This is a genomic window from Tessaracoccus coleopterorum, from assembly GCF_011174705.1.
In the GTDB taxonomy this organism is placed as follows: domain Bacteria; phylum Actinomycetota; class Actinomycetes; order Propionibacteriales; family Propionibacteriaceae; genus Arachnia; species Arachnia coleopterorum.
Genome location: NZ_JAANIJ010000001.1, coordinates 3110740 through 3218355 on the forward strand (window position 1 = coordinate 3110740; position 107616 = coordinate 3218355).

General features: G+C 69.9%; 117 protein-coding genes, 2 tRNA genes and 47 pseudogenes (2 of these 166 cut by a window edge). 100 read left to right on the top strand and 66 right to left on the bottom strand.

The window, feature by feature from the left end; all coding sequences use genetic code 11:
- From G7085_RS28085 to G7085_RS35685, 3 genes and pseudogenes are all read left to right on the top strand, one after another.
- On the top strand, positions 1-228 hold the 3' portion of the coding sequence (locus G7085_RS28085; protein ID WP_231979745.1) for a hypothetical protein. 138 nt of this gene lie to the left of the window's left edge; 228 of the gene's 366 nt are visible here — the last part of the coding sequence; its start codon lies off the left edge, out of view; the stop codon is at positions 226-228.
- A gap of 449 nt (positions 229-677) precedes the next feature.
- Entirely contained in the window at positions 678-995 is a 318-nt protein-coding gene (locus G7085_RS19960; RefSeq protein WP_197512990.1) for a PTS sugar transporter subunit IIA, read from the top strand.
- Positions 992-1314: pseudogene (locus tag G7085_RS35685) on the top strand (alcohol dehydrogenase catalytic domain-containing protein); the annotation flags it as partial. The gene G7085_RS19960 and the pseudogene G7085_RS35685, both read left to right, overlap by 4 nt.
- An 8-nt stretch (positions 1315-1322) precedes the next feature.
- Here G7085_RS35685 and G7085_RS35690 read toward each other — a convergent pair.
- A complete protein-coding gene (locus G7085_RS35690; protein ID WP_408647245.1) occupies positions 1323-1487 on the bottom strand; it encodes a hypothetical protein in 165 nt (54 codons plus the stop codon).
- Positions 1488-1530: 43 nt separating this feature from the next.
- Here G7085_RS35690 and G7085_RS35695 point away from each other — a divergent pair.
- Positions 1531-1668 (top strand): annotated as a pseudogene (locus tag G7085_RS35695) (alcohol dehydrogenase); the annotation flags it as partial.
- A 175-nt stretch (positions 1669-1843) separates the two neighbouring features.
- Here the strand turns inward: G7085_RS35695 and G7085_RS35700 are convergent.
- From G7085_RS35700 to G7085_RS28100, 4 genes are all read right to left on the bottom strand, one after another.
- Complete coding sequence (locus tag G7085_RS35700) at positions 1844-2593, bottom strand: putative PEP-binding protein (protein WP_408647233.1); 750 nt, start codon at positions 2591-2593, stop codon at positions 1844-1846.
- A gap of 8 nt (positions 2594-2601) precedes the next feature.
- A complete protein-coding gene (locus tag G7085_RS31280) occupies positions 2602-2817 on the bottom strand; it encodes a putative PEP-binding protein (protein ID WP_331715827.1) in 216 nt (71 codons plus the stop codon).
- Positions 2818-2896: 79 nt separating this feature from the next.
- A complete protein-coding gene (locus tag G7085_RS28095) occupies positions 2897-3220 on the bottom strand; it encodes a PEP-utilizing enzyme (protein ID WP_331715828.1) in 324 nt (107 codons plus the stop codon).
- Positions 3217-3648, bottom strand: coding sequence for a phosphoenolpyruvate-utilizing N-terminal domain-containing protein (locus G7085_RS28100; protein WP_331715829.1), 432 nt, complete (start codon positions 3646-3648; stop codon positions 3217-3219). The genes G7085_RS28095 and G7085_RS28100 overlap by 4 nt, the downstream gene beginning before the upstream one ends.
- A 217-nt stretch (positions 3649-3865) precedes the next feature.
- Between G7085_RS28100 and G7085_RS28105 the strand changes: the two genes are divergently transcribed.
- Positions 3866-4096 carry a DeoR family transcriptional regulator gene (locus G7085_RS28105; RefSeq protein WP_231980739.1) on the top strand — a complete coding sequence of 77 codons (231 nt, stop codon included), beginning with the start codon at positions 3866-3868 and terminating at the stop codon, positions 4094-4096.
- Here G7085_RS28105 and G7085_RS28110 read toward each other — a convergent pair.
- Complete coding sequence (locus G7085_RS28110) at positions 4020-4244, bottom strand: hypothetical protein (protein WP_231980834.1); 225 nt, start codon at positions 4242-4244, stop codon at positions 4020-4022. The genes G7085_RS28105 and G7085_RS28110 overlap by 77 nt on opposite strands.
- Here G7085_RS28110 and G7085_RS19975 point away from each other — a divergent pair.
- From G7085_RS19975 to G7085_RS19990, 4 genes and pseudogenes are all read left to right on the top strand, one after another.
- Positions 4141-4640, top strand: a pseudogene (locus G7085_RS19975) (DeoR/GlpR family DNA-binding transcription regulator). The gene G7085_RS28110 and the pseudogene G7085_RS19975 sit on opposite strands and share 104 nt — an antisense overlap.
- 359 nt (positions 4641-4999) lie before the next feature.
- Positions 5000-5302 (top strand): hypothetical protein, encoded by a 303-nt coding sequence (locus G7085_RS19980; RefSeq protein WP_197512204.1) that lies wholly within the window; start codon positions 5000-5002, stop codon positions 5300-5302.
- A gap of 105 nt (positions 5303-5407) precedes the next feature.
- Positions 5408-5689 (top strand): hypothetical protein, encoded by a 282-nt coding sequence (locus tag G7085_RS19985; RefSeq protein WP_197512205.1) that lies wholly within the window; start codon positions 5408-5410, stop codon positions 5687-5689.
- 40 nt (positions 5690-5729) lie between these two features.
- Positions 5730-5995: pseudogene (locus tag G7085_RS19990) on the top strand (HPr family phosphocarrier protein).
- 75 nt (positions 5996-6070) lie between these two features.
- Here G7085_RS19990 and G7085_RS19995 read toward each other — a convergent pair.
- Complete coding sequence (locus tag G7085_RS19995; RefSeq protein ID WP_197512206.1) at positions 6071-6268, bottom strand: hypothetical protein; 198 nt, start codon at positions 6266-6268, stop codon at positions 6071-6073.
- 22 nt (positions 6269-6290) lie between these two features.
- Complete coding sequence (locus G7085_RS20000) at positions 6291-6491, bottom strand: hypothetical protein (RefSeq protein ID WP_197512207.1); 201 nt, start codon at positions 6489-6491, stop codon at positions 6291-6293.
- A 331-nt stretch (positions 6492-6822) separates the two neighbouring features.
- On the opposite strand from G7085_RS20000, the pseudogene mgtE reads away from it, so the two are divergent.
- The 9 genes and pseudogenes from mgtE (at position 6823) to G7085_RS20035 (ending at position 13091) form a co-directional block, all read left to right on the top strand.
- Positions 6823-8093, top strand: a pseudogene (gene mgtE, locus G7085_RS20005) (magnesium transporter).
- Positions 8094-8664: 571 nt separating this feature from the next.
- Complete coding sequence (locus tag G7085_RS31290) at positions 8665-8922, top strand: FadR/GntR family transcriptional regulator (protein WP_197512210.1); 258 nt, start codon at positions 8665-8667, stop codon at positions 8920-8922.
- Positions 8922-9332 (top strand): FCD domain-containing protein, encoded by a 411-nt coding sequence (locus G7085_RS20020; RefSeq protein ID WP_269451927.1) that lies wholly within the window; start codon positions 8922-8924, stop codon positions 9330-9332. The genes G7085_RS31290 and G7085_RS20020 overlap by 1 nt, the downstream gene beginning before the upstream one ends.
- 60 nt (positions 9333-9392) lie before the next feature.
- On the top strand, positions 9393-9626 hold the full coding sequence (locus tag G7085_RS28115; protein WP_231979747.1) for a hypothetical protein: 234 nt from the start codon (positions 9393-9395) through the stop codon (positions 9624-9626).
- Positions 9626-10222 (top strand): four-carbon acid sugar kinase family protein, encoded by a 597-nt coding sequence (locus G7085_RS28120; RefSeq protein ID WP_231979748.1) that lies wholly within the window; start codon positions 9626-9628, stop codon positions 10220-10222. The genes G7085_RS28115 and G7085_RS28120 overlap by 1 nt, the downstream gene beginning before the upstream one ends.
- Positions 10219-10809, top strand: coding sequence for a nucleotide-binding domain containing protein (locus tag G7085_RS28125; protein ID WP_231979749.1), 591 nt, complete (start codon positions 10219-10221; stop codon positions 10807-10809). The genes G7085_RS28120 and G7085_RS28125 overlap by 4 nt, the downstream gene beginning before the upstream one ends.
- Before the next feature lie 31 nt (positions 10810-10840).
- Entirely contained in the window at positions 10841-11119 is a 279-nt protein-coding gene (locus G7085_RS31295; RefSeq protein WP_269451928.1) for an NAD(P)-binding domain-containing protein, read from the top strand.
- Positions 11029-11739, top strand: a complete 711-nt coding sequence (locus G7085_RS31300) for an NAD(P)-dependent oxidoreductase (RefSeq protein ID WP_269452238.1) — start codon at positions 11029-11031, stop codon at positions 11737-11739. The genes G7085_RS31295 and G7085_RS31300 overlap by 91 nt, the downstream gene beginning before the upstream one ends.
- A gap of 70 nt (positions 11740-11809) precedes the next feature.
- Positions 11810-13091: pseudogene (locus G7085_RS20035) on the top strand (GntP family transporter).
- Positions 13092-13200: 109 nt separating this feature from the next.
- On the opposite strand, the pseudogene G7085_RS20040 reads toward G7085_RS20035, so the two are convergent.
- Positions 13201-14252, bottom strand: a pseudogene (locus G7085_RS20040) (3-isopropylmalate dehydrogenase).
- 131 nt (positions 14253-14383) lie between these two features.
- Here G7085_RS20040 and G7085_RS33410 point away from each other — a divergent pair.
- From G7085_RS33410 to G7085_RS20075, 9 genes and pseudogenes are all read left to right on the top strand, one after another.
- Entirely contained in the window at positions 14384-14599 is a 216-nt protein-coding gene (locus tag G7085_RS33410) for a hypothetical protein (RefSeq protein WP_331715830.1), read from the top strand.
- A 14-nt stretch (positions 14600-14613) separates the two neighbouring features.
- Complete coding sequence (locus tag G7085_RS33415) at positions 14614-15474, top strand: homocitrate synthase/isopropylmalate synthase family protein (RefSeq protein ID WP_331715831.1); 861 nt, start codon at positions 14614-14616, stop codon at positions 15472-15474.
- Between the two features lie 64 nt (positions 15475-15538).
- Entirely contained in the window at positions 15539-15943 is a 405-nt protein-coding gene (locus G7085_RS33420) for an alpha-isopropylmalate synthase regulatory domain-containing protein (RefSeq protein ID WP_331715832.1), read from the top strand.
- 45 nt (positions 15944-15988) lie between these two features.
- A pseudogene (locus tag G7085_RS20050) lies at positions 15989-16791 on the top strand (fumarylacetoacetate hydrolase family protein).
- Positions 16792-16986: 195 nt separating this feature from the next.
- Positions 16987-17709: a CPBP family glutamic-type intramembrane protease gene (locus tag G7085_RS20055; protein ID WP_197512212.1), complete on the top strand. Its 723-nt coding sequence runs from the start codon at positions 16987-16989 to the stop codon at positions 17707-17709.
- An 81-nt stretch (positions 17710-17790) separates the two neighbouring features.
- Positions 17791-17862, top strand: a tRNA-Gln gene (locus G7085_RS20060).
- 27 nt (positions 17863-17889) lie between these two features.
- Positions 17890-17964 (top strand) — tRNA-Glu (locus tag G7085_RS20065).
- 111 nt (positions 17965-18075) lie between these two features.
- Positions 18076-18189 (top strand): annotated as a pseudogene (locus G7085_RS28140) (NmrA family NAD(P)-binding protein); the annotation flags it as partial.
- 119 nt (positions 18190-18308) lie between these two features.
- Positions 18309-18929, top strand: coding sequence for a hypothetical protein (locus G7085_RS20075; RefSeq protein ID WP_231980835.1), 621 nt, complete (start codon positions 18309-18311; stop codon positions 18927-18929).
- A 6-nt stretch (positions 18930-18935) separates the two neighbouring features.
- Here G7085_RS20075 and G7085_RS20080 read toward each other — a convergent pair.
- A pseudogene (locus tag G7085_RS20080) lies at positions 18936-19656 on the bottom strand (IclR family transcriptional regulator).
- A gap of 114 nt (positions 19657-19770) precedes the next feature.
- On the opposite strand from G7085_RS20080, the gene G7085_RS35705 reads away from it, so the two are divergent.
- The 4 genes and pseudogenes from G7085_RS35705 to leuD all read left to right on the top strand — a co-directional run.
- Positions 19771-19938 (top strand): hypothetical protein, encoded by a 168-nt coding sequence (locus tag G7085_RS35705; RefSeq protein ID WP_231979750.1) that lies wholly within the window; start codon positions 19771-19773, stop codon positions 19936-19938.
- A gap of 2 nt (positions 19939-19940) precedes the next feature.
- Positions 19941-20419 (top strand): annotated as a pseudogene (locus G7085_RS35710) (aconitase family protein).
- A gap of 137 nt (positions 20420-20556) precedes the next feature.
- Positions 20557-21157 (top strand): annotated as a pseudogene (locus tag G7085_RS35715) (aconitase family protein).
- 14 nt (positions 21158-21171) lie between these two features.
- Positions 21172-21758: pseudogene (gene leuD / locus G7085_RS20090) on the top strand (3-isopropylmalate dehydratase small subunit); the annotation flags it as partial.
- Here the strand turns inward: leuD and G7085_RS36515 are convergent.
- Positions 21641-23182 (bottom strand): amidohydrolase family protein, encoded by a 1542-nt coding sequence (locus tag G7085_RS36515; protein WP_456300406.1) that lies wholly within the window; start codon positions 23180-23182, stop codon positions 21641-21643. The pseudogene leuD and the gene G7085_RS36515 sit on opposite strands and share 118 nt — an antisense overlap.
- Positions 23183-23237: 55 nt before the next feature.
- Positions 23238-23570 carry an amidohydrolase family protein gene (locus G7085_RS33425; RefSeq protein ID WP_331715833.1) on the bottom strand — a complete coding sequence of 111 codons (333 nt, stop codon included), beginning with the start codon at positions 23568-23570 and terminating at the stop codon, positions 23238-23240.
- A gap of 307 nt (positions 23571-23877) precedes the next feature.
- Between G7085_RS33425 and G7085_RS20105 the strand changes: the two genes are divergently transcribed.
- The 4 genes from G7085_RS20105 (at position 23878) to G7085_RS20120 (ending at position 25382) form a co-directional block, all read left to right on the top strand.
- Complete coding sequence (locus G7085_RS20105) at positions 23878-24099, top strand: hypothetical protein (protein WP_197512216.1); 222 nt, start codon at positions 23878-23880, stop codon at positions 24097-24099.
- Between the two features lie 65 nt (positions 24100-24164).
- Positions 24165-24908 (top strand): hypothetical protein, encoded by a 744-nt coding sequence (locus G7085_RS20110; protein ID WP_197512217.1) that lies wholly within the window; start codon positions 24165-24167, stop codon positions 24906-24908.
- 13 nt (positions 24909-24921) lie between these two features.
- Complete coding sequence (locus G7085_RS20115; RefSeq protein ID WP_197512218.1) at positions 24922-25119, top strand: hypothetical protein; 198 nt, start codon at positions 24922-24924, stop codon at positions 25117-25119.
- Between the two features lie 11 nt (positions 25120-25130).
- Positions 25131-25382: a hypothetical protein gene (locus G7085_RS20120; protein WP_231979751.1), complete on the top strand. Its 252-nt coding sequence runs from the start codon at positions 25131-25133 to the stop codon at positions 25380-25382.
- 114 nt (positions 25383-25496) lie between these two features.
- Here G7085_RS20120 and G7085_RS33430 read toward each other — a convergent pair whose 3' ends face one another.
- The 9 genes and pseudogenes from G7085_RS33430 to nadA (G7085_RS20150) form a co-directional block, all read right to left on the bottom strand.
- Positions 25497-25628: a hypothetical protein gene (locus tag G7085_RS33430; RefSeq protein WP_331715834.1), complete on the bottom strand. Its 132-nt coding sequence runs from the start codon at positions 25626-25628 to the stop codon at positions 25497-25499.
- A complete protein-coding gene (gene nadC / locus G7085_RS20125; protein ID WP_331715835.1) occupies positions 25601-26359 on the bottom strand; it encodes a carboxylating nicotinate-nucleotide diphosphorylase in 759 nt (252 codons plus the stop codon). The genes G7085_RS33430 and nadC overlap by 28 nt, the downstream gene beginning before the upstream one ends.
- Positions 26356-26592, bottom strand: coding sequence for a hypothetical protein (locus G7085_RS20130; protein ID WP_197512220.1), 237 nt, complete (start codon positions 26590-26592; stop codon positions 26356-26358). Before G7085_RS20130 ends, nadC begins: the two co-directional genes overlap by 4 nt.
- A gap of 8 nt (positions 26593-26600) precedes the next feature.
- Positions 26601-27011 (bottom strand): FAD-binding protein, encoded by a 411-nt coding sequence (locus G7085_RS28150; RefSeq protein ID WP_231979752.1) that lies wholly within the window; start codon positions 27009-27011, stop codon positions 26601-26603.
- 74 nt (positions 27012-27085) lie between these two features.
- Positions 27086-27271 (bottom strand): annotated as a pseudogene (locus G7085_RS28155) (FAD-binding protein); the annotation flags it as partial.
- Positions 27240-27931, bottom strand: a pseudogene (locus G7085_RS35720) (FAD-binding protein). The pseudogenes G7085_RS35720 and G7085_RS28155, both read right to left, overlap by 32 nt.
- Positions 27928-28395, bottom strand: coding sequence for a quinolinate synthase NadA (gene nadA, locus G7085_RS20140; protein ID WP_197513121.1), 468 nt, complete (start codon positions 28393-28395; stop codon positions 27928-27930). The pseudogene G7085_RS35720 and the gene nadA (G7085_RS20140) overlap by 4 nt, the downstream one beginning before the upstream one ends.
- Positions 28392-28583: a quinolinate synthase NadA gene (gene nadA, locus G7085_RS20145; protein ID WP_197513123.1), complete on the bottom strand. Its 192-nt coding sequence runs from the start codon at positions 28581-28583 to the stop codon at positions 28392-28394. The genes nadA (G7085_RS20140) and nadA (G7085_RS20145) overlap by 4 nt, the downstream gene beginning before the upstream one ends.
- Positions 28584-28635: 52 nt before the next feature.
- Positions 28636-28905 (bottom strand): quinolinate synthase NadA, encoded by a 270-nt coding sequence (gene nadA / locus G7085_RS20150; protein ID WP_197513125.1) that lies wholly within the window; start codon positions 28903-28905, stop codon positions 28636-28638.
- Positions 28906-28965: 60 nt separating this feature from the next.
- Here nadA (G7085_RS20150) and G7085_RS28170 point away from each other — a divergent pair, with 60 nt between their 5' ends.
- Positions 28966-29208, top strand: a complete 243-nt coding sequence (locus tag G7085_RS28170) for an NUDIX hydrolase (RefSeq protein ID WP_231979754.1) — start codon at positions 28966-28968, stop codon at positions 29206-29208.
- On the top strand, positions 29196-29645 hold the full coding sequence (locus tag G7085_RS28175) for an NUDIX hydrolase (protein WP_231979755.1): 450 nt from the start codon (positions 29196-29198) through the stop codon (positions 29643-29645). The genes G7085_RS28170 and G7085_RS28175 overlap by 13 nt, the downstream gene beginning before the upstream one ends.
- A gap of 80 nt (positions 29646-29725) precedes the next feature.
- Here the strand turns inward: G7085_RS28175 and G7085_RS20160 are convergent, their stop codons facing one another.
- The 3 genes from G7085_RS20160 to G7085_RS31320 all read right to left on the bottom strand — a co-directional run bounded on the left by G7085_RS20160 (position 29726) and on the right by G7085_RS31320 (position 31803).
- Positions 29726-30124 carry an SHOCT domain-containing protein gene (locus G7085_RS20160; RefSeq protein WP_197512221.1) on the bottom strand — a complete coding sequence of 133 codons (399 nt, stop codon included), beginning with the start codon at positions 30122-30124 and terminating at the stop codon, positions 29726-29728.
- Positions 30125-30220: 96 nt separating this feature from the next.
- A complete protein-coding gene (locus G7085_RS31315) occupies positions 30221-31651 on the bottom strand; it encodes a SulP family inorganic anion transporter (protein ID WP_197512222.1) in 1431 nt (476 codons plus the stop codon).
- Complete coding sequence (locus G7085_RS31320) at positions 31648-31803, bottom strand: SulP family inorganic anion transporter (RefSeq protein ID WP_197512992.1); 156 nt, start codon at positions 31801-31803, stop codon at positions 31648-31650. The genes G7085_RS31315 and G7085_RS31320 overlap by 4 nt, the downstream gene beginning before the upstream one ends.
- A gap of 273 nt (positions 31804-32076) precedes the next feature.
- Between G7085_RS31320 and G7085_RS20175 the strand changes: the two genes are divergently transcribed.
- The 5 genes from G7085_RS20175 to G7085_RS31325 all read left to right on the top strand — a co-directional run bounded on the left by G7085_RS20175 (position 32077) and on the right by G7085_RS31325 (position 34656).
- The gene (locus G7085_RS20175) at positions 32077-32493 is read left to right on the top strand and encodes a hypothetical protein (RefSeq protein ID WP_197512223.1); all 417 of its coding nucleotides are present in this window, start codon (positions 32077-32079) and stop codon (positions 32491-32493) included.
- Positions 32490-32909: a hypothetical protein gene (locus tag G7085_RS20180; RefSeq protein WP_197512224.1), complete on the top strand. Its 420-nt coding sequence runs from the start codon at positions 32490-32492 to the stop codon at positions 32907-32909. The genes G7085_RS20175 and G7085_RS20180 overlap by 4 nt, the downstream gene beginning before the upstream one ends.
- Positions 32910-33141: 232 nt before the next feature.
- The gene (locus G7085_RS20185; protein WP_197512225.1) at positions 33142-33387 is read left to right on the top strand and encodes a hypothetical protein; all 246 of its coding nucleotides are present in this window, start codon (positions 33142-33144) and stop codon (positions 33385-33387) included.
- Between the two features lie 243 nt (positions 33388-33630).
- Positions 33631-33789 (top strand): hypothetical protein, encoded by a 159-nt coding sequence (locus tag G7085_RS20190; RefSeq protein WP_197512226.1) that lies wholly within the window; start codon positions 33631-33633, stop codon positions 33787-33789.
- Between the two features lie 321 nt (positions 33790-34110).
- Positions 34111-34656, top strand: a complete 546-nt coding sequence (locus tag G7085_RS31325) for a helix-turn-helix transcriptional regulator (RefSeq protein ID WP_269451930.1) — start codon at positions 34111-34113, stop codon at positions 34654-34656.
- 207 nt (positions 34657-34863) lie between these two features.
- Here G7085_RS31325 and G7085_RS20200 read toward each other — a convergent pair whose 3' ends face one another.
- Positions 34864-35739, bottom strand: a complete 876-nt coding sequence (locus G7085_RS20200) for a helicase HerA domain-containing protein (protein WP_197512227.1) — start codon at positions 35737-35739, stop codon at positions 34864-34866.
- Positions 35740-36025: 286 nt separating this feature from the next.
- On the opposite strand from G7085_RS20200, the gene G7085_RS28195 reads away from it, so the two are divergent.
- From G7085_RS28195 to G7085_RS20225, 7 genes and pseudogenes are all read left to right on the top strand, one after another.
- The gene (locus tag G7085_RS28195) at positions 36026-36208 is read left to right on the top strand and encodes a DUF1254 domain-containing protein (RefSeq protein WP_331715837.1); all 183 of its coding nucleotides are present in this window, start codon (positions 36026-36028) and stop codon (positions 36206-36208) included.
- Between the two features lie 223 nt (positions 36209-36431).
- Positions 36432-36842, top strand: coding sequence for a DUF1214 domain-containing protein (locus G7085_RS28200; protein ID WP_331715838.1), 411 nt, complete (start codon positions 36432-36434; stop codon positions 36840-36842).
- 1 nt (position 36843) lies between these two features.
- Positions 36844-37233, top strand: a complete 390-nt coding sequence (locus G7085_RS20210; protein WP_197512228.1) for a DUF6325 family protein — start codon at positions 36844-36846, stop codon at positions 37231-37233.
- Positions 37234-37689: 456 nt separating this feature from the next.
- A pseudogene (locus tag G7085_RS35725) lies at positions 37690-37749 on the top strand (hypothetical protein); the annotation flags it as partial.
- A 116-nt stretch (positions 37750-37865) separates the two neighbouring features.
- Positions 37866-38282 (top strand): GAP family protein, encoded by a 417-nt coding sequence (locus tag G7085_RS20215; protein WP_269451932.1) that lies wholly within the window; start codon positions 37866-37868, stop codon positions 38280-38282.
- Between the two features lie 38 nt (positions 38283-38320).
- Positions 38321-39016, top strand: a complete 696-nt coding sequence (locus G7085_RS20220; protein WP_197512229.1) for a DUF1254 domain-containing protein — start codon at positions 38321-38323, stop codon at positions 39014-39016.
- A gap of 14 nt (positions 39017-39030) precedes the next feature.
- The gene (locus tag G7085_RS20225; RefSeq protein WP_197512230.1) at positions 39031-39654 is read left to right on the top strand and encodes a DUF1214 domain-containing protein; all 624 of its coding nucleotides are present in this window, start codon (positions 39031-39033) and stop codon (positions 39652-39654) included.
- 3 nt (positions 39655-39657) lie between these two features.
- On the opposite strand, the gene G7085_RS20230 is transcribed toward G7085_RS20225, so the two are convergent.
- The 4 genes from G7085_RS20230 to G7085_RS31340 are packed head-to-tail and all read right to left on the bottom strand — an operon-like array spanning position 39658 to position 40938.
- Positions 39658-40131 (bottom strand): MFS transporter, encoded by a 474-nt coding sequence (locus G7085_RS20230; protein WP_197512231.1) that lies wholly within the window; start codon positions 40129-40131, stop codon positions 39658-39660.
- 5 nt (positions 40132-40136) lie between these two features.
- A complete protein-coding gene (locus G7085_RS31335; protein WP_269451933.1) occupies positions 40137-40259 on the bottom strand; it encodes a hypothetical protein in 123 nt (40 codons plus the stop codon).
- Entirely contained in the window at positions 40253-40807 is a 555-nt protein-coding gene (locus G7085_RS20235; protein ID WP_331716039.1) for an MFS transporter, read from the bottom strand. Before G7085_RS20235 ends, G7085_RS31335 begins: the two co-directional genes overlap by 7 nt.
- Positions 40804-40938 carry a hypothetical protein gene (locus G7085_RS31340; RefSeq protein WP_269451934.1) on the bottom strand — a complete coding sequence of 45 codons (135 nt, stop codon included), beginning with the start codon at positions 40936-40938 and terminating at the stop codon, positions 40804-40806. Before G7085_RS31340 ends, G7085_RS20235 begins: the two co-directional genes overlap by 4 nt.
- Before the next feature lie 71 nt (positions 40939-41009).
- Between G7085_RS31340 and G7085_RS20240 the strand changes: the two genes are divergently transcribed.
- The 12 genes and pseudogenes from G7085_RS20240 (at position 41010) to G7085_RS20290 (ending at position 50269) form a co-directional block, all read left to right on the top strand.
- A complete protein-coding gene (locus tag G7085_RS20240) occupies positions 41010-41459 on the top strand; it encodes a hypothetical protein (RefSeq protein ID WP_197512233.1) in 450 nt (149 codons plus the stop codon).
- A 181-nt stretch (positions 41460-41640) separates the two neighbouring features.
- Positions 41641-41946 carry a hypothetical protein gene (locus tag G7085_RS20245; RefSeq protein ID WP_197512234.1) on the top strand — a complete coding sequence of 102 codons (306 nt, stop codon included), beginning with the start codon at positions 41641-41643 and terminating at the stop codon, positions 41944-41946.
- Positions 41946-42592, top strand: a pseudogene (locus G7085_RS20250) (lysophospholipid acyltransferase family protein). The gene G7085_RS20245 and the pseudogene G7085_RS20250 overlap by 1 nt, the downstream one beginning before the upstream one ends.
- A gap of 162 nt (positions 42593-42754) precedes the next feature.
- Positions 42755-43516 carry a D-alanine--D-alanine ligase gene (locus G7085_RS20260; RefSeq protein ID WP_331715839.1) on the top strand — a complete coding sequence of 254 codons (762 nt, stop codon included), beginning with the start codon at positions 42755-42757 and terminating at the stop codon, positions 43514-43516.
- Positions 43517-43651: 135 nt separating this feature from the next.
- Positions 43652-43864 (top strand): annotated as a pseudogene (locus G7085_RS28205) (D-alanine--D-alanine ligase family protein); the annotation flags it as partial.
- Positions 43851-44784, top strand: a pseudogene (locus tag G7085_RS31350) (thiamine-phosphate kinase). The pseudogenes G7085_RS28205 and G7085_RS31350, both read left to right, overlap by 14 nt.
- Before the next feature lie 80 nt (positions 44785-44864).
- The gene (locus tag G7085_RS35730) at positions 44865-45269 is read left to right on the top strand and encodes a hypothetical protein (RefSeq protein ID WP_231979757.1); all 405 of its coding nucleotides are present in this window, start codon (positions 44865-44867) and stop codon (positions 45267-45269) included.
- Between the two features lie 10 nt (positions 45270-45279).
- Positions 45280-47403 (top strand): annotated as a pseudogene (locus G7085_RS33435) (DNA translocase FtsK 4TM domain-containing protein).
- Between the two features lie 15 nt (positions 47404-47418).
- Positions 47419-48830: pseudogene (gene rimO / locus G7085_RS20275) on the top strand (30S ribosomal protein S12 methylthiotransferase RimO).
- Positions 48827-49413: pseudogene (pgsA, locus tag G7085_RS20280) on the top strand (CDP-diacylglycerol--glycerol-3-phosphate 3-phosphatidyltransferase). Before rimO ends, pgsA begins: the two co-directional pseudogenes overlap by 4 nt.
- 9 nt (positions 49414-49422) lie before the next feature.
- Complete coding sequence (locus G7085_RS20285) at positions 49423-49821, top strand: CinA family protein (RefSeq protein WP_197512237.1); 399 nt, start codon at positions 49423-49425, stop codon at positions 49819-49821.
- 172 nt (positions 49822-49993) lie between these two features.
- Complete coding sequence (locus G7085_RS20290; protein WP_331715842.1) at positions 49994-50269, top strand: helix-turn-helix domain-containing protein; 276 nt, start codon at positions 49994-49996, stop codon at positions 50267-50269.
- Positions 50270-50296: 27 nt separating this feature from the next.
- On the opposite strand, the pseudogene G7085_RS20295 reads toward G7085_RS20290, so the two are convergent.
- Positions 50297-51033, bottom strand: a pseudogene (locus G7085_RS20295) (DeoR/GlpR family DNA-binding transcription regulator); the annotation flags it as partial.
- 275 nt (positions 51034-51308) lie between these two features.
- Here G7085_RS20295 and G7085_RS33440 point away from each other — a divergent pair.
- The 6 genes and pseudogenes from G7085_RS33440 to G7085_RS28245 all read left to right on the top strand — a co-directional run bounded on the left by G7085_RS33440 (position 51309) and on the right by G7085_RS28245 (position 54973).
- Complete coding sequence (locus G7085_RS33440; RefSeq protein ID WP_331715843.1) at positions 51309-51416, top strand: DUF3046 domain-containing protein; 108 nt, start codon at positions 51309-51311, stop codon at positions 51414-51416.
- Positions 51417-51586: 170 nt separating this feature from the next.
- On the top strand, positions 51587-52630 hold the full coding sequence (gene recA / locus G7085_RS20305) for a recombinase RecA (protein WP_197512239.1): 1044 nt from the start codon (positions 51587-51589) through the stop codon (positions 52628-52630).
- Between the two features lie 31 nt (positions 52631-52661).
- Positions 52662-52769 (top strand): annotated as a pseudogene (locus G7085_RS35735) (regulatory protein RecX); the annotation flags it as partial.
- Between the two features lie 184 nt (positions 52770-52953).
- Positions 52954-53112, top strand: a pseudogene (locus G7085_RS35740) (hypothetical protein); the annotation flags it as partial.
- 273 nt (positions 53113-53385) lie between these two features.
- A complete protein-coding gene (locus G7085_RS28235; protein WP_231979758.1) occupies positions 53386-54216 on the top strand; it encodes an Rnase Y domain-containing protein in 831 nt (276 codons plus the stop codon).
- 610 nt (positions 54217-54826) lie between these two features.
- Complete coding sequence (locus tag G7085_RS28245; RefSeq protein WP_231980836.1) at positions 54827-54973, top strand: hypothetical protein; 147 nt, start codon at positions 54827-54829, stop codon at positions 54971-54973.
- 113 nt (positions 54974-55086) lie between these two features.
- Here G7085_RS28245 and G7085_RS28255 read toward each other — a convergent pair.
- Positions 55087-55755, bottom strand: a pseudogene (locus tag G7085_RS28255) (aldose epimerase family protein); the annotation flags it as partial.
- A gap of 167 nt (positions 55756-55922) precedes the next feature.
- On the opposite strand from G7085_RS28255, the pseudogene miaB reads away from it, so the two are divergent.
- Positions 55923-57389 (top strand): annotated as a pseudogene (gene miaB / locus G7085_RS20325) (tRNA (N6-isopentenyl adenosine(37)-C2)-methylthiotransferase MiaB).
- A 22-nt stretch (positions 57390-57411) separates the two neighbouring features.
- On the opposite strand, the gene G7085_RS20330 reads toward miaB, so the two are convergent.
- The gene (locus G7085_RS20330) at positions 57412-57669 is read right to left on the bottom strand and encodes an antitoxin (protein WP_231979759.1); all 258 of its coding nucleotides are present in this window, start codon (positions 57667-57669) and stop codon (positions 57412-57414) included.
- 34 nt (positions 57670-57703) lie between these two features.
- On the opposite strand from G7085_RS20330, the gene miaA reads away from it, so the two are divergent.
- The 6 genes and pseudogenes from miaA to G7085_RS20360 all read left to right on the top strand — a co-directional run bounded on the left by miaA (position 57704) and on the right by G7085_RS20360 (position 63844).
- The gene (gene miaA / locus G7085_RS20335) at positions 57704-58594 is read left to right on the top strand and encodes a tRNA (adenosine(37)-N6)-dimethylallyltransferase MiaA (protein ID WP_331715845.1); all 891 of its coding nucleotides are present in this window, start codon (positions 57704-57706) and stop codon (positions 58592-58594) included.
- 22 nt (positions 58595-58616) lie between these two features.
- Positions 58617-59431 (top strand): annotated as a pseudogene (dapF, locus tag G7085_RS20340) (diaminopimelate epimerase).
- A gap of 73 nt (positions 59432-59504) precedes the next feature.
- A pseudogene (gene hflX / locus G7085_RS20345) lies at positions 59505-60912 on the top strand (GTPase HflX).
- A 66-nt stretch (positions 60913-60978) separates the two neighbouring features.
- Positions 60979-62893 (top strand): annotated as a pseudogene (locus G7085_RS20350) (ATP-dependent DNA helicase).
- Entirely contained in the window at positions 62844-63440 is a 597-nt protein-coding gene (locus G7085_RS20355; RefSeq protein ID WP_331715846.1) for an NAD-dependent epimerase/dehydratase family protein, read from the top strand. The pseudogene G7085_RS20350 and the gene G7085_RS20355 overlap by 50 nt, the downstream one beginning before the upstream one ends.
- On the top strand, positions 63407-63844 hold the full coding sequence (locus tag G7085_RS20360) for a hypothetical protein (RefSeq protein ID WP_197512244.1): 438 nt from the start codon (positions 63407-63409) through the stop codon (positions 63842-63844). The genes G7085_RS20355 and G7085_RS20360 overlap by 34 nt, the downstream gene beginning before the upstream one ends.
- Here the strand turns inward: G7085_RS20360 and lexA are convergent, their stop codons facing one another.
- Entirely contained in the window at positions 63845-64153 is a 309-nt protein-coding gene (gene lexA, locus G7085_RS28265; protein WP_331715847.1) for a transcriptional repressor LexA, read from the bottom strand. It lies immediately after the preceding gene.
- Positions 64154-64349: 196 nt separating this feature from the next.
- Positions 64350-64478 (bottom strand): annotated as a pseudogene (locus tag G7085_RS28270) (LexA family protein); the annotation flags it as partial.
- Between the two features lie 292 nt (positions 64479-64770).
- On the opposite strand from G7085_RS28270, the gene G7085_RS20370 reads away from it, so the two are divergent.
- The 6 genes and pseudogenes from G7085_RS20370 to gnpA all read left to right on the top strand — a co-directional run bounded on the left by G7085_RS20370 (position 64771) and on the right by gnpA (position 71922).
- Positions 64771-65100 carry a hypothetical protein gene (locus G7085_RS20370; protein ID WP_197512245.1) on the top strand — a complete coding sequence of 110 codons (330 nt, stop codon included), beginning with the start codon at positions 64771-64773 and terminating at the stop codon, positions 65098-65100.
- A gap of 181 nt (positions 65101-65281) precedes the next feature.
- The gene (nrdR, locus tag G7085_RS20375; RefSeq protein WP_197512246.1) at positions 65282-65794 is read left to right on the top strand and encodes a transcriptional regulator NrdR; all 513 of its coding nucleotides are present in this window, start codon (positions 65282-65284) and stop codon (positions 65792-65794) included.
- Positions 65795-65877: 83 nt separating this feature from the next.
- A pseudogene (locus tag G7085_RS20380) lies at positions 65878-68706 on the top strand (vitamin B12-dependent ribonucleotide reductase).
- A gap of 97 nt (positions 68707-68803) precedes the next feature.
- Positions 68804-68893, top strand: a pseudogene (locus G7085_RS35745) (hypothetical protein); the annotation flags it as partial.
- Positions 68894-69224: 331 nt separating this feature from the next.
- Positions 69225-69602 (top strand): sulfurtransferase, encoded by a 378-nt coding sequence (locus G7085_RS28275; protein WP_231979761.1) that lies wholly within the window; start codon positions 69225-69227, stop codon positions 69600-69602.
- 120 nt (positions 69603-69722) lie between these two features.
- Positions 69723-71922 (top strand): annotated as a pseudogene (gene gnpA, locus G7085_RS35750) (1,3-beta-galactosyl-N-acetylhexosamine phosphorylase).
- A gap of 78 nt (positions 71923-72000) precedes the next feature.
- On the opposite strand, the gene G7085_RS20395 reads toward gnpA, so the two are convergent.
- Positions 72001-72672 (bottom strand): SPFH domain-containing protein, encoded by a 672-nt coding sequence (locus tag G7085_RS20395; protein ID WP_197512248.1) that lies wholly within the window; start codon positions 72670-72672, stop codon positions 72001-72003.
- Positions 72673-73002: 330 nt separating this feature from the next.
- Between G7085_RS20395 and ilvD the strand changes: the two are divergent.
- The 4 genes and pseudogenes from ilvD to G7085_RS20415 all read left to right on the top strand — a co-directional run bounded on the left by ilvD (position 73003) and on the right by G7085_RS20415 (position 76368).
- Positions 73003-74843, top strand: a pseudogene (gene ilvD / locus G7085_RS20400) (dihydroxy-acid dehydratase).
- Positions 74844-74907: 64 nt separating this feature from the next.
- Positions 74908-75213 (top strand): PLDc N-terminal domain-containing protein, encoded by a 306-nt coding sequence (locus G7085_RS20405; protein WP_197512249.1) that lies wholly within the window; start codon positions 74908-74910, stop codon positions 75211-75213.
- Positions 75210-75803 (top strand): phospholipase D-like domain-containing protein, encoded by a 594-nt coding sequence (locus G7085_RS20410; protein WP_197512250.1) that lies wholly within the window; start codon positions 75210-75212, stop codon positions 75801-75803. The genes G7085_RS20405 and G7085_RS20410 overlap by 4 nt, the downstream gene beginning before the upstream one ends.
- Before the next feature lie 133 nt (positions 75804-75936).
- Positions 75937-76368, top strand: coding sequence for a phospholipase D-like domain-containing protein (locus G7085_RS20415; RefSeq protein WP_197512251.1), 432 nt, complete (start codon positions 75937-75939; stop codon positions 76366-76368).
- Between the two features lie 169 nt (positions 76369-76537).
- Here G7085_RS20415 and G7085_RS20420 read toward each other — a convergent pair whose 3' ends face one another.
- The 6 genes and pseudogenes from G7085_RS20420 to G7085_RS28305 form a co-directional block, all read right to left on the bottom strand.
- Positions 76538-77083 (bottom strand): CorA family divalent cation transporter, encoded by a 546-nt coding sequence (locus tag G7085_RS20420; RefSeq protein WP_408647146.1) that lies wholly within the window; start codon positions 77081-77083, stop codon positions 76538-76540.
- A 65-nt stretch (positions 77084-77148) separates the two neighbouring features.
- Positions 77149-77583: a CorA family divalent cation transporter gene (locus G7085_RS31360; RefSeq protein WP_269451936.1), complete on the bottom strand. Its 435-nt coding sequence runs from the start codon at positions 77581-77583 to the stop codon at positions 77149-77151.
- Between the two features lie 45 nt (positions 77584-77628).
- Positions 77629-78006 carry a DedA family protein gene (locus tag G7085_RS20425; protein ID WP_197512253.1) on the bottom strand — a complete coding sequence of 126 codons (378 nt, stop codon included), beginning with the start codon at positions 78004-78006 and terminating at the stop codon, positions 77629-77631.
- A 188-nt stretch (positions 78007-78194) separates the two neighbouring features.
- Positions 78195-78464: an ATP dependent DNA ligase gene (locus tag G7085_RS28290; RefSeq protein ID WP_231979762.1), complete on the bottom strand. Its 270-nt coding sequence runs from the start codon at positions 78462-78464 to the stop codon at positions 78195-78197.
- Positions 78437-79278, bottom strand: a pseudogene (locus G7085_RS28300) (ATP-dependent DNA ligase). The gene G7085_RS28290 and the pseudogene G7085_RS28300 overlap by 28 nt, the downstream one beginning before the upstream one ends.
- Before the next feature lie 234 nt (positions 79279-79512).
- Complete coding sequence (locus tag G7085_RS28305) at positions 79513-79731, bottom strand: hypothetical protein (protein WP_231979763.1); 219 nt, start codon at positions 79729-79731, stop codon at positions 79513-79515.
- An 84-nt stretch (positions 79732-79815) separates the two neighbouring features.
- Here G7085_RS28305 and G7085_RS28310 point away from each other — a divergent pair.
- Both G7085_RS28310 and G7085_RS31365 read left to right on the top strand, forming a co-directional pair.
- Positions 79816-80003: pseudogene (locus G7085_RS28310) on the top strand (histidine phosphatase family protein); the annotation flags it as partial.
- Positions 80004-80191: 188 nt separating this feature from the next.
- On the top strand, positions 80192-80326 hold the full coding sequence (locus G7085_RS31365; protein ID WP_269452268.1) for a hypothetical protein: 135 nt from the start codon (positions 80192-80194) through the stop codon (positions 80324-80326).
- Here G7085_RS31365 and G7085_RS20440 read toward each other — a convergent pair.
- Positions 80319-80795 (bottom strand): hypothetical protein, encoded by a 477-nt coding sequence (locus G7085_RS20440; RefSeq protein WP_197512255.1) that lies wholly within the window; start codon positions 80793-80795, stop codon positions 80319-80321. The two genes, G7085_RS31365 and G7085_RS20440, sit on opposite strands and share 8 nt — an antisense overlap.
- Positions 80796-81265: 470 nt before the next feature.
- Between G7085_RS20440 and G7085_RS20445 the strand changes: the two genes are divergently transcribed.
- The 9 genes and pseudogenes from G7085_RS20445 (at position 81266) to G7085_RS20475 (ending at position 88258) form a co-directional block, all read left to right on the top strand.
- Complete coding sequence (locus G7085_RS20445; RefSeq protein ID WP_197512256.1) at positions 81266-81901, top strand: T3SS (YopN, CesT) and YbjN peptide-binding chaperone 1; 636 nt, start codon at positions 81266-81268, stop codon at positions 81899-81901.
- A gap of 328 nt (positions 81902-82229) precedes the next feature.
- Positions 82230-82667 carry a pyridoxamine 5'-phosphate oxidase family protein gene (locus tag G7085_RS20450; RefSeq protein WP_197512257.1) on the top strand — a complete coding sequence of 146 codons (438 nt, stop codon included), beginning with the start codon at positions 82230-82232 and terminating at the stop codon, positions 82665-82667.
- Between the two features lie 78 nt (positions 82668-82745).
- A pseudogene (locus G7085_RS33450) lies at positions 82746-82916 on the top strand (universal stress protein); the annotation flags it as partial.
- 494 nt (positions 82917-83410) lie between these two features.
- On the top strand, positions 83411-83593 hold the full coding sequence (locus G7085_RS33455) for a hypothetical protein (RefSeq protein ID WP_331715851.1): 183 nt from the start codon (positions 83411-83413) through the stop codon (positions 83591-83593).
- Positions 83590-84696, top strand: coding sequence for a helicase-related protein (locus G7085_RS20460; RefSeq protein WP_231979764.1), 1107 nt, complete (start codon positions 83590-83592; stop codon positions 84694-84696). The genes G7085_RS33455 and G7085_RS20460 overlap by 4 nt, the downstream gene beginning before the upstream one ends.
- A gap of 238 nt (positions 84697-84934) precedes the next feature.
- Positions 84935-85243, top strand: coding sequence for a hypothetical protein (locus tag G7085_RS28320; RefSeq protein WP_231979765.1), 309 nt, complete (start codon positions 84935-84937; stop codon positions 85241-85243).
- The gene (locus G7085_RS20465; RefSeq protein WP_197512258.1) at positions 85153-87168 is read left to right on the top strand and encodes a DUF3418 domain-containing protein; all 2016 of its coding nucleotides are present in this window, start codon (positions 85153-85155) and stop codon (positions 87166-87168) included. The genes G7085_RS28320 and G7085_RS20465 overlap by 91 nt, the downstream gene beginning before the upstream one ends.
- Entirely contained in the window at positions 87152-87373 is a 222-nt protein-coding gene (locus G7085_RS31370; RefSeq protein WP_269452241.1) for a DUF3418 domain-containing protein, read from the top strand. Before G7085_RS20465 ends, G7085_RS31370 begins: the two co-directional genes overlap by 17 nt.
- Positions 87374-87508: 135 nt before the next feature.
- Entirely contained in the window at positions 87509-88258 is a 750-nt protein-coding gene (locus tag G7085_RS20475) for an acyl-CoA thioesterase (RefSeq protein WP_331715852.1), read from the top strand.
- Between the two features lie 4 nt (positions 88259-88262).
- Here G7085_RS20475 and G7085_RS20480 read toward each other — a convergent pair.
- Positions 88263-89190: pseudogene (locus G7085_RS20480) on the bottom strand (sigma-70 family RNA polymerase sigma factor).
- A gap of 423 nt (positions 89191-89613) precedes the next feature.
- On the opposite strand from G7085_RS20480, the pseudogene G7085_RS20485 reads away from it, so the two are divergent.
- Positions 89614-90792: pseudogene (locus tag G7085_RS20485) on the top strand (RNA polymerase sigma factor); the annotation flags it as partial.
- Between the two features lie 53 nt (positions 90793-90845).
- Here the strand turns inward: G7085_RS20485 and G7085_RS20490 are convergent.
- From G7085_RS20490 to G7085_RS35755, 3 genes and pseudogenes are all read right to left on the bottom strand, one after another.
- Positions 90846-91340: a hypothetical protein gene (locus G7085_RS20490; protein ID WP_197512259.1), complete on the bottom strand. Its 495-nt coding sequence runs from the start codon at positions 91338-91340 to the stop codon at positions 90846-90848.
- Positions 91337-91585, bottom strand: coding sequence for a type 1 glutamine amidotransferase family protein (locus tag G7085_RS20495; RefSeq protein ID WP_197512260.1), 249 nt, complete (start codon positions 91583-91585; stop codon positions 91337-91339). Before G7085_RS20495 ends, G7085_RS20490 begins: the two co-directional genes overlap by 4 nt.
- A pseudogene (locus G7085_RS35755) lies at positions 91582-92708 on the bottom strand (carboxylate-amine ligase). The gene G7085_RS20495 and the pseudogene G7085_RS35755 overlap by 4 nt, the downstream one beginning before the upstream one ends.
- A 389-nt stretch (positions 92709-93097) precedes the next feature.
- Here G7085_RS35755 and G7085_RS20510 point away from each other — a divergent pair.
- Entirely contained in the window at positions 93098-94024 is a 927-nt protein-coding gene (locus tag G7085_RS20510; protein WP_331715853.1) for an amino acid aminotransferase, read from the top strand.
- Positions 94025-94114: 90 nt separating this feature from the next.
- Here G7085_RS20510 and G7085_RS35760 read toward each other — a convergent pair.
- The 14 genes and pseudogenes from G7085_RS35760 to G7085_RS35770 form a co-directional block, all read right to left on the bottom strand.
- Positions 94115-94681: pseudogene (locus G7085_RS35760) on the bottom strand (maleylpyruvate isomerase family mycothiol-dependent enzyme); the annotation flags it as partial.
- Between the two features lie 77 nt (positions 94682-94758).
- On the bottom strand, positions 94759-95115 hold the full coding sequence (locus G7085_RS20520; protein ID WP_197512262.1) for an ATP-binding domain-containing protein: 357 nt from the start codon (positions 95113-95115) through the stop codon (positions 94759-94761).
- Positions 95109-95612: an AAA family ATPase gene (locus G7085_RS31375; protein ID WP_197512263.1), complete on the bottom strand. Its 504-nt coding sequence runs from the start codon at positions 95610-95612 to the stop codon at positions 95109-95111. Before G7085_RS31375 ends, G7085_RS20520 begins: the two co-directional genes overlap by 7 nt.
- A complete protein-coding gene (locus G7085_RS33460) occupies positions 95609-95845 on the bottom strand; it encodes an AAA family ATPase (RefSeq protein ID WP_331715854.1) in 237 nt (78 codons plus the stop codon). The genes G7085_RS31375 and G7085_RS33460 overlap by 4 nt, the downstream gene beginning before the upstream one ends.
- 76 nt (positions 95846-95921) lie before the next feature.
- Positions 95922-96539, bottom strand: coding sequence for a hypothetical protein (locus G7085_RS33465; protein ID WP_197512266.1), 618 nt, complete (start codon positions 96537-96539; stop codon positions 95922-95924).
- A 38-nt stretch (positions 96540-96577) separates the two neighbouring features.
- Positions 96578-96847 (bottom strand): annotated as a pseudogene (locus G7085_RS35765) (PD-(D/E)XK nuclease family protein); the annotation flags it as partial.
- Between the two features lie 75 nt (positions 96848-96922).
- Positions 96923-97240, bottom strand: coding sequence for a PDDEXK family nuclease (locus G7085_RS20545; RefSeq protein WP_197512268.1), 318 nt, complete (start codon positions 97238-97240; stop codon positions 96923-96925).
- Between the two features lie 386 nt (positions 97241-97626).
- Positions 97627-98052, bottom strand: a complete 426-nt coding sequence (locus tag G7085_RS20550) for a 3'-5' exonuclease (RefSeq protein WP_197512270.1) — start codon at positions 98050-98052, stop codon at positions 97627-97629.
- A gap of 126 nt (positions 98053-98178) precedes the next feature.
- Positions 98179-99033, bottom strand: coding sequence for a UvrD-helicase domain-containing protein (locus tag G7085_RS20555; protein ID WP_331715855.1), 855 nt, complete (start codon positions 99031-99033; stop codon positions 98179-98181).
- A 36-nt stretch (positions 99034-99069) separates the two neighbouring features.
- Positions 99070-99600, bottom strand: a complete 531-nt coding sequence (locus G7085_RS20560; protein ID WP_197512274.1) for a UvrD-helicase domain-containing protein — start codon at positions 99598-99600, stop codon at positions 99070-99072.
- Positions 99600-100703 (bottom strand): hypothetical protein, encoded by a 1104-nt coding sequence (locus G7085_RS20565; RefSeq protein ID WP_197512276.1) that lies wholly within the window; start codon positions 100701-100703, stop codon positions 99600-99602. The genes G7085_RS20560 and G7085_RS20565 overlap by 1 nt, the downstream gene beginning before the upstream one ends.
- Positions 100704-100920: 217 nt before the next feature.
- Positions 100921-101811 carry an exodeoxyribonuclease V subunit gamma gene (locus G7085_RS20570; protein ID WP_197512278.1) on the bottom strand — a complete coding sequence of 297 codons (891 nt, stop codon included), beginning with the start codon at positions 101809-101811 and terminating at the stop codon, positions 100921-100923.
- Positions 101812-101956: 145 nt separating this feature from the next.
- On the bottom strand, positions 101957-102295 hold the full coding sequence (locus tag G7085_RS28330; protein WP_231979766.1) for a hypothetical protein: 339 nt from the start codon (positions 102293-102295) through the stop codon (positions 101957-101959).
- 62 nt (positions 102296-102357) lie between these two features.
- A pseudogene (locus G7085_RS35770) lies at positions 102358-102582 on the bottom strand (exodeoxyribonuclease V subunit gamma); the annotation flags it as partial.
- A 103-nt stretch (positions 102583-102685) separates the two neighbouring features.
- Here G7085_RS35770 and G7085_RS28335 point away from each other — a divergent pair.
- The gene (locus tag G7085_RS28335) at positions 102686-103693 is read left to right on the top strand and encodes an ATP-dependent helicase (RefSeq protein WP_331715856.1); all 1008 of its coding nucleotides are present in this window, start codon (positions 102686-102688) and stop codon (positions 103691-103693) included.
- Entirely contained in the window at positions 103690-104706 is a 1017-nt protein-coding gene (locus G7085_RS28340; protein WP_231979767.1) for a 3'-5' exonuclease, read from the top strand. Before G7085_RS28335 ends, G7085_RS28340 begins: the two co-directional genes overlap by 4 nt.
- Here the strand turns inward: G7085_RS28340 and G7085_RS20585 are convergent.
- The 6 genes and pseudogenes from G7085_RS20585 to G7085_RS20610 form a co-directional block, all read right to left on the bottom strand.
- Positions 104697-105215, bottom strand: a complete 519-nt coding sequence (locus G7085_RS20585; RefSeq protein ID WP_197512282.1) for a hypothetical protein — start codon at positions 105213-105215, stop codon at positions 104697-104699. The two genes, G7085_RS28340 and G7085_RS20585, sit on opposite strands and share 10 nt — an antisense overlap.
- Before the next feature lie 150 nt (positions 105216-105365).
- Positions 105366-105527, bottom strand: a complete 162-nt coding sequence (locus tag G7085_RS20590) for a DUF5679 domain-containing protein (RefSeq protein ID WP_193432368.1) — start codon at positions 105525-105527, stop codon at positions 105366-105368.
- A 212-nt stretch (positions 105528-105739) separates the two neighbouring features.
- Positions 105740-106320 (bottom strand): annotated as a pseudogene (locus tag G7085_RS35775) (zinc-dependent metalloprotease).
- A 2-nt stretch (positions 106321-106322) separates the two neighbouring features.
- A pseudogene (locus G7085_RS35780) lies at positions 106323-106562 on the bottom strand (zinc-dependent metalloprotease); the annotation flags it as partial.
- Positions 106559-106720 (bottom strand): annotated as a pseudogene (locus tag G7085_RS35785) (zinc-dependent metalloprotease); the annotation flags it as partial. The pseudogenes G7085_RS35785 and G7085_RS35780, both read right to left, overlap by 4 nt.
- Before the next feature lie 86 nt (positions 106721-106806).
- Positions 106807-107049 carry a hypothetical protein gene (locus G7085_RS20610; RefSeq protein WP_197512287.1) on the bottom strand — a complete coding sequence of 81 codons (243 nt, stop codon included), beginning with the start codon at positions 107047-107049 and terminating at the stop codon, positions 106807-106809.
- Between the two features lie 155 nt (positions 107050-107204).
- Here G7085_RS20610 and G7085_RS20615 point away from each other — a divergent pair, with 155 nt between their 5' ends.
- On the top strand, positions 107205-107616 hold the 5' end (the start) of the coding sequence (locus G7085_RS20615) for a YlbL family protein (protein WP_197512289.1). 614 nt of this gene lie beyond the right edge of the window; 412 of the gene's 1026 nt are visible here — the first part of the coding sequence; the start codon lies at positions 107205-107207; the stop codon falls past the right edge of the window.

The window sequence follows — 107616 nt, forward strand, 5'->3', positions numbered from 1 at the left end:
CCCACCGGCTACATCCCCATGATCCTGACGGTGCTCACGGCCACGGTCGTCTCGTTCGCCATCGCCTCGGCGCTGCTGCGCTTCGGCAAGGGCGCCGACGACTCCGCCGAGCTCGCTGCTGCGACGACCGCGGCCCCATCGCCGACGGCTCGCGTCCCGCCTCTGTCCCCGGCGGCGAGATCCGCAAGGTCGTCGTCGCCTGCGATGCGGGCATGGGCTCCTCCGTGATGGTTGCCGGGCAGTTGAAGAAGAAGCTGGCCCCTACGGCGTCGACGTCATCCACACCCCGGTCAACGAGATCCCGCACGACACCACCGTGGTGCTCACGCAGGAGGGCCTGGCCTCCAATGCGGCCAAGCGCGTCCCGAACTCGCTCATCGTGCCCTTCAAGTCGTACCTCGGCGACCCGGCCTTCGACCGCATCGAACAGGCCATCCGGGAGGGACGCGAGCTCACCGCCACCGGCCTGGGTGACCCGGTCGGGGCCGCGGCCTCGCCGACGGAGCCCGCCTCGGCGCCGGCCCGTAAGCCCCGCCCGAAGAAGCGTCTGCAGTCCGGCGTACTTCCCAGGGGAACGTGCTCCTCAACCAGCGCGCGGCCTCCAAGGAGGAGGCCATCCGGCTCGCCGGCCGGGTGCTCGTCGATTCCGGGCGGCCGAGCCGGGCTACGTCGATGGCATGTTCGCACGCGAGACCCAGACCAGCACCTACCTCGGCCAGGGCGTCGCGATCCCGCACGGCACGAACGAGGCACGGCGCTTCATCTCGAAGGCGGCGCTCGGCTTCATCCAGTTCCCTGACGGCGTCGACTGGGACGGTGAGACGGTGACGGTCGTCATCCCGATCGCCTCGAACAGCGACGAGCACGTCTCGATCCTGGCCGCGCTGGCCACCACGCTGGCCGACCCCGAAAACGCCGGGCAACTCCGTCACGCCACGAGCGTCGACGAGGTGCTCGACCTGCTGACGCCCCGGGAAGAGGAGATCCATTCATGAAGGCACTGCGCTACCACGCGCCCGGTGACGTCCGGATCGAGGAGGTGCCGGAGCCGACCTGCGGCCCCGCCGAGATCAAGATCCGGGTGCGCAACTGCTCCACCTGCGGCACGGACGTCAAGATCCGCGCCAACGGCCACGTCAACATCACCCGCGTCACGACCATGGGTCACGAGATCGCGGGGAGATCGTCGAGATCGGCGACCGGGTGGCGGGGCAGTTCGCGGTGGGTGACCGGGTGCAGGTGATCGCGGCGGTGCCATGTGGCGACTGCCACGAGTGCCGCAAGGGCTGGATGGCGGTCTGCCAGAACCAGACCTCCATGGGCTACCAGTACGACGGTGGGTTCGCCGAGTTCATGATCGTGCCGGAGGCCGTGCTGCGGGTCGGCGGACTCAACCCCGTTCCCGACGGGGTCGGGTTCGCGGAGGCCTCGGCGGCCGAGCCGCTCGCCTGCGCCATCAACGCGCAGGAACAGATCGACATCGGCAAGGGCGACTTCGTCGTCGTCTTCGGTGCGGGTCCGATCGGCTGCATGCACATCCGGGTCGCCCGAGGCCTCTATGAGGCGGGCACCATCGTGCTGGTCGACATCAACGAGGAGCGACTCGCCATGTCGGCCGCCGCCGTGCAGCCCGACGTCGTGGTGGACGCCTCGAAGACCGACGTGGTGGCGGAGATCATGCGCCTCACCGACGGCCGCGGGGCCGACGTGGTCATCACGGCGACCCCGCCAACGTTGTCCAGGAGCAGGCGGTCGCGATGGCCGCCCGCAACGGGCGGATCTCGTTCTTCGGCGGCCTGCCGAAGACCGACCCGACCATCACCCTCGACAGCAACCTGGTGCACTACCGCCAGTTGCACATCCACGGCGCCAATGGCTCGGCCCCGAGCATCACCGTCGGGCGTTGGGCTACATCGCCACGGGCAGGATCCCGGTCGGCGACCTCATCACCGAGCACGTCCCGCTCGAGAGGGCAGCGGAGGCCCTCGACCTCGTCGCCGCAGGGGCGGCCATCAAGGTGACCGTCGAGCCCTGAGCGGCGGCACATGGAGGAGCCCGGGTGAAGGGCCCCGGGCTCCCGCTCTGTGTGCAGGTCAGGCGAGCAGTTCGCGCGCCAGTTCCTTTGCATCCCGGGAGTTGCGTGCCCCGATGACGCCACGCGCGACCTCCCGGCACTCTTCAGCCGTGACCTTCCCGAGCTGCACCCGACCGCGGGAATCGCATTGGTGGCCATCGACAGCGAGGAGATGCCGAGCCCGATCAGCACACAGGCCAGCAGCGGGTCGGCGGCGGCCTCGCCGCACACCCCCACGGGCTTACCAGCCTTCCGGCCAGCCTCGGCGGCCAACCTGATGAGCCGCAGCACGGCCGGCTGCCAGGGATCGGTGAGGGCCGCCAGACGGCTCGACATGCGGTCGGCCGCCATCGTGTACTGCGTGAGGTCGTTGGTGCCGATGGAGAAGAAGTCGACCTCGGCGAGGAACTGCTCGGCGAGCAGTGCCGCCGAGGGCACCTCGATCATGATGCCGGGCGACAGGTTGCGCTCCCGGCACATGGTCGCAAACTCATAGGCCTCGTCGACGGTGGCCACCATCGGCGCCATCACCCACGGGTGGTCACGCCGTTGTCCTCCGCGGCCTGCGCGATCGCGTCGAGCTGGCGCTCGATGATGCCCTCGTTGGTCCAACCGAGCCGGATCCCGCGGACGCCGAGCGCTGGGTTCTCCTCGTGCTCGTGGTTCGCGAACGGCACCGGCTTGTCGGAGCCTGCGTCGAGGGTGCGCACAACCACCTTCCGGTCGGGGAAGGCGGCGAACACCTCGCCGTAGATGCGGCCTGCTCGGCGACGCTGGGCTCGGTGCGGGCGGTGAGGAAGCAGAGTTCCGTGCGGAACAGGCCTACGCCCTCTGACGACCCTCGGACGCCTTGCGCGCGGCCGCACCGTCCTGCACGTTGGCGAGGAGCTGCACGTGCACGCCGTCCGCTGTCAGGGCCGGGCCGCGCCACGCCCGGATCTCCGTCTGGAGCGCGGTGTCCTGTTCCACGAGGCGCCGGGCCTCCTGCTCGTCCGGGCCGACCGTGAGGATGCCGTTGGTGCCGTCGACGAGCAGCATCGCGCCCTCAACGACCTGATCCAGCGTGGTGGCAGCCACGACGCACGGGATGCCGAGCTGCCGCGCGATGATCGCGGTATGGCTGGTGGGGCCGCCGAGCCGGGTCACGAGCGCCTTGACGAGGCTCGGGTCGAGCCCGGCGGTGTCGGCGGGGCCAGGTCCTCGGCGCAGAGGATGACCTCGTGGGTCGGCGTCTGTACGCCGGGTTCCGGGAGGCCCATGAGCTCGGCGATGACGCGGTTGCGGATGTCGCGCAGGTCGGTGGTCCGTTCCGCCATCACGCCGCCCAGCTTCTCGAACTGTGCCACGAAGCCGTCGATGGCCTGCGTGGTGGCGGACTCGGCCGTGTCGCCGGCGTTGATCGCCTTCGTCGCGGTGCGCAGCCAGCCGCGGTCGCGGGCGAGGGCGGCCGTCGCGCCCAGCACCTCCGTCGCGACGCCCGTTGCCGCACTGGCGCGGGCTGCGAACCGTTCCGCGACGGTCTCGGCTGCGGCCTTGAAGCGCTCCACCTCCGCGGGCCGCGACTCCTCGGGCACCTGACCGGTGACGGGCGGGGGACGGGCGCGGGTCGGGCCCACGCGACAGGGCGTACGCGAAACCGGAGACCACTCCGGTGCCTCGCAGGGACAGTGCTTCCATGAAGCCTCCACGGTGAGGGACCTTACGGCCTATCCTCGCCATTGGAGGTCCGATAGTCAACATTGAACCCTTGGTTTTTGTGGGATCATGTCTGTATTGGTTTTCTGGGAGTGGATGGAGCGACATGTACGCGGAGGAACGCCAGCACGAGATCGTGACCCTCGCGAGGGTCTGGGACGGGTGTCCGTCACCGACCTCGCCGGCAGGTACGGCGTCACGCCTGAGACGATCCGGCGCGACCTCGACGCGCTCGCGGTCCGTGGTCTGCTCAGCCGGGTGCACGGGGGGCCGTGCCTGTCGACAAGCTGCGGTTGGCGGAGGCGTCGCTGCGGGAGCGCCAGGTGACGGTGCCCGAGCAGAAGTTGGCCATCGCCGAGCGGGCCGTCGCGCTGCTTCCTGACCGCGAGGAGCTCACACTGTTGATCGATGCCGGCACCACAACCGCGCGGATGTGTGGGCTGCTGCCGTCGAGGGTGTCCATGGTGGTCACCAACTCGGTGCCGATCGCGGGGGAACTCGCCGACCGCGGTGACGTCGGTGTCCTGCTGCTCGGTGGTCAGGTGAGGGGGTTGACGCAGGCGACCGTCGGGCCGAGGCGCACGAGGCCCTCGGGCGGCTGCGCGTGGACGCGGCCTTCATCGGGGCGAACGGCTTCTCGTTGGATCACGGCTTCTCCACGCCCGACCCCACGGAGGCAGCCATCAAGCGTGCGATGGTCGCCGCGTCCCGCAATGTCTATGTGCTGGCCGACTCGTCGAAGTTCGGTGCCGACTATCTCGTCGCGTTCGCCGGGTTCGGCGATGTCGATGCACTCGTGACGGACGGTCGGCTCGACCGGGATTCGCTCGCCGCGCTGGAGGCGGCCGACCTGCGCGTCGAGACAGCCTGATCCTGTTTTGTGTTGGTTTGAGTTGGAATGCCTTGCTTTGGGATGGTGCTTGGGGTATTTTCGGACATGATCCGAGAGTGGAGGCGTCGAAATGGCTGACGAAGTGGTCACCCTAACCGCTAATCCGAGCGTCGACCGGACGATCGTCCTGGATGGGCCCTTGGAGCGCGGGCAGGTCCAACGTACCGGACACGTCACCGAGCAGGCCGGTGGTAAGGGCCTCAATGTGGCGAGGGTGCTCGCGGGGCCGGGGTGCGGGTGGTCTCGCTCGCGCCCGCCGTCGACAACTCCTACCGGCTGCTCGCGGCCGTGCCGCCGTCGGGCAACCTGCTCGCCCGCTCCCTGCCTGCGGGAGCCGGGTGCGGATCAACACCGCCGTCACCGAGCCGGACGGCACCACGACGAAGATCAACGAGCCTGGGCTCATGGCCCGGGCCGACGACCTGGACGAGGTCGCGGCCAGGCTCGCGGAGTTGGCAGAGGGAGCGACCTGGGTGGTGCTGAGCGGGTCGCTCCCACCGGGCGCCCCGTCGACTGGTACCCGCGGCTGGCCGCCCGCTCGGTTGCCGGGTCGCCGTCGACACCTCCGGGCCGTACCTGCGCGCCGTCGTCGCCGCGCTACCCGAGGTCGGGGTCGACCTGCTGAAGCCGAACTCCGATGAGCTCGCCGAGCTCACCGGCGGTGACGCGGTGGCCTTCGAGGAGGCGGCCGCGCGCGGCGAGGTCGGCGAGATCGCCGCGGCCGCCGCGGCCTCGTCTCCGCCGGTGTGACGAATGTGCTCGTCACCCTCGGAGGATCGGGTGCAGTCCTGGTCACCACCGATGGCGCCTGGTTCGCACCCCACCCGAGATCGCCGTCCGCAGCACCGTGGGTGCGGGGACTCGTCGGTGGCGGGCTTCATCCTCGCCGACCTGCGGGGGACGGCCCGGCGGGTTGCCTCGCCAGCGCCGTCGCGTACGGGTCGGCCGCCGCCGCGCTGCCCAGTACCACGCTGCCGCGACCCATGGACGCCGAGTCCCTGGTGCCCACAGTTGTCGCCGTGGGATGATTCCACGAGCGATAAGGAAGCCAACTCAGAGGAGAGATTCATGGCAAGCAAGACCGTTGTCGTCGGCTCGACCGTCGGCCTGCACGCCCGTCCCGCAACGCTGGTCGCCCAGGCGGCCGCGGAGTTCGATGACGATGTGACCCTGCGGCTCGCGGACGGTGACCCCGAGGATGCGGTCGATGCCGGCTCGTCGATGATGATCATGTCGCTCGGGCGGCGGCCGGCGCCGAGGTCGTCGTCGAGTCCGACAACGAGGAGGCCGTCGACAAGGTCGCGGCCCTCATCGAGCAGAACCTGGACGCCTGAGAGGGTCGAAGGTCCGCCCGCGCTGAGAGTGCGGCCCTGGCGGGCGCGGCCCGGGCCGCCGGGTGGCGGGCCCTGTCAGGGAGTCGGGTTGGCCGCCTCGTCCTCGACCACGGGGATCCAGGCGTCGGCCGACACGATGGCGGTGGCCGTCGCCGGGTCGAGCAGGCCGTGCGTCTCCCGGACGGAGATGGTGACCTGCCGGCCCGCCCGATCGATGAAGGTCCAACTGGCGGGCGTGCCCGGCTTTCCATCGGCCGCGCCGTCCAGGTACATCAGGTCACCTCCCTCGACCGGGTCAGGGTGCACATGGGAGACACGCAGTTGGCGGGGTCGCCATAGGTGTACTCCGGCCCGATGAGCATGTCGCCGGGGCAGAGAGCGAGCCGTTGCTCAGGGTGAAGCTGACCCACCTGCCCGGGTTGTCGGCCACGCGTGCGTCCGAGTAGTCCGAGAGCGTCATACCTTCGGGCAGGAGGGTGGAGAGGATCTCGTACATCTCGCTCGCCCTCTCCGCCCTGTCAGGCACGGGGCCCGGGCGTCTCGGAGGCGGGGTGGGGCCGGTGGGGTGCCGGGTCCGTTACCGGGTGCGACATCGGCTGTCGGGCCGACGATGGAGATCACGCCGACGCCGAGCGCGCCAACCAGCGTGACGGCGCTGACACCTGTGATGGCGCGCCGGGCGCTCCTCCTTCTTCATCCTCACTACGCTCCGCCGACCGCCGGACGTTTCACCTCGCCCGGGTGTTCATCCCCAATCCTGGCTCCGGTCGGTTCTGCCCGGGAGAGGTGAGGCAATAGGCTGACGATCGGCTGGAAGGAGGCAAACGATGCAGGAACCGACCGAGGCGCACGAGATCGCCGACAGCATCGCCCGGCTCTCCGACGTCGAGGCGGCCCTGGAGTTCCGATCGCTTCCGAAGGACCTGGGCCTCGAGGTGTTCGAGGAACTGGAGGCCTTCGATCAGCAGCGCATCCTGTCCGGGTTGCGCGAGGACGCCTACCAGCAGGTGCTCGAGGATCTGCATCCTGACGAGCGCTCGCGGCTGCTGCAGGAGGCGCCGGCCACCGTCGTGAAGCGCGCGCTCGCCGGCCTCAGCGCCGGAGAGCGGGAGGTGACGGCGCGGCTCCTCGGGTTCCCGCGCGGGTCGGTCGGCCGGATCATGTCGCCCGAGGTCGTCACCCTTCCGGAGGATCTCCTCGTCGGCGAGGCGATCGAGCTGGTGCGCGGCAAGGGCCGCGCGGCCGACAACGTCAACACGCTCGCCATCGTCGACCGCTCGCGGCGCCTTCTCGGCCCGCTCCCGCTCAGCCTCCTCGTGCTCGCCGAGCCGTCCGCACGCCTCTCCGATCTGGTGGACCGTAGCGCGGTGGTGGTCGCGGCGACCGAGCCGGCCGAGCAGGCTGCCCGTCTCATCCAGGAGACCAACCAGGCGAACCTGCTGGTTGTCGACAGCGAGCACCGGCTCATCGGCCTGCTCTCCTATGACGATGCGATGGAGGTGCTGGAGGAGGCCGACTCGGAGGATGTGGCCAGGCTGTCCGGCGCCGAGCCCTGGGAGGGGCATTACGTCTCTGTCGGCGTCTTCCGGCTGGCCCGGTACCGGGCGCTCTGGCTGAGCCTGCTGCTGGTCGCGGCGACGCTCACCGTGTCCGTGACGCAGGCCTTCGAGGACACCCTGGTGAAGGTGGCGGCGCTGGCGTTGTTCATCCCGATGCTGATCGGCGCGGGCGGCAACGCCGGCGCCCAGGCCGCCACCGCGTCGGTGCGGGCCCTGGCCGTGGGCGAGTTGCGGTTCTCCGACCTGCCCAGGGTGCTGTGGCGCGAGTTCCGGGTGGGGCTGCTGCTCGGCCTGATGCTGGCGGCGCTCGGCCTGGTCGTCGGGGCGCTCTTCGTGGGCTGGCAGGTCGCGCTGGTGGTGGCGAGCAGCCTGGTGGTGGTGTGTGCCTGGGCCGCCTCCATCGGGGAGCCATGCCGCTGGTGGCCAAGAAGATCGGGATCGACCCGGCCGTGGTGTCGGCGCCGCTGGTGACCACGCTCGTGGACGCAACCGGCCTGCTGATCTACTTCCTGATGTCCAAGCTCATCCTCAAGGTCTGAGCCCGGTCACCGGCTCTCGGGCGGCGGGAACTCCGCCCGTCGGAGCCGTTCGGGACGCCCTCCAGATAGGCGGGGCGATCCCCGACGATGTGCAGGAGGACGAGCATCTGGTTGGTGCCGCCGATGAGCACGAAGTCGGGCTCGCCGGCCGGTGCAGCCCCGCTCCCGGGGTGACCAGTTCGATTGATGGGCAGGTGCCGCACCCGCAGCGTTGTCCTGCGAGCACACCGTCGAGGTGCTGCAGCCAGGTGAAGCGCTGAGCGACATCGGGCTTGACGCCGAACGTGGTTCCGTGGCTGACGAGGTAGCGCGCCCAACCGATCTCGTCCGGGTGAGTGAACGTGCCATTCAGGCAGGTTATCGCCCGCCCGATGGGGGTTCGTCCGGGGTCGGGCAGCCGGCGGCTCGACCGTCGGCTGCCTGACCGTCCGTCAACGCTGGTGGCCCCATCGTGCAGAACCTCGACGCCTGAATCACCGGCCCTCCCAGGGCGGGGGATACCCTTGAGCGGATGGTTCGCGGTGGCGCCTGTGCGTCGTTTAAGGAGGCTCGCGTGATAGGGCGGAGCAGGGTGGATGAGGTCGTCGACTTCCTCCTGAATGGCATCGAGAACGGCACCTTCTCGATGGAGGAGCGGATTCCCTCGGAGGAGGCGCTTGCCGAACTTTCGGGCGCAAGCCGCCTCACCGTGCGAGAGGCCACCAAGGTGCTCGCAGGTCAGCGCGTACTCAAGTCGGTGCAGGGTAGTGGAACCTATGTCGCTCCCGTGGAGGAGTGGCTCTCCATTGACGCGCTGGTCAGGATCAAGCAGGGCACGCCCGTGAAGTGATGGCACAGCTTTTCGACGTGCGCGCGATGATCGAGGTCGGCGCGGCCGAGCGATTCGCCGAGTTGGCGTCGGAAGCCGAGCTGGTGTCGCTTGGCCTGCAGCTCGATGCGCTCGTCAGTGCGCATGCGCAGGGCGATGGCCTTGCCGCGGCCGACGCCGACTGGGCCTTCCATGACATCATCCTGCAGGGCTGTAGGAACCCCTTCCTCCTGGCCACGATGCAGCCGCTGGGTCGCGCTCTCCGGGAGGCCCGGCGGGCCACGTCCAACCTGCCCGTGATGCGGGAGCATGCCATCACGGAGCACGGCAGGATCCTCGAGGCTCTCAGGGCAGGGGACAGGGCGGCGGCGCGGGCGGCAATGCGGTCCCACATGCGTCAGACCCAGCGCGACTCGGAGCGCTACTTCTGACCCACCGTTGTCTCCTCCTGGTCCGTGTGTTACGGTGCAAGTCCTCAGAGGTCTGAGGACTTGCACAAGGAGGTGTACATGCAGAGCAGGCAGGAACTACTCACGGACCATCGTCCTCCCACGCCGATCGCTGCGGCCGAGGTGGCGGGGCGGAGACGCGACTCGCGTCAACTCGTCGTGCTGGACGACGATCCAACCGGTACCCAGTCGGTGGCCGACCTACCGGTCCTGAACTCATGGTCGAAGGAGGATGTGGCCTGGGCGCTCGGGACGGGTGCCCCGCCGTCTACGTGATGACGAACTCGCGCTCGCTCCCGGAGGCGGAGGCGGCGAACCGAAACCGCGAGGTCGTCGAGGCGTCCCTTCAGGCCGCCGACGAACTGGGATGCGAGGTCGATTTCGTGTCGAGGAGCGACTCGACGCTCCGTGGTCACTACCCACTCGAACCTGATGCGATCACGGGTGTGCTCACCACCCGTGGCGAAGCCATCGACGGTGTGATTCTCGTGCCCGCATTCGGCGAAGCGGGACGGATCACCGTTGACGGGATCCACTACGCGGGCAATGACCGCGACGGCTACGCACCGGTCGGAGACTCGGAGTTCGCACGGGACGCCACCTTCGGGTACGCGAGCTCTGACCTGCGCGATTGGGTCGCCGAGAAGTCCGGTGGCCGAATCCCGCGCAATGAGGTGGGACTCATCCGCCTCGACGACCTGCGCGGCGACCGCGACGCCGTTGTGGCCCAACTCCTGGGCGGCGCAGAGGTCATCGCGGTTGACATCGTCGAGGAGACCGATCTCAGGGCGCTCGCCCTCAGCCTGGCCGAGGCGGAGACGAAGGGAAGCGGTTCGTCTTCCGAGTCGGCCCGCCGTTCGTCCGCGCCATGATCGGCCAGGATGTCCGGCCGCCGCTCGACGGCGACCGACTGGCTGAGACCCTGCCGCCGGATGCTGAGGTCGGAGGACTCATCGTCGTCGGCAGCCACGTTGCGCTCACCACGCGGCAACTTGAGTATCTCGTCGCCGACCAGCAGCCCCATGAGGTTGAGGTTGATGTCGAACAGGTACTCGGGGCTGACAAGGGCACGTACCTGTCGGGAGTCGCCGATGATGTGGTGGAGCACCTCAGGTCGGGCAACGTCGTGCTCAGAACAAGTCGTGAACTCGTCCGTGGCAGGGACGGAGACGACTCGCTGCGGATAGCCCGGTCCGTCTCGGATGCGGTTGTCCAGGTGGTGCGCCGGACGTTGGCCGCAGCCAGGCCGCGCTTCGTCATCGCGAAGGGTGGCATCACCTCTTCAGACGTCGCGGCCCATGGACTGCAGATCGGGCGCGCTGTCGTGCGCGGCCCGATGCTCCCAGGCATCGTCTCTCTCTGGGAGCCGATCGACGGCCCCGCCGTCGGCATCCCTACATCGTTTTCGCCGGCAACGTCGGCGATGACTCATCCCTGGCGGTCGTCGCCAGGAAGCTGACCCACCCATCACTCAACGAGGAGTACCCGTCATGACCGAGCCAACAACCATCGCCATCCTCGGCCTCGGAGCCATGGGCCTTCCCATGGCCACCCGGCTGGCCGAGAAGTGGGGCGTGAAGGGGTTCGACCCGACGCCCGAACGCGCGGCCCTTGCAGAGGGCGGGGAGTGGAGACCTGCCCGTCGGCCCGTGAGGCGGCAACCGGGGCTGATGTCGTCCTGCTCGCCGTCCGCAACCGCGCCCAGCTCGATTCGGCCCTCTACGGAGATGACGGTGTCGCGGCGGTGTTGCGGCCAGGTGCGGTGGTGATCCTGACCTCGACCGTGGGGATCGATGCCGTTCGTGAGGTGTCGGCTGAGCTGGGGCGCTCTGCCATCGGCATGGTCGATGCACCCATTTCGGGTGGACCGGTGCGTGCGGGCAACGGGGATCTGCTCATCACCGTGGGTGCCGACGACGTGGCCTATGCCGCGGTCGAGCCGGTCCTTGACCATCTCGCCTCCACCCTGGTGCGGATCGGGGACCAGCCGGGAGACGGACAGGCGATGAAGACCGTCAACCAGTTGCTGTGCGGTGTGCACATCGCGGCTGGAGCCGAGGCGCTTGCCCTCGCCAGCGCGCTGGGACTCGACCCGGCGAAGGCGCTCGAAACACTCGGCGCGGGCGCTGCAGCCTCCTTCATGCTGGGCGACCGGGGCCCGCGCATGTTGGAGGCCTACGGCGAGGAGGGTGCCGAGGTGCGAAGTCGCCTGGACATCTTCGTCAAGGACATGGGGATCGTGACGACCGCTGCCCGTGCGGCGGGACTGGCCACGCCGATCGCGGCCGCGGCCGAAGGGCTGTACCTCATCGGTAATGCGCACGGCCAGGGTGGCATGGACGATTCGTCCGTCATCACGGTGATCGCACCGACCCGCCGGGAGCGGTGAAGTGGGTACGCTGGCGCTGTTGACCATCGCGATTGTGGCGGTCGCGGTGCTTCTCCTCCTTGTCATCAAGGTGGAACTTCCCGCCTTCGTGGCGATGCTGCTCGTGAGCATGGGGACCGCACTCGTGGCAGGCATTCCCGTTGGCGACGTCGTTCCAGTGATGGTCGCCGGGATGGGCAAGGTGCTCGGATCCGTCGCGATCGTTGTCGGTCTGGGATCGATGCTCGGACAGCTCATCGAGTCGTCAGGCGGAGCCGAGAACCTCGCCCGCACCTTCACGGAACGACTCGGCGAGAAGAGGGTGATCGCCGCCCTGTGTGCTGCGGCATTCATCCTGGGCATCCCGGTCTTCTTCGATGTCGGATTCATCATTCTTGCGCCCATCGTGTTCGGCTTCGCACGGGTCGCGAAGCTGAACCCGCTGAAGGTGGCGCTCCCAGTGGGCGCGATCCTCCTGACCGTGCATGTCGCCGTGCCTCCACATCCCGGCCCGGTGGCCGCTGCGGCGCAACTCGGCACCGATGTCGGGCTCATGACCCTTGTCGGTCTGGGAATCTGCGCCGTCGTCGCCGTCGTGGCGTTCTACGCGGCCAAGCTCTTCAAGGTTGACAAGATCGTGCTCGGCGCCTCACCGGCCTCCGAAGCGCGGGTCTCGGAATCCGGAGACCTCGACCGTTCGAAGGTGCCGAGCGCTGGCACCGTTGTCGGCCTGATTGTGCTGCCCATCGCACTGATCATGGTCGGATCGGTGCTCCAGACCGTGCTGGAGAAGGAGGCCCGCTCTACCCCATCGCGGCCTTCATCGGGGCTCCGACGACGGCACTGCTGGTGGGGCTGCTCGCGGCCTACATCGTCGTGGGCTCGAAGGCCGGCTGGAACCGGACCAGGCGCAGCTCGATCGCCGACTCGGCTCTGCCGACCGTGGCCATCATCATCTTCGTCACGGGTGCCGGCGGGGTGTTCGGCAACGTGCTTGTCGAGTCGGGGATCGGTGCTGCCCTCTCGGACTCGCTGTCCGCGGTGGGGATGCCGGTGATCGTCGCCGCCTACGTGATTTCGCTGGCGCTGCGCGCTGCGCAAGGCTCCGCCACGGTCGCGATCCTCACCACGGCCGGGCTTCTCACACAGGCCGTCGAGGTGGCGGGCTACTCCCCGATGCAGGTGGTCCTCATCACGCTTGCGATCGGATTCGGGGGCTCGGCATGTCACATATCAACGACTCGGGCTTCTGGATCGTGACGAAGTATCTCGGCCTGAGTGTCGGTGACGGACTCAAGACCTGGACGGTGCTGACCACGATCTGCGGACTCGTCGGCTTCGCCGTGACGGGACTGCTCTGGCTCGTCGTCTGACAACTCGGTGGGCCCCGGCCTCAGCGCCGGGGCCCACCGATTGTCTCCCCGTGAGGGGCTCAGGCCAGGCGGCCCGTGAGGGGCTCAGGCCAGGCGGCCCGTGAGGGGCTCAGGCCAGGCGGGCGGCGATCCGGTCGCCGGTCTCGACCGTGGAGGTGCGCGTCGTGCCCCGCTCCGCAATGTCGGAGGAGACCGCCGCATCGATCCGGGCTGCCAGTTCCGGGCGGCCGAGATGGTCGAGCAGCAGACCCATCGACGAGATCGCGGCCGTGGGATCGGCGATGCCCTTGCCCGCGATGTCGGGGCCGAGCCGTGCACCGGCTCGAACATCGACGGGAACTCGCCGCTCGGGTTGATGTTGGCCGACGCGGCCAGTCCGATTCCGCCGGTGACGGCCGCGGCGAGGTCGGTGACGATGTCGCCGAAGAGGTTGTCGGTGACGATGACGTCGAACTGCGAGGGATCGACCACGAGGGCGATCATCGCGGCGTCGATGTGCAGGTACCTGCGCTCGACGTCGGGGAACTCCTCGCCGACCGAGTTGAAGATGCGGTTCCACAGCGACCCGGCGTTGACCAGGACGTTGTGTTTGTGCAGCAGCGTCAGGTGGCCGCGGCGGGCCTGGGCGCGGCTGTAGGCGTCGCGCACGACGCGCTCCACACCGTAGGCGGTGTTGACCGACACCTCGGTGGCGAGTTCGTGTTGCGTCCCGACCCGCACCGCGCCGCCGTTACCGCAGTACAGGCCCTCGGTGCCCTCGCGCACCACCACGAAGTCGATGTTGCGGCCATCGACCACGGACGGCGCCAGCGGGGTGGGGACGCCCGGATACAACTTGGAGGGGCGCAGGTTGATCGCGTGGTCGAACGCGAACCGGAGCTTCAGGAGCAGCCCGCGCTCCAGCAGGCCGCTCGGGATCGCCTTCGAGCCCGGTGCCGCACCGACGGCGCCGAGCACGATGGCGTCGACCGCCTTCAACTCCTCGAGCACCGAATCGGGGAGCACCTCGCCGGTTCGCTGCCAGCGTTCGGCGCCGAGGTCATAGTGGACGAAGTCGAAGGCGTCGCGGCCCGCGACGGCGGTCAGCGCCTTCAGCGCCTCCGCGGTCACCTCAGGGCCGATACCGTCTCCGCCGATCACGGCGATCCTGGCTGAAGTCATGGGCGGAACCCTACGCGAGCCCCGCCGGGCGGTGCGTCGCGTCTCAGGTGTCCGTCCACTGGTTGAGACGTCAACGGGGTCGTTGCGCAGCGTATCCTCGGCCAGAGTTTTCTACCGAGCTGGAGTGAGAAATGCCGACGCTGCCCGTGCGCCCCGCCGAGTTCCACGTGTTCGACACCTCCCTGCGCGACGGTGCGCAGCAGGAGGGCCTTCATCTGTCAGTCCAGGACAAGCTGAAGATCGCGGGCTACCTCGACGAGCTCGGAGTCACGTTCATCGAGGGCGGCTGGCCGGGTGCAAACCCTGCCGACACGGAGTTCTTCCAACTCGCCAAGGGCTCGGGCTGAAGCGGTCGAAGCTGGTGGCGTTCGGGGCGACCCGCAAGGCGGGTGCGAAGGCGTCGGAGGATCCGCTGACGCGGGCCCTCGTGGAGGCCGACACCGAGTACATCTGCATCGTCGCGAAGTCGCACGAGGACCACGTCCGGCGCGCCCTGCGCACCACGCTCGAGGAGAACCTCGAGATGATCACCGACACCGTCACCTACCTCCGGTCGCAGGGCAGGAGGGTGTTCGTCGATGCCGAGCACTTCTTCGACGGCTACCGGGCGCACCCGGAGTACGCCGTCACGGTGGTGCAGACGGCGCACGACGCCGGCGCCGAGGTGGTCGTCCTCTGTGACACCAACGGCGGGATGCTGCCGAGCTGGATCGGTGACATCGTGCGGGCCGCGGGGGAGACGGGCGCCAACCTCGGCGTGCACGTGCACAACGACACCGCGTGCGCCGTCGCGAACACCATCGCGGCCGTCGAGGCGGGCGTCATGCACGTCCAGGGCACGTTCAACGGGTACGGGGAGCGCACCGGCAACGCCGACCTGTCCGCCGTCATCCCGAACCTCCAGCTCAAGTTCGGCTGGGACGTGCTGCCTGCCGGGCAGCTCGCCGACCTCACCCGCGTGGCCCACGCGATCTCGCTCGTGGCGCACCAGCCTCTGCTCGGCCGCACCCCCTACGTGGGGCACTCGAGCTTCGCACACAAGGCGGGCCTCCACGCCTCCGCCATCAAGGTCGACGAGAACCTGTACCAGCACATCGATCCGTCGCTCGTCGGCAACGACATGCGGATGCTGATCTCCGACATGGCGGGGCGCGCCAACATCCAGATCAAGGGGAGCAGCTGGGCTTCGATCTGGCCGACCGTGAGCTCGCGGCCCGGGTGACCGAGGTCGTCAAGGCGCGGGAGGCCGAGGGTACTCGTACGAGTCGGCCGATGCAAGCTTCGAGATGCTGCTGCGCGACCAGCTCGGCGTGCTCGACCTTCCCTTCGAGGTCGACTCCTGGCGCGTGTTCACCGAGGAGCGGGCGGGCGAGAACACCTCGGAGGCCACCGTGAAGCTGACCGCCAAGGGTGAAAGGCAGATGGTCGTCGGTGAGGGCAACGGCCCCGTCAACGCCCTCGATGCGGCCCTGCGCGCGGCGCTCATCCCCGCCTTCCCTGCCGTCGCGGACTTCGAGTTGACGGACTACAAGGTGCGCCTGATGGACGAGGAGCACGGCACCGACGCCATCGTCCGCACCCTGATCGACACCTCCTTCGGCGGTGAGTCCTGGACGACGGTGGGGTCGGCACCAACGTCATCGAGGCGTCGTGGGAGGCGCTCTCGGACGCCCTCGCCTACGGGATCATGACTCACCTCGACGACTGATCGTGCGCGGGCGACTACGCTGGCCCGCATGCGCATTGCTCGTTTCGCCCTCGCAGGTAAGGATCCCGAGTACGGGATCATCGAACTCGCCATCGACGGTGGTGACCATCCCGACACGATCGCGACCCTGACGTCCGACCCGCTCGCTGGTGTCGCCGTCAACTACACAGGTGAGCGCCACGACCTGGAGGATGTGCGTCTCCTGTCGCCCGTGATCCCGCGCTCCAAGATCGTGGCCGTCGGGAAGAACTACGCAGAGCACGCGCGGGAGATGGGCGGAGAGGTCCCTGAGGAGCCGCTGCTGTTCTTCAAGCCCAACACCACCGTGATCGGCCCCAATGAGACCATCGTGCGTCCGGCCGGCGTCGAGAACCTGCACTTCGAGGGTGAGCTCGCCATCGTCATCGGCCGGATCTGCAAGCAGGTGCCGCTCGAGCGGGTCAAGGACGTCATCTTCGGCTACACGATCGGCAACGACGTCACGGCCCGCGACTGGCAGGGCCCGGGCACCCAGTGGGCGCGTGCCAAGGGATCCGACACCTTCCTCCCGCTCGGCCCCTGGATCAACACCCACCTCACGCTCGAGGAGGTCGGCAAACTCGACATCGAGACCCGCCTGGGCGACGAGGTGCGCCAGTCCGGCTCCACCTCCCAGATGGTGCGCGGCGTGGCCGAGCTGATCTCCTACATCACGGCGTCGATGACGCTGCTCCCCGGTGACGTCATCCTCACCGGCACCCCGCCGGCGTCGGCGCGATGCAGCCGGGCGATGAGGTCCACGTCTCCATCGACGGCCTCGGCACGCTCTCGAACCCCGTCGCCGACGAGTGAGTGAGGTTCCCCGGCTGCTGTCGGTGGACGAGCCGGTCGATCCGCCCTCCGGGCTCACCTACCCTCTCGCGCTGCGTCGTCAGGGAGCGAACCCGTTCCAGGCGGTCTTCGGCATCCTCGTCGGGTTCAGTGCCTTCGCGATCCTCGTGCCGTTGATGGCCCAGGGCGTGCTGCGGCTCATGCACCTGTTCCGGGGTGGGACTGGCAGGCCTACTACGAGAAGGCGGCCGCGTACGGCTTCCCCGAGGGCCCGCGTCGGGGCACCTGGGGCTCGCGCTGCTGATTCCGGTGTCGATCCTGCTCGTGCGCTACGTGCACGGTGTCAGGCCGCGCTGGTTGGCGTCCGTGCAGCCCGGGCTCCGCTGGCGGTATCTGGCGGTCGCCCTCGTCGTGGCCCTCGTGGTGCTGAACGCCGTCCTGTGGCTCTCGTTCGCCGCGAAGGGCGTTCCGTCGTTCCATGCCGGGGAGCCGGGTTGGGCGACCTTCGCGGTGGTCCTCCTGCTGACGTCGCCGCTGCAGGCGGCCGCGGAGGAGGTGTTCTTCCGGGGCTACCTGCTGCAGGCGATCGGGTCGGCGACCGGTAGGCAGTGGGTCGGCGTCATCGGGTCGGCGCTGATCTTCGCGCTGCTGCACGGGGTGCAGAACCCGGCGCTGTTCGCCCACCGGTTGGCGTTCGGGCTGATCGCCGGCGCGCTGGTCGCGTTCACCGGTGGCATCGAGGCCGGCATCGCCGCGCACATCGTCAACAACCTCGCCGCCTACGGATACGCGATCTTCACGGCCTCCATCGCGGAACTGAAGGCGACCACGGCGATCACCTGGGGCGACGCCGCATGGGATGTGGCGGGTCTCGCGGCTTTCGCGGCCGTCGCGTTGTGGGTGGCCAGGCGGATGGCTCTGGCCACCAAATCGGCCTGACGGCCTGCGGGACCCTCAATTTGTGGGCCGTGGAAACCATGGTGTAGTGTTCTTCTCCGTGCCCAGGGAAACCTGGAACACAGGGGTATGGGGTAATTGGCAGCCCGACGGTTTCTGGTTCCGTTAGTTCAGGTTCGAGTCCTGGTACCCCTGCGGAAGCTGCTAAGCTTCCACACGCTAGGGCCCCGTTGTGTAGCGGCCTAGCACGCCGCCCTCTCAAGGCGGTAGCGCGGGTTCGAATCCCGTCGGGCTACGTAGTGCAAGCGGCCCGGTCAGATCTGACCGGGCCGCTTCGCCGTTCCCACGCCTCTTCCGTCGGCCGCGAACCTAGACTGGACCACGGGTCCTGACCGGAATCGAGGGCCGATGGACGAGACGATCGTGGTGGCAGGGGCCACCGGATATGTGGGGCGGCACGTCGTCGCGGCCCTGTCTGCCGCGGGCCACAGGGTGAGGGTGTTGGTCCGCTCCCGCGAGCGTGCGGAGGCCGAGGGCCCGTTCGGGCACCCGGGCTCCGCGGGCGCGTCGCCGAGTGGCGGATCGTCGACTATGCCGAGCCCGCGACGCTGCTGGGAGCGTGCCAGGGTGCGGCCCGCGTCGTGTCGGCGCTGGGTGTCACCAGGCAGGCCGCGAGCCCGTGGGACATCGACTTCCTGGGCAACCTCGCACTCCTCGATGATGCGGAGCGGCACGGCTGCGCCTCATTCCTGTACGTCAACGTCCTGCATGCCGAGAGAGGCACCTCGCTGACGATGCGCGCCAAGCACGCGTTCTCGCAGGTGCTCCGCCGCAGCGCCGTCGCGGGCAGCTGGTCAATCCGTCCGGCTACTTCTCGGATCTCTCCGACTTCCTGGCGCTGGCGCGGAGAGGCATCGGCTTCACGCTCGGGAGGGGAGGCGAGGCTCAACCCCATTCACGGTGCGGACCTCGCCGCGTTCATCGCAGAGCGGGTCACGGGCCCCGCCGGCAGCTGGGACGTGGGAGGGCCCGACGTGTTCACCTACCGGGAACTCGAGGAGCTCATGTTCCGGATCGCCGGACGGCGCCCGCGCGTGCTCCGGATCGGGCCGGGCGTCACCCGCCGCTGCTCTGGGTGGCGGACCGGGGTCACCGCGCGCGGGCAACCTGGCGCGGTTCTTCCTCGAGTCGCTCGCCGTCGAGGCCGTCGGGACCCGACCGGCGAGCGACGGCTGGAGACGTACCTGCGGTCGCTCCCGTAGCGGCGGCTATTCGGGTGCGCCGCTGCGGCGCAGCACCTCGCTGAGGCGCTCGGCCGCGGCCAGGACCGCCGGCGCGTGCAGCCGCCCGGGGAGCGGGTCAGGCGCTCGATGGGGCCGGACACGGACACGGCGGCGATCAGCTTGCCGGAGGGCGCGAGCACAGGGCGGACACGGAAGCGACGCCGGCCTCACGTTCGGCCACCGACTGCGCCCAGCCGCGGCGACGCACGGCCTGGAGGGTCGAGAGGGTGAAGGAGGCGTTGTCGAGCAGCTTCTCCAGCTTCTCCGGCTCCTCCCAGGCCAGGAGTACCTGCGCGGCCGAGCCGCCGTCATCGACAGCTGGGCGCCGACGGGACCGTGTCGCGCAGACCGTGCGGGCGCTCGACCGAGGCCACACAGATGCGGATGTCGCCCTGGCGGCGGAAGAGCTGGACCGACTCGCCGGTGATGTCGCGCAACCTGTTGAGGATCGGCCCGGCAGTTGCCAGCAGTGGATCCTCGCCCGCAGACTCGGCGAGTTCGATGAGCCGGGGCCGAGCACGAAGCGACCCTGGAGGTCGCGGCCCACGAACCGGTGGTGCTCGAGCGCGACCGCGAGCCGGTGTGCCGTCGGGCGAGCGAGGCCGGTGGCCGTCACCAGGCCCGCCAGCGTCAATGGATTGCGCTCGAGCGCCGCGAGAACCGCGGCCGCCTTGTCCAGTACGCCAACACCAGAAGTTTCGTCCATATGGTGAGATTATCAGTCCGAATCGTGGACATGCAACCGAATTCCTCGCTCAGCCCGCGGATACTTGACCGCAGTTCACTTCAGAGCGCAGAGACATTTCAGAAGCGAGGAGCCATGGGCAAGACCCTGAGCGAAAAGGTATGGGACGCACACGTCGTCCGGTCGGCCGAAGGTGAGCCCGACCTGCTCTACATCGACCTGCACCTGGTGCACGAGGTGACGAGCCCCAGGCCTTCGAGGGTCTCCGTCTCGCCGGTCGAGAGGTCCGCCGCACCGACCTGACCCTGGCAACAGAGGACCACAACACCCCGACGCTCAACATCCTGGCCCCGATCGCCGACCCGGTGTCGAAGAAGCAGGTCGACACCCTGCGCCAGAACGCCAAGGACTTCGGCGTGCGCATCCACTCGCTGGGCGACAAGGACCAGGGCGTCGTCCACATCATCGGCCCCCAGCTGGGCGTGACGCAGCCCGGCATGACGATCGTGTGCGGCGACTCCCACACCTCGACGCACGGCGCGTTCGGTGCGCTGGCCTACGGCATCGGCACCTCCGAGGTCGAGCACGTGCTGGCCACCCAGACGCTGCCCAGGCGAAGCCGAAGACGATGGCGGTCAACATCAACGGCGAACTGCCCGACGGTGTGACCGCCAAGGACATCGTGCTCACGCTGATCGCGAAGGTCGGCACCGGCGGTGGCCAGGGCTACATCGTGGAGTACCGCGGCAGCACCATCGAGGCGCTCTCGATGGAGGGCGCATGACGATCTGCAACATGAGCATCGAGTGGGGCGCGAAGGCGGCATGATGGCCCCGACGAGACCACCTTCGCGTACCTGAAGGGCCGCCCGCACGCCCCGAGGGCGAGGACTGGGATGCCGCCGTCGAGTACTGGAAGACGCTGCGCACCGACGATGACGCCACCTTCGACGTCGAGGTCGACATCGACGCCACCCAGCTGACGCCCTTCGTCACCTGGGGCACCAACCCCGGCCACGGCGTCCCGCTGGGCGCCACCGTGCCCGCCCGGAGGACTTCGAGGACGAGGTCGAGCAGGCCACGGCCAAGCGTGCGCTGGAGTACATGGACCTGAAGCCCGGCACGCCGATGCGCGAGATCGCCGTCGACACCGTCTTCCTCGGCTCCTGCACCAACGGCCGCATCGAGGACCTGCGCCTGGCCGCGTCCGTGCTGAAGGGCCGCAAGAAGGCCGACTCGGTGCGCATGCTGGTCGTTCCCGGTTCGGCGCGCGTCCGCCTGGAGGCCGAGCTGGAGGGCCTGGACAAGGTCTTCCTGGACTTCGGCGCCGAGTGGCGTGCCGCAGGCTGCTCGATGTGTCTCGGCATGAACCCCGACCAGCTCGCCCCGGCGAGCGTTCAGCGTCGACGTCGAACCGCAACTTTGAGGGTCGCCAGGGTAAGGGCGGCCGCACCCACCTGGTGTCGCCGGCCGTGGCCGCCGCCACAGCCATCACCGGCCACCTGTCCGCCCCGCCGACCTGATCGGAGCCTGAACCATGGAACCCTTCGTCAACCACACCGGCATCGCGGTCCCGCTGGAGCGCAGCAACGTCGACACCGACCAGATCATCCCGGCCGTCTACCTGAAGCGCATCACGCGCACCGGGTTCGAGGACGGGCTGTTCGCGGCCTGGCGCAACGACCCGGAGTTCGTGCTCAACAAGGAGCCGTTCACCACGGGCACGGTCCTGATCCCGGCCCCGACTTCGGCACCGGCTCCTCGCGTGAGCACGCAGTGTGGGCGCTGCAGAACTACGGTTTCAAGGTGGTCATCGGCACCCGGTTCGGCGACATCTTCCGTTCGAACTCCGGCAAGGCCGGCCTGCTGGTCGCCCTGGTCTCCGAGGCCGACCGGGACGCGCTGTGGGAGGCCATCGCGGCCGACCCGAACGTTGAGACCACGGTCGATCTGCCGAGCCAGACGATCACCCGTGGCGACCTGACGGTGGGCTTCGAGATCGACGCCTACACGAAGCACCGCCTGCTGAACGGGCTCGATGACATCTCAGTGACGCTGCAGCACGCCGATGCCATCGCGGCATACGAGGCGACGCGTCCGTCGTTCAAGCCGAAGACGCTGCCGGCCCGCACCGCCGGCTGACGACCGGCAACGCCCAGGAACGCCCCGCCGATGGCGGGGCGTTCCCGTTTCCGCGCCCGGCGGAGGCGGCCGGTACGGTCGGGACCTGATGACCGCTGAGAGGCTCCTGGCAAGGCCGCAGGGCCGCCGACTGCTCCTGCACGCAGCGATGACCTGCGACCTCGACCCGGAGCCGAGCCTCGCCCTTGCCGTTTCCGACACCTCGTATGCCAGTGCGGTCGCCCGCGGCCACTCCGCCTCGCGGTCCGCTCTCCGGCTGGCGGGAGGAGGAGCGTGCCACGGTGGAGCGGGCCGGGTCCGTGGAGGAGATGATCTCCGGGTTCTGGTGGTCCCGTCCACCGCACTGGCTGCGCCCCAGCACCCGCCTGGTCGACGGCGTGCCTGTGGGGATGCGGCTGGTCGAGGATGCCTTCGGCTGGAGGAGGGCGACTGCGACGCGGCTCCAGGTCGCCGAGAGCGCGCGCGTCTACGAGGTCGACTCGGCCGCAGCCTGGGCCGGACTCTGCCGGGAGTTCCCGCTGGAGGTCACCGCCCAGCGGCGCCACGACTGGTACCGGACGACCGGCCGGGAGGGTCGCTGGGTGGTGGCTGACTGGGGGCGCTACGCCGACGGAGGAGACGCGCAGATCGAACCACGCGTCTGAGGTCGGCGGCTCAGAGGCGGTCCAGTAGCCTGTCGACCTTCTCGATCCGATCGATCTCAGGGCGCGGGAGCCGTTGGCCCGGGCGACGACCATCCACGGCTCCGACAGATTGCGGAACGTCTTCAGCGGGTTCTGCTCGACCACGACCAGGTCGGCCGAGAGCCCCGGTGCGATGCTGCCCGTGACCTCCTCCAACCCGAGGATCTGCGCGTTGACCTGCGTCGCCGCGTTCAGCACCTTCCCGGATGAGAGGTTGGCATAGCGCTCCAGCAGGTCGAGCTCGCGCCAGAAGTTGGAGTGCGTGACGAAGCTGACCGCCGAATCTGTCCCCACACCCACCGGGATGCCGTGCTCGAGTGCGGTGCGGATGCCAGCCCGCATCTCCTCGACGATGAGTTCGGCGTTGGCCTTGACGATGGGATCCGCGCCGGTGTCCTCGATCGGGAGCTTCACCAGCGGGAGCGCGACCTGCAGCGTCGGGATCAGGGCGGAGGAGCCGCGCAGCGACGCGGGGTTGTCGAGGAACAGCCCGATCACCTCCTCGTTCATGGCGCTGCCGTGCTCGATGGTGTCGACGCCGGCGCGCAGTGCCGCGGCGACACCCTCGGCCGACTGGGCGTGCGCCGCGACCAGGATCCCCGCCTCGTGAGCCTCGCGGCAGATGGCCCGCATCGACTCCTCCGGCATCTCCGGCTTGCCTGCGTACCCGACCTCCTTTGCGTCGCTGACCCCGGCGGTGGCCGCGATCTTGATGGCGGTCACGCCGGCGCGGATGCTCGCCCTGGTGTTCGCCCGCGCCTGCTCAGGGTGTCGCAGATCAGAGCGATCGTCGGGCGCCGTGACCGCCCGTGATCGCCATCAGGGGACCGGAAGCGAGGATCCTGGGGCCGACCAGTTCGTGCCGCTCGATCGCCGCCCGTGCCTCGACCACCTCGTAGGCGACATCCCCGACGCTCCTCAGCGTGGTGACCCCCGAGTGCAGTTGGGTGGTGAGGTTCGTGCGGATCCGCCTGCGGATCATGGCGTTCCCGACAAAGGAGCGCATGAAGCCCGCAACCAGATTGACGGTGGCGGGCCGGGTGAGGAGCGGCGGGAGGAGGGTGCCGTCGGCGAACAGGTGGGCGTGCGCGTTGATGAGGCCGGGGAGCACGAACCGATCGGCGAGGTCGATACGGGAGTGCCCCGGGGAAGCCCGACTTCCGCGGATGGGCCGGCCGCGGTGATGGCACCGGAGGCATCGACGACGATGGTCCAGTCGCGGTGGACAGTGCCCTCCGCGTCCCCGGTGAGTACGGTCGCATGTGTGAACGCGACGGGGGTGATCATGGGGTCCAATTTGCGCCAGGAACCGCCCCTTCGGGCGCGAACCGGGAGAGCGTCCGGCCGTCAACAGGCCGGAATCCGGATGAAAAACTGTCAGTGGCGCGGCGGATGATATGGGTATGGATGGATCGGCGTTGATCACGGCGCGGGAGGCGTTCGCGGATGTCCGCGAGGGCCTCACCCTGCGCCGTCGGGGCGAGGCCCAGGTGATCCGCGCCCTGTGCGATCTCGCCGCCTGTTACCGCCTCAACGAGGACGAACTCATCGAGCCGCTCGCCGAGAGGCTGGTCAGCGTCGGAGGCGAGGGTACCCGAGCGTCTCGGAACACCTGCGCCTCGAGGTACAGGGGCTCCTGAGCTGCAGCGCCCCGTCGGCGGCCTGCCAGATCGCTGACGCGATCAACCTCAGATTCCGGCACCCCATGCTTTACGAGGCGGTGCAGCAGCTGACCATCGACTCGGCGCGCGCCCTTCGCGCCGCCCGTCGCTGTGCCGATCTCGATCCGGTCGCGGCCGAGAAGGTGACCTCAGCCTGGCTGCCCCGGCAGGCCGGGTTGGGGTGGACGGCCGCCATGAACCTGCTCGACAAGCTGATCGTCGAGGCCGACCGGGTGCTCGCCAGGGAGAAGGAACTTCGGGCGCTGGCACAACGTGGTGTGTGGGTGTGGGGTCTCGAGCACGGCGCGATGAATCTCACGGGCAGGCTCGACGTGCTCGACGCGAGGCTGCTGGACGTCAGGCTCGACCAGGTGGCTGAGCTGCTCGAGGACCGCTATCCCCACCTGAACCATCAGCAGCGGCGGGCGAAGGCCATCGCGCTGCTGGCCGAACCCGCGCGGGCCATGGCCCTGCTCGCCTCGGAGGGCAGGCCGAGCTTCCGCTCGAGACCGACCAGCCGGAGGCGCGACGGCTTGTCCCCGTGGAACTGCTGGTGCCGCCGGAGGACGAACAGGCGGCACCGCCGCCGGAAGACCACTTCCCGGAGCCCACCTGGGCCGTGGAGGCCTCGGAACCACCGGGTGCCGTGGAGGTCGTCGATCCCGCGGGTCCGCCCGGTGATCCGACCCGACCGCCGGGTGTGGGCAGAGGTGCTGCCATTGCGGTCAGGTCCTCGGCGGTCCACCCACCCAGGCTCCTCCACCCGCATCGGCACTGCCCGCGGATGATCAGGGCAGCGCTGTGCCCGCCGACCGGCAGGGCACAACTGCGCCCTTCGACGCCGCCACGCTGGCGCGGCTCCGCCCGAGCCTCGGCATCGCGGTCCACATCCACTCCGACGCACTGGGCCATCTCGCGGGCGCCGCCCGGATCGAGCGGGCCGGGCACATCACGACGTCGCTTCTCGCTGACCTCCTCGGGAGGGCGGCTTCGCGTTGAAGGTGCACCCTGTGATCGACCTGCCGCGGATGGCACCGGCCGACGCCTACGTGGCGGGGCCGCGGATGCGGCGGGCGGTTGAGATGGTGTTCCCGACCGAGCCCTTCCCGTTCTCGGCCAGGCGCTGCCCGGCCTCGACCTCGACCACACCGTGGAGTACCGGCCCGGCCGTCGCGGCCAGACCCGCGTCGGGAACCTGGCCCCGCTCAGTCGCGGCGTGCACCGGGCCAGGACCGCGGGCTTCTGGGCGTGGAACAACCTGAGCCAGGCCGACTGGTGTGGACCAGCCCGCTCGGCTACCGCTATGAGGTCTCCGAATGGGGCACGCTGACGGTCCCCGCCGAATCGCGATCGCTCGCCAGGTCGGCAGCCGGCGGCTAGAGGTCCAGGCCCAGGTCCAGCACCGGGGCGGAGTGCGTGAGTGCACCCACGGCGAGGAAGTCGACGCCGGTCTCCGCAACCTCCCGGGCCCGCTCCAACGTCAGGCCCCCGCTCGACTCCGTCCGCACCCCGCCGCCCGGCAGCGGTGCACCGCATCCAGGGTGTCGTCGAGGGTGAAGTTGTCCAGCAGCACCAGGTCGGCGCCCACTGCGATGGCCTCGTCGACCTGGGCGAGGGTGTCGCACTCCACCTCGACGGGAACCCCGGGCGCGTGCGCCCGGACGGCGCGGAAGGCGGCCGCCACCGAGCCCGCCGCGGCGATGTGGTTGTCCTTGATCAGCGCCGCATCGCCGAGCGCCATCCGGTGGTTCTGTCCGCCGCCGCACACCACGGCGTATTTCTGCAGAGCACGGAGCCCGGGGACGGTCTTGCGTGAGTCGCGCACGGCCGCGCCGGTGCCGGCGATCGCGTCCACCCACTGCGCCGTCGCCGTCGCGACACCGGACAGCTGCCCCAGGTAGTTCAGCAGCGTCCGCTCGGCGGTCAGGAGGCAGCGCAGTTGCCCGGAGATCTCCAGGACGGTGTCACCGGGGGAGACCCGCGACCCGTCGGGCCGGAGCACGGTGGCTGTCACGTCCACCTGCATCCGCGCCGACACCTGGCGCAGCACCTCGAGCGCCACGGGGACCCCGGCGATCACGCCCGGCTGACGCGTCACGACGCGTGCCGTCCCGACGGCGTCGGCCGCCACGGTTGCCTCGGTCGTCACGTCCGGCCCCAGGCGCAGGTCCTCGTGCAGGGCGAGCGTGACGCTGCGGCGCACCTCGTCGATGGAGATGGTGGTCCACTGGTCGTTCACGCCGCGGTCCTTCCTGATCCGATGTCCTCCTGATGGTCGAGGCGGCGGTGGCAACCTGCCGACCCGGTGCGGGCGATGGCAGCCTCGAGCAGCTTCCCGGCGCACAGCCGCAGGTTGGTGGCCGTCAGCGACGCTCCGGTCACCGGCCCCTCAACGACGCCCATCGAGGCCGCGACGGCCGCGGCCGTGCGTAGGCCTGCCCCGGTGCGCTCGACGAAGGCGTGCTCCTGCATGGCATCCTTCAGCGCGGGAGGCCGTCCGGGTCGACGCTCGGTGCCGCAGCCCGCTCGACCGGCGAACCCGGCCGACTCAGCCCGGCCTCTGCCAGCAGCCGACCGACCCTGTCGCCAGCCACAAGAGCCTCGGTGAGGGAGTTCGACGCGAGCCTGTTCGCGCCGTGCACCCCCGTCCGGGCCACCTCGCCGACGGCGAACAGCCCGGGTACCGACGTGCGGCCGGACAGGGTGGCGGCCACCCCGCCGCAGGAATAGTGCGCTGCCGGGTGCACCGGGATCGGCGCGCCGACGGGATCGACGCCCCGCTCGAGGCAGAGCGCGAGGATGCCGGGGAACCGCTCCGCCCAGGCCTCGGCCCCGAACGCCGTGGCGTCGAGGTAGGCGTGCGGCTCGCCGGAGCGGCGCAGGCTCGCCATGATGGCTGCGGAGACGACATCGCGCGGGCGAGGTCTCCCAGCGGGTGCTGACCGGCCATGATCCGGCGCCCCTCGCCGTCGACGAGGAACGCGCCCTCTCCGCGGACCGCCTCGCTGATCAGCACGCCGCGCTCCGCCGCGGCCGGGTCCGCCAGCACCGTCGGGTGGAACTGCATGAACTCAAGATCCCTGGCCATCGCGCCGGCCCGCAATGCGGCGGCCAGGCCGTCACCTGTCGCGCCCGCCGGGTTGCTCGTCACCGGCCACAACTGGCCGATGCCCCGGTGGCGAGCACGACGGCGTCGGCGAGCAGATCGGAGACGACGCCGTCCCGTCGAGGAGTCGCACCCCGCATGCGCGGCCGGCGGCGTCGGTGAGCACGTCCACGAGGCGGGTGTGCTCCAGCAGCCGGGTGCGCGATGCGGCACGTGCCGTGCAGAGCGATGCCCAGAGCGCCCGTTCCACCTCGGCGCCCGACGCGTCCCCGTCGGCGTGGACGATCCGCCGCGCGCTGTGTCCGCCCTCGAGATGGAGGTCGAGGTCTCCCGAGGCGTCACGGTCGAACCGTGCGCCGAGCCGGATCAGCCGGGCGATCGCCCCTGGCGCGGCGGCCACGAGGTCCCGCACGACATCCACCTCGCACAGCCCGGCCCCGCCGTCAGCGTGTCGGCGACGTGGGCCTCGCGTGTGTCGGCCGCATCCCACACCGCGGCGAGCCCGCCCTGCGCCCATGCGGTGGCCGAATCGGTGACGGCGCCGCGGGTCACAGCCACGCAGTCGACGCCCGCCCCGGCCAGGTGCAGCAGCGCCGAGAGCCCCGCGGCTCCGGTGCCGACGACCACCACGGAGGTAGATCCGATCGAGGCCGGGGGCTCGTCGCAAGCCTCATTCCCCACCCCCGGGTTGCCGATGGCGATCATCGCCTCCACGGCCCGCCGGGCGGCCCCTGCAACATCGGGGCCACCTGCACCTCGTAGGACGCGGTGAGGGCCGGGTCGCCCAGACAGGCCTCGAGCTTCTCGGGCGTGGTCAACTTCATGTACGGACAGGCCGCGCGCGGGTTGACCGCCTCGAACGCAGTGCCGGGGTTGGCCATCCGCAACTGGTGCAGCATGCCCACCTCGGTGGCCACCAGCACCTTGCCCGCAGTCTCCCTCCGGGCCGCCTCCAGCATGCCGCCGGTGGAGAGGATGTGGGTGCGGTCACCCGGCAGCCTCCCGGTGCCCGCGAGCCACAGCGCGCTGGTGGTACATCCGCACTCGGGGTGCACGTACAGGTCGGCGTCGGGGTTCGACTCGACCGCGTCGATCAGGTCGGACGGGGAGATGTCGGCGTGCACGTGGCACTCGCCGAGCCACACCTGGATGTTGCCGCGACCCGTCACCCTGCGCACGTGCGCGCCCAGAAACTGGTCGGGGAGGAACAGGATCTCGCGGTCCTCGGGATGGAACGCACGACCTCGACGGCGTTGCTGCTCGTGCAGCACACATCCGTCAGGGCCTTGACTTCCGCGGTGGTGTTGACGTAGCTCACCACGACCGCATCGGGGAACCGGCGCTTCCAGTCGCGCAACTGGCCGGCGTCGATGGTGTCGGCGAGCGAGCATCCGGCGGCCTGGTCGGGATCAGCACGCGCTTGGAGGGGAGAGGATCTTCGCGGTCTCTGCCATGAAGTGGACGCCGGCGAACACGATCGTCGAGGCATCGGACGCGGCGGCGAGCCGGGAGAGCGCGAGGGAATCACCGACGTGGTGGGCCACGTCCTGGATGATCGGCGCCTGGTAGTTGTGCGCGAGGATGACGGCGTCGCGTTCCGAGGCTAGCGAGTGCACCCGCTCCTGCCACCGGGCGATCTCCGACGGGCCCCACAGGGTCGAGTCCTGCACCACGGTCATCTGCACTCCTCCGGGTTATCGCCTTATAGGCGGAAACTAGGAGGACGGTAGCATGCCCACATGACCAGGCACCAAATCCGCGACGCCGCCGGCGTGGCCCTGTACCGGCACGAGGCCGTCGCCGCGGTGCTCCAGGTGCGCCGCGTCGACGATGCCGAGCGGCTCTGCGTGCTGGTCGCGCGCCGCGACGGCGAGCCGTTCGCCGGCAGCTACGCGTTGCCGAGCGGCGCCGTCGAGCCGGGGAGAGCATCGATGAGGCCGCGCTCAGGCATCTGGCTCAGAAGGTCGACGTGGCAGGCCTGACGCATCTCGAGCAGCTGGGCACCCGGTCCGACCCCGGAAGGGACCCGGCGCAGCGCACCATTGCGACCGTCTACCTGGGGCTGGTGCCCACCATGAGCGACCCGGAGCTCCCGGAACACGCGACGTGGAGCCCCGTGGACCGACTTCGGAGGCTGGCGTTCGACCACGATCACGTGGTCGCCGACGCGGTCGAGCGGCTCCGCGGGAAGCTGAGCTACACGAACCTCGGATTTGCCCTGATGCCTGGCGAGTTCACCATCGCCGAACTCCGCGACGCCTACGTCGCGGCCCTGGGACGTGAGGTCGCTCCCACCAATCTCCAACGGGTGCTCACCAGGCGCGGCCAGCTGGTGGCAACCGGCGAGTTGACCCCTGCCGGGGCGAGGGCGGGCGGCCCGCCCGCCGTTTCCGGTTCCGCGACCGTCACCTCGTGGTGACCGATCCCTTCGCCGTCCTCCGCCCCGAATGAGACGAACCCGCCGCGGCGGGTGCCGCGACGGGTTCGGGTGCCTGTCGGTCAGGCGGAGGCGGGCGTCAGCACCGCCGCCTTCAGCGCGGCGAACTCCGCCTCGGTGATGGTGCCCGCATCCAGCAGGGCCTTCGCCTTCGTGATCTCGTCGGCTGGGCTGGAGCCGGCCACCTCCCGGATGTAGGACTCGGCCTGCTCGCGGTTCTGGCGCGCCTCGGCGTCGGCGCGCGCGGACATGGAGTCGCCGCGGGCGATGAGGTAGACGAGCGAGGTCACCAGAGGCACGAACACGAGGAACAGGATCCACAGGGCCTTGGCCCAACCCTTCAGGGCCCGGTCGCGGAAAAGATCCGTGATGACAAGCACCAGGGCCACGAGGGAAGCGATGAACACGAAGGCAGAGAAGAAGACGAGAATGAGGTCCCAGATGGTCTGGAGGAAGGACATGATCGTGTCGCTTTCAGGTAGGTCGGTTGTGTCTGGACTCATCCTGAGGCGCGCGGCCGCATGTGGGACAGCCGCCGGCGGTCGGTTGGGCCGAAATCATCCACTATGGATGAGCCTCCGGTTGCGAAGGGGCGCGGAGCGAAGGGCGGCCAACGCCTCGCGGTTCGTGGGGAACAGCTCGATGCCCTCGAGCAGGCCGAACCGCTCGAACCTCTGGCGTAGGCCGGGGCGGAGCCGCGCCACGGTCAGCGCGATCCCGCGGTCCGTGAGCGAGGCCCGGATGCCGTGGAACGCCTCGGCACCCGTGACGTCGACGTCGGTGATCCCCTCGGCATCGAGAACCACCGCCCGTAGGTCGTTCCCGTGGCCGTCCACCACGCGCTCGACGGCGGACGTGAGCGCCGAGGCATTGCCGAAGAAGATCGGGGCCGAGAAACGCAGCACGACGATTCCGTCGGTCACGGCGAAGTCCCCGCCCGTGGCCGTCGTCACCGATGCGCCCGGATCCATCGGCTCCTCGAGAAACTCGACGGCCGGGGAGCCTGCGCGGCGCACCAGGTTGATCAGTGACAGGACGAAGGCCAGCAGCAGGCCGCTGATCGGTCCCAGCACGAGGACGCCGAGCAGGCATACGAGGGCCACCGCAAGCTCGGAGCGGGACTGGCGGGCGATGGTGGCCAGTTCGTCGATGCCCAACAGCTTCAGCACCGCCACCGCCACCACCGCGCCGATGGCTGGCATCGGGATCGGTTCGAGCAGCGCCGTGCCGACGAGCAGCAGCAGGAGGGTGCCGGCTGCCAGCACGAGGCTCGGCAACTGGGTGCGGGACCCGACCTGATCCATGGCCGCCGTGCGTGACGTGGACGAGCCCACCGCAAACGACATCGAGAACCCGGCCGTGACGTTGGCGGCTCCGAACGCCAGCAGGTCACGGTCCGGAGAGACCCGGTACCCGCGCTTGGCCCCGTAGGACTGCGAGATCAGCACGCCCTCGGCCGTTGCGACCAGCGCGAGGGCCAGGGCGGAGGGCACCAGCGAGAGCCACTGCTCGAGCGCCAGCGATGGCACGGCCATCCGCGGCAGCCCCGCGGGCACCTCGCCGAGCACCGCGATCCCCGCCGACTCCAGCTTGAACACCACGGTCGCGACCGTCGTGAGCACCAGCACGATGAGAGCCGCGGGCGCCGCCGGGGCGAACCTGCGACCAGCCAGCAGCACCGCGAGCGCGGCAGCCGCCATCGCTGCCGAGGCGACGGACGTCTGCCCCAGGTGGGTCACCAGCGTGAAGAGCCTGGGGAAGAACTCCTCGTCACTGGGGAGGCGGATTCCCAGCATCTTGGCCACCTGGCTGAGCAGCACCTCGAGCGCGAGCCCGCCCACGAACCCGACGAGAATGGGGCGCGAGAGGAAATTCGCGAGCGCGCCGAGCTTCAACACCGAGGCGGCCACCAGAAACAGCCCACACAGGATCGCCTGGGCGGCGGCCATGGCCGCGAAGTTGTCACCGGCAACACCCAGGGCGGTCAACGACGAGAACACCAGCGCCGCGGCGGCCGCGTCCGGGACGCGACGACCTGACGCGACGAGACGAGCAGCGCGTAGACGATGGTGGGCACGATCAGGGCCGCGAGGCCGGCGGTGACGGGCAGACCGGCGATCTGCGCGTAGCCGATGTTCAGGGCACCGAGATGGCAAGGAGCGTGACGCCCGCCAGCGCCTCCCTCGCAAAGTTGTCGGCCCTCAGGCCTGGGAGGAGTCTGCCCATTTCACCAGCTCTCTTTCGGCCGGTGCGGGCCCGTCCGCGCACCAGTCCCAACCTTGAAGCCCCGATGGGCGCGAGTCCAGCACAGCGGGGTGATCTCATCCGAATCTGATGAGCCGCAGGCGGCCCATGTCATCACTACGATGACCAGCGTGGTCGAACTAACCGAGCTGCTGTGGATCCAGTCGCCGTGGTTTCTCACGTTTCCCCCGAGACGGGCGCAAGGACCCCGGCCCGTGCCCGGCTGCTCGGGAGGCTGGACGACGCTGTGGGCGCGTCCACGGTGACGGTCGTGGCCGCCCCGTCCGGGTTCGACAAGACCACGCTGCTGTCGGCGTGGGCGGTGGGCCGCCCCGGCCACACCGCGTGGCTCACCCTCACCCAGCACGACCGCGACGACCAGGACCTCATCCTCGCGGGCATCGCCAGCGCGCTCTCGCGGGTGGAGACCGGGGCGGATGAAGGGCCGCCGTCACCGCGGGTGAGCTGGGGGTGGGGACGGGCGCATCACGATCAGCCGCATCGTCGCCGCCGTCGCGGCGCTGGGCGAGGTCGTGGTCGTGATAGACGACGCGCAGCACGGGGAAGGATCCCCGCTTCAGGGTGATCGACGTCCTCGTGGCGCTGGCGGGTGGGCGGCTGCGGTTCATCGTCGCCGGAGCACCGGTGGTGGCCTCCTGGTTCGCGGGAGCCCTTGCCGGACGGCACGCGACCTTGATCACGGCCGGTGAACTCGCCATGACGGCGGACGAGGTCGCAGATGAGTACGCCAACTGGGGAGAGCAGCTGAACGCCACGGACGCGGCAGCGGTCGCTGCCTCGAGCCACGGATGGCCGGTGGCCGTGCGGCTTCAGCGGCTCTCCGGTGGCACGAGGCGGGTGGGGTCACCGTCACCCGGCGACCGGGAGGCGGGGAGGGACCCGACGACCTGCTCACGGCCTACATCGCCAATTACGTTCTCGCGCCCCTGCGTGCGGAACTCGCCGACTTTGTCCTCGCGGCCACCACCAGTTCCTTCCTGACGGCCGACCTCGCCAATGCCCTGACCGGGGAACGGACGCCTCCGAGCTGCTGCCTGAGGCCCTCGAGGTCGGCCTGTTCCTGGACCGCTACCGTGACGCGACGGGCAGGCTGGTCTACCGCTGGAATGAACAGTTCGCGAGCTCGTGTCGCGCGCTGCTCGCCGACTCCGATGCAGGTAGGGCGCGCGAACTGCACTCCAGGGCGGCGAGATGGTTGTCGACCGTGGTGCCCGTGCAGGCGATCGCACACGCCCTGGAGTCGGGTGACGACGATCTCGCACTGGAGATCATCCGCGACCAGTGGATCCGGATCGTCACCGAGACCGGAGCCCGGGCGTTGAACGCGCAGTGCCTGACCCTCCCGTCGCGCTGGCCCGGCACCCCGACATCCTGTTCATCCGTGCGGCCTGTCTGCACCTGCTCGACGACAACCTCGGTGCGCGCCTGCTGCGGAGCCAGGCATACGCGGCCGGGGTGAGGGACCCGACTGCCGGGACACGCGCACGTTCACCTCGCTGATGGTCTTGGAGGACCACGCGGCCCTCAGCGCGGCCGCCGATGAGGCGAGGGCCATCATCGGGTTCGGCAGGACCGACCCGGTGATGAACGCCTACCGACTCTTCCTGCTCGGATGGGTCGAGGTGCGGCTGCGGCGTGACCTCGCGACGGCCGTGCAACTCCTTCGGGCCGCCTCGGGGAGGCGGCCGCTGCCGGGCGTGACGTGCTCGCCCGCCGCGCGGCGGGAAACCTGCTGTTGGCGCTCAGCTACGGCGGCCGGTTCGCCTCCGCCCGCCAACTCCTCGAAGGGCACCCGCCGAGGACCCGGAGGACGACTGGCACCGCTACGACGGTGGCATCGCCGCCTTCGCCAGCGGGTTGACCGACTACTGGCAGGGGCGGCAGGAGTCGGCGCAGAGGACCTTCCAGGCGTTGGCCGACACGGCGGGACACGGGGCGTCATACTCCGCGTTGGCCCGCGTCTTCGTCGCCTTCTGCGCCGCCGACCAGGGCTCGCCCGAGGCGGTCCAGTCCGCGCGGGGGCTGCTGGCCGGGGTCAGCTCCGAGGAGGCGCAGGGCGTCCCGTGGCCCGCCTACCGCGCCATCGCCGAGGCCAGGCTCCTTGCGGCCTCGGGGAACCTGAGGCGGCGTTCGCCGTCATCGACGCCCTGGCCGAGGCCCCGACATCCCGGTGGTGCGCGCGATGGCCGCCGAACTGCTGCGCAGCGGCGGACGGCTTGCCGATGCGGCCCGTCAGTTGCGTGGCATCGCGCCGTCAGGCATGCAACTGTCCTACGTCGCGGCCGGCGCGACCCTGACGGCCGCGCTCATCGCGCACCAGCACGGCGACCACGAGCGCGCGCACGAACTGCTCGAGCGGTCGCTGGATGCGGGCGTCCCGGAGGGGGTGGTGCAGCCGTACCGGTCGCGCGATCCGCGCCTGAGGGAACTGCTGGCGGCGCACGCGGCGTGGGGGACGGGTCATGGCGCGTTCGTCGCGGCCCAGGTCGCGGCGCTCGATGAGACCCGCGGCGCGACGCCCGGCCTCGGGGAGCCTCTCTCGGCACGCGAGCGGGAGGTCTTCGGCTTTCTCCGCACGAGCATGACGGCCCAGGAGATCGCCGACGCCCTGTTCGTCTCCGTGAACACGGTGCGCACCCACCAGCGGGCCATCTACCGCAAGCTGGGCGTGCCAGGCCGCCGTGAGGCGGCGAGGCTCCGACCGCAGGGCTGGTTTCCTCCGCGCTAGTCGCCGGAGCGCAAAGGCACCCGCACGTCACCACCGGCCTCCTCCGTGAGGCGGGCCCCATCTGGACGAAGGTGGGCTCGGCGATGAACCCGCCCGCGAACAGGGCCTGACCCTGTGCGAAGCCCGGGGCGCGGGCGATGTTGTGTTCGCCCGCGAAGCCGAAGATGTTGCCGAGCTCCACGAGATCGCGGGGTGCGTTGACGCGCATCAGCCCCAGGTTGTCGCATTGGGAGAGCACGTTGGGGTGGATCTTCGTCGGCCGCTGGGTCGAGAGGAAGAGCCACAGCCCGAACTTACGGCCCTCCGCCGCGATCTGCACGAGCTGCTCGGTGAGGGCCCGCTCGACCGCGGTGCGCGGTTCGGGTGAGCAGAGGTTGTGCGCCTCATCGATGACGATGAGGATCGGGCGTCGCTCCTCGCGCCGCGCCCACAGGTGCTCCAGCACCGCCAGGGCTGCGACCTTCGGCTCGGCGGGGTGCGGGAAACCGCCCAGATCCAGCACCGTGGCTCGGGGCGCTCGTCGATGATGTCGGTGACGGAGTCGTCCCGAAGGACCACAGATCCCAGTCGAGCACCTGCAGGTTGTCGATGCGGTTGGCCAGCGCCGCCATCGCGGGCTGCCCGAGGCACGCAGCGTGGCGAGGACCTCGGCGCCGTCGAAGGTGGCCGGGTCGTTCTCGCCGTGAACGAGCACGTTGTACTCCTCGGCGTCCAGGACCGGGTCGAGCTGCAGGAGAGCTGCCTTGGAGGCGGGGAGAGATCCGTGTACCGGGCGCGCAGGCGCTCCCCGGTGGAGGCCTTCCCCGAGCGGAGGACACGGATGTCGACCTCCGCCAACCGGGCCGCGTCCTCCGGGCCGGCGGTGGGGCGGGTCTCGGCAAGGCGCACGAAGTCGCCGTTCGGGTCCAGGATCAGCATCGGCAACTCAGTGTGGAGCAGCAACTGCTCAAGGATCACGCCGAGGGCGTAGGTCTTGCCACTGCCGCTCTGCCCACACCAGAAGGTGTGCCGGTTGAACCTGCGCGCGTCAAGGCGCGCCGCGTCGGCCCCGCCCAACGTCGTCCCGATGGTGAACTCGGTCATCAGCCGTCCTCTCATGCACCGGCGACGTCGGCCGCCTGGGACACAAGTCAAGCAGGCGACGGCCTCCGGGCGCAGGCCCGGCGCCGGAAATCATGCACTCTGGATGATGCGCAGTGACGGGCCCGGGAACCATCATGGTCCAGCCACCACAGAAAGGCGTGCAGATGAACGCTCCCAATCCCGTCACCTTTGCGAACTTCGTCCGAGCTGAGAGTGAGCGCATGTTCGCCGGTATCGCGGCAGCCGCCGCCCCAACGAGTGGAGCCACTTCAGGGTCCCGACGCCGGTGGAGCAGCAGACGGTGATCAGGATGAACCGGGACACGCTGTACAGCGCCGTCATCCTCGACATCTCGGAGGGCGGCACGATCACGCTTCCGGACGCCGGATCCCGCTACCTGTCGGTGATGCTGGTCAACCTCGACCACTACATCCCCGCGTACTCCACGCCGGTGGCACGTATGAGCTGACCGCCGAGGAGATCGGGAGCGACTACGTGATGGCCACGGCCCGCCTCCTCGTGGACCCGGAGGATGCCGACGATGTCGCGGCCGTCAACGCGCTCCAGGACCAGTTCAGGGCCCACTCGGTTGCCGGCCGGGCGTTCCAGCCACAGGACTTCGATCAGGAGTCCCTCGCCGCCGTGCGCGCCCCGCTGATCGAACTGGCCCGCGGCCTGGACGGGCTCGCCGGGTGCTTCGGAACCCGGGACCAGGTCGAACCGATCCGCCACCTGCTCGGTTCGGCCTCCGCCTGGGTGGGCTCCCCGAGGAGGAGGCCTACTACATCAACGTCGACCCCGGTCTGCCGACGGGCAGCTACGAGTTGGCCGTGCGGGACGTCCCCGTCGACGGGTTCTGGTCCATCACCGTCTACAACGCCGAGGGATACGTCGTGCCCAACGCGACCGGCGCCTACAGCATCAACAACATCACAGGCGTCCGCGAGCCCGACGGATCGATCATCGTCCGCTTCGGCGGCGACCCGGAGCGCCCGAACGCCCTTCCGATCACCGACGGCTGGAACTACCTTGTGCGTATGTACCGGCCACGCCCCGAGGTGCTCGACGGCACCTGGAACTTCCCGACCCTTGGAGACAACTGAGATGGATGACACCTACACGTTCGGACCGGTCGAGTTCTTCGTCATCGAGTTCGTGGGCGACGGACCCGATCCCGCCGTCCTGGCGAGCCTGGCCGAGCTGAGCGCGGCAGGCACAGTGCGCGTGCTCGACCTCGTCACCGCCGTCCGCGGCCCGGAAGGCGACGTGGTCATGACGGAGCTCGCCCAGACCTCGGCGGCCACCGCGTTACCGGACCTCGCCTTCAGGGGACTCGTGGCAGAAGAAGACCTGGTCGAGATGCTCACCGGGGCGCCCCAGGGGTCCGGAGTGGCCATCGCGGCCCTCGAACTGCTCTGGGCCACTGAACTGGCCGCCCGCGTCGCGGCCGCTCAGGGCCGGGTCGTGCGCTCCGAGCGCATCCCCGCCCGCTGATCAATGAACTGCTCGCGGCCGCCACCGCGCTGGAAGAGGAGAACTGACATGGTGTTCATCGCACGGGGAGGACGCCCGGGGCTGCTCGGCATGGCGGCGCGCACCGCCGTCGTCGCAGGCACCGCCACGGCCGTCAGCGGGGCCGTCGCACGCCGCCAGAGCGATCGTGCCTACGATCACGCCGCCGCGCAGGCCGCGCAGGTCCCGCAGCCCGCAGCCGAGCCGGCCCAGGCGGTGGCCCCGGTCGCCGCGCCCGCTGCGCCGGCCGGCGACATCGTCTCGCGCCTGCAGCAGCTCGGCGCCCTGCAGCAGCAGGGCCTCATCACCGCCGAGGAGTTCGCCCTCGCGAAGCAGCAGTTGCTGGGGGCTGACCGGGTGCTTGAGATTCTGGGGGCCGTGCTGCCCAACGCCGTCGCCATCGCCATCAGCCCGGTTCCTATCATCGCGGTCATCCTGATGCTCATGTCCCCGCGGCCGGTGCAACTCGGCCTCGGCTTCCTCGTCGGCTGGTTCGTCGGCATCGTCGTGGCCGTGACGGCGTTCACGCTGCTGGCCGGGGTGATCCCGGAACCGGCCGAGACAGGGAGGGTCAGCCCGTCATCGGCGTCATCCAGCTCGTCCTCGGCGTGGCGTTGCTGGCGCTCGCCGTCAGACAATGGCGCGGCAGACCCGAGGCCGGGACCGAGCCACAACTGCCGGCCTGGATGTCGAAGATCGACACGATGGGACTGCCCGCGGCCGTCGGCCTCGCGTTCGCGCTGGCCGCCGTCAACCCCAAGAACCTCCTCGTCTCCGCCGCCGCCGGAAGCACGATCGGTCGTTCCGGGGTCGAGACCGCTACCGCGATTGCCATCGGTGCGGTCTTCACGGTCATCGCGGCGCTCAGCGTCGCCGTCCCCGTCGTCCTCGCCCTGGCCGCACCCGCCAAGGCCGCAACCGCCCTGGCGGCACTGCGCACCTGGCTCACCATCAACAACGCCACCATCATGGCGGTCGTCATGGCCCTGCTCGGCGCACAGGTCATCGGCAAGGGCCTCGGAAGCTTCTGACCCGGTCCCCTCCCAGATCCCAGCGAAAGGAACACCGCATGCTCCCGGAACCACCCACCGGCCTGCCGGAGGCCTACACCTTCGGCTTCCCGCTCGTGTTCAACCTCGACCAGGTCAACCGCTACGTCTCCGAGGGCGTCGGGGCCAACCCCGCGGCGCCCTTCAACCGGTTCAGCCACGCCCGCACGCTGGCGGGGCCCGAGGACACCTTCGTGTCCATCAACAACGACACCCTCTACTCGATGGCCCAGATCGACCTGAGCGTCGGGCCGGTGTTGTTGTCGACCCCGGACACCGGCGGGCGCTACTACGTGCTGCAGTTTGTCGACGCATGGACCAACAACTTCGCCTACGTCGGCCACCGCGCCACGGGCACCTCCGCCCAGCGGTTCCTGCTCGTGCCGCCAGGGTGGGAAGGCAGCGCACCCGAGGGCGTGCGCGTGATCAAGGCACCCACCTCTGTCTTCTCGATCGTCGGGCGCTGGGCGTGCACCGGCGTCGACGATCTTCCCGCCGTCCACGCCCTGCAGGACGCGGCCACCCTCACCCCGCTGGATGGGGATGCGGTGGGCGCGGGCATCCCGGTGCCCGACGCTCGGGTGTCGGAGGACCTGCTGTTCCTGGAGAAGCTGCGGCTCTGGTCGCAGGCATTCCCGCCGGCGCCGAGCGACGCGACGGCGCTGGCGGCGCTCGCACCGCTGGGTGCCGCGACGGCCGGGGAGAGCCCTACGTAGGCGTCGATCCGGCGGTGGCGCAGGGCTGGGGTGCCGCGCTCGACGGCGCACGGGGTGCCCTGCTCGAGTTGCTGCGCACCGGCATGGTGCCCATCGTCAACGGGTGGCAGCTGCCCTTCCACGCCTTCGACTACAACACCGACTTCTTCGAGGTCGGCGCCCTCGACGCGCCCGCCTACACATCCGTGCCCGCGGAGTTGAAGTACGTGACCCGTGCGGCCGCGGCCATGGGCGGGTTGTGGGGAAACCACGCCTATGAGGCGGTCTACGCGCCCACCTACGTCGACGCGGACGGCGAGCAGCTCGACGGCGGCAACGCGTACACGCTCACGCTGAACCCCACCCCGCCCGCCGGTGCGTTCTGGTCGCTGACCATGTACTCGGTGCCGGAGTTCTTCCTCGTGGCCAACGACGCCGGACGCTACTCGATCGGAAGCAACACCCCGGGCATCATCTGTGGCGACGACGGCTCCCTGACCATCCACATGAGTGCCGCCGAGCCGGCCGATCCACAGGCCCGGGCGAACTGGCTTCCGGCGCCGGACGGCCCGTTCCGCCCGATGCTGCGCGTGTACGAGCCCGACGAGTCGATCGTCGACGGGCGCTATGAGCTGCCCGCCGTCGTGCGCGTCCGGTAGGCCTCACGCGGCCGCATGCTCCTCTGCGACCTCGTCGGCGGCGGGTTCCCGCAGCTCGTGCTCGTCGACGAGGCGCTGAGGAACCCGTGTGCCGACGTAGGCGGTCGACGCGAGCATGAGGACGACGACGCCCGCGATCACCACGGGGATGCCGAACAGTTCGGCGATCTGGCCGCCCACGAGCGCGCCCAGCGGCATGGCGCCGAAGGCGACCACGCGGGCCGCGCCCTGCACCCGGCCGAGCAGGTGCCCGGGCACCATCCGCGGCCGGATCGACCCGCCGATCACGTTGCCCATCACCCCGAACAGTCCTGCGCCGAGCAGGAAGCCCATCAGCGACCACAGACCGGGCCAGAACAGTGGGAGCAGGTTCAGCAGCGCATTGACGCCCCAGCAGACCACCACGACGTGCATCTCCTTGAACCGCTTGGCCGCGGGTCCGGCCAGCGTGCTGCCGATCACTGCGCCGATGGGCATGGCGATCAGGGCGAGCGACCATGCCTGCGGGGTGAGCCCTCCGCGGACCCGGGTCCGACCAGCCACAACAGGATGAGCGCGGAGATCGCCGTCCCGCCGAAATTCCAGACGCCGGCCGCGATCAGCATGGGGCGCAGCACCGGGTGTCGCCACACCGTCGAGACGCCCTCGCGCAGCTCAGCGGTGATGGAGGTGCCGACCTCCGGCTCGGGGCGACGCGCGACGAAGCTGCCGCGCAGCCCGACCGCGAGCACGATGATCGCGGCAGCCACCACCAGCGCGGGGCCCCGGTAACCCAGGCGGCACCCAGCGCCATCAGGACGCCGGCCAGCGGCGGGCCGGCGAACCCGTTGGCCACCGACTCGACGGCCAGCAGTTTCGAGTTGGCGCCGCGCAGGTCGACCGCGTCGCGCCCGACCAGCGCGGGTACCTGGGCCTGGGCCGCCAGGTCGGTGAACACCTCGGTGACGCCGTAGGCGAACGCGAATGCCACGAGCACCCACGTGCCGAGCAGGTCGAGGGCCGCCAGTGTGCCCAGGCCGCCGAGGATCACGGCGCGCACGCCGAGCCCTACGAGCATCGTCCTGCGGCGGTCCCACCGGTCGACGAGGACGCCCGCCGGGATGCCGAACACGAGCCAGGGGAGCCAGACGGCCGCGGTCAGGGCCCCGATCAGGAGGGGGAGCGGGTCAGTGTGATGGCGATCAGCGGGACGCCGGTCTGCACGATGCCGTCGGCCAGGTTGGCGAGCCCGACGGCGGACAGGTGGGCGGTGAAGCGGGGGTTGCCGCGGTGGGCCTGTGACATGTGAAAACCTCCGTTAAGATGGGTGCAGAACAAGTTATGCCAAGCTTTCTCTGCAAAGGTAACTCTGTACCATGTCCGAACGCAAGACCCAACCGAAGAGTCGTCCCGCGACGCCGCAGGAGATCAAGGCCTTCACCCATCCGCTGCGCATGGAGATGTACCGCATCCTGACCGACCGTGGCCAGGCCACCGCCAGCATGCTGGCCAAGGAGACGGGGAGAGCACCGGCCAGACGAGCTACCACCTGCGGCAACTCGAGAAGTACGGCTTCATCGAGGAGGTCGAGGGGAGGGCACCGCGCGGGAGCGCTGGTGGAAGGCGATCGGGTTCTCGTTCGACGACAGCGTCGGTGCCCCGAGCCGCTCGTCGCGCACACCGTCAACCGGTGGATGGTGGAGAAGGAGTTCGACACCATCAAGGCCGCCCTCGTCGAGTTGGAGGCCCCGGGTCGACCTGGCACGAGGCGAGCGTGCTCAGCAGCTCCAGCCCCTGGCTCACCCGGGAGGAGCTGGAGGCCATGACAGGCGAACTGCTGGGCGTCGTCGCCCGACACGCCGACGCGGCCCAGAGCCGACGCGAGGCGGGCGGCCCGGCCCCGCCCACCGTGCCGTGCGCGAGGGGAACGCCGGACCCGGGTCTTCATCAGCGCGGTGCCGCTACCACCGGCACCCGGCAGCTAGGCGCACCGCTACCCTTGCCGACATGAAACACAAGTGGCTCGCCTTCGGGCTGACGACGCTCGCCGCCCTCGGCGCGGTCGCCGTGGCCTTCACGGGGCAGGGCGGGCAGAGGGCGGCCGCCATCGCGGTGGGCATCCTGATCGCGGCGACGCTCCCGTTCGTCCGACGCCCCTGGTGGGCCTGGGCCGTCATCGGCTCCGCCGCCGTCACGGCCGTCACCGCCATCGTGCTGCGCGGCGGCGTCGGCCTGTACCTGCTCCCGACCGCATTCCTGGCCGCGGTGGCGGGCGCGTTCGACCTCGCGGCACCCCGGAAGGAGGTCGTGTGATGGCCTGGAGGCGCCCCCACTTCGACGAGACCAACAGCGAGTCCGTCTCCTGGGTCTACCGCACGATCGGCCACCTGGCCCGCAACATCGTGCCCCTGCTCGGGCGCACCCACTGGTCGGGCGGTGAGAACATCCCGCAGAGCGGCCCCGCGATCGTGGTGTCCAACCACATCGGCAACTTCGACCCCATCGTGCTGGGGCAGTACCTGATCTGGCACGGCCGCTGGCCCCGCTTCCTCGGCAAGTCCGACATCTGGAAGATCCCGGGCCTCGGGTGGGTGGCGAGGAAGTGCGGACAGATCCCCGTCTACCGCAACACCGTCCGTGCGGGCGAGTCGCTCATCCATGCCGAGGAGGCGCTCGCCGAGGGAAGCTCGTCGCCATCTACCCGGAGGGCACCATCACGGCCGATCCCGACGGTTGGCCCATGACGGGCAGGCGTGGTGCCGCCCGGCTCGCCCTGAAGACCGGCGCGCAGGTTGTCCCCGTCGTCCAGCGGGGCGCCGAGCTGGTGTTGGGCGGCAAGAAGATCGACCTGCGGCTGCTGTTCGGCCGTCGCCGCGACTTCCACGTGGTCGCGGGCCCTCCCATCGACCTCGACGCCTACCGGGGCGGGAGCTCACCCCAGCTCTCCTCGACGAGGTGACCACACTCCTGATCGACACGCTGACCTCCATGCGCGCCGAGCTGACCGGCCTCACGCCCCCGGCGGGCGCTACGACATGCGGCAGGGCCGCAGGGTGGAGATCGCGGGCGGAACCGGCGAGTAAAGTTGCGCCCGACATCCACCCTCAGGAGGTTCGAAACAGTGACCACCCGCAAGCGCGTCGCGCTCATCTTCGGCGGCCAGTCATCGGAGCACGGCATCTCGTGCCTGACTGCCTCGTCGGTGCTCAAGGCCATCGACAAGGACAGGTTCGACGTCGTGGGGGTGGGCATCTCGAAGTCGGGCCGGTGGTCCCAGGTCCCGCTCGGGACCATCGCCTCCTACGCCATCGTCGACGGCGTCGCGCCGCAGGTCGAGGAGGTCGAGCGCGAGGCCGTGTGGATGGTCGGCAAGTCCGGCTGCGAGGTCGCCACCCGCGACGGTGAGTCGCTCGTCGACATCAACGGCGTCGACGTCGCCTTCGCCCTGCTGCACGGGCCCTACGGTGAGGACGGCACCATCCAGGGCATGTTCGAGATGATGGGTATCCGCTACGTCGGCAGCGGCGTCACCGCATCCGCCGTCGGCATGGACAAGCACTTCATGAAGGTCGCCTTCGAGGCCGCAGGGCTTCCCGTCTACCCCTACGTCGTCGCCTCCGCCCTGCGCCTCGAGCAGGAGCGCGATGCCGTGCTCGCCGAGATCGCCGAGCTGGAGTACCCGCTGTTCGTCAAGCCCGCCCGCGGCGGATCCTCGATCGGCATCTCCCGGGTCACGGATCCGTCCGGGCTCGACGCGGCCATCGCCGAGGCGCAGAGGTTCGATCCCAAGGTCGTCATCGAGCAGGGCTTCGTCGGCGCCCGCGAACTCGAGTGTGCGGTGCTCGGCAACCCCGGGCCCCGCTCGGCTGCGACGCCTCCGTGATCGGGGAGATCCGGGTGCAGGCCGCCGACGGCTTCTACGACTACGAGGCCAAGTACTTCGACGAGGACGGCGCCGCACTCGACGCCCCGCCGACATCCCCTCCGACCTCGCGGAGCGGCTGCGGGGCTCGCAAAGCGGTCGTTTGCCGCCGTCGACGCGGAGGGTCTCGTCCGCGCCGACTTCTTCGTCTCCGGCGACGACATCTACATCAACGAGGTCAACACGATGCCCGGCTTCACCCGGATCTCGATGTTCCCGACCCTGTGGCAGGAGGGTGGCTTGAGCTACCCGGATCTCGTCGGTCGTCTGATCGACCTGGCGCTCGAGCGCCCGGTTGGGCTGCGCTGACGTGTCGGGCGAGTTCGAACTCATCGAACGGATCACCAGCGGACTCACCGTCCTCGACGACGTGATCCTTCCGGTCGGTGACGATGCGGCCGTGCTGCGCTTCTCCGGCGACACCGTCGTGACCACCGACCTTCTCATCGAGAACGTGCACTTCAAGCGGCAGTGGTCGCCGGCAAGGGCGGTCGGGCGCAAGGCCGTGGCGGTCAACGTCTCCGACGTCGAGGCCATGGGGCGCGGCCGAGCGCGGTCGTCGTAGCTCTGGCCTTCCGAAGGACCTCGACCAGGACTGGGTCGCAGAGTTCGAGGAGGGTGTGAAGGAGGAGTGCGCCGCCGCGCGCGTCAGCCTCGTCGGCGGCGACCTCAGCAGCGCTGCGGCCATCTGCATCTGCGTCACCGCGATCGGTGATCTCGAGGGCAGGCACCCGGTCACCCGCGCCGGGGCCCGCGCCGGCGAGGTGGTCGCGGTCAAGGGCCGGCTCGGCTGGTCCGCCGCGGGCCTGACGGTGCTGCAGCGCGGCTTCGGGTCGCCCAAGGACCTCGTCGCCGAACACCTCACCCCAGCGTCCCTACGGTCAGGGGATCGTGGCCGCCGACGCGGGCGCCACCTCGATGATGGACGTCTCCGACGGTCTGCTGGCCGACCTCGGCCACATCGTCGAACGTTCCGGTGTCGGAATCGATGTCGACACCTCGCGGCTCGAGGTACCCGACGGTGTGCAGCGGGTCTCCGCGGCCACCGGCAAGGATCCCTCGGGTTCGTGCTCGGTGGAGGCGAGGACCACGCGCTGGTGGCGACCTTCCGGCACGACGCGATCGTGCCGCCCGGCTGGACGGTGATCGGCACCGTCAACGACTCGCGTGCGGTGACGGTCGACGGTCGGCCGTGGGAGGGCACCGCAGGGTGGGACCACTTCGCCTGAGCGGCCCGCTGCCGGTTTTCGGAGCATCCGACGGCGTGGGGGATAGGTGGACGGTGTGCCTGTGGGTTAGCGTTGCGCCCATGGCGTCCCGCGGAACTTCCTCCTCAGCGCGGAACACCGGCACTTCGACGCGCTCAAAGAGCACGTCCAGCGCTGCACGTTCCAGCACCAAGAAACCGGCCACGAAGTCGTCGACCACCAGGTCGTCGACGGCCACGAAGCGCCCGGCCGCGCAGTCGCGTGCCAAGGCGCCCGCCAAGCCGGCCCCGAAGCAGGGCCCCGGCATCGGCGTCACCATCCTCAAGGGGATCGGTGCCGCGGTGATGGGGATTGCGCACGGCGTCGGCTGGGTGGCACGCAGCTTCGGCGGTGCCGAGCGGGACATCGACCCCGAACACCGGCGCGACGGGTGGGGCTCCTGCTGCTCACCCTCGGCGCCGTGGTCGCGGCCCGGTTCTGGTTCGCGCTCCCGGTGCCGTGGGTGAGTGGATCGGCATGGCGGTGGCCACCGTCTTCGGATCCCTGTCGGTCGTGGTGCCCGCAGTGCTGCTCTACGGAGCGTGGCGGGTGCTCCGGCATCCCCGCGAGGTGGACGCGGCACCGCGCACGGGGCTCGGCTGGACCCTCATCACGCTCGGCGTGCTCGGCCTCGTGCACATCGCACGCGGGCTGCCTGAGCCCACCGACATGGACGCCGTCCGGGCCGCGGGCGGCGTGCTCGGATTCGTGAGTTCCAGCATCCTGACCGACCTGCTCACCACCTGGGTGAGCGTGCCGCTGCTGGTCATCGTCACGCTGTCGGGTGTGCTGGTCGTCATCGGCCGGCCGCTGGGAGAGATCGCCGCCGGCATCGGTGCCGCCTTCGGCTCCCTGGTGGAGAAGGACGAGCCCGCGGAGCGGCTGCAGCTCGGAGTTGACGTCCCCTACGACACCCCGCTCATCGAGGACGAGCCGATCGACTACTACGCCGACGACGAGGACTCCTACGCAGGCGCGGACGACCAGATGCTCCAGCCGCCGCTCGCCGCCGCGCCCCCGCCGATCCCGAGCCTCCCGCCGGAAGGCCGGCCTCCCGAAGGACGCCCCGCGCGACCTCGAGCCCCCGCAGCACACCCCGGCCCCACCGCGCGCCGAGCAGTTGCAGCTCAGCGGCGATGTGGCCTACCTCCTGCCCGAGGACCGGCTCCTGATGGCAGGCACCAAGCCGAAGGCCCGCACGGAGGCCTCCGACAAGGTGGTCCGGCAGCTCGCCGCTGTGCTGACCGAGTTCGAGATCGACGCGCGCGTCACCGGCTACACGCGCGGCCCGACGGTCACGCGCTACGAGGTCGAGCTCGGTTCGGCGATCAAGGTCAGCAAGGTCACCGGCCTCGCCGACAACATCGCCTACGCGGTCGGCTCCAACGAGATCCGCATCCTGACGCCGATTCCCGGCAAGTCCGCCATCGGCATCGAGATCCCCAACGTCGACAAGGAGGTCGTCAGCCTCGGCGACGTGCTCCGCTCGAACAAGGCCAAGAACGACCACCACCCCATGACGGTCGGCCTCGGCAAGGACGTCGAGGGAGGCTACGTGCTGGCCAACATGGCCAAGATGCCGCACCTCCTCGTCGCGGGCGCCACCGGTTCAGGTAAGTCCAGCTTCATCAACTCGCTCATCACGTCGATCATGATGCGTTCCACTCCCGACGAGGTGCGGCTGCTGCTCGTCGATCCGAAGCGCGTCGAGCTCAACCAGTACGAGGGCATCCCGCACCTCGTCACGCCCATCATCACCAGCCCGAAGAAGGCCGCCGAGGCGCTCGCCTGGGTCGTCCGCGAGATGGACATGCGCTACGACGACCTCGCGGCCTTCGGGTTCCGCCATGTCGACGACTTCAACAAGGCGGTGCGCGCCGGGCAGGTGAAGGTGCCCGAGGGTCGGAGCGGGTGCTCACCGCCTACCCGTACCTCCTCGTCGTGGTCGACGAGCTCGCCGACCTCATGATGGTCGCGCCCCGCGACGTCGAGGAGTCGGTGGTGCGGATCACGCAGCTGGCGCGTGCCGCGGGCATCCACCTGGTGCTGGCCACCCAGCGTCCCTCCACCGACGTCGTCACGGGCCTGATCAAGGCCAATGTGCCCTCGCGACTGGCGTTCGCCACCTCGTCGATGACCGACTCACGGGTCATCCTCGACCAGCCGGGAGCTGAGAAGCTCGTCGGCAAGGGCGACGGACTGTTTCTGCCGATGGGTGCGGGCAAGCCGATCCGCGTGCAGGGCGCGTGGGTCAACGAGTCGGAGATCCGCGGCGTCGTGGAGTACGTCAGCGAGCAGCTGAAGCCCAACTACCGCGAGGACGTCGCCGTCGCGGGCGGTGGTGAGAAGAAGGTGGTCGACGACATCGGCGACGACCTCGAGTTGGTGCTCGACGCCTGCCGCCTCATCGTCGAGCTGCAGCTCGGCTCCACCTCGATGCTCCAGCGCAAGCTGCGCGTCGGCTTCGCGAAGGCCGGCCGCCTGATGGACATCCTGGAGAGCAGGGGAGTGGTGGGACCGTCCGAGGGCTCCAAGGCGCGTGAGGTGCTGGTCAAGCCCGACGACCTCGACGAGGTGCTCGCCAACCTCGCCAACGGCTGAGGGATAATGGTCCAGATGACCAGCCAGCTCCGCTCCGTACACATCGCCTCCCTGGGATGCGCCCGCAACGACGTCGACTCCGAGGAGCTCGCCGCCCGACTCGAGATGGGTGGCTTCGTCCTCGTCGACACCGCCGAGGAGGCCGAGACGGTGGTGGTCAACACCTGCGGTTTCGTGGAGCAGGCGAAGAAGGACTCGATCGACACCCTGCTCGCGGCGTCCGATCTCAAGGACGACGGCACCGTCCGGTCGGTGGTGGCCGTCGGGTGCATGGCCGAGCGCTACGGCGTCGAACTCGCCACCGCGCTGCCCGAGGCGGATGCCGTCCTCGGGTTCGATGCCTACACCGACATCGCAGAGAGGCTCCGCTCCATCCTCGACGGTGAGGAGCAGATCTCGCACGTGCCCCGGGACCGACGCAAGCTGCTTCCGCTCACCCCGTCGGCCCGCCCGCAGCCGCGGTCGGCGTCGCGACGCCCGGCCATGCCGCCCTACCCGAAGGGTTGGCCCCGCTGAGCGGCCCACCGATGCTGCGCCGCAGGCTCGGCCGTGGCCCCGCCGCGTCGCTCAAGATCGCCTCGGGCTGCGACCGGCGCTGCGCCTTCTGCGCGATCCCGGCCTTCCGGGGCAGCTACCTGTCGCGCCCCATCGACGAGCTCGAGGCCGAGGCCCGCTGGCTCGTCGAGGACGGCGTGCGCGAGCTGTTCCTCGTCTCCGAGAACACCTCCTCCTACGGCAAGGACCTCGGCTCCGAGCACCGCCTCGAGCGGCTGCTCGGGCGGCTGTCCGGCATCGACGGCCTCGAGTGGATCCGCGTCAGCTACCTGCAGCCCGCCGAGATCCGGCCCGGCCTGATCGACGCGATGCTCGGCGTGGACAAGGTGGTGCCCTACTTCGACCTCAGCTTCCAGCACGCGTCACGCTCCGTCCTGCGCGGCATGCGCCGCTTCGGCGACCCGGACAGCTTCCTGTCCCTCATCGGGCAGATCCGGTCGCGCGCCCCGCAGGCCGGCATCCGCAGCAACGTGATCGCCGGCTTCCCGGGCGAGACCGAGGCCGACGTCGAGATCCTGCGTCAGTTCATCGTGGCGGCGAACCTCGACGTGCTCGGCGTGTTCGGCTACTCCGACGAGGAGGGAACCGAGGGTATCGACCTGCCGGGACACCTGCCCGAGGAGGAGATCGAGGACCGCAGGGCCATGCTCGCCGACCTCGCCCTCGAGGTGTGCGAGGCGCGTGCAGCCGACCGCATCGGTGACGACGTCCTCGTGCTGGTGGAGGAGGAGGACGGCACCGGACGGGCCGAACACCAGGCGCCCGAGACCGATGGCATCGTCACTCTCGCATCCCCGGCGGCGGTAGGCTCGATAATCGCAGCCCGGGTGACCGACTCGGAGGGCATCGACCTGATCGCGGAGGCGAAATGAGCGAGGACAAGCCGAGCAACTGGAACGTTCCCAACATCCTGACGGTGATCCGGATCATCCTGGTGCCCGTCTACGTGGCGCTGATGTTCCTCGGACCCGACCAGTTCACCTGGCGGCTCGCGGCGACCATCGTGTTCACGGTGGCGATGCTGACCGACCTGGCCGACGGGTACATCGCCCGCAGGTACAACCTGATCACCGACTTCGGGAAGCTGTGGGACCCGATCGCCGACAAGGCACTCACGGGGCGGCCTTCATCTCGCTCAGCATCCTCGGCGAGCTGCCCTGGGTGTTCACCATCATCATCCTGGTGCGGGAGTGGGGGATCACCTGGGTGCGTGAGCGCCTGAAGAGGTACGGAACGGTGATGGCCGCCAACAAGGGAGGCAAGGCAAAGACGCTGACGCAGACCTTCGCGCTCATCCTGTTCAACCTGAACCTCGCCTTCCTGCCCGGGCCGCTGCAGGTGCTCGCGTGGATCCTCATGTGGGCCGCGCTCATCCTGACCGTGCTCACGGGCGCCGACTACCTGCGCCACGCCTGGCGGATCCGGCGTGACGCCCTGAAGAACGCCCAAGCCTAGGAGCAGGACATGTCACTGGCCCAAGACGTCATCGCCAAGATGACCGAGCGGTCCATCACGCTCTCGACCTGCGAGTCGATCACCGGCGGCGGGATCGGTGCGGCCCTGACCTCCGTGCCGGGGGCCTCCGCCGTCTTCCGCGGAGCGCTGGTCACCTACGCGAGGGAGCTCAAGACCTCGCTCGCCGGGGTCGACGAGGCACTGATCGAGCGTGAGGGCGTCATCAACGAACTCACCGCGCTGCAGATGGCGCTCGGGGCGCAGGCCGCATGCGAGTCGGACTGGGCGGTGGCGACCACGGGAGTGGCCGGGCCGACGGAGGCCGACGGCGCGAAGGTGGGCACCGTGTGGTTCGCTGTCGTGGGGCCCGGGTGGGCATGTCCGACCCGCCTTCCTATACGGAGCTGAAGCAGTTCCAGGGCGACCGCGAACAGATCCGCGGCGCCGCAGTCGAGCACGCGTTCGAGATGCTGCTGCGGGTCTTGTGAAAGCTCTGCTCACGGGGAACAAATGACAACCCGGTCGGGTTAAACCATCTGACGGCGTGCAACCGGCAACGCCAGAACGATAGGTGAGAGCCGTGAAGACGATTCTGATTCGTAAGGTGATGGGTGAGACTCTCCGGGAACTCCGGATGGCCTCCGGCATGACCCTGCGCGAGGTCTCCATGGCGTCCATGGTGTCGCTCGGCTATCTCTCCGAGATCGAGCGCGGCCACAAGGAGGCCTCCAGCGAGGTCCTGTCCTCGATCGCGTCCGCCCTGAACGTGAGCCTCTCGGAGCTGATGATCAGCGTCAGCGGGAAGCTAGCTGCCCTCGAGGCCGAACGGTTGCCGCGGGTGGCGGCGGCCGCGTAGCGAGATGTCTCCATGGCGTACCTCGTCGACGACGTGCACCTCGATGCCCGCGTCGCGGAGCGCCTGGAGTTCGGCCTCAGGAGCGCCCGAGTCGGTGACGAGGACGTGGAAGTCGGAGACGTCTGCCATCTTGGCCAACGTGCGGTGTCCGATCTTGGTCGAGTCGACCGCGACGATCACCCGCTGGGCGCGTTCGATCATCGCGTAGTTGGTCCTGGCCTCCGTCTCATCGTGCGTCGTCAGGCCCCGGTGGCGCTGACGCCGTCCGCACCGACGACCGCGGTGCCCACGTTGACGAGCTTCATGGTCGACTCGGCCAGCGATCCCACCACCTCGAGCGAACTGGGGCGCAGCACACCGCCGGCGATGAGGACGCGGGCCTGCCCTGCTCGGCGGCCTCCATCCCGATGCTCAGTGAGTTGGTGATGATCGTGAGGTCGCGGCGGCCGTGCAGCGCACGCAGCACCTCGGCGGTGGTGGTGCCGCCGGTGAGCCCTATCGCGTGGCGGCCCTGCGGGATCAGCGAGGCGACCATCCGCGCGATCCTGCGCTTGGCCTCCTGATGGCGGCCGTCGCGCAGCCGCACGGGGAGCTCCCGGTTGCCCTGCACGGGTCGGGCGCCCCGTGGGTGCGTTCCAGCAGCCCTGGGCCGCGAGCAGCGCGACATCGCGGCGGATCGTGGCGGCGGAGGCATCGAGCGTCTCCGCCAGATGGGAGAGCGACACCTGGCCCTGTTCGGCGAGGATCGCGAGCAGCGCAACCATCCGGTCGGATCGCTTGTGGCTCGGTGTTCCGGGAGCGTTCACGAGTCTTGAGCTCCTTTGCGTTGCTGGTTCGTAGGAGTGAGCGCGCGGCTCACCCTTCGAACAGAAATCCTAAACGATGTGAGCGGAGATGATCGCGTGTCGCTCATTTTGGTGAGCGACTGTGCGGGCTCCCAGTCGGGTACGGTGTGAGGCGTGCGTGAGGTGGAGTTGTGGCAGCGGATCAACCAGGTGTTGCCCGGGGGTATGCGGCGTCCTGGGCCGACCAGGTCGTCATGGAGGAGCTCGGCAGCCGCACCGTGCGCGAGGCGCTCGCCGCCGGGATCCCGTGCAAGCGCATCTGGCGCGCCGTCTGGGCCCAACTGGAGCTCCCGCGAACCTGAGGTGAGCCGTCGGCGTGTCGTTTCCCCATTCGAACGGGTGTTCCCTAGGATGGGTGACAGTTCTGCACAGGGCGGAGCCGCGATGGGGAATTGTCGTAGCGCCTTCCTACAGTGATGATCGAACACACCAACTGGTCCACGACGGGCCAGTGCGAGGAAGGAAATGACCGATGGCCGTTGCGGATCGGAACAAGGCGCTGGAAGCGGCGCTCGCGCAGATCGAGAAGGCCCACGGGAAGGGCTCGATCATGCGCCTGGGCGAGGACTCCCGTCAGCCCATGGATGTCATCCCGACCGGGTCGGTCGCGCTCGACGTGGCGCTCGGTGTCGGCGGCCTGCCGCGCGGTCGCGTCGTCGAGATCTACGGACCTGAGTCCAGCGGTAAGACCACGGTCGCGCTCCACGCGGTGGCCAACGCCCAGCGCGGCGGCGGCATCTGTGCCTTCATCGACGCCGAGCATGCGCTCGATCCCGACTACGCGCAGAGGCTCGGCGTCAACACCGATGAACTGCTCGTCTCCCAGCCCGACAATGGTGAGCAGGCCCTCGAGATCGCCGACACGCTGGTGCGCTCCGGTGCCCTGTCTCTTGTCGTCATCGACTCCGTCGCCGCGCTCACCCCGCGCGCCGAGATCGAGGGCGAGATGGGTGACTCCCATGTCGGCCTCCAGGCCCGCCTCATGAGCCAGGCGCTGCGCAAGATGACAGGTGCCCTCAAGACGACGAACACCACCGCGATCTTCATCAACCAGCTCCGCGAGAAGATCGGCGTCATGTTCGGCAGCCCCGAGACCACCACCGGTGGCCGCGCGCTGAAGTTCTACTCGTCCGTGCGCCTTGACGTGCGCCGCATCGAGACGCTCAAGGACGGCACCGACATGGTCGGCAACCGTACCCGCGTCAAGGTCGTCAAGAACAAGGTGGCCCCGCCGTTCAAGCAGGCCGAGTTCGACATCATCTACGGCGAGGGCATCTCCCGCGAAGGCTCCCTCATCGACATGGGCGTGGACGCGGGCATCATCCGCAAGGCCGGCGCGTGGTTCACCTACGAGTCCGACCAGCTCGGCCAGGGCAAGGAGAACGCCCGCAACTTCCTGAAGAACAACCCCGACGTCGCCAACGAGATCGAGCGGCGGATCCGTCTGCACCTCGGCGTCGACAAGGCAGAGGTGCCGGAGGGTGTCAACCCTGAGACGGGCGAAGTTGACTTCTGAGCAGGGCGACGAGCGGGCCACCCAACTCGAGGTGGCCCGCAGGATCGCGCTCGATCAGCTCACCGTGCGGCAGCGCTCCGAGGAGGAGCTCCGTCAGGCGATGGCGCGGCGCAACGTGCCAGCCGACATCGCAGCCGAGATCCTCGAACGGTTCGGCGAGGTGGGGCTGATCGACGACGCGTCATTCGCCCGCGCGCTCACGGAGTCGCGGTCGCGGCACAGCCTGAGGGCAAGGCCCGCATCCGGCAGGAACTGCGGGAGAAGGGGTCGACCGCGAGACCGCGGAGGAGGCCCTCGCGGGGCTCGATCCGGAGGACGAGTATGCGGCGGCCCTCGAACTGGCCAGGCGCAAGGCGCGTGCCATGAGCTCACTCGAACCCCACGTGGCACGCAGGCGCCTCGCAGGGATGCTTGCGCGCAGGGGCTTCTCCGGGGCGTCGTGTCGTCCGTCGTTTCGGCCGTCACAGGGGAGATCCGGTTGAGTTTTCCACAGGGGAGCAATAGGCTCAGGCCAAGGTCACAGGACCCCGCATGAACTGGACGGCCAGCACCTGGCCTTTTTGATACGACGAATTCTCCTCATCACGCCGGCGCCCGCGCCGGACGAAAAGCTCAGTATTCGACGGCGCATTCCGGCGCCGTGATCCGCACCCCGGCCGCCGAAGGCAGGGGTAGCAGCCGTCAACCTTTCTGCGTACCCCTGTGGCGGGACATGATCCGACAGGAGGGAAGCACGCATGCCAGAGGTAGGTTGGTTGCTCGCGGGCGTGGCCCTCATCACCACCGTCGTCCTCGCAATCCTGTTGGCGCGGGCCGGGCGGCTCGCGAGGGAGGAACGCGCGGGCCAGGACGCGAGGGTCAACGCCGAGATCGCCGCGCTGCGCGCCACCGCGCAGGAGTCGGCCGACCTGCTGCGCGGCGACGCCCAGCGGGTCTTCGACGAGGCGGGCCGGCGCGCCCGCACCACGATCGAGGACGCCGAGCGACGCAGGGCGGACGTCGAGGCGACCCTCGAGTCCAAGCGGGCTGAGGTGCGCGACGAGAGGGCCGCGCAGGAACGCCGCGAGACCCGCCTGCACGAGCGCGAGGACAGGGTCGCCTCCGACACCGAGGCCCTCGCAGTGAAGGCCGAACGGCTCGAGAGCCAGCGGCTGCAACTGCGCGAGGCGCGCGACGAGGTCGCGGCCCGGCGGGAGCGCATTGACGCCGAACTGGAGCGGGTCGCGGGGATCTCCGTCGACGAGGCGCGCCACGAGGTGCTCGCCGAGGCCGAACGCCAGGCGAAACTCGCCGCTTCCGTGATCGCCCGCGACATCGAGTCCACCGCCAAGCGCGAGGCCGACAAGCTCGCCCGCTCGATCATCGTGACGGCCATCCAGCGGGTCGCCTCCGAACAGACCAACGAGTCGGTCGTCAGCACCGTCGACCTGCCGAGCGACGAGATGAAGGGTCGCATCATCGGCCGCGAGGGCCGCAACATCCGCGCCTTCGAGCAGATCACCGGCGTCAACCTGCTCATCGACGACACCCCGAGTCGGTGCTGCTCAGCAGCTTCGACCCGGTGCGCCGCGAGACCGCGCGCCTGACCCTCGTCGACCTCGTCGCCGACGGTCGGATCCACCCGGCCCGCATCGAGGAGGTCTACGAGCGCAGCCAGCGCAGGATGGGTGAGCGCGTCGAACGGGCCGCCGAGGACGCCCTCACCGAGGTCGGCATCGTCGACCTCCACCCCGACCTCATTCCCATCCTCGGGTCGCTGGCGTTCCGCACGTCGTACGGGCAGAACGTGCTGCGTCACCTCGTCGAGAGCGCGCACCTCGCCGGCGTGATGGCGGCCGAGCTGGGGCTGAACGTGGCCGTCGTGAAGCGTGCCGCCTTCCTGCACGACATCGGAAAGGCCCTCACCCACGAGGTGGAGGGCCCCACGCCATCATCGGCGCCGAGCTGCTGCGCAGGTACGGCGAGCACGAGGACATCGTGCACGCCGTCGAGGCCCACCACAACGAGGTCGAGCCGCACACGGTTGAGGCGGTCCTCGTGCAGGCGGCCGACGCCATCTCGGGGTCGAGACCGGGGGCCAGGCGCGAGTCGCTCGAGGCCTACGTCGAGCGGATGGAGAACCTGGAGCACATCGCCACCGCGCACGAGGGCGTCCAGCGTGCCTACGCCATGCAGGCCGGCCGCGAGATGCGCGTCATGGTCGCCCCCGAGGTGATCGACGACGCGGGCGCCCACGCGCTGGCCCGGGACATCGCGGCCGAGGTCGAGAAGAACCTCAGCTACCCGGGCCAGATCCGGATCACCGTGGTGCGGGAGTCCCGCGCCACGGAGACCGCGCACTGACGGCGGGGATCAGCCGATCCGGATACCCCAGACAGACGTGGTCGTCTCTCCGGGCTGCAGCACGGTGAGCGAGTCGTGGGTCGGGCCCTCGTTGAACGCGTCCGGTCCGCACGTCATCGGCTCGATCGCCATGGCGTCGCGCGTGGGGTTGGTGTAGACCTGCGCCCACGGCTGCGTCGCGTCGGCCCAGAACACGACGCGGTGGCCGGGGTCTCGAGCGTGATCTGCCAGTCGCCGATCGGATCGACGAACGCCGAGTCGAAGAAGGTGTCGCCCACCGGGCGCGGCGCCACGAAGTCGTGCGCGGCCGTGACCGGCCCGAGCCCGATCGGGAGCAGCCGGGCCTCATCGACCCGCAGCTCACGCGAGAAGGGAAGCGTCAGGGTGGAGGCGGCCAGATCCGCGGCCACGTACGGGTGGGCGCCGTATCCGTATGGCGCGCCGGTCGCTCCCACGTTGGTGGACCGGACGGTGACCTTCAGCCCGTCCGCATCGAGGCTGTGGGTGATCTCGACGTCGAGGACGCCGTCCCACCCCTGCTGCGGGAAGATGGTTGCCGCGAGCGTGACGGTGTCAGCGGTGTGGGTGACGAGCCGCCATGGCATGCCCTCACCGAGCCCGTGCAACGCGGTGTGCCGGTCGACCTCGGTGATGGCGAGCTGGTGGTCGACGCCGTTGAAGCTGTAGCGGCCGTCGCGGATCCGGTTGGGCCAGGGCACCAGCTGGCGCCCCATCGAACCGCGCGGGGCCTCGTCCTCGGCGAACGTGTAGAGGATCTCGGCCCCTCGAGGGTGAGGCTGCGCAGCGTGGCGCCGACCTCGGTCACCACGGCGGCGTACGGGCCGGACGTGATCTGGAACTGCTGACCGGTGGGGAGTGTCGTCATGGGGAGAGCCTAGTGCGGCTCACCTTTGGGAGCACGGCGCCCGACGACTAGCATGGTCGGGCTATGACTACCGAGCGCACCTACCACGTCATCACCTACGGGTGCCAGATGAACGTCCACGACTCCGAGCGGATCAGCGGCCTCCTCGAGGAGGCCGGGTTGACCCGGGTCGAGGATGGCCGCAGCGACGCCCTCGGCGCGGGGGCCGACGTGGTCGTGTTCAACACCTGCGCGGTGCGCGAGAACGCGGACAACCGCCTGTACGGCAACCTCGGCCACATGGCCAGCGTCAAGGCGCAGCACCCCGGCCTCCAGATCGCCGTCGGCGGCTGCATGGCGCAGAAGGACCGCGACACCATCCTGCGGAAGGCACCCTGGGTCGACGTCGTCTTCGGCACCCACAACGTGGGGCCCTGCCGCGGCTTCTCGAGCGGGCGCGGGTGGAGCGTGAGGCGCAGATCGAGATCAAGGAGGCACTGGAGACCTTCCCCAGCAACCTCCCGAGCCGACGCGAGTCCCCCTACTCGGCGTGGGTGTCCGTCAGCGTCGGTTGCAACAACACGTGCACCTTCTGCATCGTGCCTGCGTTGCGCGGCAGGGAGGCCGACCGCAGGCCCGGCGACATCCTCGGCGAGATCGAGATGCTGGTGGCGCAGGGCGTGCAGGAGATCACCCTGCTCGGCCAGAACGTCAACGCGTACGGCGTCGAGTTCGGCGACCGCCGGGCGTTCGCCAAGCTGCTGCGCGCCTGCGGCGACATCGAGGGCCTCGAGCGGGTCCGGTTCACCTCGCCGCACCCGAAGGACTTCACCGACGACGTCATCGAGGCGATGGCCGCCACCCCAACGTGATGCCGCAACTGCACATGCCGCTGCAGTCGGGCTCCGACGCGATCCTGAGGTCGATGCGTCGCTCCTACCGGTCGCAGAAGTTCCTCGGCATCCTGGAGCGGGTCCGGGCGGCGATGCCCGAGGCGGCCATCACGACCGACATCATCGTCGGTTTCCCCGGCGAGACCGAGGAGGACTTCCAGGCGACGATGGACGTGGTCCGGGAGGCCCGTTTCTCGGCCGCCTTCACGTTCCAGTACTCCATCCGTCCCGGCACGCCGGCCGCCACCATGGACAACCAGGTGCCGAAGGCCGTTGTGCAGGAGCGCTACGACCGGCTCATCGCGCTCGTCAACGATCTGTCCTGGGAGGAGAACCGGCGCTTCGTCGGGCGCGACATCGAGGTCATGTTCGCCACCGGGAGGGTCGCAAGGACGCGGAGACGCACCGCATGAGCGGAAGGGCCCGCGACAACCGCCTGGTGCACGTCACGGTGCCCGCCGGTGTGGAGCGGCCACGGCCGGGCGACATCGCGACGGTGAGGGTGACGCACGCGGCCCCGCACCACCTCAACTCGGACGCGGGTTTCACCGGCCTGCGCCGCACCCGGGGCGGCGACGCCTGGGAGGCGGCCACCACCGCACCGAAGCCCATGGGTGTGGGCCTCGGCATGCCGACGGTCGGGCCCCGGGAGGCCTGACCCTCGACAACAGGGGGTCTGCCTACTTGCCCGTCAGCTTGTCGAGCTGCTCGTTGGCGAAGTCCTGTGCCTGATCGACCTTGTCGGCGTACTTGCCCTCGGTCTTCTCATCGACGAGATCTCCAGCCTTCTCGATGCCTTCCTCGATCTTCTGCTCGTGCTCCTTGGCCAGACCGCCGAGGTCGTCAAGAATGCCCATGGTTTTGTCTCCCTTCACTTCGTTGGATGCTGCAGCGATATTCTGCCCAGTCGGGAACGGCCCGCGGGCGATTTCGGTCAAACTGGCAAGATGTTCAGGTGCCCATTCCCTGATCGTGCTGGTAGGTCCCACCGCCACCGGAAAGTCCGGTCTCGCCGTCGAGGTCGCGACCGAGCTGAGGGCTGCAGGGCGATCCGCGGAGATCGTCAACGCAGACTCGATGCTCATCTACCGGGGCATGGACATCGGAACCGCCAAACCGGGCCTTGAGGAACGTCGCGGCATCCCTCACCACCTCATCGACATCGCCGAGGTGACGCAGGGCGCGACAGTCGCCGGGTTCCAGGCGCGGGCACGCTCCGTCATCTCCGATCTGCGCTCCCGCGGCCGCGTGCCGATCCTCGTCGGCGGATCGGCCCTCTACACACGCGCCGTGATCGACGAGTTCGACTTTCCCGGCTCCGACGACGCCGTCCGCGCCCGCTGGGAGGCCGAGTTGGAGCGGATCGGCGCCGTCGAACTGCACCGGCACCTGACCCGGGTCGCTCCGGAGTCGGCCGCCAAGATCGAGCCGGGCAACGGACGGCGCACCGTGCGCGCCCTCGAGGTACTCGAGTTGACCGGCGGCCACCGACCCCACATCCCGGAGTGGACCTACGCCTTGGACGACGTCCACCAGTTCGGCCTGTTCCTGGAGCGGGAGGAGCTCGATGCCCGCATCGACGCCCGCGTCGACCAGATGTGGGAGGACGGCCTCGTCGACGAGGTGCGCGGGCTGCTGGGCAGGGGCCTTCGCGAGGGTGTGACCGCGGTGCGGGCCATCGGATACCGGCAGGTCATCGACCTGATCGACGGCCTGATCACCGAGGATGAGGCGAAGGCCGCGGTGAAGAGCAGGACCCGCCGGTTCTTCCGCAAGCAGCTCGGCTGGTACCGCCGCGATCCGCGGATCGAATGGCTGCACGCCTCCGCCCCGACAACGCCGCGACCATCCTCAGCCGGATAGACTTGGCCTCCAGGAGGTCGTGATGCGCAGGTACAGCTACCACAAGGGCCACGGGACGAAGAACGACTTCATCATCCTCGACGACTCGTACGGCATGCACGAGATGCAGCGGGACTTCATCCGGGTGCTCACCGACCGCCACTCGGGCATCGGCGCGGATGGCGTGATCCGGGTGGTGCGGGCCGGGAGCATCCGGGACTGGGACGGCGACCCGCGCCTCTGGTTCATGGACTACTACAACGCCGACGGCACCACCGCGGAGATGTGCGGTAACGGGTTGCGCGTGTTCGCCCGGCATCTGATCAACGAGCAACTCGTCGACAGCGGCGACTTCGACGTCGCCACCCGGGCGGGCGTCAAGCATGTCCGGATCAGCCGCTTCGGGCAGATCAGCACCGACATCGGCGCGGCCGGCGTCTCCGACGAGCCGGTCGCGGTGTCCCTCGGCGACACCCGGTGGGACGCGGCGAAGGTCGACGTCGGAAATCCGCACGCGGTGGTCTTCGTCGACGACGACGTGCTGGACGGCCTCGATCTCCATACCGCGCCGGTCTGGAGCCCCGCGGAGGCTTTCCCCGAGGGGCCAACGTCGAGTTCGTCCACGTCGACGGGCCCGGCACGCTCTCCATGCGCGTTCACGAACGGGGAGTGGGGGAGACGATGAGCTGCGGGACCGGGGTCGTCGCGACGGCGGCCGCCTACCGTGCCCGCACCGGCTTCGACGGCCAGATCGACGTCACGGTCCCGGGTGGGTCGCTCACGGTCACCTTCGATGGAGACGAGGCCCGCCTCACCGGCCCCGCCGTCATCGTGGGGCGCGGCGAGTTCTGGATCTGAGGCCGCGGGTTTTCCCCAGGCTTGGCGCGGCCACTTGGTCGGGCTTGCCGCGGCTGGGACAATGGGCGGCAACATGGATGGAACTTACGAAGACTTCGACGTCGCAGACGACAATTTCGACGGCGACCAGGAAGACCTCGCGGCGCGGCACTCGTTGCGCAGGGTCGCGGGATGCGCACCGAACTCGAGGACGTCACGGAGGTCGAGTACCGGCAGCTGCGCCTGGAACGTGTCGTCCTGGTCAGCGTCTGGACGACCGGCTCCCAGGAGGACGTCGACAACGCACTGGCGGAGCTGAAGCTCCTCGCGGAGACGGCCGGATCGGAGGTGCTCGATTCCCTCATCCAGCGCCGGTCCTCACCCGACCCCGCCACCTACATCGGCAGCGGCAAGGTCGCGGAGCTCGCCGAGGTCGTGCACGCCACCGGCGCGGACACCGTGATCTGCGACGGAGAACTCGAACCGGCGCAGCTGCGCAACCTGGAGGACCGTGTCAAGGTCAAGGTGGTCGACCGCACCGCCCTGATCCTCGACATCTTCGCCCAGCACGCCAAGAGTGCGGAGGGCAAGGCCCAGGTCGAGCTCGCGCAGCTGCAGTACCTGCGCCAGCGGCTCCGCGGCTGGGGCGGAAACCTGTCACGTCAGGCCGGTGGACGCGCCGCGGGTGGAGCCGGCATCGGCGGCCGCGGCCCGGTGAGACCAAGATCGAGACCGACCGCCGCCGCATCAGGACGCGGATCTCCCAGCTGAGGCGCAGGCTCCGCGAGATGGACGCCACCCGCGAGGGCAAGCGGGCAGAGCGCCGCCGCAACCAGGTGCCGTCGGTGGCGATCGTCGGGTACACCAACGCGGGCAAGTCGTCGCTGCTGAACCGACTCACCGGGGCGGGGGTGCTGGTGGAGGACGCGCTGTTCGCCACGCTCGACCCCACCACCAGGCGGGCCGAGACCAGCGACTCCCGCGTCTACACGCTCACCGACACCGTCGGCTTCGTCCGGCACCTGCCGCACGACCTCGTCGAGGCCTTCCGCTCCACGCTCGAGGAGTCGGCGCTCGCGGACCTGCTGCTCCACGTCGTCGACGCCTCCGACCCCGACCCCGAGGGTCAGATCGCGGCCGTCAACACGGTGCTGGCGGAGATCGGCGCGGCCCAGGTGCCCGAACTGATCGTGCTGAACAAGTCCGACCTCGCCGATGACGCGACCCTGCTCGCGCTGCGCGCCAACCATCCGGGGTCGGTGGTCGTGTCGGCACGGACCGGAGAGGGCATCGACGAACTGCTCCCCGCGATCGAGGCGGCGCTGCCGCGACCCGAGGTCGAGTTGACGGTGCTGGTGCCGTACTCGCGCGGCGACCTCATCGACCGCATCCACAAGACCGGCATCATCGACACCCTCGAACACACAGGCGAGGGCACCCTCGTCACGGCGCGGGTCAAGCCCGACCTTGCCGGCGACCTGCAGGAATTCGCCCGTGGCTGATCACGCCGGTATCCTCTCGGCCGCGGTCGGGGGATCCACGGGCAGGCCCGCCCCGGCCAGCAGGTGATGGCCGAGGCGGTCGCCGAGGCCATTGAGGGCGGGGTGCACCTGCTCGTCCAGGCCGGCACGGGAACGGGCAAGTCACTCGGCTACCTGGCGCCCGCGCTCGCCAGGTGCGCCACCACCGACGAGCGCGTCGTCATCGCGACCGCGACGCTCGCTCTGCAGGCCCAGCTCGCCAACAAGGACATCCCGACGGCCCTCGACGCGGTGGAGGAGGTCACCGGCGAGCGACCGCGGGCCGCTGTCCTCAAGGGCCGCACCAACTACGCCTGCCTGTACCGGGCACGGCAGGGCAGCGAACTCGAGCAGGACACCCTGATCGGCGCCTCCGCCCTCGCAGACGCCGCCGCCTCATCCTCGGCCGACGACGTCAGCAGGCTCGGTGCCGAGGTGCTGGCACTGCGCGAGTGGATCGAGGAGGAGGCCCGGCGGGGCGGACTCGCCGATCGTGACGACGCCCCACCCACACGGCGCGGGGATGGGCGCAGGTGTCGATCCCCAGCCGCGAGTGCCTCGGTGCGGCGAACTGCCCTTCGGCGCGGAGTGCTTCGTGGAGGCGTCCCGCGAGGAGGCCCGCAACGCGCAGCTGATCGTCACCAACCACGCCCTGCTCGCCATCCACGCGATGCACGGCGGCACGGTTCTGCCTGAGCATTCGGCCCTGATCATCGACGAGGCGCACGAGCTGGTGAGCCGCATCACGACGGCGGCCACCGATGAGCTGTCACCCGGGATCGTGGAGCGGGCAGCGCGGCGTGCTCTGACCTGGCTCACCGACGACGACCTCGCCACCGACTTCCTGGACCAGTCGGATGTGCTGCGCGAGGCGCTCGAGGAGTCCGAGCTCACCCGCATCATGGCCGCCTCCGCGCCGCTGCCGTACGCCGCCGCGCAACTGCGCGATGTGGCCCGCCGGTGGTGGGCGTTCTCAACAAGGTGACCGACGAGCCCGAGGCCCAGCAGGCCGCCTCCGCCGTCCAGGAGATCCTCGACGTGGCAGGACGGATCGCCGCCCTCGCGGATGCCGACGTCGTGTGGGTGACCCACTCTGACATCCTGGGCCGCTCCGCCTACGTCGCCCCGCTCAACGTCGCCGGCCTGCTGCGCAGCGAGGTGTTCGGCGAGACGACCACCGTGCTCACCTCCGCTACCCTCTCGCTCGGCGGCACCTTCGAGCCGGCCGCCGCATCCGTCGGGCTGCGCGCCGCCGACCGGATCGGACCCGATGGTGAACCGGCCGACGAGTTCGCCTGGCGGGGCCTCGACGTGGGCTCTCCCTTCGACTACGGCAGGCAGGGCATCCTGTATCTGGCGAAGCGCCTCCCGGCGCCCGGCCGGGACGGGATGAACGCGGCGACGCTCACCGAGATCGCCCAGTTGATGTGGGCGGCCGAGGGGCGCACGCTCGGGCTGTTCGCGTCGCGGCGGGCGGCCGAACAGGCGGCCGAGTTCTGCAGGCGCGAGCTGCCCGACCGGACCATTCTGTGCCAGGGCGATGCCCAGCTCTCCGAGCTGACGAGGCGGTTCTCGGCGGAGCCTGAGACGTCGCTGTTCGGCACCATGTCGCTCTGGCAGGGCGTCGACGTACCCGGCGAGACCTGCCAACTCGTGATCATCGACAAGATCCCGTTCCCGAGGCCCGACGACCCGCTGATGCAGGCCCGCAAAAAGGCGGTGGATGACTCGGGCGGCAACGGCTTCATGTCGGTGGCCGCGACGCACGCGGCGCTCCTTCTCGCCCAGGGCGCGGGCGTCTGATCCGACGCTCGGAGGACAGGGGGTGGTGGCGATGCTCGACCCGCGCCTCGTGACGGCGCGCTACGGATCGTTCCTGAAGGCGTCCCTCCCGGACTTCTGGCAGACCACCGATGTCGACACGGCCGTCCAGGCGCTGCGCCGCCTGCGCGGCAAGGAGTAGCGGTGCGGCGGGTGCTGGTACTCGGGGAACCGGGTGGTTGGGCGCTGAGGTGGTGCGCCGGATGCTCGACGACGACGCCTCGGTGACCTGCCTGGCCCGGGGCTCCGCCGAGGTGCCGGTGGGCGCCCGGCTCGTGCACGCAGACCGGGCGCTGCCCGGGGCCTACTCGGCGCTGACCGGCGACTGGGACCACGTGGTCGACCTGGCGACCGACCCTGCGATCGTGCGCCCCGCCGTCGCGGCGCTGGCGGCGCGGGCAGGCCACTGGAGCTACGTGTCGACGGTTTCGGTCTACCGTGACCACGCCGAGGCGGGGCAGGACGAGGGCGCCGCGCTGCTGGAGGCGGGCCCGCAGGGGTACGGCGAGCAGAAGGTCGCCTCGGAGGAGGCCGTGACCGAGGGCCTCGGGTCCAGGGCCCTCATCGTGCGGCCCGGGCTGATCGTCGGCCCGGGGATCCGAGCGACCGGTTCGGTTACTGGCCCGCCCGCTTCGCCCGCGGAGGCCGCGTCGTGGTGCCGACGGCGCACGGGCGCCACGCCCAGGTGATCGACGTGGCCGACCTGGCCGACTGGATCTGCCGGGCCGGAGTGGCCGACATGACGGGCACCGTCGATGCAGTCGGGCCTCCTCTGCGCCTGACGGACGTGCTCGCCGCCGCGTCGTGCGCGGCCGGGTTCGACGGCACGACGGTGGAACTGGACGATGACGCCCTGCTGGCGGGCGGGGTGCGGCACTGGGCGGGCCCCGGCTCGCTCCCGCTGTGGCTGCCGCCGGAGCTCGACGGCATGGCCGGGCGCAGCGGGGCCGCCTTCATCCGTGCGGGTGGCCGCGCGCGGCCACTGGCCGACACGATGGCGCGGGTACTGACCGATGAGCGGCGCAGGGGACTGACCCGGGTGCGTCGCTCCGGACTCACGGACGCGGAGGAGGCGGCCCTCACGGGCGCCTGATCACAGCTTGCGCAGCACCGCGATGACCCGGCCCATGATCTGCGCGTGGGTGCCGTCGATCGGGGAGTAGCGGTCGTTGTGCGGCAGCAGCCACACGTTGCCACTCCGGCGGCTGAACGTCTTGACGGTCGCCTCATCGTCGAGCAGGGCCGCCACGATGTCGCCGTTGACCGCGTCGTTCTGGCGCCGGACGACCACCCAGTCGCCGTTGCAGATCGCCGCGTCGACCATCGAGTCGCCCTGGACCTCGAGCATGAACACCTCGCTGTCGCCCACCAACTGCTTCGGCAGGGCGAAGACGTCGTCCACCTGCTGTTCGGCGAGGATGGGGCCGCCCGCCGCGATCCGGCCGAGGAGGGGGCCGCGACCGACGTCGGGTTCCAGTCGAAGGTCTGCTCCGGGGCCATCGGGTGCTCGGGCTCCGGGAGTTGCACCACGACCGCGCGGGCATGTTGGGGTTGCGTCGGATGAAGCCCTTGTCCTCGAGGATCCTGAGCTGGTAGGCCACCGACGAGGTCGAGTGCAGACCCGCGCGTGCCGCGACCTCGCGGATGCTCGGCGGGTAGCCGACCTCTTCGATGGAGTCCTTGATCACCTTGAGGATCGCCAGCTGGCGCCTCGTGAGACCGTGCATGTTCTCCCGCTGTCGGGGAACGGGGTGATCTTGCCCAGCTGAGCTTCGAGCGAGGCATTGGTGGGCCGTCCGCGGCGAGGGTCTTGTCAGGCATGCATCAAGGGTAGCGCGCGCAGGGAACGTCTGTTCGAAAAGTGCCGGGTGTGTCGTGCGTGTCGTGGAAATGTCGGGGCCGTCGTGTTGGGTACGAATCGAAGGCGCAGAAAATCGGTCTCGAACGGATGTTCCAATCGAGCCGGAGATGCGCTAGAGTCTCATTCGAACAGGTGTTCAAGACGAAAGGGTGGTCGAGATGGCCGCAGCAGTTTCCTTCCAGGTGGTCGACGCAGGGTCGCGTCGGGTCGTCGCCGTCTCGCCGGCCGGCAGGCCGGACCTGCACCTCCCACAGGCCCGCCCGGCCCGTGGGGTCCGTCCCGGATGCGTGTCGCGCGCCGCCGCCTGCTCGGTGGAGCGACGCGCGAAGGGTTCGGCGCTCATGTGTCTGAAGGTGGCGGCGGTGGCGCTGCTGACCGTCGTCGGCGGCGTGGTGTCCGTGTCGCAGTTCGTGGCCGATGCCGCAGCCGGGCAGTCCACCGGATATGTCGCGGGCGACCCCGCCTGGGCACACGTCACGCAGCCCTGACAGGTTCCCGCGTGGCGCGGGAATGAGGGTGGGCGTGTCGCTTGTGCCGGGGCGTCCGTGGGCCTACGATCCCTATATCTAGTGGTTACCGGGTGTCTGCCCCACAAGAACTTGTGGTTTTGGTGGGAACGTGGCACCTTGGTACCTCACTTGGGAAACGCGAAGGTTGGGTCCACGAATCATGCACTGCCCGTTCTGTCGGCACGGTGACACCAAGGTGTCGGATTCCCGTGCCACCGAGGATGGTTCCGCCATCCGGCGCAGGCGTGCGTGCCCGATGTGTGAGCGCAAGTTCACCACCGTGGAACAGATCGTGCTGAGCGTCGTCAAGCGCTCCGGTGTGGTCGAGGCCTTCAGCAGGGAAAAGGTGGTCCGTGGCGTGTCCAAGGCATGCAAGGGTCGACCCGTCTCCCCGGCGCAGCTCGCCTCCCTCGCCCAGCGGGTGGAGGAGTCGCTCCGTGCCTCCGGTTACGCCGAGATCCCCTCGGAGAAGATCGGGGTGGCGATCCTCGGACCGCTCGAGGAACTCGACGCCGTGGCATACCTGCGTTTCGCCAGTGTGTACAAGAACTACGACTCGGTCGACGATTTCCAGCGTGAGATCGACGCCCTGAGGCTCACCGCCATGGAGACGAGTGTCCCAAGTCGCGATGTGCCCGTGGGTGCACTCAGCCAGGAACCGCTGATCGGTTGAGGGCCGGTTGGCCCACCCGTGGACCAAGCAGCAGCAGCACCATCCGTTTTTTTGAGACATATGAAGTCAGAGGGACGTCCAACATGACAGCGACAGCGCGCTCAACTCGGCGCAAGAACGACAAGGGCACCGGAAAGGGCCTGGTCATCGAGCGGGTCTTCACCACGGAGGGGTGCACCCCTACGACGAGGTGGAGTGGGACCTGCGCGACGTGGTGCAGACCAACTGGAAGACCGGTGAGACCGTCTTCGAGCAGCACGGCGTCGAGTTCCCGACCTCCTGGAGCGTCAACGCCTCGACGATCGTCACCACCAAGTACTTCCGTGGCGCCCTCGGCACCGAGGCCCGCGAGACGAGCCTCAGGACGCTGATCAGCCGGGTCGTAACCTCGTACTCGAAGGCGGGCCGCGAGTTCGGCTACTTCGACACCGATGCCGATGCCGAGATCTTCGAGCACGAGCTCACCTGGATGCTGCTCAACCAGTACTTCTCCTTCAACTCGCCCGTCTGGTTCAACGTCGGCACCCCCTCGCCGCAGCAGGTCAGCGCGTGCTTCATCTTGTCGGTTGACGACTCCATGGACTCGATCCTCAACTGGTACAAGGAGGAGGGCTTCATCTTCAAGGGCGGCTCCGGCGCCGGCCTCAACCTTTCGCGCATCCGCTCCTCGAAGGAGCTGCTGAGCTCCGGCGGCACCGCCTCCGGCCCGGTGTCCTTCATGCGTGGCGCCGACGCATCCGCGGGCACCATCAAGTCGGGCGGCGCCACCCGACGCGCGGCCAAGATGGTCGTGCTCGACGTCGACCACCCGACATCGAGGAGTTCGTCGAGACGAAGGCCCGCGAGGAGGACAAGATCCGCGCCCTCCGCGACGCCGGGTTCGACATGGACCTCGGTGGCAGGGACATCACGTCGGTCCAGTACCAGAATGCCAACAACTCGGTGCGCGTCAGCGACGAGTTCATGACGGCGGTCGAGGAGGGCGCCGCCTTCGGGCTGCGGTCCCGCACCGACGGCTCCGTGATCGAGGAGGTCGACGCGAAGGCGCTCTTCCGCAAGATCTCGAAGGCCGCATGGGAGTGCGCCGACCCCGGTGTCCAGTACCACGACACCATCAACGACTGGCACACCAACCCCGAGACCGGCCCCATCACGGCGTCGAACCCCTGCTCCGAGTACATGAGCCTCGACAACTCGTCGTGCAACCTCGCCTCGCTGAACCTGCTCAAGTTCCTGGGGCCGACGGCTCGTTCGACTCCGAGCTGTTCGTGAAGGCCGTCGAGCTGATCATCACGGCGATGGACATCTCGATCTGTTTCGCCGACTTCCCGACCGAGCCCATCGGTGAGACAACCCGCAACTTCCGCCAGCTCGGCATCGGCTACGCCAACCTGGGTGCACTGCTGATGGCCATGGGTAAGGGCTACGACACCGAGGCCGGGCGCTCGACCGCCGCGGCCATCACGTCGATCATGACGGCGGCCTCCTACCGGCGCAGCGCCGAACTGGCCGGTGTCGTCGGCCCGTACAACGGCTTCGCGGTCAACGCCGAGGCCCACCAGCGGGTGATGCGCAAGCACCAGGCGGCCAACGACAACCTGCGGGTGCTGGCCGACGACCGTGCGCTGCACTCCGTCGCGACCCGCGAGTGGGACCTCGTCGTCGCGACCGGCGCCGACAGCGGGTTCCGTAACGCCCAGGCCTCCGTCCTGGCGCCCACCGGCACCATCGGCTTCATGATGGACTGCGACACCACCGGCATCGAGCCCGACTTCTCGCTGGTCAAGTTCAAGAAGCTGGTCGGCGGCGGTTCCATGCAGATCGTCAACCAGACCATCCCGCGTGCGCTGCAGCGGCTGGGCTACGACGCCGATGAGATCGAGGCGATCGTCGAGTTCATCAGCAGCAACGGCCACGTCGTCGGTGCTCCCGGCCTCGCGGCCGAGCACTACGAGGTGTTCGACACCGCCATGGGTGCCCGCGCCATCAAGCCGATGGGTCACGTCCGCATGATGGCGGCCGTGCAGCCCTTCCTCTCCGGCGCCATCTCGAAGACGGTGAACCTGCCCGAGTCGGCGACCGTCGAGGAGATCGAGGACGTCTACCTGCAGGGTTGGAAGCTCGGGCTGAAGGCGCTCGCGGTGTACCGCGACAACTGCAAGGTCGGCCAGCCTCTGTCCGACGGCAAGAAGAAGGACACGCCGGCCGAGGCCGCTGCCACCGAGGTCGTCGAGAAGATCGTCTACCGCCCCAAGCGTGAGCGGCTGCCGAAGTCGCGTTCGTCGCGCACCACGAGCTTCGCCGTCAGCGGAGCCGAGGGCTACATGACCTCGGGTGCCTACAACGACGGCCACCTCGGCGAGGTGTTCCTCAAGCTCGGCAAGCAGGGCTCGACCCTGGCCGGCGTGATGGACGCCTTCTCGATCGCGGTGTCGATCGGCCTGCAGTACGGCGTCCCGCTGGAGAGCTTCGTGCAGAAGTTCACGAACCTGAAGTTCGAGCCGGCCGGCATGACGGACGATCCCGACATCCGCATCGCCCAGTCGTTCATGGACTACATCTTCCGCCGCCTGGCGCTCGACTACCTGACGTTCGACGACCGCGCCGAGCTCGGCATCTACACGGCCGCCGAGCGCGCCCGCTACGTCGAGACCGGCTCCTACCTGTCTGAGGAGGACGAGGCCGCCATGCCGGAGGCCGAATCCCTGCGCAACGACGCCGGCGACAACTTCAAGGTCGACGGCGCCCGCCAGCCCTCCCTGCTCGACGCGCACACCACCGCCGAGCTGATGGAGGCCCTCGGTGTGGCCGAGGTGGACGCCCCTCTGTGCATGACGTGCGGCACGAAGATGCGCCCGTCCGGCTCCTGCTACGTCTGCGAGGGCTGCGGCTCGACCAGCGGCTGCAGCTGACCTGACGAGCGACCCGGTGCGGCGGCCCGGAACCCGTGGGGGTTCCGGGCCGCCGCATTTCCCGGGCGGTGCGCCGACGGGCACTAGGCTGACGGCCATGATCCCTCCCGTCGTCACCACCGAATGGCTCGCCGCGCACCCCGAGGCGGTGCTGGTCGACGTGCGCCACTACCTGGACGGCCGCTCCGGGGCCGACGCCTACCGCGCCGGTCACCTCCCGGGTGCGCTGTTCGTCGCCACCGACGTGGTGCTCTCCGACCCGCCGACGGCGGAGCTGGGTCGCCACCCGTTGCCCGATCCTGCCCGCTTCGCGGCCGGGCTCTCCGTGCTCGGGATCGGCGACGGTGCGCTCGTGGTCGCCTATGACGATGCCGGGGAGCGATGGCAGGACGGCTGGTCTGGCTGTTGCGCATGCTGGGTGAGGACGCCGCCCTCCTCGACGGCGGCATGGCGGCGTGGGATGGTGCACTCTCGACGGAGGTCCCCGTGCCGGAGGTCGCGGCGTTCACCGCCCGGCCATGGCCCGCGGGGCTCTCGCCACTATCGAGGAGGCGGCAACCGGTGCCGTCGTCATCGACGCCAGGGCCTCGGAGCGGTTCCGAGGCGAGGTGGAGCCGATGGACCCGAAGGCGGGTCACATCCCCGGCGCGATGAGCTATCCGCTCACCGGCAACCTCGGCGTCGACGGCCGCTTCCTCGCCCCGGAGGCACTGCGGGACAGGTTCGCGGGGATCGCGGACGCCGCCGAGGTGATCTCCTACTGTGGTTCCGGCATCACCGCTTGTCATAACTTGATTGCCCTCGAATATGCCGAGCTGGGAACGGGACGGCTCTACCCGGGGTCATGGTCGGCCTACAGTGCAACCGACCGTCCGGTGGCGACCGGCGACGAGTGATCCGCTGAGCGAACGCTCACCCCTTTCGAGCGTTGTCCGTTCCGTGTGGTTCATTGGGAGCGGTCACGGTATGTTGTGCATACTTCTAGACACGCGCGACTTCTCCCAAGGAGCAACTCAATGGCGACAACCGGCCGCGTCACCCTGCCCATCGAGCAGGGGATGGACGCTGAGCTTCCCGGCATCCTCGAGCGCCTCGGCGCCGACGCGGTGCGCAACTCGGACGGCACCTGGCTGCCCGAGATCACCACGCAACTGGGGGCCAAGGTCTACGAGACCTACTTCCCGGCGCGTGGGAACCAGGAGTTCGCGTTGGCCAACCTCGACGCCCGGCCCCGCTTCTACCTGATGTCGGAGCGCGTTGCCGCCCGGGTCGACGGCCCGCTCGCCATCGCCATCATGACCGGCTACTACGCGATGCAGGTCGCACCCGACCAGGGCGATCTCCGCCGCTGGTGGGAGGTCATCGACCGCACGACCGGTGAGGTCATCCCGGTGGACGGCTGGAGCGTCGAGGGTGAGGGGACCGACGTCACCGTCACCGTCACCGCCGCCGAGGCGTTCCACGTGTACACCGTGAGCTTCCTCGCCTGGCAGGTGTGGGACTCCACCCAGATGTACAACTACACGACCAACAACTGGGAGAACGACCCCACCCGCGTGCGCGAGATCGGCTACGACGCCAGACACCCCGTCGCGTGGCGGCACATGGTGGACTCGCTGCGCGCGTGGTGCCAGGAGCGACCCGACGTCGACGTGGTGCGCTTCACCACGTTCTTCTACCACTTCACCCTGGTGTTCAACGATCTCGGCAAGGAGAAGTTCGTTGACTGGTTCGGCTACTCGGCCTCCGTGTCGCCCCTCGCCATGGACGCCTTCGAGGCGGAGTACGGCTACCCGCTCCGCGCCGAGCACTTCATCGACCAGGGCTACTACAACAACTCCTTCCGCATGCCGAGCAGGGAGTTCCGCGACTGGATCGACTTCCAGAGCCGCTTCGTCAGCTCCCGGGTGAAGGAACTCGTCGACATCGTCCACGAGTTCGGCAAGGAAGCCCTGATGTTCCTGGGCGACACCTGGATGGGTACCGAGCCCTACGGGAAGTACTGGCCCGAGATCGGCATGGACGGCGTCGTCGGCTCGGTCGGTTCCGCTGCCACCTGCCGGATGATCTCCGACATCCCCGGTGTCCGGTACTCCGAGGGCCGCTTCCTCCCGTACTTCTTCCCCGACGTGTTCAAGCCCGGCGGTGAGCCCTCAAGGAGGCCAACGAGTCCTGGCTGCAGGCCCGCCGTGCCATCTCCCGCAAGCCCCTCGACCGGATCGGCTATGGCGGCTACCTGTCGCTCGCGGTCAAGTTCCCCGACTTCATGGCCCGCATCGAGGAGATCGCCAACGAGTTCCGCTCGATCCACGAGGTCGGCGGCGGCCGCCTCGCCCAGCGCTCCACCATCCGCGTCGGCATCCTCAACGCGTGGGGCCAGCTGCGCACCTGGCAGACCCACATGGTCGCCCACGCCCTCTGGTACAAGCAGATCTACTCCTACCTCGGCGTGCTCGAATCGCTCGCGGGTCTCCCGTTCGACCTGCAGTTCGTCTCCTTCGACGACGCCCGCCACGGCGCCCTGAGCGACCTTGACGTGGTCCTCAACGTCGGCGCCGCGGGCACCGCGTTCTCGGGAGGCGACGCCTGGCTCGACCCTGAACTCCAAGGTGCGGTGCGCCGCTTCGTGGCCGCGGGTGGTGGCTTCATCGGCATCGGTGAGCCGACCGCGGTACAGAGCAACGGCGCGTTCTTCCAGCTCTCCGATGTGCTCGGCGTCGACAAGGAGATGAGCCTCTCGCTCTCGAGCGACAAGTACCCGTCGAGAACCGCGGCCACTTCATCACTGCCGACCTCGACGGCGCGCTCGACGTCGGCGAGGGTGCGGGCGACATCTTCGCCACCACCGGCGCCACCCAGATCGTGCGCCTGCAGGACGCCTCCGCCGAGCTCGCGGCCAACCAGGTGGGCGAGGGGCGCGGCGTCTACATCGCGGGGCTTCCCTACAGCCACGACAACGCCCGCGTGCTGCACCGCGCCATCTACTGGGCGGCCGGCCGCGAGGCCGACTTCGCGACCCAGTGGGTGCCGAGCAACCCGGGCGTCGAGGTCGCGGTGTTCGAGGAGGCGGGCAAGGCGCTCGTCATGAACAACCTGACAGAGGCCGCCAGCACCACCGTCTCGGGCCGTGCCACCGGCCTGGCCGGCGAGGGCGAGGTGCGCGAGCTGCAGCTCGACCTGGAGCCCATGGAGTCGCGTTGGATCGACCTGGCGTGATCGCCTGAACCCAATCGCAGTGGCGCCCCATCCGATCGGACGGGGGCGCCTTCCTGTCTGTCGGCCGGGTGGCCCGGCTCAGTCGCCTGCCTCGTCGACCCGCAGGCTGAGCGAGGATCCCATCGGGATGGCCTGCACCATGCGCAGCTTCGCGAGGCTCGGGTGGTCCTCGAGGATCTTGGCGCCGTTGGCCAGGCTGCGCAGCGCGGCGGTCTCGGCCCGTGCCGCCTCCAACTGGGCCTGCCCCTTCGCGCGGGCGGTCAGCACCGCGATCGCCGCTGCGCGGAACTCCTGCGGTAGCAGGACGTCCTTGATCACCACCGTGTCCACCCGGTGGCCGACCCCGCTCGCAGCCTCCCGGGCGGCGCTCAGCGCAGCGGCGGTGATCTCGGGGCGCGTCCGCACCGCCTTCGCTGCCTCCTCCAGTTCCAGCTCGGCGAACGCGTCGCGCAGCGCCAGTTGGATCGCAAGGTAGATGAGGTGATCGGGCTGCTCGTAGGTCAGCGCCAGGACCGGATCGCACACCTGCACCTGGGCCACCGCCGTGACCCGCACCGAGCCGCCGTCGGCGGTCGGGATCTCCTGCGGTGCCAGCTGCAGCAGCCGGCGCGTCATCGACACCGCCCGGTATGAGGCGTGGCGCACCCGTCGGTGGCGCCCCGGTGTGAGCACGGTCGGGTCGGCGGCGCCGACCTGGGCGACGACGACCTCGCTCGGATCGACCTGCAGGTGGAACCTCGATGTCCGCATTTGCTCTCCTTCACGCTTGGTCAGATCCTGCGGCCCGGCCGGAGCCCGGTGCGGACCCTCGGTCGGGTGCATGGCGTGGGGTTCGTTGCGCCGGGCCACAGGACCTGGGTGGGGATTTGCACCCCGGCCTTGCGGCCTACTTATGTGGCAATTACCTGTCCTTTGCAGGTGCGTGCCAGGGCCAATGCGGGAACGGGACACACCACAGTGCTTCCGCCCAGACCCTGGCACGCTGCCAAGCGTAGCGGGCCGGGCGTGAACGTGGACGGGCCGGGAGGCGATCCGCGGGTAATCTGGGAGGACGCAGACGTCTCTTCTGGAGGTTCATCCATGCCGGCGCTTCGGTCCCGCACCACCACCCACGGTCGCAACATGGCGGGCGCCCGCGCCCTCTGGCGCGCCACGGGCGTCACGGACTCCGACTGGGGCAAGCCGATCGTGGCGGTGGCCAACTCTTTCACGCAGTTCGTGCCCGGGCACGTCCACCTGCGCGACATGGGAAAGCTCGTGTCCGAGTCGATCGCCGAGGCCGGGGGAGTGGGCCGCGAGTTCAACACCATCGCCGTCGACGACGGCATCGCCATGGGCCACGGTGGCATGCTGTACTCGCTGCCCAGCCGCGAGCTGATCGCCGACTCCGTCGAGTACATGGCCAACGCGCACTGCGCCGACGCCCTGGTGTGCATCTCCAACTGCGACAAGATCACCCCCGGCATGTTCCTGGCCGCGCTGCGCCTCAACATCCCCGCGGTGTTCGTGTCCGGCGGCCCCATGGAGGCCGGCCGCGCGATCGTCAAGGACGGCGGCACCGTCGAGACATCCCTCGACCTGGTGGACGCGATGGTCTCGGCCGTCGATCCGAACGTCTCGGACGCCGAACTCGGCCGCATCGAGGCCAACGCGTGCCCCACCTGCGGCTCCTGCTCCGGCATGTTCACCGCCAACTCCATGAACTGCCTGCTGGAGGCCATCGGCCTCGCCCTGCCGGGGAACGGATCGACGCTGGCCACGGCGGCCTCCCGCAAGGGCCTCTTCCAGGAGGCGGGCCGCCTCGTGGTCGAGCTGTGCCGCCGCTGGTACGACGAGGACGACGCGTCCGTCCTCCCGCTGTCGATCGCGACCAAGCCCGCGTTCGAGAACGCCATGCGGCTCGACGTCGCCATGGGCGGCTCCACCAACACCGTCCTGCACCTGCTGGCCGCGGCCCAGGAGGCGGGCGTCGACTTCACCCTCGACGATATCGACGCGATCTCCCGCGTCACCCCGTGCCTCGCGAAGGTCGCCCCCAACTCGGCGAAGTATTACATGGAGGACGTGCACCGCGCGGGCGGCATCCCGGCCCTCCTGGGCGAACTGCGCCGCGGAGGCAAGCTGGACGAGGCCGTGCACGCCGTGCACTCGCCGACGCTGGACGCCTGGCTCGCCGACTGGGACATCCGGGGTGGCTCCGCGCGGCCCGAGGCCATCGAGCTGTTCCACGCGGCCCCGGTGGGGTCCGCACCACCGAGGCGTTCTCATCGTCGAACCGCTGGGAGAGCCTCGACACGGACGCCGAGGGCGGCTGCATCCGCTCGACTAACCACCCCTACACGGTCGACGGTGGACTCGCCGTCCTCAAGGGCAACCTCGCTGTCGACGGCGCCATCGTCAAGACCGCAGGCGTTCCGGAGGACCAGTGGAACTTCACGGGGAGGGCCATCGTCACCGAGAGCCAGGATGAGGCCGTCGAGGCCATCCTCGGCAAGGTGGTGCAGCCCGGCGACGTCGTCATCGTCCGCTACGAGGGGCCGAAGGGCGGTCCCGGCATGCAGGAGATGCTCTACCCGACGTCCTACCTGAAGGGACTCGGCCTCGGGCCGAAGTGTGCGCTCGTCACCGACGGCCGCTTCTCCGGGGGCTCCTCCGGACTGTCCATCGGGCACGTCTCTCCCGAGGCGGCCTCCGGCGGCACCATCGGCCTCGTGGAGACGGGTGACCCGATCACCATCTCCATCCCCGACAGGCTGATCCGGCTCGACGTCGACGACGCGACACTGACCGAGCGGCGCGCCCGCAGGGACGCCGAGGGCTGGCAGCCCGCCGACCGTGAACGCGAGGTGTCGACCGCGCTGAGGATCTTCGGCATGCTCGCCCAGTCCGCGGACAAGGGAGCGGCCCGCAAGCTCGCCTGAGCCGACTGACCCGCGGGCGCGCCCGGAGCCGATACGATCGGCCCGAGTGTGGAGGGAGCACCGGGTGGATCTGCCGCAGTGGGTGACGATCATCTTCCTGATCGTCGAGTACGTCATGAAGATCATCGCGATCGGGGTGGTGCCCGAGAACCGGCGACCCTCCTCGTCGTCGGCCTGGCTCCTGCTGATCCTCTTCCTGCCGGTGGTCGGTTTCCCGCTCTACTGGCTCATCGGCAGCCCGTGGGTGCGTGGTCGCAGGCTGGCGATCCAGCGCCAGAGCGACGAGATCATCAAGAACCACACCGTCGGGCTGCCCGACGTACCAGAGGGGCCCAGACCACCGCCGCGCTGGAGGGCATCCTCCGGATGAACCGCGAGCTCACCGGGCTGCCGTGCCTGACGGGGGCCGTGCACGGCCTCCACGACGATGCGCGCGCCACCTACCAGGCGATGGGGGCCGCCGTGGACCGCGCGCAGCGCTACGTGCACGTCGAGTTCTACATCATGGCCTGGGACGACGCGACCGACGTGTTCTTCAGCGCGCTTGCCCGCGCCGTGGAACGCGGTGTGAAGGTGCGCCTGCTCGTCGACCAGGTCGGCTCCCAGAAGTACGACGGCTGGAAGCAGTTCAAGCGCAGGCTCACCGAGGCGGGCATCGACTGGCGCCTCATGATGCCCATCTCGCTCAGGACGCGGCAGTGGCGCCGCCCCGACCTGCGCAACCACCGCAAGCTGCTGATCGTCGACGGCGACGAGGCGATCATGGGCTCCCACAACGTGATCGCCCCGCACTATGCGAGCGCGAAGAACCTCAGGATCGGGCGCGAGTGGCACGACCTGTCGGTGTCGGTCTCCGGCGACATCGTCCTGGAGCTCGAGGCCGTCTTCGCCACCGACTGGTTCACCGAATCGGGGAGACTCTCGACCCCGACGAGCACTTCGTCGACAAGCCCGACCTGATCCCCGGCGGTTCCGCCAACGCGATGCAGCTGGTGCCCTCCGGGCCCGGGTACCCGACCGAGCCGAACCACCGCATGTTCGTGTCCCTGATGTATCTGGCGGAGCGGTCCATCACGATCGCCAGCCCTATTTCGTGCCCGACGAGGCGCTGCTCAGCGCCATCATCTCCGCCTGTCACCGGGGCGTGCGTGTCGAGCTGTACGTCGGCGAGGAGGCCGACCAGTTCCTGGTGGGGCACGCGCAGCGCTCCTACTACGAGGCGCTTCTCGAGGCAGGGGTGCACATCTACCTGTACCCGGCGCCCGCCGTGCTGCACTCGAAGTACCTGACCATCGACGACCGGATCGGCGTGATCGGCTCCTCGAACATGGATTACCGCTCCTTCGCTCTCGATTACGAGATCATGCTGCTGGGCTTCGGCGGCAACCTCGTCGAACTTCTGCACGGCAACGACGCCCACATCCGTGAGGTCTCGCACCTGCTGACGTTGGAGGAGTGGAGGCGCCAGCCCTGGTCCTCGCGCTACCTCGACAACGTCTGCCGGCTCACCTCCGCGCTCATGTGAGACCCGACGGGGCGTCGGTGCCGTTCCCGACACCGACGCCCCGCCGGTTCCAGCCCTCAGCCGCAGGTGGCCGCCTCGTAGGCGACGCGGGTCGGCGTGCCACCCCCGGTGGTGAGAGTCAGCTCTCCCGCCTCGTGCGTGGCCGGCCCGGTGCCGGATGTGGGGATGCTCAGAGCCAGTCCTTCCACTTGAAGATGAGGTACATTCCGAGGCCGGTGAGGAACATCAGGCCGAGTCCCCAGGCGTAGCCCCACGCCCAGCCGAGCTCGGGCATGTGTGTGAAGTTCATCCCGTAGGTGCCTGCGACGAGGCTCGGCACGAACAGCACACCGGCCCAGGCGGCGATGCGCCGCGAGTCCTCGGCCTGCCGCAGGCTCGCGGCGGTCATGTTGGTGACCTCCTCGTTCTGCCGCTGGGTCTGCAGCGCCAGGTTCAGGTCGAGCGTGCCCTTCAGTGCCTCCCGCAGGGTCTCCACCCGCTCGTCGATCACGATGGCGTGGTCCTCGATGTCGCGCAGGTCCTGCCGGACCGCCTCCGGCGCGTCGGCCAGCAGCCGGTCCTCACGGACATCCATCACGATGTCGCGGAGCGGGCGGACGGCCCGCTGGAAGTCGATCACCTCGCGTGACAACTGGTAGATGCGCTTCGACACGTGGGTGCTGCCGCCGAAGACCTGTGACTCGATCTCGTCGACGTCGTTCTCGATGCCGAGCACCACGGGTCGGTAGTCGTCGACGACCGCGTCGAGCAGGCGCAGGAGAACGGCGCGTGGGCCGGCCTTCAGCAGCTCGGGCGGTGCTCGAGTGAGCCGCGCAGTTCGGACAGGTCGGGGGTGGCCGCGTGCCGCAGCGTGATCACGAAGCGGTCGGTGACCACGGCGTGCAGTTCGCCGAACGCGACCGACTCGCTGCGGTCGATGTAGTCGGCGGCCCGCAACACCAGGAACCCGACGTCGCCGTAGCGCTCGAACTTGGGCCTCTGGTGGGCGACGACAGCGTCCTCCACCAGCAGCGGGCTGAGCGAGAACTGGCGCGCCAGCAGGCCCATCTCCGCGGGGCTCGGGCGCAGGAGTCCTGCCCAGGCGAAGCCGGTGGGATGCCTGTCGAGCGCATCGAAGAGTTCGGAGAAGGTGGTGGGTGTCTCGACGCGGACGCCCTCGACATAGATGCCGGCGTCCACGATGGACGAGCCCGTCAACTCGGCTCTCGTCTCCATGGGTCCCTCCTCGCCGTCGAACGGCGGCAAGACTACCCGCTGGGCCTACTCGGTGCCTGCCCTGACCGCGGAGTCGCGCCGGAGTACCGACCAGAGGATGCCTGCCGCCGCGAGGACGAAGACCGCCACCAGGAGCGGTGGGGAGAACTGCCACAGGCGCACCACTGCGGCCCAGCCGATGAACCCGACCGTGCCGTACAGGAAGGCCCACAGTACGGAGCCGACGGTCACCGCCGGGAGGTAGCGCCTGAGCGGCATCCGGGTGATGCCTGCCGCCAGGTTGATCACCGTCTGGATGCCGATGGTGAGGAACGAGAGCGAGATGGCTGGGGCGCCCCACCGGGCGAGCCAGCGGGTGGCCCGCGCGTAGTGGCTGGAGGAAATCAGCTTGGCGAAGCGGGTGCGCTCGGCGCCCGCGGTCATCCCCGACCGAGCCAGTAGGTGCCGTTGGCGCGGAGCATCACGATCACGAAGAGGGCCGCGACGATCACCAGGTAAGGGGCGTCCCACGTCATCGGGTTGAACACGCGCGCTCCTGTTCCTCGGCTCGTCGGACGCCTCAGTCTGCCACAGAATTAGGGAGACAAAGTGTCGCTAAAATCCCGTGGCGCTCACCCGCCGAGCGCGCGGACGTCGTCGATGGTGTCGGCCTGGGTGGCGTCCTTGTCTTCGCGGTAGCGCACGACCCGGGCGAACCGCAGGGCGACCCCTCCCGGGTAGCGGCGCGACCGTTGGATGCCGTCCACGGCGATCTCGACCACCTGCTCCGGCCTCACCCGCACGGTCCAGGCGTCCGCGTCATCGATGGCCAGGTCGCGGAAGCGTGCGCTCTGCCAGCGGAGCATCTCGTCGCTCATGCCCTTGAACGTCTTGCCCACCATGACGAAGGCACCCGGGAGGTCCGGGTCCCTCGCCCCAGATGGATGTTCGACAGCCAACCGGTGCGCCGACCTGAGCCGTGCTCGACGGCGAGCACGACCAGGTCGAGCGTGTGGACGGGCTTGACCTTGATCCAGCCTGAGCCCCTCCGGCCCGCCTCGTAGGGCGAGGTCGGGTCCTTCACGACGACGCCCTCGTGCCCGGCGGCGAGCACCGAGTCGGTGAACGCGACCGCCTCGGGCACGTCAGCCGTGAGCAGCCTGCCGGTCCGCAGTTCCGGCGGCACGAGGCGGTCGAGCAGCGCCAGCCGCTCGGCGAGGGTAGGTCGACGAGGTCGTCGCCGCCGGCATGGAGCAGGTCGAAGAAGAAGGGGGTGATGCGCGCAGGGGCCGTGCCGACAGTGCCGGTCCTGGCGGCGGTGTCCTGGAACGGGGAGGGGCGGCCGTCGGCACCCAGCACGAGGCCCTCGCCGTCCAGGACGAGGTCGCCTCCCGGCAACGCCGCCACCACCTCGACCACCTCGGGCAGCCTGGCCGTGATGTCGTCGAGGCTGCGCGTCACGATCAGCACCTCGCCGCCGCGACGGTGCACCTGCAGCCGGATCCCGTCCAGCTTGGAGTCGAGGACCACGGCCCCGCCGCGCCCCGCGACGGCCCTGACCATCGCCGCCTCCACATCGGCCGCCGACGAGGCGAGCATGGGCAGCACGGGGCGCCCCACCTCCAGCGTGAATGCGGTCAGCGCCGCACGCGCCTCCGCGGAGCCGCCAGCAGAAAGGGCCGCCTCCGCCACCGGCGGCGTCGATCCTGCCATCATGGCGGCCCGCCGCACGACGGCCACGCCGACGCCGGAGGCCTCGGCGAGGGCGGACTGGACGACTGGGTCGAGAGCCCCTGCCGCAACTCCCCGAGCAGCAGGGCCCGCAGCCACTCCTGCTCGGGCACGGTGGCGGCGGAGAGCAGGCCCCGCAGCGCCGTCGACCGTGCGGCCTGCGAACCCTCACCCCGGCCTCGGCGAGGGCCGTGAACGCGGCGTCGACGGCCGCCACCGTCAGCGTCGGCGTGGGGGCCGCTGGGGAGGGGAGCTGAGAGAGCGCCACCCGACGCCGGTGCGGCGCCGCAGCAGCGACCCGCCGAGCCACGCCGCAACCGCGGCCGCATCGGTGGCGGCCGTGCGCGAGAACAGCTCGGCCATCAGGTGCACCTTCGCGGTGCGGGCTGCGGTCGAGGCGACCGCACCCGAGGTGTCGACGATCTCGTGCAGCAGCATCCGTCCATCCTCTCACCGGCGGTGGGGCACTAGACTCGCACCGTGCTGCTCCACCTCATCCGCCACGGCCAGTCGACCTGGAATGTGGAGGGCCGGGTCCAGGGACAGGCGATGGACGTGCCGCTCACGGCCCTCGGGGTCGAGCAGGCGGGAGGGCGGGCGATGCGCTCGCGGACCTCCCGCTCGCCGCCGTGTTCAGCAGCGATCAGACCAGGGCGCTCCAGACTGCCGGGATGGTGGCGGCCCCACACGGACTGGGCGTCACGGCCGACAGCCGGCTCCGCGAGGTCCACCTCGGCCGCATGGAGGGCAGGCTCACCGCCGACCTGGTACCCGAGGAGACCCCGGCGGGGTGCACGTCTCCGAGGTCCGGTGGGGTGGGGAGAGTCGCTCGCCGACGTGGCCGACCGGCTCCGCCCCTGCTGGCCGATCTGAGGTCCGGATTCCGGGAGGCGACGAGGTGGCGCTGGTCTCCCACGCGGACACCCTCCGGGTCCTGGTCACCCTTCTCGACGGCGGCACCCACCGCGACGTCGACTGGGAGGCGTGGGCATCGTGGGACAACGGCCGGGTGGTCACCCGGGAGCTCAGCTGACGGGTGACAGCCGATCGGTCAACCAGTCACAGAGGGCGGCCGCGATCCTCGGGTGATCCTTTTTCAACGAGTGGTCTCCCGCGACGCGCACCAGAACGCCGAGGGCGGGTGGAACCGGGATCCCGAAGGGGTCCCGCTCACCCTGGATGATCAGGGTCGGAACCTGCACCGCACTCAACTCGTCCTGTCGTGAGGGCGGCCTCCCGGTGGCTGCAGGGGAACGCGAGGCAGACGACGGCGTCGCACCCCGTCGCGGCGGCCGTCCGGCAGGCCACCCTTGCCCCGTAGGAGCGGCCGCCGGACACCAGTGGTCCCTCGGGAACCTGGCCCGGAGCGTGGCCACGACGGCGGTGAACGCCTCGTCGGTCCGGGTGCCCCGCGGCGGCACCCTGCGGCCGGCCACCGCGTACGGTGGCTGCGCGAGCGCCGACGCCATCCCGAGATCGACGGCGACCTGCGAAGCCAGCACGAGGTCTGCACCGCCGATGCCTCCGCTGGCGCCCGGCCGAGCACCAGCAGGCCGCGCGACCCTTCGGGGGCATCGAGCGTAACCAGGGCGGGTCCGTGGGGCGTCCCCACCTCCACTGTCTCCATTCCCGGATGGTAGGCGCCCGTGTCGGGGTTCCGACGACAAGGGTGGAAACAGGGCGCTGATACGTGTACTAGGTTGGAACCGGAGGTGGGCAGTGAGCGACTACAACGACTTCGATTTCGACAGCACCCAGAAGGAAGCGTGGGACGAGTTCTCGCGGAGGCTCGACGAGGTGCTCTCGGTCATGGATGCCACGGCCGACCTCACCATCTCGGCCTTCTCCACGGACGAGGAGGCGCCGGGGATCCGCTTCTCCATGGTGGCGCCGGAGCTGATCGGCGCCTACGTCAAGGGATCCGACGCGGGAAGAGCCACCCCACGGAGGAGACGGAGCTGCGCGCGCTCGGGTGGGACGACCCAACCCCGGCGAGCCGTGGTTCCACACCGTCGTCAGTCAGGAGGAGTCGGCCCGGTTGGCGCGCCTCGCCACCGAAACTCTGGCTGCCGTCTTCGGCGTCCTGCACCCGATCTTCCTCGAGCCCGACCAGTTGGCCGAGATCCTCAAGGGCGAATCCACCTGGATCCCTCTCGAGCCGCGGCCGCTCGGGAAGGACGAGGTGTCCGTACGGACCGCGAGCAAGGCGGAACTCGACCGGCTCGTCGATGAGGTGCTGCGCGCCCGGTTCGGTCACCCGGCCCTGCGTAACGAGCAGGGCGATGTCGCGATCCGCGTGGGCTCGACCATGGTGTTCCTGCGCTCCACCGACGACGCCGCCGAACTGATCCTCTTCTCGCCGCTCGTGCACGACGTCAGCGGCCGGTCCCGCGCCTGCGAGGTGCTGAACGACCTGAACGTCGAGGCACGGTTCGGTCGCTTCTCGCTGCACCGCGACCGGGTGTTCGTGCAGTTGTCGGTGCCCGCGCAGCCGTTTGTGCCCGCGCACCTGTACCAGGCGCTCCACATCCTCAGCCAGATCGCCGACGGGATCGACGACGAACTTGCCGACCGCCTGGGTGGGCGGACCACGTTCCAGTCACTGTGATCCGCCCACTCCTCGGGCTCAGCGGCAGGCCGGGGCCTCGTACGAGGCCCCCGTGGTTGCGCTGACCGGTACCCCGTCGCGTCGCCGGTGGCGGTCAGCTCCGCCGTCACCGTGCCCGGGTGGCGGTGCGCGTGTTGACGTAGCCCCACGACTTTCCGGTGGCCGGGTCCGCCCGAAGGCTGGTCGGCGACGCTGTTGCCGAGCTCACCCGAGGCATCGACGAGGGTGCGCCCAGTCGGATGTCTCCTCTCCGCCCGCGTTGACGTGGTCGGCTGCGGGGACCGCGCGCCGGGCCTCGCCGCGTGAGCGGGCGCGCTAGGGTTGCTCCATGACCAGTGACCCGGGCTCGGAAGTGACCTACTTCTCCAGGCTTGAAGCCGACGAGTGCTGGGCCCTGCTCGCTGAGGCGGAGATGGGTCGGATCGCCTGGCAGGGCGACGACGGCCTCGTCGTGTTCCCCGTCAACTTCCGTCTGGACGGCCACACCGTCGTGTTCCAGACGGCCGACGGCGGCGCGCTGTCGCGGCTGACGGAACCCACCGAGGTAGCCTTCCAGGCCGACGAGATCGACGCCGAGGCCGCCGTCGGGTGGACCGTCCTCATCCAGGGATCACCCGTTCGGGGAGGCCGAGAAGTCTGGCCACATCAGCTGGCTCGACGGCGAGCGACCCGTCTGGGTGGCTATCACCGCAGGCGCAGTCAGCGGACGCGTGATGTCCGGAACGAGAAGGAGCTGACCCATGACCGAGCCCATCAACACCCCTGACGAGCGGGACGGTGCGGAGGAACTTCCCCAGGCTCCCGAGGCCGGGGACAACACGGGTGACAGCGACCTCCCCTGATCATCGTCGGCGTCGACGGCAGCGACGACGGTCTGCGCGCCGTCCGCTTCGGCGCGAACACGGCCGTGCGCTACGGCGGCGAACTGATGCTGGTCAACGCGGTCGACGACACACTGATGGCCGGAGCCTGGGGCGTCGTCTACGACCCCGAGGTGCTCCAAGCCGCCGGCGTCACCGCCAACGAGCAGGCCAAGGCCCTCGCGCTCGAGCTCGGCCTCGACCCCGCCCGCCTCAAGAGCGAGGTCGTGATGGGCTCGCCCGGCGGTGTCATGGCCCGGCTCAGCGAGGTCGCCGACCTCGTCGTGGTCGGCCGCCGCGCCGCGTCCGGCCTCGAGCGGATGTTCGTCGGATCGACCTCGGTCGCCGTCGTCGCCAACGCGTCGTGCCCCGTCGTCGTCATCTCAGCCGCCGCACACCCCGACCCGGTGGGTTCCAAGCGCGTGGTGGGTGTCGGGCTGCAGACCTCACCCGGATCCGAGGTCACCCTCAAGGCCGGGTTCGGGCAGGCACAGCGGCTCGGCAGCAGGCTCGAGATCGTGCACGCGATGCAGCCCCGGTCGGGCTGTTCTCCCGCAAGCTCAGCCCCGCCCAGCTCGACGAGCAGATCCGCTTCGCCCAGGGCGGCATCCAGGCCATCGCCGAGGACGTCGCCCCCGGGTTCCCCGACGTGGAGTACTCCGTCCACGTCGCCGCGGCCAGCCCGATCAACGAACTCGTCAGCCGCAGCAACGACTACGACATGTTGGTGCTCGGCACCGGATCGCCCAGCCTGACGGGCTTCGGGCTCGGCGGGCTGCTGCGCGGGCTGATGGCCCATGCCGAGTGCCCGTTGTACATCACGCACGGATGACGGACCGGACCGCACCAGACATCCGGGTAGACCCGTCGCTGCCGATCGAGGCGGAGGCGGTCACCATCGCGCGCCTCATCCGCGACAACCAGGTCGTGGTCGTCGCGGGCGAGACCGGCTCCGGCAAGACGACGCAGCTCCCGAAGATCTGCCTTCTCGCGGGCCGGGAGCGGATCGCGCACACGCAGCCCCGCCGGATCGCCGCCCGCACAGTGGCGCAGCGCATCGCGTCCGAGTGCGGCGTCGAGCTCGGCGACTTCGTGGGCTACCAGGTGCGGTTCACCCGCAAGGTGAGCGCGGCGACGCGGATCAAGGTGATGACAGACGGCATCCTGCTCTCCGAGCTGACCCACGACCGGCTGCTCAGCAGGTACGACACGATCATCATCGACGAGGCCCACGAGCGCAGTCTCAACATCGACTTCCTGCTCGGCTACCTCAAGCAGTTGCTGCCGAAGCGACCCGACCTACGCGTGATCGTCACCTCCGCCACCATCGACACGGCCCGGTTCGCCGAGCAATTCGACGACGCCCCCATCGTCCGGGTGTCCGGCAGGACATTCCCAGTGGAGGTCGTCTACCGCGACCCGCAGGAGGGCGAGGACCAGATCGAGGCGGTCACCTCCGCCGTCGAGGAGATCGTGACGACGTCGTCGGCCGGGGACATCCTCGTGTTCCTGAGCGGCGAGCGGGAGATCCGCGACACGGCCGACGCGATCGAGGGCCTCGACACGGGGCTCGAGGTGCTGCCGCTGTTCGCGCGGCTGTCCTCGGCCGACCAGCAGCGGGTGTTCGCACCCCAGGCGCGCCGACGCGTCGTGCTGGCCACCAATGTCGCCGAGACCTCCATCACCGTGCCCCGGATCCGCTACGTGATCGACACCGGAACGGCCCGCATCTCGCGCTACTCGGCGCGCACGAAGGTGCAGCGGCTGCCGATCGAGCCGATCTCGCAGGCCTCCGCGAACCAGCGCTCGGGCCGCTGCGGCCGCGTCGGGCCCGGTGTGGCGATCCGGCTGTACTCGGAGGAGGACTTCGAGGCCCGCCCGAGTTCTCCGACCCGGAGATCCTGCGCACCAACCTCGCCACCGTCATCCTCCTGATGGCGCAGGCCGGCCTGGGCGACATCGAGTCGTTCCCGTTCGTCGAGGCACCGGTCACCGCCCACATCAACGACGGGGTGCGCGTGCTCAGCGAGCTCGGCGCCATTCATCCCCGCAAGCGGCACGACCGGCTCCGTCTCACCCGCACCGGCAGAATGCTCGCCAGGATGCCCGTCGATCCGCGGCTGGGCAGAATGCTGATCGAGGGGCGCGGCGCGACAGCCTCGCCACCGTGCTGGTGCTGGTGGCCGGTCTCACCGTCCCCGACGTGCGCGAGCGGCCCGCCGACTTCCAGGCCCAGGCCGATGAGTCGCACCGCCGCTTCTTCTCCGGCGTCCCGGGCGACGAACCCGCGCCGACGCCGGCCACAGGCGAACCCCGACGCCACACCGTCCACACGGGCACCCGCCCGGGGAACAGCAGCACGCCCGGGCTCCCGAGGGGGGCGACTTCGAGGTGCTGCTCAACATCTGGACCCACCTGCGCACGAAGCGTCGCGAGCTCGGCAGCAGCGCCTTCCGGCGTCTCTGCCGCGCCGAGTACCTGAGCTTCGTCCGGTTCCGCGAGTGGGAGGACCTCGTCTCGCAGTTGAAGGAGGCCACCCGCGAGCTCGACCTCGACATCAGCGGGCGTGGCTCGATGCCGGAGGTCCTCACCTGTCTGCTCAGCGGCCTGCTCTCCAACGTCGGCCTCGCGGAGCAGGAACGGACCAAGCGGCAGCCGGGGAAGCGCCGCCCGCTCACCGAGTACCAGGGCGCGCGCGGCGCCCGGTTCGCGCTGCAGCCCGGGTCGTCGCTGTCGAAGTCGACCCCTCCGCTCGTGATGGCGTTCGAGCTCGTCGAGACCTCCCGACTCTGGGCCCGCACCGTGGCCGCCATCACGCCCGACATGGTCGAGGCGGTCGGCGGACACGTGCTGACCCGGACCGTCTCCGAACCGCACTGGTCCTCCCGGACCGCATCGGTCCAGGCCAACGAGAAGATCAGCCTGTTCGGCGTGCCCATCGTGGCCGGGCGCCACACCAGTTACGCGGCCGACCATCCGGTGGAGGCCCGCGAGATCTTCCTGCGCAGCGCGCTGGTCGAGGGCGACTGGGAGACGCGCGGCAAGCTCGTAACAGCCAACCGGGCGACGCTCGGCGAGGCGGAGAAGGTGACCGACCGGATGCGCCGGCCCGACCTGCTCGCCTCCGACGACGCCCTCTACGCCTGGTTCGATGCACGCGTGCCCGGCGAGGTCGTCTCGGGCGCGACGTTCGACAAGTGGCTGCGGCGCACCCCGAAGGAGGAGTGGCCGCGGCTGAGCCTCGACGACGTCGTGATCAACCCCGACCTGCTGCGCCCCTCCGATTTCCCCGACCTCTGGGAGGTCGGCGCCCACCGGCTGCCCGTCAGTTACGTCTACGACCCGGGCGCCGGTTCCGACGGCGTCACGGTCACCGTGCGGCTCGAACTGCTCAACCAACTCGATGGTGCCACGTTCAGCTGGCAGGTTCCCGGGCTGCGGCGTGAACTCGCCGTCGAGCTGCTCCGCACGCTGCCGAAGAGCCTGCGCACCAGCTTCGTGCCTGCTCCCGACCACGCCGCCCGCGCCCTCCAGTGGTTGGAGACCCATCCGGTGGAGGGGTCGTTCCCGGATGCCCTTGCGCGGGCTCTCACCGCGCTCACCGGCACGGTGGTCGCAGGCGGCGACTTCGACGGGACCAGGCTCGGCTCGCACCTGCGGCCCACGTTCGTGATCACGGACAACGGTCGCGAGGTGGCCCGGGGTTCCGACCTCGATGCCCTCTCTCAGCGGCTGTCGCCCAAGGTGGCGGAGAAGCTCACCCGTTCCGCCGGTGGGCTGGTCACCACCGGTCAGAAGGCGTGGACGTTCGGCGCCGTGCCTCGGCAGACCACCCTCGCCAAGGGGTGGTCGGGTTCCCGTCGCTGGTCGACGAGGGCGCCAGCGTCGGGTCGCGGTACAGGAGGACGAGGGCAAGGCCGGCGGGCCCACGTGCACGGCGTGCGGCGCCTGCTGACGCTGACGAACCCCGATCCCGTGAAGTGGGTGGTGGCGCACCTCGGACGGTTGGAGAAGCTGTCCCTGGCGGACTCCGCCTACCCGAGCGTCCGCGACCTGCTCGCCGACGCCTGGCTCAAGGCGGGTGAGCAGTTGGCCGCCGGGCAGGGGCCGATCGTCGAGGTGCGCGATGCCGCGGCCTACCAGCGGGTCGCCCTCGCCGTCCGTCAGGAATGCCCGGGTCGGACCCTCGAGGTCGTCAACACGGCCGCGCACGCTCTTGCGGCGGTCACCCGGGCCAGGGTGCTGGCGGGGCGACGCCCGCGGGCCGCGATGTCGCAACCCAGTTGGAGAACCTCTTCTTCAACCGGTTCATCTCCGCCACCCCCGACCCCTGGTTCGTGCACCTGCCCGCTACGCGAAGGGTGCCGTCGCCCGGCTCGAGGCGGCCGCGCTGAATCCGGCCCGTGACGCGCAACTCCAGTCGCAGGTCGATGAGATGGAGGATCTGTACGCGGCCCTGATGGCGGCGCAGCCGCCGGGCCCACTCGGCGCGAAGGTGGAGGAGATCGCGTTCCTGATCGAGGAGTTCCGCATCAGCCTCTTCGCACAGCAGTTGCGCACCTCGGTGCCGATCTCAGCCAAGCGCATCAGGCAGGCGATCCGGCAGGCCTGAGCCCCTGCGACGAGCGCCGCGGCGCCGGGCGTGGCACGATGGGCCGGTGCCTAAAGACGTGACCGAACTCCTCTCCCTTTTCGAGCTCGAGCAGACAGGGGACAACACGTTCCGGGGCCCCAGCCCACCACCAAGATGCAGCGGCTCTTCGGCGGTCAGGTGCTCGGTCAGACGTTGATCGCCGCGTCACGCACCATCGATCCCGAGCGGGTGCCGCACTCGCTCAACGCGTACTTCCTGCGCCCCGGCGCGCCCGACGTCGCCCTGGACTTCGACATCGAGGTGATGCGCGACGGCAGGACGTTCAGTAACCGCCGGGTCATCGCCAGGCAGGGGGAGCGGGTCATCTTCGAGATGACCACGTCGTTCCAGAAGCCGGAGGAGGGCCTGGACCATTCCGCGGCCGAGCCGCTGGACGTGGCGCCGCCGGAGGCGTCGCCGGAGCTGGGAGAGGTGTTCGGGCGCCGGTTCGGCAGCGGGGTCGGCTACATCATGGAGTGGGAGGCCCTCGAGGTACGGCTCGCCGGCCGGCCCGAGCCGACGCGGCAGGGTGGCAGTATGCGGGCCTGGGTGCGCACCAAGGAGGCCATGCCGGAAGACCGGCTCCTGAACTCCGCTGTGCTGGCCTACCTGAGCGACATGACGCTGCTCAGCGTCACCACCGTGCCGCACGAGGTCGAGTTCCTGTCACCCAGGCTGCAGGCGGCGTCGATCGACCACGCGATGTGGTTCCACCGGCCGGTCCGCGTGGACGACTGGCTGCTCTACGACATGGTCTCGCCGTCGGCCTCCAGTGCCCGCGGGTTCAGCATGGGCACCCTGTTCCAGGGCGGGCAGGCGGTCGCCACCTGCGCCCAGGAGGGCCTGATCAGGGTTCTCGACTGACCCGTCAGGCCGCGACGCCTTGTCGCGCGCGCATCGTGGCCAGCGCCTGCCGCTCGATCTGACGGACCCGCTCCGCGGTGATGCCCCAGTGGACGCCGATGTCGGCGAGCTTCGCCTGGCGACCGTCGAGGAGGCCGTAGCGGCGGCGCACCACATCCTGCGAGCGCTCATCCAGGTCGTCGAGCATCGCGTCAAGGCGGGCCCGCTCCTCTGCGTCGAGCACCATCTCGTCGGGCCGGGTGCCGTCTCGCGGGCGATCAGATCACCCAGAGCGGTGTCGCCGTCGGCCTCGACGGGGCATCGAGCGAGACGTGGTCGCGGGAGTACCGCAGAAGGTCGACGATCCTCGACACCGCGAGGCCCAGCTCCTCCGCGATCTCCGCCAGCTCCGGCTCACGGCCCAGCTGACGCTCAAGGTTGCGCCGCACCGCCGACACCTGGTTGACCTGCTCGGCCACGTGAACGGGAGCCTCACGATCCTGCCCTGCTGCGCGATGCCGCGGGAGATCGCCTGACGGACCCACCAGGTGGCGTAGGTCGAGAACTTGAAGCCCTTCGCGTAGTCGAACTTCTCCACCGCGCGGATCAGGCCGGTGTTGCCCTCCTGCACCAGGTCGAGCAGCGGCATCTGCGCGCGGCCGTACTTGCGGGCCACGGACACCACGAGGCGGAGGTTCGCCTGCACGAACTGCTGCATGCCGCGCTCACCCTCGGCCGCGATCTCGCGGAGTTCATCCTCGGTGGCCTTGACCGTCGAGGTAACCTCTCCATCGAGGACCTTCTGGGCGAAGAGCCCTGCCTCGATCGTGCGGGCCAGTTCCACCTCACCCACCGCGGTGAGGAGGGTGTCTTGGCAATCGCGTCGAGGTAGAGCCCACCGCGTCCTTGCCGTCAATGCCATCGGTGCTTCGCATGCGTGCTGAGGTGTTCATGGTCAGTCTGCCTTTCACCAGTCGTCACCCAGTACAACGCACAGGTGGTGCGCGAGGTTCCATGAATCTTCAAGCCGAGGGGTGAAATGGGCCCAGGGTCTGACGTCGTGGCCCTCGTGCCCCTACCAGGGTCAGGGATCCCCCGGGTCGTCACGTTTGAGTAGTGGTGGATCGCGTGCCAGAATGGACGGCGCGTAACCCTTGACTAGAACGGGGCGACGCACGCGCAAAAATCAGTCGTCTGGTTTGAGAGGACAACCGTGACCCAGAACGCTGAAGGCGCCGGCAGGACCACCCGTCGGAGCACTGCAGACGAGACACAGGCCGAGAAGAAGCCGACGCGAGCCCGGAAGCCTGCCGCCGCCAAGGCGGCGGCGGCCGACGCCCCGCGAAGACGACGCGGACCCGCAAGGCCCCGCCTCAACCACCACCAGGACCACGCGGACCCGCAAGGCCCCCGCCAAGTCGGCCGATGCCACCGTCGAGTTGGACGTGAAGGTAGAGCGGGACGGAGACGAGATCGTCCTCACCGTCGGCGGCAACAAGCGCTCCCTCGATGAGGTGGACGACTCGCAGTTCGTGGAGGCGAAGGAGGCCCCGCTCGAGAAGGAGCTGACCTCCGAGGAGGAGGGCTTCGCGCTCTCCGACTCCGACGATGCCGACGAGCCCGAGCAGCAGGTCGTCTCCGCGGGCGCGACCGCCGACCCCGTCAAGGACTACCTGAAGCAGATCGGCAAGGTCGCGCTGCTCAACGCCGTCCAGGAGGTCGAGCTCGCCAAGCGCATCGAGGCCGGCCTGTTCGCCGACGAGCAGCTCGCCTCCGACAAGGGCGTCGCCGCCGGTGACCTCGAGGACTTCGAGTGGATCGCCGAGGACGGCCACCGCGCGAAGAACCACCTGCTCGAGGCCAACCTCCGACTCGTCGTGTCGCTCGCGAAGCGCTACACCGGTCGCGGGATGCTGTTCCTCGACCTGATCCAGGAGGGCAACCTCGGCCTGATCCGTGCGGTCGAGAAGTTCGACTACACCAAGGGCTACAAGTTCTCCACGTACGCCACCTGGTGGATCAAGCAGGCGATCACCCGCGCCATGGCCGACCAGGCGCGCACCATCCGCATCCCGGTCCACATGGTCGAGGTCATCAACAAGCTCGCGCGCGTCCAGCGTCAGATGCTGCAGGACCTCGGCCGCGAACCCACCCCGGAGGAACTGGCCGTCGAGCTGGACATGACCCCCGAAAAGGTCGTCGAGGTCCAGAAGTACGGCCGCGAGCCGATCTCGCTGCACACCCCGCTGGGTGAGGACGGCGACTCCGAGTTCGGCGACCTCATCGAGGACTCCGAGGCCGTGGTGCCCGCCGACGCCGTGAACTTCACGCTCCTGCAGGAGCAGCTCAACGACGTCCTCGACACGCTCAGCGAGCGTGAGGCGGGCGTCGTCAGCATGCGGTTCGGGCTCACGGACGGGCAGCCGAAGACGCTCGACGAGATCGGGAAGGTCTACGGCGTGACGCGCGAGCGCATCCGTCAGATCGAGTCGAAGACCATGTCGAAGCTGCGGCACCCGTCGCGCTCCCAGGTGTTGCGGGACTACCTCGACTGATCCCGGTCGACAGACCAGCGACGGCCGGCCCCGATCGGGCCGGCCGTCGCCGTTCAGACGGCCCCGTCCGAACCGCGGGCCAGGCGGACGAAGTTGCCGAGGATCCGATGGACCCCCCGGTGATGGGGCGGACCGCGCCATCGCCAGCAACTCCGCGGTGTCGGCCGGATCGAAGTAGCCCTGGCGCTTGTAGATCGTGAGCCGCGACACCATGCCATCGTGGTCGAGCTCCGGGTGGAACTGCGTGGCGTAGACGCGCGTGCCGACCCGGAAGGCCTGCACGGGGCACTCGACGCCCGCGGCCAGCAGCACCGCGCTGTCGGGAAGCACCCGCGAGGCCTCCTTGTGGCCCACGAAGGCGACCAGTTCGTCGGGGAGGCCCTCGAACAGCGGATCGGCCCGCCCGGCGGGGGTGAGCGTCGCCGTCGCCGCCCCGGAGCCTCACCGTAGGTGCGGTCGACGACACCACCGAGCGTGCTGGTGAGCACCCCGACGCCGTAACAGAGCCCGAGGAACGGGAAGTCCCTTTCGATGACGTCGTCGATCACCCGCTGGATGTCGGCCTCGATCCGCTGCTGCTCAGGTGACTTCGGATGGTCGCTCGCGTTGAAGGGCCGCCGCCGAGGAATACACCGGCATAGTCGGCCAGGTCGACCACCGGCAGCGGCTCAGCCTCGACCCGGTACTGGACCACCTCGTCCTCCCGCAGCCCGCCGAAGCGGACGATGGCCTCGAACTCGCCCTGGGACGCCGCGTCCTCCGGGCGGGTGCTCAGCAGGAGGAATGGCTTCATCGGGGCTCCTTGAAGATCGGTGTGCCGGTGCGCAGTTCTTCGACGAGCCTACGGGTCGCCTCCACCGCGTCGCCGGTGCGGCGTTGACGCAGATAGCTGGGCCCGCGCAGCACCAACTGCCGCACATCCTCCAGTTCCGCGGCGCAGCCGAGCCGGTCCGCGGTGTCGCGCAGCTCCTCGACCCAGCGCAGGATGCCGTCATGCACGTGGATGAGGTACTCCTCGGGTCGGGGCGTGATCACGTCGGCCGCCAGCCCGTACCGGGCCGCCCGCCACTTGTTCTCACGCAGGAACCAGTAGGGGAGCCGGTCGATCGGTTCCCCCGTCTCGAGCGCGAGCGACATCCGCTCGACCAGGCACTGGCTGAAGGCGCTGAGCGCCCCGACCTCCATGAGGCTCGGCACCGAGTCCATGATCCGGTTCTCGACGGTGCCCCAGGTGGACGGCCGGACATCCCAGCGGATCTCGGAAGGGTTCTGGATCATCCCGACCCCCTCGAGCTGCGAGGCGAACCGCTCCAACTCCTCCCAGTCGCCCATGTGGTACGGCAGCCCGTTGGTCGGGAGCTGCTGGAACATCATGGTGCGCTGTGAGGCGAACTGGGTGTCCTCGCCCATCCAGAAGGGGAACTGGCCGACAGCGCGATGAAGTACGGCGTGAAGCGGGCCACGCCGTCGACGATGGGGAGCGCCTTGTCGCGGGAGTCGATGCCCGTGTGGATGTGCAGCCCGTTGATCGCCATCCGCTTGCCCCACCAGGCGTTTCGTTCCGCGACCCTCCGGTACTGCGGCTTGCTGCCCGGCTCCTGGGCGCGCGGGTCGCCGAAGGGATGGGCGCCCGCCCCGAGAAGCGTGAGCCCGTGGGGTTCCAGAACCGAAAGGGAGTGCTCGAGCAGCGCCCTCAGCTCGGCCACAGCCGATCCGATGCTCTGGTGGACCCCGGTCACCAGCTCGATCATCGACTGCAGGTATTCCCGGCGGATCGGCCCGTCGGAGGCGTCGTCGACCGTCCGCAGGAGCACCTCGGCTCCGGGCACCTGTTCGAGCGTCACGAGGTCGACCACCGCGAGTTCCCATTCGATGCCGATGCTCGACTGGTGCGACTCGGCGAACTTGATCCTCATGGCGCTCCGATCCGTCGGCAGAACTGTAACAAGGGTAGGAGGCACGGGGAGGCGGACGGAACCGTGGGTTTCAGGCCCACTGGAATAAGCTGGGTTGCCGAACGAGAGGAACCACCCACCATGTCGCTGTTCGACCGCGCGGAACTCGCGCCCGCAGACCCGATCCTCGGACTGACCGAGGCCTTCAACGCCGACACCCGCGCGGAGAAGGTGAACCTGGGCGTCGGGGTCTACCTCGGCGAGGACGGCAAGCTGCCGCTGATGGGGGCCGTCCGCGAGGCGGAGCTCGCGCTGGTGGGGCAGGGCAGGCCGAAGGCCTACCTCGGGATCGACGGCATGCCTGCGTTCCGTGAGACGGTGCGGGCCTTGTCTTCGGCACGGACGCCGCGGTGCTCACCGAGGGCCGTGTCGCGACCGTGCAGAGCCTCGGTGGAACCGGCGCGCTCAAGGTCGGTGCCGACCTGTTGGCCCAGCTCGATCCCGGCGCCACCGTCCTCATCTCGGATCCCAGCTGGGAGAACCACCGCGCCCTGTTCACCCGCGCCGGCTTCCCCGTCGCCACCTACCGTTACTACGACGCGGAGGCGAAGGGGATCGACTTCTCCGGGCTCCTCGAGGATCTGGGCGCCGCCGCGCCCGGCACGATCGTCGTGCTGCACGCCTGCTGCCACAACCCGACCGGCTACGACCTGACGCCCGCGCAGTGGGACGCCGTCATCGCGGTGCTCGCCGAGCGTGGACTCGTGCCGTTCCTCGACATGGCCTACCAGGGCTTCGGCTTCGGCATCGAGGAGGACGGCGCCGTCGTCGGCAAGTTCGTCGGCTCGGGCCTGAACTTCCTGCTCTCCACCTCGTACTCGAAGTCGTTCAGCCTCTACGGCGAGCGGGTCGGGTCGCTTTCGGTGGTGGTCGACTCGGCCGACGCGGCCAGGCGGGTCCTCTCCCAGCTGAAGATCACCGTGCGCACCAACTACTCCAACCCGCCCACCGCGGGCGCCGCGCTCGTGGCGACCGTGCTCGGCGACGACGCCCTCCGGGCCGACTGGGAGGCCGAACTCGGGACCATGCGCTCCAGGATCCGCGACCTCCGACGGGCCCTGGTGGACGGACTCGAGGCCCGCGGCATCACCGACATGGGTTTCATCGCGCAGCAGCTCGGCATGTTCAGCTACTCCGGCCTCACGAAGGATCAGATGGTGGCCCTGCGCACCGGGCACGGCATCTACGGCCTCGACTCTGGGCGCATGTGCGTCGCGGCGCTCAACACCGGCAACCTCGACCGGGTGGCCGACGCGATCGCGGCCGTCAGGGCCTGACCGCTCACGCGGCGCCCCGGAGGCGGCGCCGCATGAGCTCCGCCCCTGGGCCCGCCGCCTGCGCGAGCGCCAACGGCCGCCCGTCAGGATCAGGGCGATGGCCAGGGCCGGGGCGTGGGCGGCCTGCCCCTCGCCCGCGGCCCAGTCCGCGTCGGTGGCGACGAACCGGATGCCCTCGCGGGGCGACCGCGCGTAGACGCGTGCCGCCCGGCTGCCCAGCAGGTCCCACACGTTCCGCAGCACCACTGTCGCCGTTTCGGTCTCCACCACGATCCTCCTGCCGAGCGGCAGCGCGATGTCCTGGCCGTGCAGCACGATGTCCGACAGCGCCCCGACCTGCGTGATGCCGACGTTGGTGCGCCGCGACCCGACCGTGCGGCGGAGCTCGGCCACGAGACCTTCGGGAGAGGACCGGTCCGCCTTCCGGACGGCCGAGCGCTCGATCACGTGGTTCATGCCTCCGGGCGAGCGCACAGCCAGCGCGACGGCCTGCAGCAGGGTCAACTCCTGCAGCGTCAGGTGGGCCGCGACATCCCGGACCCGCCAGCCGTGGCACAGCGACTGCGCGCTCCACTCCGCCGGGGAGAGCGATGCGAGCAGATCGGCCACCCGGCCGCGTTGCCGGTCGATCGCATCCCACACGATCGCTTCGTCCATGCTCCCTCCTGGTGGGATGCTACGTCGCCGTGAGCGTGCCTCCCGTCCGCGTCACGAGGAGCGACGTGGACACGCCGTCAGGCCCGCGAGCCCGCTTGCCCGGCGGGCGGGGTGCGTACCGCCTCGGCAAGCGACTCCCAGCTGCCGTAGAGCCGCAGCCCCGCCTGGGCCCGGGTCACCGCCGTGTAGACAAGCTCGCGGGTCAGCAGCGGTGAACCGGGCGGGGGCAACACGACAGAGACCCGATCAAACTGGCTTCCCTGGCTCTTGTGGATGGTCATGGCGTGCAGGTCGGTCGCGTCGTCGAGGAGCGCCGGTGCGAGCAGCAGCGGCCCCTCGGGACGGTCGACCACGGCCACGAGGTCGTCGCCCGAGCGCACCACGACGGCGGTGTCACCGTTGGCGAACAGGTCGCTGTTGCGCTGGATCAGCAACGGCTGGCCGACGTAGCTGCGCGAATCGTAGCCGTAACTCTCGAGCTGGGTGGCGAGCCAGGCCCGGGTCGATCTGGCCCAGTGCCCCACGCCGAAGGGCCCTCGCGGTGACCGCACAGGATGCGGTGCGACCCGAGAGCGGCGTTCGCAGCGCCGCCCTCGCCCTGCAGGGCGTGACGGTGGACCTCGGCCGCGGTCGCGAGGACGTCGGAACGCAGGGTGGGAAGGGAAGCGGGGTCGACGTCACCCTCGAAGTCGATCAGCTCGATCGAGGAGGCCGACTCGACCACGGCGCGGGCGGCGTCGGCATCGCCACCGAGGATCGCGTCGGCCAGGAAGTTGATCTCGTCGTTGGACCGGTAGTTGGTCTGGAGGCGTGCCAGGATCCCTCCCGGTTCGGCGATGAGGTCGGGGGCGCTCTCGATGTCGGCCAGCACGGCGCCGGCCTCCACAGAACGCAGCTGGTGCGGGTCTCCGAGCAGGATCAGCCGTGTCATCGGGTGAGGGCCTCGAGCAGTTGGCCCATCAGTTCGAGGGAGACCATCGAGGTCTCGTCGACCACCACCACGTCGAAGGGGAGCGGGTTCTCGCGCGTGAACTCGCGGAAGCCGGAGCGCGGACGCAACCCGAGGAGCTTGTGCAGCGTTCCTCCCCAGAGTTGGCCGCCGGCGCCGCCCACCTCCTGGAGGAGCCTGGCGGCGGCCTTGCCGGTCGGCGCGCAGAGAGCCACCCTCGGGGCGCCGGGGCGAGGGCACGGAGGATGCGGGCGACGATGGTGGTCTTGCCGGTGCCGGGGCCGCCGGTGATCACCGTCGTCGTGTGCGTGAGCGCTGCAGCCACCGCCGCGCGCTGGTGGGCGTCCAGCCGCTCGTCGGCGCCGAAGGTGGTGCCGACCGGGTCGCTCGGGGTGTCGCTGCGTTCCCGGAACAGGTCGGCCACCGCCCGTTCCTGCCGCCAGTAGCGGTCGAGGTAGAGCAGCGTGCCGTCCAACCGGAAGGGGCCTCGACCAGCCCCGCGGTACCGACGGCAGGCGATGCGGCCACCCTGGCCAGCCAGCCGTCGCGTTCGGGCCACGCCAGGTCGACGGTGGCGGTGCCGGTCCCGTCGTCGAGGTCGGCCTCGGGCTGCAGCCGCGCGGAGGCGGTGGCCAGGTCGACGCACACGGATCCGAGGCGCAGCTCGCGCACGGCGAGGGCGCAGGCGAGGACCACATCCGGATCGGCCTCATCGGCCAGCTGGCCGAGCCTACGGGCGAGGTGGAAGTCGATGAGGCGCAGCATTCCCGCCTCACAGAACCGCAGGAGCGACCCGGTGGCCGCGATGGGGATCTCAGGCACGGTGGCCTCCCAGCAGGTCGGAGGCGGCCAGCACCATGGCCGGGTCGGGAACCAGCCGAACACGCCGCAGGTGACGCCGTCCACCACGGGGTGTCGGGCCCGGCCATGCCGCGCACGAAGAGGTAACCGACCCCGCCGAGGTGGATGGCCGGGTCATAGCCGGGCAGCCGGAGGCTCAGGTAGCGGTGGAGCGCCACGCAGTACAGCGTCGCCTGGAGCGGGTAGTGCGCCTGCATCATCGCCTCCGCCATCGGATGGGCCGTGTAGTGGCCGAGCGTCAGCGGGTCGGCGGGCGTGGGGCTCAACCGGTTGGTCTTGTAGTCGACCACGACGAACCTGCCGTCGGGCAGCCGCAGCACCGCGTCGATCGAGCCCGTGAGGAAGCCGTTGAGCACCGCGGGGCCGGCCTCGGACGAGCCGAGTCGCCCGGGTAGCTCGCGAGCGGATCGTCCGCGGGAGGTGGTCCGCCATCAGCGCGGCCAGCTCGGCGAGGGTGGCGGGGTGCCGCGATCGGCGAGCGGAAGGTCGAAATCGAGCTCGGGCAGCCGGGCTGAGGTGGGCAGGTCGGAGAGAGTGAGCCCGGTGAGGGGGAGCAGCGGCGTGCGGCAGAGCAGGTCCAGGGCGGAGGCCAGCGTCGCCGACTGTGCGGCGTCGAGGCCGTTCTGCGGCCCGAGCTCGGCCATCAGTTCGGCGGCGCTGGCCGCGAGGCTGACCGGCGCCCAGTCCAGTCGTTCCAGCGCCTCGTGCACCAGGGTGCCGAAGCCCGCCCCGGCGGGAAGGTCGGCCATCGGGACGGCGCGGCCAGCTCCGGCGCGGGTGCCTGGGCCGGTGGGAGGTCGAGTTCGTCGGCCTCGTCGAGCACGACGTGGACCGACGCCTCGTGCAGCCCCTGGGTGAGGCCGGAGTAGGAGGTGCGGCGCCACGTGCGGTCGAGGGGCGGTCGAGGGTGCGGAGCTCCAACGGTGCCCCGCCGCCCTCGGAGCCGGTGGGACCGGTGCAGGCGGAGCCGGGTCGAGGAGGCTATCGGACACGCCGTCGACCGTGACCGGCTCCGGCGCGACCCCCTTACGTGGGTGCCAGCCGTGCCGGGTGAGGAGCCGGCTCAGGGGGCCGTCCGCGCTGGAGGGCTGCCCACTGTGCACGTGCCAGGCGATGGTGAGGTGCCGCGCCCGCGTCATCCCCACGTAGAGCAGCCGCAGCTCCTCCTCGATGGTCTGCGTCTTGAAGTCCCTGGCGACCTCGTCGCCCCACCTCGGGGGTCGCCGATGTAGAGGTGCCGGCGGTTGTCCTCGATGATGGTGAACGGCCTGCTCAGCCAGGCAGCGGTGCCGTCGGTCTCCGGGAGGAGCACGACGGGGAACTCGAGGCCCTTCGCCGCGTGCAGCGTCATCACCCGCACGGCCTGTTCGTCGGACTCGATGCGGATGGCGTCGGTCTCCTCGTCCTGGTCGTGGTCGGTGAGGACGGCCAGCAGGCCCGGGATGGTGTGGGCGGTGGAGCAGTCGAGCAGCTCGGCGAGGTGGAGCAGATCGGCGAGCCGACGGGCCCCGTCGTCGTCGGCGAGGAGCCGCGCCTCCAGCGCCGCCCGGGTGCGCAGCACCGTGACGACCGAACCGATGCCCCGGCGTCGAAGGCCCGGGTGAGCTCCCGTACCAGCGTGCTGACCCGGGCGGGCTCGCGGCTCCCGTCGCTGAGGAGGTCACCGAGCTCGGAACCGATCAGGGGGTCAGCGCCGCCAGCCTGATGTGCGCCTGGGTGGGCTCCGCCATGGCGCGCAGGAGCCTCTTCCAGTCGCCTGCCGCCTCCTGACGCCAGACGCTCTGGCTGCCCGTGAGCACCGCGGGGATGCCCGCCGCGGTGAGGGTCGAGCGGATCGCGGCTGCGCGCGCCCCGGTCCGGGTGAGCACGGCGATGTCGCGGGGGCCAGCGGAGCATCCGGTTGCGTGAACCGCGCGTTGGCGAGCAGGAGCCGGACCTGGCGCACCAGATCGTTGCCGATGGCGGCCTCGGCGTCGTTGCCGGGCAGGAGGTCGGCGGTGTGACGACGCAGCCACAGGCGCTCGGCGGTCGGTAGGGCCATCCGGGACTTGTACCTCGCCTCGACATGGCCGACCGTGACCTCCTGGGAGCCGAGGCCGACGTCACCGAAGAGGTTGACCACGGCCCGGACCAGCGGCTCGTCCGTGCGGTGGTTCATGGCGAGCGTGTGCACCTCGGCGCCCTGCCTGGCCCGCAGGTAGGTGCCGAGGTCCGCCCCACGGAACCCGTAGATGGACTGCTTCGGGTCGCCGATCAGGATGGTCGCCCTATCCGGTGCCACGAACGCCCGCTCGATGATGTCCCACTGCTCGGGGTCGGTGTCCTGGAACTCGTCGACGAGTACCACCGGGAACCGGTCGGCCAGTGTCGCCCTGACCAGGGCTCCCGTGCGGTCGTCGGCGAGCGCGCCGCGCAGTCGGGAGATCACGTCGTCGAACGTGCAGAGGCCTTCGACCGCCTTCCGGGTCGCGTACAGCTCGCGGACCGCCACCGCGAAGTCGTGTCTCGGCCCGAGCGGGGCAGCAGTGGCAGGGCTGTCCACAGGCCTTGATGCCGATGTCCAGAGCGTGTCGGGCGGTCAACGGCGGGGTCGCATCGTGACGGTGGAGCCGCAGGTACGTGTCGGCGGCGCACTGCCTGCCGAGTTCGGGGTCGTCGGGGCCGACCCGCTGCGCGGGTCCCAGTCGCCGAGCACGCCGAGCTCGAGGAGGAGCGACTCGCAGAAGGCATGGATGGTGAGGATGTGGGTCTCGCTGAACCGGCGGAGTGCGGCGGCGATCCGGTCGCGGTGAACCTCGGCGTCGTGGGATGCGAGGAGGTCGTCGACGGCGTCGGGGTCGTCGGAGGCGAGGTACATGGGAAGCCCGGCCAGGTGCGCTTCCAGCCGCCGCAGTGTCCTCACGAGGCGCTCGAAGACGCGGGTGCGCAACTCCGCGGCGGCGCTGTTGCCGAAGGTGATCAGCAACACCCTGGTGATGTCCAGACCCGGGGTCTCAGCGATGAAGCGGGTGGTGAGCGCGGCGATGGCGTAGGTCTTCCCGGTGCCTGCGCTCGCCTCGAGCAGGCTGGTGGTGCCGGGCAGCGGCCCCGTCAGGTCGAACGCGCGCATCAGCCGATCCTTCCCGTCACGCCCGTGTAGAGGGCGACGGCCCATGCCCCGAAGGCCGTGGGCTGACCGTTGTCCGGGTCCTCGTCGAGCCTGGGGTCGTCGAACAGCTCGGCGACCTCACCCCGAAGAACAGCGACCAGGAGGGCCGTACGAGCTCCACCTGCGGTGCCGCCAGGTGGAGCGCCCCGCCAGTCGGCCTCCCTGTACCGGCCGCGGGCCGCGTCCTCGGCGAAGTGGATGCCCGCGTCGACGGGCACGGTGATGAGCCGGTGCTGGCCGAGCGCGAAGGCCGTCACCACAGTGGTCAGGCGCGCGAGCGCCTCGTCCCTGTCGGGCAGCCCGACAATGCGCTCCTCGGGCAGGTCGCCCTTCTCAACCGGGTCCCAACGGAACCGGAACAGCTTCCCGGGGGTGGGGACCCCCGCGGCGGTGAGGGCCAGCGACTCCAGCCAGGGGTGATCAGCTTCTCGTCGCCCTTGCTCGGGTGACGGTGACGGCGGCGCCTCCGCGCAGCCGGACCCGGTCCACCAGCCGGATCCGGCCCATCCCCGAGAGGTCGAAGGTGAGGTCGAGCGGGACGTCGGTGATGTCCTGCAGGAAGGCCGGCCCGGCCTTCGCCCACAGCTGGTCGGCCCGCTCGAGCTCCCGGAGGAAGGCCACCCGTCCGATCTCCTCGGGGGCAGCTCCTCGCTGCTCCTCAACCGTTGCACCACCACGTCGAGCGCGGTGCCCGCCTTCCGTGCCTCGATCAGGTCGTTCAGGACCTTCCAGCGACCCAACCCGTCCAACTCGATCGGCAGGTCGTCGCTCAGGGTGGGCTCCACATACAGCGGCAGACCCGCGGCCGAGCGCAGGAACGCCCTCGCGGGTCGGCCAGGAAGCGGGCGAGGTGATCGAGCCCGACCTGCGTGGGCAGCGGCCCCACGGGCGGGTGCGGGCCTGTCGTCTGCGGCGCGCCGGGAGCGACCCGGTCGCTGCCGCGCCCCGGTGGGCGACGGCTCCCGCGTGGGCGGTCGCGTCGAAGCTCGCCCTGCCGCGGAAGTTGCCCTCGGAGGTCGCAGTCGGAGGATGGCGGAGAGGGCCGGGCCACCCGAGCTGCTCAAGGAGCCATGTCACGGCCGACGGCGTGGCCACGGCGTCGTTGGTGCGTTGCGAGTAGGCCTGCCGGACGATCAGCACCCTTTCGGCCGAACGGGCATGGTCGAGGAGTTGGGCGAGCCTGCGCGAGCGGCGGTCGGGCGCGAGGGAACCGAGGTCGATGGCGTCGGGGCGATGCCGGAGGGCCGGGAACCACGTCGTCGGTGACGCCGAGGAGGGCGATCAGGCGGAACCCCACGTGGCCCAGTTCGCCGAGCGGTGCCACCAGCAGCGAGCCGTTTCCCGCGGCGACCCGCGCCCGGGGTGCGCCGCCCGCCGCCTCGAGCAGGTGCGCGAACTCGCCCCGGGTGAGGAGGGTGGCGCTGCCCGCGTGGTCGGCCTCGAGGCGGGCCAGCACCTTGTGGGCGTGGAGCACCTGCCACTCGTCATCGCGGGGAGACCGATCAGGTCTGAGATCACGGCGCGTGCCCTGCGCACCCAGGCCGGGATGGTGGCGCTCTGCTGCGTCGCCGCGATCAGGCGACGCAGCCGGGAGACGATCTCGCAGAGCGCCCCGACCGTCTCGAGATCGGATGAGCCGACCACATCGGAGCCGGCCAGGCTCAGACCACCGTCATGTCCGTCGGCGAGGGTGAGCCCGATCAGGAGCCGGTCGAGCCCCCGCAGCCAGGTGTTCTGGGCGAGGCCCTCGAGGTCGAACTCGGCGCGGTGGCCCGCGTCCATACCCCACCGGATGCCCGCACCGCCGACGAGCTCGATGACAGCCTGCCGGTCGCTCAGCCGCCAGCGGTGGGCCAGCGGGGCGCTGAGCAGCAACTCGACCAGCTGGCTGGCCGAGGCCCGCAGCTCCCCGAGCCTGAGCACCGTTGCCATCAGCGAGACGACCGGGTTTCCCGCCTGGCCGGCCACCGGTTGGACCCGTAGGGACCTTCCGGGGTGGCCACCGTCGACGGCCTGCTTGAACGCGCCGTCGAGCAGGGCGGCGTACCGCTGCGGGTGTGGACAGATGATGGCGACGTCGCGCGGCTCGAGGGTCGGGTCGTCGGCGAAGGCCCGCGTGAGTTCGTCGCGGAGCACCTCGATCTGGCGGCCCGGCCCGTGGGAGTCGTGCAACTCGACGGAAGGCACGGCCCGCACGTGGTCGCCGAGCCGGACGGGCGGGCCGGCCAACGCCGTGCCCCACGCCTCGCCGGGGAACCCTCGACGGCGAGGACGGTCAGGGCGCCGAAGGACTCGAGGGTGGCCCGTTGCGGCGCGGTCAGGTCATCGACGGCGAACACTGTGGTGGGCACCCGGTCGGTGGCGGCCGCCTCGACGATCGAGGCGAGCGTGTCGATGGGGTCGATCTCGAGCGAGAGCGCAGCGTTGCGCAGCAACTCGGGCTGCCACGCCCACCGCTCGGGCAGCTCCCTGCCGTCCGGCCCTCGTCGCTTCCCTCGAGCCAGGCCGAGACGAGCTCGGGCGCCACGTCGACATACCAGCGCAGCAGCCGGGCCAGACGGGTCGCCGTGGCCCGGCGGCCGCCCGCCCTCGTCGGGTCGGCCGTCCGAGCCAGGATCGGATGCTCCTGCGACAGCTCGTCGACGGCCTGCCACACGGCCAGGTCGAGGGGGTGCCGAGCCAACGGGAGCGGTCGCGGGCCACTCCCGCGCGCTCGGCGAACCGGCCCATCAACTGGCCGGGTGTGACGTACTCGACGCCGGCCGAGATTCCGAGCCTGGCCGCCATCTCCTGGCCGACGATGCGTCCCGTCGCGGCCGATGACACCACCACACGCGACCATGCGAACGGGTCATCCGAGCTTTCCCGGAGGCGCGCGGCCAGGTGGTCGAGCAGCGTGGCCCAGCGGTGCGCCGTCACCAGTGCCAACGCCATCTCAAACATCCCCTCCCGTGCCCTCTGCGCCCACCCTATCGGCCGCCGGTGACGAAACCGCCTCCGGCCGAGGCGGTTCGCCAGTTGTCGGTGCCGCGGGCGAAGATGGGGGGTGAGTGACCAGATCCTCGATGCCCTCGACCCGGAACAGCGACGCGTCGCGACGATGCTCGACCACCCCGTCGTCGTCCTCGCCGGCGCCGGGACGGGAAAGACGAGGGCGATCACCCACCGGATCGCCCACGCGGTGCGTGAGGGGCGCTACGACGCGACCGGCACCCTCGCGGTCACCTTCACCACTCGCGCCGCCGGAGAGATGCGCTCCCGGCTCGCGTCGCTGGGGGTGCGCTCGGCGCAGGCCCGCACCATCCACTCCGCAGCGCTCAGGCAATGTCAGTTCTTCTGGCCCCAGGCATACGGCGTCGAATTCCCGCGGGTCGCGGAGAACACGTTCGGCCTGGTGGCGCGCGCGGCCCACCAGGTGCTCGGCTCCTCCGACACGGCGCTCGTGCGCGACCTCGACTCCGAGATCTCGTGGGCGAAGACGAGCAACGTCAGCGCTGCGCTCTACCCCGAGGTGGCGGGCCACCGCTCCGTCAACGGCGCCACCCCAGGGCAGGTGTCCGCGGTGATGGCGCACTACGAGAAGCAGAAGCTGACGGAGGGCACCGTCGACTTCAACGACATCCTCATGTGCAACGCGGTGCTGCTCAGCGAGCATCCGAAGATCGCCGAGACCATCCGCGGCACGTACCGGCACTTCGTCGTGGACGAGTACCAGGACGTGTCCGCGCTGCAGCACCGCCTGATCTCGCTGTGGGTCGACGGCCGCGACGACGTGTGTGTCGTCGGCGACGCCAACCAGGCGATCCACTCGTTCGCCGGTGCCGATGCCGCCTACCTGCTCGGGTTCGCCTCCGAGCATCCGGGAGCGCAGACGGTGCGGCTCGTGCGCAACTACCGATCGTCGCCCGAGGTGATCTCCTCGGCCAACCGGGTGCTCCGGATCCGCGACGGTGGCCCCGGCGCGCTCCGGGCCACCCGACCCGCGGGGCCGCCGCCGACCTTCCAGGGGAGTCGGATGAGCGCGGCGAGGCCGTCGGCGTGGCCGCCTGGATGAAGGCGTCGCACGCGGAGGGGACCCCGTGGTCGGAGCTGGCGGTGCTCTACCGGATCAACGCGCAGGCCCCCGCCCTGGAGGCCGCGCTCACCGAGGCCGGCGTTCCCTACACGGTCCGGGCACCGAGCGCTTCTACGACCGGGCCGAGGTGCGCCAGGCCGTCCTCGAGTTCGGCAGGGGGCGTCCCGCACACCGGGGCCGTCCCTGTGGAGCTGATGGCCCGTGTCCTCTCCGGCCTCGGCTGGAAGTCGGAGGCGCCGGGCGGGCAGGGCAGGCAGCGTGAGCGGTGGGAGTCGCTCGACGCGTTGCGCACCATGGTCGTCGAGGAGTCGGAGGCGCGGTCCGGTCTGGACGCGGCCCAGGCCGCATCCTGGTTGCAGGAGCGGGCCAGCTGGCAGGCCAGCCCCGTCGCCGACGCCGTCACGCTGTCGACGCTGCACGCCGCGAAGGGCCTCGAATGGGAGGGCGTCGCCATCGTCGGGGTGCGGGAGGGCCTCATCCCGTTCGCTCTGAGCCAGGAGGAACCGGAGCTGTCCGAGGAGCGCAGGCTGCTCTACGTCGGGTTCACGCGGGCCAAGCGCGAGCTGCGGATCAGCTGGGCCGCCTCGCGGGGCAGCGCCACCAGGTCGCGGTTCATCGCCGACCAGGTGACCGGGCCCGCGACCGTCAGCCGGAGGCAGTCGAAGGCGACGACGTCGTCGAAGTCCAGGAAGTGCCGCGTCTGCGGCGGCCTGCTCCACACGGCGGGGGAACGCAAGCTGAGCAGGCATGAGGACTGCGAGGTGAACTTCGACGAGGCGCTCTTCGAGTCGCTGCGCGCGTGGCGCAGGTCGGTGGCCGAGGAGGCGAAGGTGCCCGCGTTCGTGGTGTTCACCGACGCCACACTCCAGGCGATCGCCGAGGCCGAGCCGTCGAACGCGGCCGAGTTGCTGCGGCTTCCCGGGATCGGCCAGAGCAAGGTGACGAAGTACGGCGAGGGTGCCCTCGAGGTGATCGCGCGCCATCAGGGTTGACCGCAGTCCGGCACGATGCAGCCCGGTAGCCGCGGCCAGCCGCGCAGCGTCAGGCCGGGCCGGGTGAGCCGCCAGGCCCAGCTGGCCCCGACCAGTTCCGTCGATCCGGTCCGCAGCAGCGCGTCGCAGTGCAGCGCAGCCCATGCCGCCGTCCACGACCCCAACAAGGGGTTCAGCCCGCCGCGCCGGGGCGGGGTGGTGCGGCGGAGACACGCCGCGCACGGACCCCTCCCGGGAACGCAGACCGGACCGACCTCGGCTGACTCGTCGTCCCAGTGGGCGTAGAGGCCGATCGCGCCTCCTGCGTAGCCCTCAGCCTCGAGGGTGGGATGGGTGCCGGGGGAGAAGGCCCACACGATGATCTCGGCGCCGAGCACGCTTCCCGGTGCGTCGTGCGCCTCACGTGGGGTGAGCCCGCGGCTCAGCAGCCCGGCCGCGGAGAGGGCCTCCGCGATCCGGGAGACGCGTCGGGGGTGACCGATGACGCACAGGTCGGCTCCAGTGCCCATGCGGGCGATCCTGCCGCTCCGACCCGTCCGGGTCGAGGGAGGACCGTCCCCGGACAACACCCGATGCGCTCCGGACAACGTCCGGGCAGCACACGACGGGGTGACGGACCTATGGTCCGTCACCCCGTCGGAAGCCTTGGTGGCTGGTACTCAGGCCTTGCCGAGAATGCGGTTCAGGTTCGTGCCGCAGACGGGGCACTTGCCCTTGGCCATCTTGGTGCCCTTGGCATTGACGACGACCTCTCCCTTAGCGTCGCGCTTCTCCTTGCACTTGACGCAGTAGAAAGAGCCTTCCCAGGTCTCAGTAGCCATTTTTCCTCCTTTAGCAGCCGCCGGGTTCAGCGACCTTTGACAAAACTGTAGCCGTGACTCGTGCACCGTGGCGGAACATGCCTCACAGTAGAGGAGTCCCGGTTGCTCGATCCGCCTTCCCCTGCGAACTGAGCCGACCGGGACTCACATCACAGAAGTTTGGCGTGACGGATCCGCCGCGTCAAGCTCAAACCCGCGATTGACAGGCGCGGTCACTCGCCGAGCAGCTTGCGCAACTCCGCGTCGATGTCATCCTCGACCCGATCACCGGCATCGTCCCCGCCGGTGAACGACAGCGGGTCGGCCAGGTGCGCCCTGGTCGGAAGCAGGTCGGGGTGGCCCCAGATCCGGTCCCTCCCGGCCTGGCCGCGGTTGTGTTCGACGACGGCCCAGAGGTTCCGGGCGTCACGCACCAGGCGGGGCGCCAGGTCGAGGCCGATGAGCTCCGCGAACACGCCGGTGACCGGCGTGGAGGCGGCCCGTCGACGGCTCACGATCTCCTCGAGCTTGGGTGCGTGGGCATCCACGGGGCGGTCGCCTTCGCGACCACGTGGTCGACCCAGCCCTCGACGAGGGCGAGGAGCACCTCCAGCCGTTCGAGGATCTCCAGCTGAGTCGGGGTGCTCGCGGGCTGGAAGAAGGAGCCCCGCACCGATTCGCCGACTGCGACGACGTCCTCGATGGACATCGACTCGAAGTTCTCCGGCTGGAACTGGTTGGCGATCGATTCGAAGTCGATGGTGATCTCCCGCGAGTAGTGCGCGAGCAGGGCGCGGAGCTGGGGGAGAGCCAGCCGACGGAGTGGAACAGGCGCTGTCGGGCGCCCTCCCGCAGCAGCAGGTACAGCACGACGTCCGACCCGGCCACGTCGAGGTCGCGCGTGAACTGCGCCACGTTCGACGGCAGCAGCAGGACGTCGGAGGTGCCGAGCAGGTTGAACCCGTTCTCGGTGCCGGTGAGGATGTCGCCGGCCACGCTGGCGAGTTCCCGCTTCAGCCGGTCGCGGTAGATGAGGGAGGCGGACTGCTTCATCATCGGGCCAGCATCTGGGAGAGGCCCTGCAGGCCCTCATCCATGTCGGAGACGGTGCCGCGCTGCAGGGCATCGGCGAGCCCGTCGATGATGGGTTCGATGATGGCGCGCCAGCCGTCGCTCGTCGCATCGAGCCACTGCGCCCGGGTGATGGCCCGGCCGGGCCGTCCCGTCTCGGGAGGTCGGTCACGGGGTCAGCCAGGACTGCGCCAGGCGCTCGACGTCGCGCACCGCATTCTGCTCGTCCTCACGGACCGCGGGTCGCCCCGGATTCCGCGGCGAGTGACTTGGCCGCCGTGACCGTGGTCAGCCATGCGGCGTCGGGGTCGCGGTCGGCGTTGGTCATGCCGAACATGTTGGCCCCGCCCGCGGCCTGCATCCGGTTGACCTGCGCGATCAGGTCCTCCAGGTTGAGGTTGTCGGCATCGCCCAACCCGAGCTGCTCCAGCAACTTGCGAAGCTGTTCGAAGTCGAAGGGATTGTTGGTCATCGGCTTCCTCCTTGCCCCCATTCTTCCCCATCGGGCAAGCCCGGCGCGACGTGGTGCGCATCGGGTGGCCGCCCGGCGATGCGGGGCACCTTGGCGCGCTTGGTAGGGTTTGCGCAGGTTGGGAAGCGAAGGGAGCTGGTGTGTCGCGTAACGCGATGGCGATCGTCTCGTCGCTGCTCTTTGCACTCCTCGCGGTGTCGCTCGTGGTCGTGCCCGTGCCGTACGTGGCGCGCCGGCCGGGGCAGACGATCGACGTGCTGGGTGCCGCGGAAGGCGCCCCGGTGATCGAGGTGACAGATGCCCCGACCTTCGAGACGTCCGGCAGGCTTCTCATGACCACCGTCTCCACCACGCGGTTCGATGCGTCGCTGAGCCTGCCCGAGGCCATCTTCGTGCACTTCGGCGGCGACTCCGACGCCATGCCGCGCGACGTCATCTACCCGCCGGGCAAGACAAGCGAACAGGTCGAGAGCGACGCCGTCGCCATGATGGACAGCTCCCGCAACGACGCCACGGTGGCGGCCCTCCGCGCGGCGGTGATCCCCGTCACGGACATGCCGCGGGTGG

Excerpts from the sequence above, each read along its gene's own strand:
- G7085_RS19960 (WP_197512990.1), top strand. The coding sequence starts at position 678 with ATGTTCGCACGCGAGACCCAGACCAGCACCTACCTCGGCCAGGGCGTC.
- G7085_RS35700 (WP_408647233.1), bottom strand. The coding sequence starts at position 2,593 with ATGGTGGCCACCGTCGACGAGGCCTATGAGTTTGCGACCATGTGCCGG.
- G7085_RS28105 (WP_231980739.1), top strand. The coding sequence starts at position 3,866 with ATGGAGCGACATGTACGCGGAGGAACGCCAGCACGAGATCGTGACCCT.
- G7085_RS19995 (WP_197512206.1), bottom strand. The coding sequence starts at position 6,268 with ATGTACCTGGACGGCGCGGCCGATGGAAAGCCGGGCACGCCCGCCAGT.
- G7085_RS20000 (WP_197512207.1), bottom strand. The coding sequence starts at position 6,491 with ATGTACGAGATCCTCTCCACCCTCCTGCCCGAAGGTATGACGCTCTCG.
- G7085_RS20020 (WP_269451927.1), top strand. The coding sequence starts at position 8,922 with ATGGCACAGCTTTTCGACGTGCGCGCGATGATCGAGGTCGGCGCGGCC.
- G7085_RS28120 (WP_231979748.1), top strand. The coding sequence starts at position 9,626 with ATGACGAACTCGCGCTCGCTCCCGGAGGCGGAGGCGGCGAACCGAAAC.
- G7085_RS28125 (WP_231979749.1), top strand. The coding sequence starts at position 10,219 with ATGATCGGCCAGGATGTCCGGCCGCCGCTCGACGGCGACCGACTGGCT.
- G7085_RS31295 (WP_269451928.1), top strand. The coding sequence starts at position 10,841 with ATGACCGAGCCAACAACCATCGCCATCCTCGGCCTCGGAGCCATGGGC.
- G7085_RS33410 (WP_331715830.1), top strand. The coding sequence starts at position 14,384 with ATGCCGACGCTGCCCGTGCGCCCCGCCGAGTTCCACGTGTTCGACACC.
- G7085_RS33420 (WP_331715832.1), top strand. The coding sequence starts at position 15,539 with ATGCTGCTGCGCGACCAGCTCGGCGTGCTCGACCTTCCCTTCGAGGTC.
- G7085_RS35705 (WP_231979750.1), top strand. The coding sequence starts at position 19,771 with ATGGGCAAGACCCTGAGCGAAAAGGTATGGGACGCACACGTCGTCCGG.
- G7085_RS20110 (WP_197512217.1), top strand. The coding sequence starts at position 24,165 with ATGCTTTACGAGGCGGTGCAGCAGCTGACCATCGACTCGGCGCGCGCC.
- G7085_RS20130 (WP_197512220.1), bottom strand. The coding sequence starts at position 26,592 with ATGCAGGAGCACGCCTTCGTCGAGCGCACCGGGGCAGGCCTACGCACG.
- G7085_RS28150 (WP_231979752.1), bottom strand. The coding sequence starts at position 27,011 with ATGGCGAGCCTGCGCCGCTCCGGCGAGCCGCACGCCTACCTCGACGCC.
- nadA (WP_197513125.1), bottom strand. The coding sequence starts at position 28,905 with ATGACCGTGGTGCAGGACTCGACCCTGTGGGGCCCGTCGGAGATCGCC.
- G7085_RS28170 (WP_231979754.1), top strand. The coding sequence starts at position 28,966 with ATGACCAGGCACCAAATCCGCGACGCCGCCGGCGTGGCCCTGTACCGG.
- G7085_RS20160 (WP_197512221.1), bottom strand. The coding sequence starts at position 30,124 with ATGTCCTTCCTCCAGACCATCTGGGACCTCATTCTCGTCTTCTTCTCT.
- G7085_RS31325 (WP_269451930.1), top strand. The coding sequence starts at position 34,111 with ATGGCCGCCGAACTGCTGCGCAGCGGCGGACGGCTTGCCGATGCGGCC.
- G7085_RS20200 (WP_197512227.1), bottom strand. The coding sequence starts at position 35,739 with ATGACCGAGTTCACCATCGGGACGACGTTGGGCGGGGCCGACGCGGCG.
- G7085_RS20210 (WP_197512228.1), top strand. The coding sequence starts at position 36,844 with ATGGATGACACCTACACGTTCGGACCGGTCGAGTTCTTCGTCATCGAG.
- G7085_RS20220 (WP_197512229.1), top strand. The coding sequence starts at position 38,321 with ATGCTCCCGGAACCACCCACCGGCCTGCCGGAGGCCTACACCTTCGGC.
- G7085_RS20230 (WP_197512231.1), bottom strand. The coding sequence starts at position 40,131 with ATGCCCATCGGCGCAGTGATCGGCAGCACGCTGGCCGGACCCGCGGCC.
- G7085_RS31335 (WP_269451933.1), bottom strand. The coding sequence starts at position 40,259 with ATGCTGATCGCGGCCGGCGTCTGGAATTTCGGCGGGACGGCGATCTCC.
- G7085_RS31340 (WP_269451934.1), bottom strand. The coding sequence starts at position 40,938 with ATGTCACAGGCCCACCGCGGCAACCCCCGCTTCACCGCCCACCTGTCC.
- G7085_RS20240 (WP_197512233.1), top strand. The coding sequence starts at position 41,010 with ATGTCCGAACGCAAGACCCAACCGAAGAGTCGTCCCGCGACGCCGCAG.
- G7085_RS20245 (WP_197512234.1), top strand. The coding sequence starts at position 41,641 with ATGAAACACAAGTGGCTCGCCTTCGGGCTGACGACGCTCGCCGCCCTC.
- G7085_RS35730 (WP_231979757.1), top strand. The coding sequence starts at position 44,865 with ATGGCGTCCCGCGGAACTTCCTCCTCAGCGCGGAACACCGGCACTTCG.
- G7085_RS20285 (WP_197512237.1), top strand. The coding sequence starts at position 49,423 with ATGTCACTGGCCCAAGACGTCATCGCCAAGATGACCGAGCGGTCCATC.
- G7085_RS33440 (WP_331715843.1), top strand. The coding sequence starts at position 51,309 with ATGGAGGAGCTCGGCAGCCGCACCGTGCGCGAGGCGCTCGCCGCCGGG.
- recA (WP_197512239.1), top strand. The coding sequence starts at position 51,587 with ATGGCCGTTGCGGATCGGAACAAGGCGCTGGAAGCGGCGCTCGCGCAG.
- G7085_RS28245 (WP_231980836.1), top strand. The coding sequence starts at position 54,827 with ATGGTCGCCCCCGAGGTGATCGACGACGCGGGCGCCCACGCGCTGGCC.
- G7085_RS20355 (WP_331715846.1), top strand. The coding sequence starts at position 62,844 with ATGTCGACACGGCCGTCCAGGCGCTGCGCCGCCTGCGCGGCAAGGAGT.
- G7085_RS20370 (WP_197512245.1), top strand. The coding sequence starts at position 64,771 with ATGGCCGCAGCAGTTTCCTTCCAGGTGGTCGACGCAGGGTCGCGTCGG.
- nrdR (WP_197512246.1), top strand. The coding sequence starts at position 65,282 with ATGCACTGCCCGTTCTGTCGGCACGGTGACACCAAGGTGTCGGATTCC.
- G7085_RS28275 (WP_231979761.1), top strand. The coding sequence starts at position 69,225 with ATGGCCCGCGGGGCTCTCGCCACTATCGAGGAGGCGGCAACCGGTGCC.
- G7085_RS20395 (WP_197512248.1), bottom strand. The coding sequence starts at position 72,672 with ATGCGGACATCGAGGTTCCACCTGCAGGTCGATCCGAGCGAGGTCGTC.
- G7085_RS20410 (WP_197512250.1), top strand. The coding sequence starts at position 75,210 with ATGAACCGCGAGCTCACCGGGCTGCCGTGCCTGACGGGGGCCGTGCAC.
- G7085_RS31360 (WP_269451936.1), bottom strand. The coding sequence starts at position 77,583 with ATGGAGACGAGAGCCGAGTTGACGGGCTCGTCCATCGTGGACGCCGGC.
- G7085_RS20425 (WP_197512253.1), bottom strand. The coding sequence starts at position 78,006 with ATGACCGCGGGCGCCGAGCGCACCCGCTTCGCCAAGCTGATTTCCTCC.
- G7085_RS28290 (WP_231979762.1), bottom strand. The coding sequence starts at position 78,464 with ATGGTGGGCAAGACGTTCAAGGGCATGAGCGACGAGATGCTCCGCTGG.
- G7085_RS28305 (WP_231979763.1), bottom strand. The coding sequence starts at position 79,731 with ATGCTGCTGCACGAGATCGTCGACACCTCGGGTGCGGTCGCCTCGACC.
- G7085_RS20450 (WP_197512257.1), top strand. The coding sequence starts at position 82,230 with ATGACCAGTGACCCGGGCTCGGAAGTGACCTACTTCTCCAGGCTTGAA.
- G7085_RS20460 (WP_231979764.1), top strand. The coding sequence starts at position 83,590 with ATGACGGACCGGACCGCACCAGACATCCGGGTAGACCCGTCGCTGCCG.
- G7085_RS20475 (WP_331715852.1), top strand. The coding sequence starts at position 87,509 with ATGCAGCGGCTCTTCGGCGGTCAGGTGCTCGGTCAGACGTTGATCGCC.
- G7085_RS20495 (WP_197512260.1), bottom strand. The coding sequence starts at position 91,585 with ATGAAGCCATTCCTCCTGCTGAGCACCCGCCCGGAGGACGCGGCGTCC.
- G7085_RS31375 (WP_197512263.1), bottom strand. The coding sequence starts at position 95,612 with ATGACACGGCTGATCCTGCTCGGAGACCCGCACCAGCTGCGTTCTGTG.
- G7085_RS20545 (WP_197512268.1), bottom strand. The coding sequence starts at position 97,240 with ATGGCCGACCTTCCCGCCGGGGCGGGCTTCGGCACCCTGGTGCACGAG.
- G7085_RS20560 (WP_197512274.1), bottom strand. The coding sequence starts at position 99,600 with ATGCGCGCGTTCGACCTGACGGGGCCGCTGCCCGGCACCACCAGCCTG.
- G7085_RS28340 (WP_231979767.1), top strand. The coding sequence starts at position 103,690 with ATGAAGGCGTCGCACGCGGAGGGGACCCCGTGGTCGGAGCTGGCGGTG.
- G7085_RS20585 (WP_197512282.1), bottom strand. The coding sequence starts at position 105,215 with ATGGGCACTGGAGCCGACCTGTGCGTCATCGGTCACCCCCGACGCGTC.
- G7085_RS20590 (WP_193432368.1), bottom strand. The coding sequence starts at position 105,527 with ATGGCTACTGAGACCTGGGAAGGCTCTTTCTACTGCGTCAAGTGCAAG.
- G7085_RS20610 (WP_197512287.1), bottom strand. The coding sequence starts at position 107,049 with ATGACCAACAATCCCTTCGACTTCGAACAGCTTCGCAAGTTGCTGGAG.